Origin of the sequence: Kitasatospora sp. NPDC051170 (genome assembly GCF_044455705.1) — a bacterium.
In the GTDB taxonomy this organism is placed as follows: domain Bacteria; phylum Actinomycetota; class Actinomycetes; order Streptomycetales; family Streptomycetaceae; genus Kitasatospora.
The window spans coordinates 168,630-282,695 of sequence record NZ_JBITFA010000008.1 but is presented as its reverse complement, the minus strand read 5'-3'; the positions used below and the strand labels follow the sequence as shown (position 1 = coordinate 282,695).

The window sequence follows — 114,066 nt, the reverse complement described above, 5'->3', positions numbered from 1 at the left end:
CCGGCGAGGTGCCGCGCTGGCGCAGCAGCTGCGGGGCGACGACGACGTCCGTCTCGTAGACCGGGTAGCCGAGGGCGTCGGTGGCGCCGGTGTCGACCACCGCGCTGTGCTCGTTCAGCCGCCAGGGGCGCGGGTACCGGTAGGCGTACTTGGCGGGGTTGCCGGAGGCGTACGGTCCGCGCAGCGTGTTGACCAGGGCCACCACCTGCCCCAGCTCCGAGTCGGCGGCTCCCGGGCCGAGCGCGGACCCGGCGGGCGCGCCGGCGGGGACGGCGTCGTCGACCTTCGCGGGCGGGGTGGAGTCGGGCGCCGAGGTGATCGAGGTGACGGCCCGGGCGCCGGTCCGGTAGAGGTCGGCGAGCGGGCCGAGGCCCGCGATGACGGCGTAGCTCTGGTGCTGGCGGTCGTAGAGGAACGCCTCCCGGGCCTCCTCCTCGCTGCGCTCGGTGGTGACCCGCACGCAGTAGCGCACGTTGGCGCGCAGGACGTCGGCGAGCAGGGGCGAGCCGTCGTTCCAGGACGGGCCGGTGTGCCAGATCCGGTTCATCCCCGTGAGGATGCGCACGGCCGCGTTCCCCTCGGGGGTGAGGTCGGCCATCGTGTTGGTCGCGTAGGAGTCCACGAAGGCGGCGCCCTGGGCGGGGGCGGGCGCCGGGGCGGGGACGGCGGGCGCCGCGGCGGCGCGCTGCGGGGCGGCCGCCAGGCTCACCGCCGTGGGCGCGGCGAGGACGCCGATCGAGGTGGCTGCGGAGTTCCGCAGGAAGCGGCGGCGGGCCAGGACGGGCTGATCGTTCACGGTGCTCTTCCTGCGGTGCTGGGACCGGGGGCGTGGCGCGGTTCGGGGTGGTGGCGCGGTTCGGGGTGGTTCGGTTCAGGGTGGTTCGGTTCGGTTCGGTTCAGGGAGGTTCGGTTCGGAGAGTGGCTAGTGGTCCCGGCCCGGGTGGCAGCCCGGGCCGGGCGTTCGGGGGCTGCGGTCAGCGGCGGGTGAAGAGGAGGCCGAGCTTGTCGACCGCGTCGCCGGAGCGTCCGTGGAACCCGGCGATCTGCCAGCCGGCGGGCGCGGTGCGGGTCACGCAGTCGGCGGTGGTGGTGCCGCCGGCCAGGGTGCGGCCCAGGTTGGTGGTGAACGAGGCGGAGAAGATGCGGGTGTGCCCGCTGTACGAGCCCTGGCAGAGCGTCGCCGAGGTCAGGTACTCGTCGCCGCCGAGGGTGAGCGTGGAGGCGGCGCCGCCGGAGCCGCCGTGGGTGAGGGAGGTGCCGTCGGTGAGGTTCAGTCCGACCTGGTCGACGCGGGAGCCGGCCCGCAGGCTGACCGAGGCGGCGCGCGCACCGGCCGGGACGCGGTCGATGTCGTCGTAGAAGTCGCCGTGCGGGCCGCCGAACTGCTCGCTCGCCAGGTAGGCCGGGTTCCGGCTCCAGCTGAAGCCGACCGCGACCGGGTCGTGGTCGGAGAGCATCACACCGGAGGCGTCCAGGAAGTCGGCGTGCTTGTCGGCGTACGAGGTCGCGGTCAGCGAGACCAGCGCGCTGCCGCGGAACAGGACCTTGTCGACGATCTCGCAGGTGTCGGTGGGCGCCTTCTGGTCGCACAGCAGCGGGTCGGCGCCCTTGGCCGGCGCCACGCCGCCGCGCTCCAGCTTCACCCAGGCGTCGGTCAGTCCGTTGTCGGCGGCGAAGGCGCCGATGGTGTCGTCGGCGCGCGTGTAGCGGGTGTTGGTGTCGCCCGCCACGAGGACGGCGTTCCCGGCCGAGTGGCTCTTGATGTAGCCGGTGAGCTGCGCCAGGTTGGCGGCGCGGGCGGTCTCGTCGCCGGGGTTCGTCCCCGCGTTCGCGTGGAGGTTGTAGACGTCCACGTAGACGCCCTCGGCCAGCCGGGCCCGCATGAAGGTGAACCCCTTGGGCGTCAGGCAGTCGCCGGAGTCCAGCTGGCAGTCCTTCCACTTGACGCGCTCGAAGTCGTCCCCGTCGTAGGCGAGGCCGGACAGGGTGTTGAGGCCGCTGCCGAGGCCCGCCCCGCCGCTGGTCGCCGTCCGGTTCGGGTGCGCGTCGGCGGCGTACAGCGCGGCATGGTAGTTGAAGTCCTCCTGGACGTTCACCAGGTCGTACGGCGCCAGCCGGCTCCCGATGGCGGTGGTGCTGCTCTGCCGGTCGCTCGAGGCGCTGGACAGGATCTGCGGGAGGCCCGCGACGTTGTACGTCAGCACGGAGAACGACCCGCCCGACGCGCCCGTGGCGTCGGCGTGCGCGGCCGGAGCCGCGGCCAGGCCGCCCAGCGGGGCGGCCGCGCCGAGGGCGACCACGAGGAGGGAGCGGGCGAACGTGTGACGGAAACGGGGCTTGGACATCGTGCTCCGATCGGAGGGCAGCCGCGGATGATCGATCCGGTGCCCCGGAGCGTATGAGTGAACGATGTGAGCGTCAACAGGGCTTCAACCTGCACCGGTTGGCTCTGAACTGGTCATTTATCGGACCATGCCAGATTCCCCACAAAGGTTCTGTTAGCGTTAACAGAGAGTTCGTGCTGCGGGCGGCCCCGCCACCGGGCCTCGCGCACCTCCCCGTGCCGACGCCGACCGCGCCGCCGCCACAGGTACATTCCTTGCGGCTCACCTGCGCGATTGCGGCCCGGGTGGGTGGTCACCGTCGCCTGCGAGGAGCAAGACCCTGAGTACGTCGTTCGCCGAAGCCCTGTCCGTCGGACTGCTGATCCTGGTCCTGGTGTGCGCGGTGGCCCGGCCGTGGGGCTGGCCCGAGGCGGTGGTCGCCGTCCCGGCCGCCGGACTGGCCGTGGCCACCGGCGCAATCTCCTGGGACCACGCGGTGGCCGAGGCGCAGCGACTCGGACCGGTGATCGGCTTCCTGGCGGCCGTCCTGGTGCTGGCCCAACTGTGCGACGACGAGGGCCTGTTCCGCGCCTGTGGGGCGTGGATGGCGCGCACCTCGGCCGGAAGCCCGCGGCGGCTGCTCGTCCAGGTCTTCGCCATCGCCTCGGTGGTCACCGCGGTGCTCAGCCTGGACGCCACCGTGGTGCTGCTGACACCGGTGGTCTTCGTCACCGCCGCCCGGCTCGGCGCGCGCCCCAAGCCGCACCTGTACGCCTGCACCCACCTGTCCAACACCGCCTCGCTGCTGCTGCCCGTCTCCAACCTCACCAACCTGCTGGCCTTCAGCGCCAGCGGACTGAGCTTCACCCGCTTCGCCGCCCTCATGACGCTTCCCTGGCTGGCCGCGATCGCCGTCGAGTACGCGGTCCTGCGCCGCTTCTTCGCCGCCGACCTCGACGCGGGCGCCCCCGCCCCCGCCGAAACCGCCGCCCCCGAGCTGCCCCTGTTCGCGCTCATCACCGTCGCGGGCACCCTGGCCGGCTTCGTCCTGACCTCGATCATCGGCATCGACCCCGCCTGGGCGGCGGCCTGCGGCGCCCTCGTCCTCGCCGCCCGGGCCCTCGCCCGCCGCCGCGCCACCCCGGCGACCATCCTGCGCTCGGCCGCCGTACCCTTCCTCGCCTTCGTCCTCGCCCTCGGCATCGTCGTCCGCGCGGTGGTCGACAACGGCCTCGCCTCCGCCCTCGGACACCTCGTCCCGGACGGCACCTCCCTGCCCGCCCTCCTCGGCATCGCGGCCCTGGCCGCCGTCCTCGCCAACGTCATCAACAACCTGCCCGCCACCCTCGTCCTGCTCCCCCTCGCCGTCCCCTCCGGCCCGGGCGCCGTCCTCGCCGTCCTCCTCGGCGTCAACATCGGCCCCAACCTCACCTACGCCGGCTCCCTGGCCACGCTCCTGTGGCGCCGCATCGTCCGCGAACACGACACCGAGATCGGCCTCGGCGAGTTCACCCGCCTCGGCCTGCTCGTCGTACCGGGGGCGCTGGTGGCGGCGGTGGTGGCGCTGTGGGGATCGCTGCAGGTCATCGGCGGCTGAGCGCGTGAGCGTGGTCGTCCGGACCGCCGACTCGAACCACGCACCACACCCGCCACCCCGACGGCAGGCGTGAGGATCCCCGCCTCCCACGCCCGCGCCGACGCCCATGCGCGCCACCGGGGGATGACCGCCTGCGGGCCGCCGCGCGGATCACCGACGGCACCCGGCCCGCCGGCTCGGACCGCTCGTCGTGCCCGGCGCGCCAGCGGCGGCCGTGGCGGCACGATGAGGGGTCCCGGCAACCCTCGGAGGCGGAGGCCGATCACATGACCATCGCCACCCCGAGCATCGAAGCCACCCCGGCCCGCCCGCTCGAACCACTCGTCGCGCCCGCTGCCCTGACGGTGGCCGTGGTGGCACTGTGGGGGTCCCCGCACGTCATCGGAGGCCGATCACATGACCGTCGTCGTCTGGATCACCGAAGGCACCTGGCCCGCCTGCGTGGACGCCGCCCGCGCCCACGCGCCCGGGGCGGCGGACATCGTCCTCCTGCACGTGAGCGGCCAGGAGATCCCCGGCGTCGCGCACGGCGCGTTCGCCGGGCTGATCGGCCGCGGCCACCGCGAGCGTGACCCCGGCACCCGGGTGGAGACCCTCGCGGCGGACTCCGCCCGCCACCTCCTCGACGCCGCGGCCGAGCGCCTCGGCCGGCCCTGCACCCGGGAGGAGCGCACCGGGCGCGTGGAACGCGAGGTCGTCACAGCGGCCGAGGGCGCCACCCTGCTCGTCCTCGCCCGCGACGGCGACCGCACCCGCCTCGGCCCCCACAGCCTCGGCCCCGCGACCCGCTTCGTCGTCGACCACGCCCCCTGCCCGGTTCTCCTCGTCTGGCCCGAACCGGCCCCCGGCACCGCCACCATCCCTCCCCCGCCCGACGGCCGGTAGTCCCGGCGCCAGGTTCCGCAAGGGGTCAGGGCGTGCGAAGCACCCGGGCAGGAACTACGCCAGTAGTGGCACTACGGAAGTAGTGCCACTACTGGCGTAGTTCCTGAGGGAAGGGCCGCACCGAACCCACCTCGTCCGGGTCGCCGACCCGCCGCTCCGGCCCGCGACGTTCCGGCCCCTGCGCCGCCAGGAGCGCAACGGGATGATCATGCGCCGAATGCTGCCGACCTCACCGGTCGGCGTCGAGTACTCCCTCACCCCGCTCCGCGGATCCCTGGCTGACCCGCCCGCCCGGTCCCCTCCGACGGCCCTTCCTGGGTGCTGGGCGCCGGGACCGGGCATAGCGTGGCCGACGGCTCCCGCCGACACGACGCGGTGCGCGGGAGGACGGCCCCGATCCCAGGAGGACGGCTCATGCGCGCGGTGACCTACGACTCGTACGCCCAGGACAACTCGCGGCTGCGGTACGGCGACGTGCCCGACCCGAAGGTCGGCCCCGGCCAGGTGCTGATCCAGGTCCGGGCGGCCTCGGTCAACCCGGTGGACTGGAAGGTCATGGCCGGTGGCCTGGACGGCATGTTGGACACCGTCTTCCCCGCGATCCCCGGCTGGGACGTGGCCGGCGTGGTCGTCCGCACCGGCCCGGACACGCCCGAGTTCGCCGCCGGCGACGAGGTGATGGCCTACGCCCGCAAGGACGTGGTGCAGGCCGGCACCTTCGCGGAGTACGTCGCCGTCAACGCCCCCGCGGTGGCGCGCAAACCCGCCGGGCTCGACTGGGCGCAGGCCGGGGGCCTGCCGCTGGCCGGCCTGACCGCGCTGCGCAGCCTGGACCGGCTCGAGGCCGGCCCCTCCGACGTGCTCCTGGTGCACGGCGCGGCCGGCGGGGTCGGCAGCCTCGCCGTCCAGCTGGGCCACGACCGCGGGGCCCGGGTGATCGGCACCGCCTCGGAGCGCAACCACGACTTCGTCCGCGCCCTGGGCGCCGAGCCGGTCACCTACGGCGAGGGCCTGGCCGAGCGGGTGCGCGCACTGGCGCCCGGCGGGGTGTCCACCGTGGCCGACTTCGTCGGCGGCCAGCTGGAGACGACGCTGGCCGTGCTCGCCGACGGCGGCCGGCACGTCTCCGTCGCCGATCCGACGGTGACGCAGCACGGCGGCCACTGGATCTGGGTCCGGCCGGACGGCGCGAAGCTCGCCGAACTCGCGCAGGCCGTCGACCGGGGCGCGCTGACCGTGGAGGTCGCGGACACCTTCCCGCTGGAGAAGACGGGGGCGGCCTTCGACGCCAGCCGCACCGGCCACACCCGGGGGAAGCTCGTCATCCTGCCGTGACGCCCGATCCCGCCGTGACGCCCGCCGCTCGGCAGGCGGGCGGCCGAGCCTCGTACCTACGCTTGACGGCAGCGGCCGGAATCCGTTCCGGCGTGCACGGTTGCCCGGACGGAGGTCTGGCGCGTGGATTCGGCTGGTGTGCGGGACGCGCCCACGGCGGTCGTCGTGGTGGACGCCGACGGCGTGGTGAGCGGCTGGAGCGAGGGCGCGGTGCTCCTGCTGGGCTGGACGGCCCGGGAGGTCGTCGGCCTGCCCGTGACCGAGCTGCTGGTCGATCCCGCACCGGGGTTCCCCGGGGGCGACGACTCCGACCCGGACCCCCTCGCCCTGCGTCACCGGGACGGTTCCGCGCTGGAGGCCGTGGTGACGGCCCACCCGCTGCACGGCGCCGACGGCCGGGCGGCGGGCCGCGTGGTGACCGTGCAGCGCTGGGGGCGGCGCCCGGTGATCGCCGACCGGGCCTTCGAGCAGTGCCCGTTCGCGCTGGGGATCTACGACCCCGAGCTGCGCTTCAACTGGCTCAACGCCGCCGCGTCCCGGGTGATCGCGCACTCGGAGGAGCAGGTCCTCGGCGAGATGTACCGCGAGCTGTTCCCCGAGCTGGACGACGCCGCGTACACCCACCAGCTGTCCGAGGTGGCGAGGACGGGGAAACCCGCGCGGCTGATCACGGTCTTCCGCCCGCTCGGCAGCGCCTACGCCAACGCCTGGGCGACCAGCATGTGGCCCGTGCTGGACGCCGAGGGCAAGGTCCGCGCGGTCGCCAACTGGGGCTTCGACATGAGCGCCGAGTACTGGGCCCGCCAGCGCCTGCTGCTCCTCAACGAGGCCAGCCGCGGCATCGGCCGGACCCTCGACGTGGTCAGCACCGCGGAGGAACTGGCCCGGACGGCGGTGCCCGGCTTCGTCGACCTCGTCACCGTCGACCTCTTCGAGGAGGTGCTGCGCGGGGAGGAACCGCCCCCGGCCACCGCGCTCGGCGCCGGGTCCGTGACGCTCAACCGGGCCGCCCGGCACACCGCGCGGGAGCACCCCGGCTGGCCCTCCTGGTCCGGGACGCCCGTCGTCTACGCCCCCGGTTCCATCCCCGCGCGCTGCATGGCCGGCGGCACGTCGATCGTCCAGCTCGGCGCCGAGCCCGACCAGGGCGGCGAATGGGCCTTCGGCCCCGGCCTCGCCGCCGACCCGGCCCACTGGCCCGCGGGCAACCCGACGATCGACCGGTCCATCGCCGCCCAGGGGGTGACGGGCCGGATCACCGTGCCGCTGCTCGCGCGCGGCGCCCTGCTCGGCGTCGTCGCGTTCACCAGGAGCGACCGGCCGGAGGCGTTCACCGCCGACGACCTGATCCTCGCCGAGGAACTGGCCGCCAAGGCCGCCGTCGCCATCGACAACGCCCGCCGGTACACCCGCGAGCACACCACCGCGCTGACCCTGCAGCGCAGCCTGCTGCCGCAGCGGCTGCCCGGCCACGGGGCGGTCGACGTGGCCTCCGGCTACCTGCCCGCCGGGGCCGGCGCGGGCGTCGGCGGGGACTGGTTCGACGTCATCGCGCTGTCCGGCGCCCGGGTCGCGCTGGTCGTCGGCGACGTGGTCGGTCACGGCGTGCACGCCTCGGCCAGCATGGGGCGGCTGCGCACGGCCGTCCGCACCCTGGCCGACGTGGACCTGCCGCCGGATGAGCTGCTCACCCACCTGGACGACCTGGTCCTCCACCTTCCCGACGACCCACGGCCCGAGGGCGGCTTCGAGTCCAGCGGCGAGAGCGGCGCCACCTGCCTGTACGCGGTCTACGACCCGGTCTCGCGCCGCTGCGCGATGGCCAGCGCGGGCCATCCGCTGCCGCTGGTCGTCGCCCCGGACGGCACCGGCACCCAGGTCGACGCGCAGCCCGGCCCCCCGCTGGGCGTCGGCGGGCTGCCCTTCGAGGTCGCCGAGATCGAACTGCCCGAGGGCAGCCTGCTCGCCCTCTTCACCGACGGGCTGGTGGCGAACCGCGAGCGCGACGGCGAGCAGGGGGTCGCCGACCTGCTGCGGATCCTCAGGGATCCGGCCCCCTCGCCGGCCCCCTCACCGGCCCCCTCGCCGGCCGCCTCGCCGGCCGCCTCGCTGGAGGCGCTGTGCGAGAGCGCGATGAAGACCCTCCTGCCCGACCACCGCACCGACGACGCGGCCCTGTTGCTCGCCCGTACCCGAGCGCTGGACCCCGAGCACGTCGCCGACTGGGAGATCGAGCCCGACCCGTCCCAGGTGGCGCGGGCGCGGCGGCTGGCCACCGACCAGCTGACCGCCTGGGGCCTGGAGGAGGCGGCCTTCGTCACCGAACTGGTCATCAGCGAGCTGGTCACCAACGCCGTCAAGTACGGCGAGCCGCCGATCAGGCTGCGGCTGATCCGCGACTCCGCGCTGATCTGCGAGGTCTCCGACGCCAGCGACACCAGCCCGCACCTGCGCAGGGCCCGCGCCTTCGACGAGGGCGGCCGGGGCCTGATGCTCGTCGCCCAGCTCACCCAGGGCTGGGGCACCCGGCACGCCACCCACGGCAAGACGATCTGGTGCGCGCAGAGCCTCGACCGGATCTGACCCGACCCGAGCCGGCCGGGCGCCTGGCCCGATACGTCACTCCTGCTTCTCGCCGGAGGCGTAGCGGGAGATGATCAGCGCGATGATGATGATCGCGCCGTTGAGGAACTGGTTCCACAGGGGCGGTACTCCGGCGAGGGTCATGACGTTGACCACGAGCTGGAGGGTGAGGACGCCGGTGAGGGCGCCGAAGAGCGTGCCGCGGCCGCCGTTGAGGCTGACGCCGCCGATGACGGTGGCGGCGAAGACCTGGAAGATCCAGCCGTTGCCCTGGTCGGCGGAGATGGAGCCGTAGTGGCCGGTGTAGAGGATGCCGGCGAAGGCGGCGAGCAGTCCGCCGAGGATCAGGACGGCCCAGACGATCCGGTCGACGCGGATGCCGGCCGCCCGGGCGGCCTCGGCGTTGCCGCCGATCGCGTAGAGGGCGCGGCCGTGGCGCAGCCAGGCGAGGGCGCTGCCGCCGGCCAGGAAGAGCAGGGCGCAGATCCAGATGGCGGCGGGGACGCCGAGCCAGCTCGCGCTGCCGAGGTAGCGGAAGGAGTCGGGCAGGTTGACGATGGACTGGCCCTGGGAGACGGCGACTTGGAGGCCGCGCAGCAGGGTGAGGGCGCCGAGGGTGACGATGAATCCGTTGAGACGCAGTTTGAGGATGAGGAAGCCGTTGATCGCGCCGATGAGGGCGCCGACCAGCAGGCACAGCGGGATGGCGGTCCACTCGGGGAGGAGGCTGAGGCCGTTGAAGCGGGCGCCGTGGTCGGGCAGGACGAGCCAGACGGCGATCACGGGGGCGACGCCGATGGTGGATTCGAGGGAGAGGTCCATCCGGCCGGCGATGAGGATGAGCGCCTCGGCGAGGACGAGCAGGCTCAGTTCGGTGGCCTGCTGGCCGACGCCGAGGAGGTTGTCGGAGGTCAGGAAGGCCGGGGAGACGATGAAGCCGATCACGCCCAGGACCAGCAGGACCGGGACGAGTGAGAGGTCGCGGTAGCGGGCGAGGTCGAAGCGGCGCCCGGCGGGGGCGGCGACCGCCGGGGCGGGGACCTCAGTGCTGGGAGTCATGGGGTTGTTCCTTCGTGTCGGTCGGGCCGGTCATGCCCTCCATGGCCGCGACCAGCTGTTCGTCGCTCCAGCCGTGCTCGAACTCGGCGACGACGCGGCCGTGGAACATGGCCAGGACTCGGTCGCAGACGCGCAGGTCGTCGAGTTCGTCGGAGACGATCAGGGCGCTCCTCCCCTCGTCGGCGACCTGGCGGACGGTGCCGAGCAGGGATTCCTTGGACTTGATGTCGACGCCGTTGGTGGGGCGGATCGCGACCAGGACGTGGGGCCGGGTGGCGAGCGCGCGGGCGATGACGACCTTCTGCTGGTTGCCGCCGGACAGGGCCGACACCGGGGTGGCCGGTCCGGGTGTCTTGATGTCCAGGTCCTTGATCATCCGCTCGGCGAACGCCCGGGTACGCGAGGGCAGCACGGTGCCGTAGGGGCCGAGCTGGTCGGCGACGGTGAGGGTCGCGTTCTCGGCGACGCTGCGCTGGGGCACCAGGCCCTGGATGTGCCGGTCCTCGGGGACGAACCCGATGCCGGCCGCGAGGGCCGCGTGGACCCGTCCGGTCCGGACCGGGCGTCCGGCGACGGTGACCGTGCCGCTGCCGGGCCTGTGCAGGCCCGCGAGGGTCTCGCCGACCTGTACGTTGCCGCTCGCGGCGGCGCCGGCCAGGCCGACCACCTCGCCCGGGCGGGCGGTCAGGTCGACGTCCCGGTAGTGGCCCGCCAGGCTCAGGCCCGTCACCTCGAGCACCGGCGCGATGTCGGTGTCGACGTCGGTGCCGGTGTCGGTGTCGGTGTCGGTGTCGGTGTGCTCGCGGGCGGTCGCCGACCGGCCCGGCTTCGTGCCGTGGGAGGTCTCGCCGGTCATCGCCTCCACCAGCGCCTGCCGGTGGAGGTCGGCGACCGGGGCGGTGACGATGTGCCGGGCGTCGCGGTAGACCGTCACGGTGGTGCAGAGCTCGTAGACCTCCTGGAGGTGGTGCGAGATGAACAGGAAGGCGACGCCCTGGCGTTGGAGTGCGCGCAGCTTGTCGAAGAGCTTCTCGATGCCCCGCGCGTCGAGCTTGGCGGTGGGCTCGTCGAGGATGATGAACCGGGCGCCGAAGGACAGGGCGCGGGCGATCTCCACGAACTGGCGCTGCTCGACGGTCAGGTCCTCGGCGCGCACGGTGGGGTCGACGTCGACGCCGTACTCGGCGAGCAACTCGGCGGCGCGGTGGCGCAGTTGGCGCCAGCTGATGGGCCGTAGGGCGCCCGCGCTCTGCCGGTCCAGGAACAGGTTCTCCGCCACGCTGAGCGCGGGGATGATCGTGGAGCGCTGGTAGACGCAGGCGACGCGGGCGCGCCAGGCGTCGGTGTCGCCGGGGGCCGGCGCCGGTTCGCCGTCGAAGTGCAGGGTGCCGGTGTCGGGCGTCTGCAGTCCGGTGAGGATCGAGACGAGCGTGGACTTGCCCGCGCCGTTGCGGCCCACCAGGGCGTGCGATTCGCCGGGGGCGACGGTGATACGGGCGTCGCTCAGGGCGACGGTGGCGCCGAAGCGCTTGCCGATCCCGTCGGCCTCGACGACCGGGCCCCGGACGGGACTGGGGTCCGCCATGGGGATGTCCTTTCCGCTGGGGGTTCCGTGAGTGGCGGCGGGCAGCCTGCCGCCACTCACGGCTCCGGGGGAGCTACTTGCCGACGCTGTTGCCCCAGAGGCTCTTGTCGTCCACGTTGTCCTTGGTGACCAGCGGCGCGGGCAGTTGGTCCTCCAGGCCGTTGGGCAGCTGGATGATCGTGGACTGGTGGTCGGTCGGGCCGGGCTGGAAGGTCTTCCCCTCGGCGCCGGCCTGCGCGTAGAAGAGCGCGTACTTGGCGTAGAGGTCGGCGGGCTGGGAGACGGTGGCGTCGATGTCGCCCTTGCGGATGGCGTCGAACTCCTGCGGGATGCCGTCGTTGGAGACGATGGCGATGTGGCCGGGCTGCCCGGCCGGCTTGAGCAGGCCCTTCTGCTGGAGCAGGGCGATGGTGGGCTGGAGGAAGACGCCGCCGGCCTGCAGGTAGATGCCGCCCAGGTCGGCGTTGGCGGCCAGGGTGGACTGGAGCTTCGCGGAGGCGACGTCCCCCTTCCACTCGGTGGCCAGCTCGATCACCTGGATGTCGGGGAACCTCTCCTTCATGCAGACGGCGAACGCCTCGGAGCGGTCGCGGCCGTTGACGGAGCTCAGCGCGCCCTGGAGTTCGGCGACCTTGCCCTTGCCGCCGAGCTGCTTGCCGAGGAACTCGCACGCCTTGGTGCCGTACGCCCTGTTGTCCGCGCGGACGACCATGTAGACGTTGCCCTTGTCGGGGCGGGTGTCCACGCTGACGACCGGGATCTTCCTGCCGGAGAGCTGGTCGAGGGCGGAGGCGATGGCGCCGGTGTCCTGCGGGGCCATGACCACGGCCTTCGCCCCGGTGTTCTGGAAGACCTGGACGTTGGCGACCAGCTTGGTCACGTCGTTCTGCGAGTTGCTGACCGGCAGGGTGTTCAGGCCCTGGGCGGAGGCGCCCTGCTTGACGAACTGCGCGTAGGAGTTCCAGAAGTCGGAGTCCGCGCGGGGAAGGTCGATGCCGATCGCCGGCTTGCCGCCCGCGGTGGAGGTCGAGTCGCTGCCGCGGTTGCAGGCCGTGGCGGCCCCCGCCAGGACGACCACGGCGGCGGCGGTGGCCGCGATTCCGGAGGAGCGAGGCTTCATGGTGATGGTCTCCCTGACTGGAGGGCCGGGTACTCCCGCGAGGGTGGGCGGCGGGTCGCAGCACGACCGGGCATCCGGAGAAGTCATCGGATGGCTCGTGGTGCCGAGGACCCTACGAGCCGCGTTTCCGGCTGACAAGAGAAAGACCTGGATGAATCGCAACCGTCATCCGTGGCTTCCGTTCGCCCACCCAAGCGGACCTCCAACAGGCGTCGCTACCTGCTGAATTCACGGCCGGAACAGGCGGCTCCCGGGGAAAGGTCGGAGGAGTCCTTGCGGCGGCCATGGGAGGCTCGTATGGTCTGAGCACCACTGATACATCCGATGTATTGACGGGAGCCACCAGATGAAGCTGCTGCGGGTAGGCGAGCCCGGCGCGGAGACGCCGGTCGTCATGGACGAGGACGGGACCGCCTACGACCTCACGGGCCTGACGGCCGACATCGACGGGGCCTTCCTCGCCTCGGGCGGGACAGAGCGGGTCCGGGAGGCTCTGGCTGCGGGCACCCTGCCGGTCGTCGACCCGGACGGGCTGCGGGTGGGCCCGCCCGTCGCGCGTCCGGGGAAGGTGGTGTGCATCGGCCTCAACTACCGCGACCACGCGGAGGAGACCGGGGCCGCCGTCCCCGAGCGGCCGGTGGTCTTCATGAAGGACCCGTCCACCGTGGTGGGGCCGTACGACCGGGTGCTGATCCCCCGCGGTTCGGTGAAGACCGACTGGGAGGTCGAACTCGCCGTCGTCATCGGCCGCGAGGCCCGCTACCTCGACGGCCCGGACGCCGCGCGGGAGTGCATCGCGGGCTACGCGATCAGCAACGACGTCTCCGAGCGGGAGTTCCAGCTCGAGCTATCCGGGCAGTGGGACCTCGGCAAGTCCTGCGAGACCTTCAACCCGCTGGGCCCCTGGCTGGTCACGCCGGACGAGGCCGGCGACCCGCAGTCGCTCGGTCTGCGCCTGGCCGTCAACGGCGAGAGCCGTCAGAACGGCCACACCGAGAACATGGTCTTCGGCGTCGCGTACCTCGTCTGGTACCTCAGCCAGTACATGGTGCTGCGCCCCGGCGACGTCATCAACACCGGCACCCCGGCCGGTGTGGCCCTGGGCCTGCCCGGCACCCCCTACCTGCGCGAGGGCGACACCGTCGAGCTGTCCATCGACGGCCTCGGCACCCAGCGCCAGACCTTCCGCAACGCGTGAGAGGCACCCCCTTGTCCGCCACCGCAGCACGTATCACCGCCGTCGACACCTACGACGTCCGCTTCCCCACCTCGCGGGAGCTGGACGGGTCCGACGCGATGAACCCCGACCCCGACTACTCCGCCGCCTACGTCGTCCTGCGGACCTCCCAGGACGGACGCGAGCGTGGTCACGAGGGTCATGGCTTCACCTTCACCATCGGGCGCGGCAACGACGTCCAGGTCGCCGCCATCGACGCGCTGCGCCCCCACCTGCTGGGCCGCCCGGTCGCCGAGCTGTGCGCCGACCCCGGCTCGCTCTACCGCGACCTGATCGGCGACAGCCAACTGCGCTGGCTGGGCCCGGAGAAGGGCGTGATGCACATGGCCATCGGAGCCGTCGTCAACGCCGTCTGGGACCTCGCCGCCAAGTACGAGCGCAAGCCGCTGTGGCAGCTGCTCGCCGACGCCGACCCCGCCTGGCTCGTCTCCCAGATCGACTTCCGCTACATCGCCGACGCGCTGACGCCCGACGAGGCCCTGGAACTGCTGACCAAGGGCAAGCAGGACGCCACCGAGCGAGCAGCCGTTCTGCTCCGCCGGGGCTACCCCGCCTACACCACCTCCCCCGGTTGGCTCGGCTACTCCGACGAGAAGCTCACCCGCCTCGCCCGCGAGGCCGTCGCGGACGGCTTCAGTCAGATCAAGCTCAAGGTCGGCGCCGACCTCGCCGACGACGTCCGCCGCTGCCGGGCCGCCCGCGCCGCCGTCGGCCCCGACATCCGGATGGCCATCGACGCCAACCAGCGCTGGAACGTCGCCGAGGCCGTCGAATGGACCACGGCCCTCGCCGAGTTCGACCCGTACTGGATCGAGGAGCCCACCAGCCCCGACGACATCCTCGGGCACGCGACCATCCGGCGCGGGGTCAGCCCCGTCAAGGTCGCCACCGGCGAGCACGTCCAGAACCGCATCGTCTTCAAGCAGCTGCTCCAGGCCGGCGCCATCGACATCCTCCAGCTGGACTCGGCGCGCGTCGGCGGCGTCAACGAGAACCTCGCCATCCTGCTGCTCGCCGCCAAGTTCGGCGTCCCGGTCTGCCCGCACGCCGGCGGCGTGGGCCTGTGCGAGCTCGTCCAGCACCTGTCCATGTTCGACTACGTCGCCCTCACCGGCACCACGGAGGACCGCGTCATCGAGTTCGTCGACCACCTCCACGAACACTTCCTCGACCCCGTGGTCATCAGCGACGGCCACTACCGCGCCCCCACCGCGCCCGGCTTCTCCGCCGCCATGCACCAGGGCTCACTGGACACCTACCGTTACCCCGACGGCTCCTTCTGGGCCGAGGAGCTGACGCAGCAGCAGGAGGCGGGCGCATGACGACGGAACTCGACGGACTGACGGCGCTCGTCACCGGCGGCGCCTCCGGCATCGGCCTCGCCACCGCGACGCTGCTCGCCGAGCGCGGCGCGCGGGTGGCCGTGCTCGACCTGGACCCCGCCTCCGTGCGGGCACCGCTGCGCGGCTTCACCGCCGACGTCACCGACGACGCCTCCGTACGCGCCGCCGTCGAGGCGGCGGCCGGGGCGCTCGGAGGCATCGACATCCTGGTCAACAACGCCGGCATCGGCGCGATCGGGACGGTGGCGGACAACCCGGACGAGCAGTGGCACCGCGTCCTGGACGTCAACGTCCTCGGCATCGTCCGCATCACCCGCGCCGCCCTGCCGCACCTGCGCCGCTCCGACCACGCCTCCGTCGTCAACACCTGCTCCATCGCCGCCACCGCCGGGCTGCCGCAACGCGCGCTCTACTCCGCCAGCAAGGGCGCCGTCCTCTCGCTCACCCTGGCCATGGCCGCCGACCACGTCCGCGAGGGCATCCGCGTCAACTGCGTCAACCCCGGCACCGTCGACACCCCCTGGGTCGGACGGCTGCTCGACGCCACCGACGACCCTGTCGCCGAACGAGCCGCCTTGAATGCCCGTCAGCCACACGGACGGCTGGTCTCCGCCGAGGAGGTGGCCGCCGCCGTCGCCTACCTGGCCTCCCCCTCGGCGGGCAGCACCACCGGCACCGCCCTGGCGGTCGACGGCGGGATGGCGGGGCTGCGGCTGCGCCCGGAGCCCCGGCCGTGATCGCGGGCCGCCGGCCGCTCGGGCGCAGCGGGGTCACGGTCGGCGAACTCGCCTTCGGCGCGGCGGGCATCGGCAACCTGTTCACCCCGTTGAGCGACGAGCAGGCCGCCGAGGCCGTCGCCGCGGCCTGGGAGTGCGGCGTCCGGTACTTCGACACCGCCCCGCACTACGGCCTGGGCCTGTCCGAGCTGCGGCTCGGGCGGGCCCTGCGGGGCCGCCCGAGGGACGCGTACGTCCTGTCCACCAAGGTCGGCCGGCTGCTGGACCCCGTCCCCACCGCCGGGGACGACCTCTCCCACGGCTTCGCCGTCCCCGCCACCCACCGGCGCCGCTGGGACTTCAGCGCGGCGGGGGTGCGCCGCTCGATCGAGGACAGCCTGGAGCGGCTGGGTCTGGACCGGATCGACCTCGTCTACCTCCACGACCCGGACGACCACGCCCGGCCGGCCCTCGAGAAGGCGTACCCCGAGCTGGAGCGCCTGCGTGCCGAGGGCGTCGTCGGTGCGATCGGCATCGGCATGAACCAGGCCGAGCTGCCCGCCCGCTTCGTCCGCGAGACCGACATCGACGTCGTCCTGCTGGCAGGCCGGTACAGCCTGCTCGACCAGCGCGGGCTCACCGAACTGCTGCCACTGGCCGATCGGCACGGCGTCGGCGTGGTGGTGGGCGGGGTCTTCAACTCCGGCCTGCTCGCCGACCCGCGCCCCGGCGCCACCTTCGACTACGCCACCGCGCCCGAGGAACTGCTCAGCCGCGCACTGGAGTTGAAGGACCTGTGCGGACGGCACGGGGTGCCGCTGCGCGCCGCCGCCCTGCGCTTCCCCTTCGGGCACCCCGCCGTGGCGAGCGTGCTGGTCGGCACCCGCAGCGCCGCCGAGGTCCGGGACGCCGCCGCCATGCTCCGGCACCATGTCCCGGACGCGCTGTGGGCGGACCTCAAGGAGCAGGGACTGATCCCCGCCGACGCCCCGACCCCGTAGGAGGCACACTGATGCGCATCGCACTGTTCATCACCTGCGTCAACGACACCATGTTCCCCGACACCGGGCGCGCCGTGGTGACCGTCCTCGAACGGCTCGGTCACACGGTGGACTTCCCGCAGGAGCAGACCTGCTGCGGGCAGATGCACATCAACACCGGCTACCGTACGGACGCCGTCCCGCTGATGGCCCGCTTCGCCCGGGCCTTCGCCGGGTACGACGCGGTGGTCACCCCGTCCGCCTCCTGCGCCGGGCTGGTCCGGGAGCACCACCCCGCCCTCGCCGAGGAGTACGGCCCCCCGCAGCTGCGCCGGCAGGTCGCCGAACTCGCTCCCCGGGTCCACGAGTTCACCGAGTTCCTGACCGACGTCCTCGCCGTCGAGGACGTCGGCGCCCGCTTCCCGCACCGCGTCACCTACCACCCCACCTGTCACTCGCTGCGCGGGCTGCGCCTCGGCGACCGGCCTCAGCGGCTGCTGCGCGCCGTCAAGGACCTCGACCTGGTCGAGCTCCCGGGCGCCGACTCCTGCTGCGGATTCGGCGGCACCTTCGCCCTCAAGAACGCCGAGACCTCCGGCGCGATGCTCGCCGACAAGGTCGGCGCCGTCCTGGGGACCGGGGCCGAATTCCTGTGCACGGTCGACAACTCCTGCCTGATGCACATCGGCGGGGGCCTGTCCCGGCGCTCCGCCCCGGTGCGGACCGTGCACCTGGCCGAGATCCTCGCCTCGACCGAGGGAGGCCGCCGATGAGCGCCCCGGCGGACCGCGGGGTCGTCTGGCTGGGCGCGCCGTCCTTTCCCGAGGCGGCCCGCGAGGCCCTCGGGGACGCCCGGTTGCGGGCCAACCTGAAGCGGGCGACGACCGTCATCCGCGACAAGCGGCTCGCCGTCGCCTCGGAGCTGGACGACTGGGAGGAGCTGCGGGAGGCCGCCGAGGCGATCAGACGCCGTACGGCCCGTCATCTCGACCGGTATCTGGTGCAGTTGGAGGAGTCGGTCACCGCCGCGGGCGGCACCGTGCACTGGGCGGCCGACGCCGCCGAGGCCAACCGGATCGTCACCGAGCTGGTCCGGGCCACCGGTGAGAGCGAGGTGGTGAAGGTCAAGTCGATGGCGACGCAGGAGATCGGCCTCAACGAGCATCTGGAGGCCGAGGGCATCCGCGCCTACGAGACCGATCTCGCCGAGCTCATCGTGCAGTTGGGCGAGGACCGGCCCTCGCACATCCTCGTGCCCGCGATCCACCGCAACCGCACCGAGATCCGCGACATCTTCCGCACCGAGATGGGCAACTGGGGCAGACCCGCCCCCGCCGGCCTCACCGACGAGCCCAAGGCCCTGGCCGAAGCCGCCCGCCTGCACCTGCGGGAGAAGTTCCTCACCGCCAAGGTCGCCGTCTCCGGCGCCAACTTCGCCTGCGCCGACACCGGCACCGTCATGGTCGTCGAGTCCGAGGGCAACGGCCGGATGTGCCTGACCCTGCCCGAAACCCTCATCACCGTCATGGGCATCGAGAAGGTCATCCCCACCTGGAGCGACCTGGAGGTGTTCCTCCAGTTGCTGCCCCGCTCCTCCACCGGCGAGCGGATGAACCCCTACACCTCCACCTGGACCGGGGTGACCGACGGCGACGGACCCTCCGCCTTCCACCTCGTCCTGCTCGACAACGGCCGCACCGACACCCTCGCCGACACCGTCGGCCGCCAGGCCCTCGCCTGCATCCGCTGCTCCGCCTGCCTCAACGTCTGCCCCGTCTACGAGCGCACCGGCGGCCACGCCTACGGCTCCGTCTACCCCGGACCCATCGGGGCCGTCCTGACCCCGCAGCTCGTCGGCGTCGGCAGCGACACTCAAAGCAGTGCCGCCTCCCTCCCCTTCGCCTCCACCCTGTGCGGCGCCTGCTACGACGCCTGCCCCGTGAAGATCAACATCCCGGAGGTGCTCACCCATCTGCGGGCGAAGGTGGTCGAGGCCCGCCCGAAACGCGCCGAGGCACTCGCCATGAAGGCCGCCGCCACCGTCCTCGACTCCCCATGGCTGCTCTCCGCCGCGCAGAAGGCGGCCTCGCTCGGCGGCCGGGTCCTCGCCCAGGGCGGGCGGATCAGCCGCCTGCCCGGCCCGCTGAGCGGCTGGTCCGACACCCGTGACACCCCCGCGCCGCCCGCCGAGTCCTTCCGCACCTGGTGGCGCAAGAACCGGGAGAACCAATGACCAGCCGTGAGAGCGTCCTCGCCCGCATCCGCGCCGCGCTCGCCGACGTACCGGCCGAGGAACACCCGCACGACGTACCCGTTCCGCGTGACTACCGCCGCAGCCACGTCGAACCCGGCCAGGACGCCGTGGCCCTGTTCGCCGAACGCGTCGCCGACTACCGCGCCACCGTCACCCGCACCGGCCCCACCGGCCTGCCCGAAGCCATCGCCGCCGCCCTCACCGCGCGCGGTGCCACGCGGCTCGCGGTGCCCGACGGCTTCCCCACCGAACTGCTGCCGACCGGCACCTGGGAATGGCACCCGGAACCACTCGACGTCCCCGCCCTCGACGCGCTCGACGGCGCGATCACCCTGGCCGCCGTGGGCATCGCCGTCACCGGCACCATCGCCCTGGACACCGGCCCCGGCCAGGGCCGACGCGCCCTCACCCTCGTCCCCGACTACCACCTCTGCGTCGTCCGCGCCGAACAGATCGTGGACGACGTCCCCGAAGCACTCGCACGCCTCGACCCCACCCGCCCGCTCACCTTCATCTCCGGCCCCTCCGCCACCAGCGACATCGAACTCGACCGCGTCGAAGGCGTGCACGGCCCCCGCACCCTGTACGTCATCGTCGTCGACCTCCCCGCACCGGAGCAGTCATGAGGATCGCCCTGCACACCCGCGTCCGCGAGGACCGGATCGAGGAGTACGAGGCCGCGCACCGCGAGGTGCCCGCCGAGCTCACCGACGCCATCAAGGCGGCCGGCGTGCGCGAGTGGACGATCTGGCGCAGCGGGCCCGAGCTGTTCCACCTCCTGGAGTGCGAGGACTACGCCCGACTGCTCGCCGAGTTGGAGAACCTGCCGGTCAACATCGCCTGGCAGGCGCGCATGGCCGAACTCCTCGACGTCGTCCACGACTACTCGGCCGCCGGTGGCGCGGCCGGGCTCCCCGTGGTCTGGGAGCTGGGACCGTGACGGGCCGCCCGGCCCTCTATGCTGCGAGGATCAGATGATCAGGAAGGGCGGGGCCGTGCCAGTCACCGACGAGGCCATCGAGAAGATCAAGGCCATGATCGTGAGCGGCGAGCTCCGCCCGGGCGCGAAGCTCCCCAAGGAGGCCGACCTCGCCGAGCGGCTCGGGCTCTCCCGCAACTCGCTGCGGGAGGCGGTCAAGGCGCTCTCCCTGATCCGGGTCCTCGACGTGCGCCAGGGCGACGGCACGTACGTGACCAGCCTGGAGCCCGAAGTCCTGCTGGACGCCCTGGGGTTCGTCGTCGACTTCCACCAGGACGACACGGTGCTGCAGTTCCTGGAGGTGCGCCGCATCCTGGAGCCCACCGCCGCCGCGATGGCCGCGCGGGTCATGCCCGAGAAGGAGATCGCCGCTCTGGGCGAGGTCCTGGAGGCGCTGGCCGAGGACGCGTCGCTGGAGGAACTCATCGCCAACGACCTGGAGTTCCACCGCAGGATCGCGGCCGGGTCGGGGAACACCGTGCTCTGTTCGCTGATCGACGGCCTCTCCGGGCCCACCATGCGCGCGCGGATCTGGCGCGGGCTGACCGAGGAGGGCGCGGTGGCGGGCACCCGCTCGCAGCACCGGGCGATCTTCGAGGCCATCGCGGGCCGCCGCCCGGACCTCGCCCACGCCTGGGCGACCGTCCACGTCGCCGGGGTCGAGCAGTGGCTCCGCGACACCCTCGGCCAGGCGGGGTCACCCCTCGGCTAGGCCCTTGCCCTTGCCCTTGCCCTTGCCCTTGCCCTTGCCCTTGCCGGGGCGAATCGATCCGATGAATCTGCGGGACCCAGGACCGCCTCGGCCTTCGAATGTGGGGCAGTCGATGCACAGGTCGCCTCCGCGCTGACCTGAGTTTTCGGATGCCCTCGGGCCCGACGGCAGGCCACCTGGGAGGCTGATGCCGCGTCAGCACGGGCCGTCGCCCGCCCACAGTCATCCGACTTATCGCCGTCAGATGCCTTGACAGGCCACTGCCACCGCCGCGATACATGTAGCTGACTCGCCCGAGTCCACCCCCGAGCGGGCGTTCCTGGACACACGGAGCATCCATGTCACGATCCATCAACCGGCGAAGCGTGCTCAGCGGTCTGGCGGCTGCCACGGCGGCCACCGTCATCGGGCCCGGCGGCGCTCTCGCCGGAACCGCCGAAGCCACCGGAACCGCCGAGGCCGCCGGTGCGCCCGTGGCCGCCGGCGCCCCGCTTCCGCTCGTCCCCCTGCGCATACCGAAGCTCGACCAGGGCACGTGGCAGCAGCCGGACAGCGGCACGCCGGGGGTGGCGTCACGGTCACCGGCATCGACCGCACCCGCTACCCGGACGACACGGTCGTGGCGATCGTGCTCGACCGCCCGGTGGTCCCGACGGACATCGCCCGCGGCCGCCCGACCACGGCCGACAGCGTGGAGACCTCGCACGGCAACCTGTCCGCCAACGCGGTGGACGGGGACACCTCCACCCGCTGGTGCGCGGCCGACGGCGACGCCGGGCACTGGCTCCAGGTCGACCTCGGCTCGGCGCGGCCGGTGACCGGGGCCCGGATCGCCTGGGAGACGCCCGGGAAGGCGTACCGGTTCCGGGTCGACGGCTCGACGGACGGGTCCTCCTGGACGACGCTCGCCGATCAGAGCGGGAACACCGCCGCCGCGCAGGTGCAGACCCCGGCGTTCACGGCCCGGGCCCGCTACGTCCGGGTGACCGTCACGGGCCTGGACTCCGGCGCCTGGGCGTCGGTCCGCTCGTTCGAGGTCTACGACCGGCCCTTCGTCGACCCGTCCGTGCCGAACTCCGCCGTCGCCACGGCCTGACCTCACCGTCCTGAAATCCAATCCTTTGACGCGAGGAAATGTGAACGCTCACAACCCTGCTCTCTTCCCCCGCCGGACCGTCCACCTGGACTTCCACACCGGCCCCGACATCCCCGACGTGGGCCGGGACTTCGACCCGGCCACCTTCGCCCGGACCTTCCGCGAGGCGCGCGTCGACAGCGTCACCGTCTTCGCCAAGTGCCACCACGGACACCTCTATTACGGAACCGACCGGCCCGAGCGCCACCCCGGCCTCGCCCCCGACCTCGACCTGCTCGCCGAGCAGGTCGAGGCCCTGCACGCCGAGGGCATCCGCGCGCCGATCTACCTCTCGCTCCAGGTCGACGAGTACGCCGCCCGGGAGCACCCCGAGTGGGTCGCGCACGACGAGAAGCTGGGGATCATCCGCTGGACCGACTCGGCCTTCAACGCCGGCTGGAACGTCCTCGACATGTCCAGCCCCTACGCCGACCACTTCGCCGACCAGCTGGACGAGGTGCTGCGCCGCTTCGCCCCGGTCGACGGGATCTTCGTCGACATGTGCTGGACCCAGCCCAGCGCGAGCCGCTGGGCCGTGGACGGGATGCGCGAGGAGGGCCTGGACCCGGCCGACGCCGATCACCGCGTCCGCTACGCGAACCTGGTGGCCCAGCGCTACATGGCCCGCTACTCCGCGATGGTGGAGAAGGCCCTGCACCCGGACTCCGCCATGGGCGTCTGGTTCAACGGCCGCCCGAAGACGGGGCTGACCGAGGAGCGGCAGTTCGTGCGGCACGTCGAGATCGAGGGCCTGCCCACCGGCGGCTGGGGGTACGCGTTCCTGCCGTACGTGTCCCGCTTCGTCCGCCCGCTCGGGCTGCCGACCCTCAGCCACACCGGCCGCTTCCACGAGAGCTGGGGCGACAACGCCGCCCTCAAGCCCCGGGCGGCGCTGCTCTACGAGAACAGCCAGATGCTGAGCCAGGGCCTGACCAGCGGCGTGGGCGATGTCCTGCACCCGCGGGGCGTGCCCTCCCCCGCGGTGTACGACCTCATCGGCTCGGTCTACCGGCACATCGAGGCCTGCGAACCCTTCCTCGACGGCGGCCGCGTCCTCAGCGAGCTCGCCGTGATCGTCGACCCCGGCCTCGGCGACAACCCCGGGCCGAGCAACATCGGCGCCGTCCGGGCACTGCAGCAGCTGCGCGCGCAGTTCGACGTGGTGCCGCCGGGCGCCGACCTCGGCGGGTACCGGGCCGTCCTGGTGCCGGAGACCACGAAGGTGGACGAGGCCCTCGCGGAGCGCCTCCAGGCGTACCGTCAGGCCGGGGGCGCCGTGCTGCTGGTCGGGCCCGCGCTGCTGCGCGACGGCGGCGAACCGGCCCTGCCCGACCTCCCGGTGGAGGGCCTGGCACCGGCCCCGGCCGGCGAGTCCTTCCTCGCCTGCGAGGGCGTCCCGGGCGTGCCGGAGGACTTCCCGGTGATCAGCCACGGCTCCCGGCTCACCGCCCTGGCGCGGCCCGGCGCCGAGGTGCTGGCCCGGGTGGTGGAGCCGTACTTCCCGCGCTCCTGGGACCGGTTCTGCGGCCACTCCTACACTCCCCCGGCGGACGGGGGCGAGGAGGTGGCCGTCGCCGTCGGCGGCGGCGTGGCCGCGGTGGCCGTGTCGCTGCTGGACGCCTTCCACCGGCACGGGCTGGAGACCTACCGCCTGCTGCTCGGCGCGACCCTGGACCGGCTCCTGCCGGACCCGCTGCTGCGCGCCGGCGGTCCGGTCCACCTGGAGACCGCGGTCGTGCGGACCGCCACGGGCACCGTGGTGCACCTGACCAGCTTCGTCCCCTCCCGGGAGACCCCGGAACTGGACCTGGTGCACGACCCGTTCCCGCTGGTCGACGTGCCCGTCGCCCTCCGGCTCACCACCGCGCCGCGCTCGGTGCGGCTCCAGCCCGCCGGGCGGGAGCTCGAGTGGCGGCACGACGGCGAGTACGTCCACACGCGGGTCACCACCGTGGACGGGCACGCGATGCTCGTGGTCGAGCACGACTGACGCGCCGGGGGCCCGGCGCGGCCGATTCCGTCGGCCGCGCCGGGCCCCTCGGTGGGTCTGTCTCGGGGTTCAGCGGGCCAGGAGCACCAGGGCCAGGACGACCGCCGCCGGGACGGTCTGCACGAAGAGGATCTTCCGGGAGGAGGTCACCGCGCCGAACACCCCGGCGACGGCGACGCAGACGACGAAGAAGACCGTCACCCGGAACCCGACCGGGTCGGAGGCGAAGGCGCCCCAGAGGAGCCCGGCGGCCAGGAACCCGTTGTACAGGCCCTGGTTGGCGGCCATCGCCTTGGTCTCCAGCGCGAACGCCTCGGACGTACCGAAGGAGGCCCTGGCCCGGGGTGTGGTCCACAGGAACATCTCCAGGACCAGGATGTAGACGTGCAGCAGGGCGAGCATGACGACCGCAATCGCGGCAACTGTGGACATGCCGGGCATGGTACGCGGTCGCGGGAGCCGGACCGGTATTTTGTTCAGGCTGTCGCCCAATCGTCAACTCCGGCCCGGGTCATGGCTCAGGCCTGGTCTTTCGGCTCACGCCCTGCCGCCCGGGCGCGGGCCGTGGCGACCCGGGTCGCGATCGAGACGGCCAGCCGCTGGGGGCGGGCGACGTGCAGCAGGAGCAGCGGATCGGACTGGTCCCGGAGCAGCAGCGCCACGGCGGTGTGGTGAAGCACCGTCTGCTCCCGGCCACCGCCGAGCCGGTTCGTCTCGGTCCGACCGGGGACGAAGCGGACGTCCAGGATCTCGGCCCAGCCGAGCAGCACCGACTGCCGCTCGTCCGCCGAACGCAGCCTCAGGCCCTCCGCGCGCACCTCCACCGCCCGCAGGCCCGCGCTCGGGGGCAGCCGGCCGACGACCAGGAGGCCGCCGAGCACCACGGCGTCCACCACCAGCCCCTGCCACCAGACGCCCTGGTACATCAGCAGCCAGAAGAGCAGCACCAGGGCGCCGAAGGCCCACCTCCACACCACCATCGGGACGTAGCGGTGGACACGGTGAACGCTCACAACCCCACCGCCCGGCGTAGCCGTTGCCATCGACTCCCCCAACCCAATCGTTTGGCCCAATCGTTTGGGTTGGATGATAAGCGCGCCCCCGACCGTGGCACCAGGGGTTTGCGCCCGATCCCGCCGGAGACGGGCCGGGCACCGCGTGCATACTTGCCGGACGATCGGTGAGACGGACAGGTGATGACGCGGTGAAACTGGCTGAAGCGCTCGCGCAGCGCGCGGCTGCGGTGCGGCGGGTGGAGCAGTTGCGGGCGCGCGTCGTCGGCAGCGCCCGCTACCAGGAGGGCGAGGAACCGGCCGAGAGCGCGGCGGAGGTCCTGTCCCAGGCCGGAGAGGTGCTGGACGAGCTGGAGCGGCTGATCCGCCAGATCAACCGGACCAACTCCACCGCGGTCATCGAGGGCGGCGGCACTCTGACCGACGCCCTCGCCCGTCGGGACGTCCTGCGGCTGCGCCACTCGGTGCTCACCGCGGCCGCCGACGCCGCCTCCGGACGTGACCAGCGCGGAGCCGTCCGGCAGATGCGCTCCGAACTGCGGATCCTCTCCGCCCTGCCGGTCGCCGAACTCCGCGCCCAGGCTGACGTGCTGGCCAAGGAGATCCGCGAGGTGGACACCCTGATCCAGCGCACCAACTGGGAGATCGACCTGATCGAGGACTGACCCCACGAGCTGGGTGTGGGAAGCAGGTAGTCGTCGCGGAGGCGTGCACACACCGCGGGCCGGCGGTTCATCCGGCCCTTGGCGCGTGAAGAGCAACGCAGGGGGTTCGATTCCCCACCGAAACAACGCAGCTCAGCATCGCGTACAGGTGACAGAGCACACCGCACAGCACATCACCACGTGCAGATCCGGACGACGAGGGCGGGAACGGGGTGCCCCACACCCGGCGCGAGGGCCGTGCACACCGGCACGGCCCTCGCGCCTACCCCAGCCCGGAACCCGGGTTGCGCAGCTGAACCCGACGGAGCCGGAGCGCCACCGGGTCAGTGCCGGAAGCGGGCCGGGTCAGAGACGTGACGGGCCGACGGGGCGGCCGCTGGTGGCCCGCTCGACCAGTTCGGGCGCGAGGCGGTGCGACCGGGCCGGCTCGCCGTCGATCCGGCGCAGCAGCTCCCGCACCGCGATCCGGCCCTGTTCGGCCATGGGCGAGCGGACGGTGGTGAGCGCGACCGGCAGTTCGGCGGCGACCGGGGTGTCGTTGAAGCCCGCCAGGGCGAGGTCCTCCCCCGGGCGGAGGCCCAGGTCTCGGGCGGCGCCGAGGACCCCTATGGCGGCCAGGTCGTTGACCGCGAACAGGGCGGTGGGGCGCCGGTCGGCGGTCAGCAGCGCGGTCGACGCCGCGCGGCCGCCCGTGGTGTCGAAGGCGCAGTGCCGCACCAGCTCGGCCGGCACCGGGAGACCGGCCTCGGCGTACCGGTCGACGAAGCCGGCCGTGCGGTCGGTGCCGGTGCTGGCGAAGGGCTCGCCCGCGACGCAGCCGACCCTGGTGTGGCCCAGCCGCAGGAAGTGCTCGGCCACCAGGCGACCGCCCAGGTAGTCGTCGCAGGTGACGGCGGGGAGGCATCCCTCGGTGCGGCGGTTGACGAGGACGTGGGGCGTGCGGCGCAGCGCCGGGTCCGCGAGGGCGGCGCCGTCCAGGTGGGCGTCGCCGATGATGAGGCCGTCGACCCTCCGGCCGAGGACCATCGCGATCCGCTCGCGCTGGCGGACCGGGTCGTCCTGGGTGTTGGTGACGAAGGCGGCGAGCCCGTGCCGGGCCGCCTCCTCCTCGATGCCCTCGTAGATGGTCGCGACGACGATCTCGGACAGCCGCGCGAACACCACCCCGATCAGGTTGCTGCGCCGGGTCCGCAGGCTCGCGGCGGCGGGGTTGCGGCGGTAGCCCAACTCCTCGGCGAGTTCCCGGACGCGGCGGGCCGTCTCGCCCGAGGCGGCCCGCCGTCCGTCCGCGTCGGCCCCGTTCAGGACCCTGGAGACGGTGGAGACGTCCAGTCCCAGCTGATCGGCGATCACCCGCAGGGTCACCGGGCGGCTCTCGATGGCCATGACCGACTCCTTCTCCTCCACGACCGCCCATTGTGCGCGACCGCCGCTCCGGCCCCGTACGCGGGCGGCCGGTCGGGCGGGCACTACGCCAGTAGTGCCCGCCCGACCGCCGGAACTACGCAAGTAGTGGCACTACTGGCGTAGTGCCGGCTCGGGTGGACCGGGCACCACAGGCGTCCGTCCGCAGGCTCCGAGATTTTTTTCGCACCGGCGGCAACCTTTGCGGCGACGGCGGCAACCAGCCCGTGCAACGTCGACTCGATCTACCTGGAATGGATGGGCATGAGGGCAACGAAACACGCCGTCACCCGGGCGCGGCGCGGGCGATGGCCGGGCAGGGGTGTTCCGCTGGCGGTGGCGGCCGTCGCGGTGCTGGTGTGCCTGGGCCTGGCGCTCCTCACGACGAGCGGGAGCGGGGGCGGCACCGGTACGGGCACCGACGCCGCGCAACCGGCCGCCGCCTCCGCCGCGGCCACCGAGCCGGTCGCTCCGCCCGTATCCGGCGCCCCGGTCGAGGCCACGGCCCCGGCCCCGGCCACGGCCTCGGCGCCGCCGCCGTCAGCCACCGGCTCCCCGTCGCCGTCGGCCGCCCCCACGGCCAGGCCATCCGCCACCGCCGCCACCCCGTCCCCCTCGGCCGCCACCGGCGGCAGCGCCCGCGCCGTGGGGTCCACCGCCTCCCTGGCCGGGCGGATCAAGCCGGGGACGAGCTACTCCGGCGTCGCCACGTCCTACGACGCGGCCGACGGCAACGGCGCCTGCTCGTTCGGGCCGTCCGGCGACCTCATGGTCGCGGCGATGAACCACACCGACTACGAGACGTCCAGTGCCTGCGGGGCGTACGTGCTGGTCCGCGCGGCCGGTGGGGCGAGCATCACCGTGCGGATCGTCAACGAGTGCCCGCTGCCCTGCGCGCCCGGGCAGCTCGACCTGAGCCATGAGGCGTTCGCCAAGCTCGCCGAGCTCTCGGTGGGCCGGCTCCCAGTCACCTGGACGGTGGTGAGCCCGGGCTCGGCGCCGGACACCGTGTCGATCCGGTACAAGACCGGGTCCAGCCAGTGGTGGTGCGGGATCCAGGTGATCGGCCACCGGAACCCGGTGGCCGCGCTGGAGGTCCGCACGGGCGGCGGGTGGCGGCGGCTGTCCCGCACCGACTACAACTACTTCCTCTCCCCGGACGGCAGTGGGTGCGGCGGCTCCCTCAGGATCACCGACGTCTACGGGGAGCAGCTGACCGTCGACGGGCTCGCGGTGAAGCCGGACGTCTCCCAGCCGACCCGCGTCCAGTTCGCCCGGCATTGACCGCGCCGCCCGCCCGCCGATCACCGGCCGCCCGTCGGCCACCGGCGGCGACCCCCAGGGGCGGGCACCGCCCCGAACAGGGGCGATGCTAGGCTCATGCCGGTTGTTAACGCTCACATTGCACGGAGAGGGCGACCGGGGGACATGCTCCTCGATGACACCTCCACGGAATTCCACCAGTTCTTCGAACGCCACTACGCCGAACTCGCCCGTCTCGCGCACCTCCTGACCGGCGAGGCGGACGCGGCCGACGACCTCGCCTCGGACGCCCTGATCGCACTGTGGCAACGCTGGGACCGCCTCCGTACGGCCGATCATCCGATCGCCTACGCCCGCGGGGTCGTCGCCAACATGGCCCGGGAGCGCATCCGCAGCGCCGTCCGCGAGCGGCGCCGCGTCCTGCTGTTCTGGACCCGCAGCCCCGAGAAGACCGAGGGACCGGACGTGGCCGCCGTGCTCGACATGCGCGCCGCGCTCGCACGCCTGCCGTTCCGCAAGCGGGCCTGCGTGGTGCTGCGGCACGCCTTCGACCTCTCGGAGAAGGACACCGCCGCCGCGCTCGGCATATCGGTCGGTACGGTGAAGAGCCAGACCTCGAAGGCGATGGCCGAGCTGGAGAGAGCACTCGGCGCACGAGCGGCCGGCGAACTGACGACAGGAAGGAGGAACCGTTGAACGAGCACATCGCCCGGCAGCTGCGCGAGGCCGCCCAGGCCCACCAGCCCGACCGCGCACGGATGCTGGCCCGCGTGCAGCGCGGCGCGGCCGGTCCCGCCGTCCGTCACCGCGCCCGGTCGGGCCTGCGGTCCTGGCCCAGGATCGCGCTGGCCGGAATCGCCGCCGTCGGCGCCCTGGCCACCGGCGGACTCGCCGTGGCCGGCATCGCCCCCTGGACCCCGCAGCCGCCGGACACCGCCACCACCGCACCGGCCGACCCCTCGCCGACGGTCACGCCGACGCCGTCCGCTCCCCCGAGCGCCCCTCCCGCACCGGCGACCGCAGCGCCGCCCGCCGTCACGCCGACCGCACCCCGGCCGACCCCGTCGGCGAGCAGCCGGGCCCAGAACGGTCCGCTGTGGTCGGAGGGTTCGATCGACCCGCACAGCACCGTGTACTGGGCGCAGAGCAACCTCACCCTCAGGACGGGCCAGCCGCTCACCTCGCTCACCGTCGAACTGCGCGTCGCCCAGACCGGCGACGTACGGGACACCGGGAACTGGCGGACCCTGCCCGTCGACGACTTCACCGTCACCGTGCAGGAGAGCGGCGGCGCGCTGGTCTACCGCTGGGTGCTCAAGCCGGGCCGTACCGTACCGGCCGGGCAGCACGAGTTCGCCGCCCAGTACAACCACGCCACCGGCGTGCGGGCGGCCGCGAACGACGGCTACCGCGTCGACGCGGTGTCCGCGGGCGGCTCCGCGTCCGTCTCGGGAGGCTTCCCTCCGGGGCGGTGACGGAACACGCAGGTGGAGGAACGCTCAGGTGAAACAGCGCGCAGGTGAAGGAACGCGCAGGTGAAGGAACGCGCAGGTGAGGAAGCGCGCACGCCACAGCGGCGCCCGCTCGATCGAGCGGGCGCCCTGTGCATGCACAGCCGGGCCATGAAGGGGTGGGGTGGCGATCGCCCGGGGCTGCGTGACGGGCGATCACGGGGGGATTCCACGACAGTGCTTGACCAGTGGGAGCGCTCCCACTGTGCGGGATCGCCCCCGGCCGGTCAAGAGGCTCGACGAGTTCCGCAACCCGAGCAACAAATCCCGTCAACTCCCCTTCTCCTCGGCGACAGTTGGCGCTACCGTCGGTGCCCACCAGTGGGAGCGGTTCCATCAGTCGGCGCGCCGGGAGCGGCGCGCCCTCGAGCACGCTGAAAAGGACCCCCACCATGAGCCGCATCACCCGCGGTACCCACCCGCCGCGACCCACCGTCAACCGGCTGCGCAGCAGTCGGACCGCCGTCCTCGCTGCCCTCGGCCTGCTGGCCGCCTCCGGCGCCACCGCCACCGTGCTGTCCAGTGCCGCGGGAGCCGCCTCGGCCGGCTGCCGGGTCGACTACCAGGTGTCCAACCAGTGGAACACCGGCTTCGGCGCCAACGTCGTCCTCACCAACCTCGGTGACCCGGTGAGCTCCTGGACGGTGGAGTGGACCTTCGCCGGCGGCCAGCAGGTCACCCAGGGCTGGAACGCGACCATCACCCAGTCCGGGGCGGCCGTCTCGGCCGCGAGCCTCTCGTACAACGGCAGCCTGGCGACCGGCGGTTCCACCTCCTTCGGCTTCAACGCCTCGTACAGCGGCGCCAACCCCGTCCCCACCGCGTTCAAGCTCAACGGCGTGGCCTGCAACGGCGCCACCACGCCGCCCACCACCCCGCCCACGACCCCGCCGACCACACCTCCCACCACGCCTCCGACGACCCCGCCCACCACCCCGCCCACCACGCCGCCCGGCACCCGCGTCGACAACCCGTACGCCGGCGCGAAGGTCTACGTGAACCCCGAGTGGTCCGCGCACGCCGCCGCCGAGCCCGGCGGCACCAGGGTCTCCAGCCAGCCCACCGGCGTCTGGCTGGACCGCATCGCCGCGATCGCCGGCGCCAACGGCAAGATGGGGCTGCGCGCCCACCTCGACGAGGCGCTGCGCCAGAAGGGCAGCGGCGATCTGGTCATCCAGCTGGTGGTCTACGACCTGCCCGGCCGGGACTGCGCCGCCCTCTCCTCCAACGGCGAACTCGGCCCGACCGAGATCGACCGGTACCGGACGGAGTTCATCGACCCGATCGCGGCCGTCCTCGCCGACCCCAAGTACGCCGCCCTGCGGATCGTCACCACCGTCGAGCTGGACTCGCTGCCGAACCTGGTCACCAACACCACGCCGCGGGCCACCGCCACCCCGGCCTGCGACGTCATGAAGGCCAACGGCAACTACATCAAGGGCATCGGCTACGCGCTCAAGAAGCTCGGCGCCATCCCGAACGTGTACAACTACGCCGACGCCGGCCACCACGGCTGGCTCGGCTGGGACGACAACCTCGGCCCGTCCGCCGAGCTGTTCAAGCAGGCGGCGACCTCCGAGGGCGGCTCGCTCTCCGACGTCCACGGCTTCATCGTCAACACCGCCAACTACAGCGCGCTCCAGGAGAAGAACTTCACCATCGACGACACGGTCGGCGGCACCTCCGTCCGCCAGTCGAAGTGGGTGGACTGGAACCGCTACGTCGACGAGCTCTCCTACGCGCAGGGCCTGCGGGCCAAGCTGGTCTCGCTGGGCTTCGACTCCAACCTCGGCATGCTGATCGACACCTCACGCAACGGCTGGGGCGGCGCAGCCCGGCCGGCGGGCCCCGGGCCGCAGACGAGCGTCGACGCCTACGTCGACGGCGGGCGCTACGACCGGCGGCTGAACACCGGGAACTGGTGCAACCAGGCGGGCGCGGGCCTCGGCGAACGGCCGCAGGCCGCCCCCGCCCCGGGGATCGACGCGTACGTCTGGATGAAGCCCCCGGGCGAGTCCGACGGCGCCAGCAAGCCGGTGTCGAACCCCGACGGCAAGGGCTACGACGGGATGTGCGACCCCGCGTACACCGGCAACCCGAGGAACAACAACCACATGTCCGGCGCGCTGCCGAACGCGCCGCTGTCCGGCGAGTGGTTCTCCGCCCAGTTCCAGGAGCTGATGAAGAACGCCTACCCGGCGCTGTGACGCGGAGTTGAGCGCGCCGGCCGTCCGGAGTCCCCTCGGGGCTCCGGACGGCCGGTCGCGTCCGGAGGCGGTGCGGCGGCCAGGACCGCCGGTCACGGCCGAAGGCGATGCGGCGGCCAAGGACCGCCGGTCGCGTCCGGAGGCGATGCGGCGGTCAGGAGGACCGCCGCACCACCAGCTCCGTCGGCAGCACCAGCCGGGACGGCTCCGACTCCTCCCCCGCGATCTGCCGCAGCAGGAGGCCGGCCATGGTGCGGCCCATCTGCTCGATCGGCTGGCGGACGCTGGTCAGCGGCGGGTCGAGGTGGCGGGCCACCGGCGAGTCGTCGACGCCCACCAGGGCGACGTCGCCGGGCACGTCCAGGCCCCTGGCCCGCAGGACCGCCAGGGCGCCCACCGCCATCAGGTCGGAGGCCGCGAACACCGCGTCCAGCTCCGGGCGGCGCTCCAGCAGTTCCCGCATGGCCCGGCGGCCGCCGTCCTCGGTGAAGTCCCCGGCGGCGACGAGGCTCTCGTCCGCCGGAAGGCCGGCCGCCGCCAGGCCCTGGCGGTAGCCGTCGAGGCGGCCCGCGGCGGCGTCCATGTCCGGCGGGCCGGTGATGGTGGCGATGCGACGGCGTCCGCGCCCGGCGAGGTGCTCCACGGCCGAACGGCCGGCCCCCACGTTGTCGGAGTCGACGTAGGCCACCGACTCCTGCGGCGAACGGCGCCCGTTGAGCACGGTCGGCAGGCCCAGCGCGCGCATCTGGTCCGGCAGCGGGTCGTCCCGGTGGACGGAGACCAGCAGCACGCCGTCCACCCGCTGCGCGGCGAGGTACTGCTCGAAGCGCTGCCGCTCCTGCTCGGTGCGGATCAGCGTGAGCAGCACCTGTTTGTCCGCCGCGCCGAGTTCGGCGCTCACGCCGCGGATGATGTCCAGGAAGTACGGCTCCGCGAACAGCCGGGCCTCGGTCTCCGGCACGACCAGCGCGACGGCGTCCGTCCGGCTTCCGGCCAGCGCCCTGGCCGCGCGGTCGGGCACGTAGCCCAGCTCCGCTATGGCCCGGCCCACGGCCTCCTTGGCCCGGTCGCTGACCCGCGCCGACCCGTTGATCACCCGGGACACCGTGCCGCGCCCGACCCCGGCCAGGGCCGCGACCTCTTCCAGCGTCGGCCTTCCGGTCTGTCGTCCGCCCACCACCCACGCGCCTTCCGTCGCCGCCATCGCTCTCGCGCCCGCCTGGCAGGGGATCGTAGGTCACCGGGGCGGGGCGCCGCCAACGAACCGCCGGGCCCGCGTCGGCCCCGACGGGCCGACCGGCGGGCCGCGCCGGGCAGTTCGGCTCCTTCTCTTGACACCGGATCAGCCGAGGCTGGAACCTTCCGAAGAGGATATGGGAGCGCTCCCACGCTACTCCTCGGAGCGCCCCGGGCAACAGCCTCACGACCGGTGTGATCCCCCCACCGCCACGAAAGCCACCACGAAGGTCACGACGAAGGCCACCCCGAAGCCACTCCGAGAGCCGCCCCCACCGTTGGAGCACCCCGTGCCCGTTCCCCCCACCAACCCGCTCCCCGCCCCCGTCCCCTCCCCCTCGCCCTCCCCCTCGCCCGTCCCCTCCCCCGCCCCACCGCCCCGGTTCCCCGCCGGCTTCCTCTGGGGCGCGGCCACCGCCGCCTACCAGATCGAGGGCGCCGTGGCCGAGGACGGCCGCACCCCCTCGATCTGGGACGCCTTCTGCCGCACCCCGGGCAAGGTCTTCCAGGGCCACACCGGCGAGATCGCGGTCGACCACTACCACCGCTTCCGCGAGGACGTCCGGCTGATGGCCGAGCTCGGGCTGACGGCGTACCGCTTCTCCGTCTCCTGGCCGCGCGTCCGGCCCACCGGCCGGGGCCCGGGCGCCAAGCCCGGCCTGGACTTCTACCGCCGCCTCGTCGACGAACTGCTCTCCCACGGCATCACCCCCGTCGCCACCCTGTACCACTGGGACCTCCCGCAGGACCTCGAGACCGCCGGCGGCTGGCCCGAGCGCACGACCGCCGAGCGGTTCGCCGAGTACGCCGCGCTGGTGGGCGAGGCCCTCGGCGACCGGGTCGGCCACTGGACCACCCTCAACGAGCCCTGGTGCAGCGCCTTCCTCGGCTACGGCTCCGGCGTCCACGCCCCCGGCCGCACCGACCCGGTCGCCGCCCTGCGGGCCGCCCACCACCTCAACCTCGGCCACGGCCTCGCGGTCTCCGCGCTGCGCGGCGTACTGCCCACCGAGGCCCGGGTGTCCGTCTCGCTCAACCTGCACGCGCTGCGCCCGCTCACCCCGTCCGCCGCCGACCGGGACGCGGTGCGCCGGATCGACGCCGTCGGCAACCGGGTCTTCCTCGGCCCCATGCTGGAGGGCGCCTACCCGGAGGACCTGCTGGCGGACACCGCCCACCTCACCGACTGGTCGTTCGTCCGCACCGGCGACGAGACGCGGATCCACCAGGCGCTGGACTGGCTGGGCGTCAACTACTACACGCCCACCGTCGTCTCCACGGCGCCCGAGGGCACGACCCCCGTCCGGGAGGACGGCCACGGCGGCGGCGCGGCCTCGCCTTGGCCGGGAGCCGACCGAACCGGCTTCCACGCGGCGTCGGGCGAGCGGACCCTGATGGGCTGGGCCGTCGACGCCACGGGCCTGCACCAGTTGCTCACCGACCTGGCCCGCCGCTACCCCGGCCTGCCGCTGACGGTCAGCGAGAACGGCGCGGCCTACGAGGACGAGGTCGGCGAGGACGGCACCGTCGACGACCCGGAACGCACCGCCTACCTCCACGCCCACCTGGCGGCCGTCCACCGGGCGGCGGCCGACGGGGCGGACGTGCGGGGCTACTTCGCCTGGTCGCTGATGGACAACTTCGAGTGGGCGTACGGCTACGACAAGCGCTTCGGCCTGGTCCACGTCGACTTCCCCACCCAGACCCGCACCCCCAAGGCCAGCGCCCGCTGGTACGCCCGGGTCGCGCGCAGCGGCGAGCTGCACCCACCGGCCTGACGGACCGTCCACCGGACGGCGCAGAGAGAGCAGACACCCTTGACCCACCCCGCGACACCACCGCCACCCACCACCGGCGGCCTGCTGGTCATCGGCAGCGCCGCCGCGGCCGACACCCCCGGAGCCGGCCTGTCCACCGTCCACCACGACGCCGACGGAGCCATGCGGCTCCTCGGCACCCTGCCGGTCGACCGCCCCTCCTACGCGGCCCTCGACCCGACCCGCACGGTCCTGCACGCCGTCCTGGAACAGGACCCCGGGCAGATCGCCTCCCTGCGGCTCGACCCCCGCACGGGGAGCCTCGGCCCGCCCGCCACCACCCCGAGCGGCGGCTCCGGCCCCTGCCACCTCGCGCTCCACCCCGGCGGTTCGCACCTCTTCGCGGCCCACTACGGCGACGGCACGCTCACGGTGCTCCCCCTCCGCGCCGAGGACGCGCTCGCGGCCGAGGTCACGCAGACCGTACGCCACCCCGGCCGGAAAGCCTCCAGCGAGCTGCACACCACCCCGCGCGCCCACATGGCCGCGCCCTCGCCGGACGGACGGTTCCTGCTCTGCACCGACCTCGGCACCGACCTGGTCCACGTCTACGCCTTCGACCAGGCCACCGGCCGCCTCGACCCGCACGACACCGTCCGGCTGCCGGACGGCCGGGGCCCCCGGCACCTGGTGTTCCACCCCTCCGCGAGGCGGGTCCACGTCCTCAACGAGCTCGCCTCCACCCTCACCGTCTGCTCCTGGGACGCGCCCACCGGCCGCCTCCGACCCACCGCCGAACTCCCCACGAGCCGGCACCCGGAGGCGCCCCACGCCAACTACGCCGCCGCCCTGCGGGTCTCCTCGGACGGCCGCTTCCTCTACACCACCAACCGCGGCGACGACACGGTCACCGTGTTCGCCCTCCACGAGGACGGGGCGGCCGTCGAGCCGGTCGACATCACCGACTGCGGAGGCTCCTGGCCCCGCGACCTCGCCCTCAGCCACGACGAACGGCTCCTGTTCTGCGCCAACCAGGGCTCCGACAGCCTGACGGCCTTCCACCGCGACCCGGCCACCGGGCGCCTGACCCCCACCGGCGAGCCCCTCCGGGTCACCGCGCCCACCTCCGTCCTGCCGGTCGGCCCCTAGAGAGCCCCTGAGCCCCTGAACCCCTGAACCCTGAGGCCCTGAGGCCCTGAACCCCTGAGCCCTGCGGAGGCTTCCGCCCGTACGGACGGGAGCCTCCGCCGGAGCGGCTACGGGACCTCGACGAGCCGCTCGAAGAAGTACTCGTGCTTGAGGAACGAGACGTCGTACTCGTGCCCCGGGTACGGCGGGATCAGCTGCGCGGCCTGGAACAGCCGCCAGCCGTCCCGCAGCGCCTCCACCCCGCTGTCGTAGGGCGGCTCGTCGGAGTCGCCGGTGGTGGGCTCGGTGCGGCCGGTGCCGTCGTAGGCCGTCCAGCCGACCACGTGGGAGTCCAGCCGGGAGTCGGCCAGGTACAGCACGAGGACCTGCTGGCGCAGCGCCGCGGCGCCGCCGTTCGACGCGACAGGGATCGTCATGCCATCGTCTCCTCGGGCCGGTTGGTGACGCGAGTCACCCAGTGGTCGAGGTCGTAGCCCGCGTCGCCGGTCAGCTCGCGCCACAGCAGGATGCGGTTGTAGCGCTCGAGCCGGCCGGTCGCCCACTCGTACCAGGGGAAGACCGCGTCGAGTTCGGTGTTCACCTGCGGGTCGTGGAGGTCGGAGGTGTCCCAGAGCCGCCGCTGACGGACCCTCGGGTTGAAGCGGATCTTGAACATGTAGCGGACGGTGTCGCTGTCGTTGCGCCGCCCGCCGTGCCAGAGACCGTGGTGCAGAAACACCACGGTGCCGGCGGGGCAGACCAGGCGGTCCTGGCCGCGCAGGTTCTGGTAGCGGCCGGTGTCGGACTCGTTGGTCCGCCGCAGGTGGCTGCCGGGCACGCTGAGCGTTCCGCCCATCTCCAGGGTCACGTCCTGCGGGTAGTACATCAGCTGCACGTCGAAGGCGTCCGGTCGCACGTCGATGATCGCATCGCCGTGCAGCGCCTGGGCCGAACCGCCGTGCGGCTCGCGGATGTGGACCGCGTGGTGGTCCACCCACGGCTCGGGGCCGACCAGGCTGCGCAACGCGCCCGCCACCTGGGGCAGTTCCAGCAGGCGGCGGACGAACGAGCCGTCCGCGTACGCCTCGGACACCGGCGTCCCGTACGGCACGTCCGGCACGCCGGCCGCGAGGACCTCCAGGCCCTCGGAGTTCATCTCCGCCGGGACCACGGCGTCCAGTCGCAGCGACCCCCGGGCCACGAAGCGCGCCATCTCCACCGATGAGAGCAGTACTTCCGTGTCTTCCCTGTTCTCCATGGCCGCCACGCTAGATCCGGCCCGCCCGCCGCCGCGTGGGCCGGGCTCACCCTCCGGTGGTCCGTTTTCACCCTGCTCGGCGCGTGGTAGAACTCGTACCCATGCGGACAGTCCTCGCGCGGCTCGACGAGCCGCCCGTCCTCGCCGTCGTCGGCATCGGGGTGCACGGGCCGGCCGGTCACGTGGACGTGTTCTCGCTGCCGGACCTGTGGCAGCTCCACCTCTACCGCTACCGCGCGGACCTCACGGTGGACGGCACCGCGCACGAGATCCGGCCCGGCACGGTCAGCCTGGTGCCGCCCGGTTCCGAGGTCCGCTACCGCTACCGGGGCCGCTCCGAGCACTTCTACGTCCACCTGCGCCTCGGCACCGCCGGTGCGCCGCACCGCGTCCCCGTCCTCCAGTCCGCCGGGACGGAACTCGAGCCGCTCACGGCCCGGTTCGGCCAGGCGCTGGCCGCCTGGCCGCGCACCCCCGCCCGGGCCGCCGCCGAGATCTGGACGGCGCTGTGGTGGATCACCGAACTCACTCCGCCCGAGGAGCCCGACGCCCCGGCCGTCCATCCGGCGGTCGCCGGCGCCACCGCGCTGATCGAGGCCCGGCTCGCCGAACCCCTCACCGTCCCCGAGATCGCCCGCGCCGTCGGCGTCTCGCACAACCACCTCACCCGGCTGTTCCGCGCCGCCACCGGTGAGACCGTCGTCGGCTACATCCGCGCCCGCCGGATGGAGCGCGCCCGCCACTTCCTGCGGGCCACCACGCTCTCCGTCCCCGCGATCGCCGCCTCGGTCGGCATCCCCGACCTGCACGCCTTCAACAAGACCTGCCGCCGCGAACTCGGCGCCTCGCCCCGGGCCGTCCGGGCCTCCTGAGTACCTGCGCCCGAACCCGGAAGCCGCAGGTCGGCCCGCCAGCGAACCGGCCCGGAACCCACCGCGGAATCATGCCTGCGAAGCCGCCGACCCCGAGGTCCGGGAAAGGTGCTGAGGCCCGCACCGTCCAGGCGGTTCCCGGCGGTGCGGGCCTCAGCCGGGATTCCCCGCAGGTGCGGGCTCAGGCAAGAGCCCCGTCGGACCGGAGCGGACTGACGTCGCTCTCCGACTTCCAGATGGGAGCCCCAGCCGCCCCCAGGTAGTGCCCCTGCGCGTCGGTTTCGATCACACCGGCCGGGCTCGTCCGGCCACCACCGCTGTCGGCACCTTGACCGACGGCCACCGCACCGAACCCGACGACGGCCACGGCGGTCAGGCCGGCGGCAACGGCGTGGGTGAAGCTTCCACCCCAAGCAGGCATGCTGATCATCCCCCGTACGTTCGCAGCCCGTCCTGTGACGGGCTCGACTGACGCAGATTCAAGCACCGGCACAGGGCTCGGGCAAGGCGCAGGGCGCAGGGCGCAGGGCGGGCAAGGGTGGACTCGTCGGCATGCGGGCAACCGGCGTTCTGAGGCAGAAAAAACTTTTCACGAACCGGGGCAACCTTTCCGGAGCCGGCGGCAACCAAGTGCTGACCGGCCAGGCGGGCCGGTCAGCGACAGCTGCTGAAAGCGAGCACCGACATGTCCCCGCACTCCCCCACGCCCCCGGAGCCGTCCCCCGCCGGCGGCCGTGCCCGCCGTGGGCGCCCGTCGTTCCCCGCCGCCCTCCTGGGCGGGCGGAAGGGGCACCGCCGCCGTCGGCTGTACCAGCGCCGCAGCTTCTGGGCGGCCGTCGGCCTCGCCGTCGTGGGCGGCTCGGTGGTCGTGGTCAACGCGGCCTCGGCGAACACCGTGTCCGTGGACACCGACCCCTTCTACCTGCTGGTCAACCGCAGCACCGGCCAGGTACTGGACGACTTCGGCTACGCCGGGTACGACGGTGCCCCGGTGGTGCAGTGGAGCCGCACCGGCGAGGCGAACCAGCAGTGGCAGTTCATCGACTCGGGTGACGGGAACTACCGGCTGAAGAACCGGTTCTCCGGCAAGGTGCTGGACGATCTCAACTGGTCGAGGACCGAAGGCACCGAGCTGGCGCAGTGGCAGGACCTGAACGGCGCCAACCAGCAGTTCCACCTGGAGAGGTCGTCGGACGGCTACGTCCGTCTGATCAACCGCGCCAGCGGCAAGGCCGTCGAGATCCCGGGCGGCGCCAAGACCACCGGGGCCCACATCGCCCAGTACCACGACTGGAACGGCCCCCAGCAGCAGTGGCAGCTCGTCCCGGTCGGCAACAGCGGCGGCGGCAGCGGCAGCGGGAACACGGGCAGCTCCGGCAGCAGCGCCGTTCCCACCACGCCCGCCAAGCCCACCCCGCCGGGCGGCAGCGTTCCGACGAGCCAGGCTCCGAGCGGCCACCCGACCTCGGCCGCTCCGGCCCCCGCGGGCGGCGGCGGCAACAATGCGGCGAAGACCCTCATGGGCAGCAGCACCATCCTCATCGGCGGCTCGATGTCCGACGCCTCGGCGAGCGCCGCGCCGTTCGACGTGCAGTACGCCTACGTGCACAGCCAGCCCGCGCCCTCCTCGGACTACTACACGGCGGCCCGCTGCCAGGACGCCTGGTCGGGCTGGTGGGGCTGCTGGACCGGCAGCACCACGGCGCCCGGCACGTTCGTGACCTACAAGGACGCCAACGCGGCTCATGCGACCTACCAGGGCAAGTCGCGCCCGCAGAAGCAGCTCTGGACCTGGTACTCGCTGCGCGACCTCGGCGACGCGGCGGGCCAGGGCGACGGTCCGGGCGAGGTCCAGGCCATCAACCGGGCCGACCTGCTCACCCGCTACCTGAACGACTACCGCTTCTTCCTCCAGAAGATCGGCACTTCGCCCGACATGATCGACCTGGAGCCCGACTTCTGGGGCTACGTCCGCTCGCTCGGCAACCCGCACCAGGTCGCCGCGCAGGTCAAGGCCGCGAACCCGACGGACTGCGGCTCACAGGAGAACAGCGCCTCCGGCCTGGCCCAGTGCATGATCGCGATGGGGCACAAGTACGCGCCCAACACCGGCGTGGGACTGCACCTGTCCTGCTTCGACTGGCAGCAGAACACCCCGCAGTGCGCCAAGGACTACGCGGACCTCGGGGCATCGAGCGCCGACTTCCTGGTCACCGACGTGACGGACCGCGACGCGGGCTGGTACGCGCTGCCCGCCCACGGCAGCAAGGACACCTTCTGGAACGACCAGAAGGGCTTCGCCGCCCTCGGCTTCTACAAGACGCTGGCCGAGGCCGTGGGCAAGCCGGTGGTCCTGTGGCAGGTCCCCGTGGGCAACATGGGGCAGAACAACACGCCCAGCCACTACAAGGACGACAAGGTCGACTGGTTCTTCTCGCACCTGGACCAGGTGGCGAACGCACACGTCGGCGGCATCCTGTTCGGCGCCGGCTGGACGGAACAGACCACGCCCGAGACCGACGGCGGCAACCTGATCAACAAGACCATCGCCTACCGCAACTCCGGTGGCACCCCGCTCAAGTACCCGCTCAAGTAGCGGCACCCGACGGAACCCCCGGCCGCCCGGCGGCCGGGGGTTCCGCCATGTCCGCCCCGGGAAACGGCGGCCCGCTGACCGGCGACGGCCGACGCCCGGAAGCGCGGTGGCTTCCGGGCGTCGGGGGGCGGTGATCCGGCGTGGGTGGCCGCCGGCTCAGCGCCAGTTGAAGGTCAGCACCGGGGAGGCGTTGCGGACCAGGGTGCGGGCCTGGTCCGGCCACCAGGTGCCGGCCGGGGGGTCGACGGTGCCGTACTCGGGGTCGGCCGTGGCGCCGGGGACGCTGCGGGTGCACTGGCCGTCGGACTGGCCGACGGTCTTGATCCAGAGGTAGGCGTCCACGAGCGGGGTGCCGGTGTCGGCGGTGGGGCGGTCCCCGATGCCCCGGCCGGGCGGGTTGCACCAGATCTGCGGGTCGCCGGTGTACTTGCCCGCCGGGGGCTTCCAGGCGCCCTTGCCGTTGCGGCTGGTGTCGACGACGAAGTGGGTGAGCTCGTTCGCGGGCGGGGTGCCGACGGTCTGCTGGAACCACTGGTCGGTCCAGTGCCAGGTGGTGGGGTCGTCGGCGTCGACGGAGTCGCCCGGCTTGCCGTCGTTGGGGGCGGCGGGCGAGTAGTACTGGCCGGCGCACCAGTCGGCGTGGCCGCGTGCGGACTCGGGGCCCTTGGTCGCGTACCAGAGGCAGTTGGAGACCCAGGTGCCGTAGTGGTCGGACAGGTCGGTGGCGAAGAAGTTGGAGACGTTCAGCGAGAAGCCCTGGGTGCGCTCGGCCCCGGCGTCGATCAGGCGCTGCGTCATGGCGCCCACGCTCTGCCAGTGGCTGTTGCCGGCGTCCAGGTAGACGGTGGTGTTCGGCTGCTTCTCCAGGGCATCGATCGCGTAGCGGAGGTCGGCCATGCGGCCCGCCGTGAGGGCGCCCGTGGGGTCGGTGGTCGGGGAGCAGTCGCGGGGCAGGTTGGCCAGGGCGTCGGGTTCGAGGACGATCACGGCCTTCGAGCGGCCGACGCCCCGGGCCAGTGCGGCGATCCACGCCTGGTAGTCCGCGTCGGACTGCGCGCCCCCGGAGGAGTACTGGGAGCAGTCCCGCCCCGGGATGTTGTAGGCGACCAGGACCGGGACGGTGCCGGTGCGGGCCGCGCGGCGCACCAGGGTGCGCGTCTGCTCCTCGACCTGGGCCGGGGTGCCGTCGGAGAACCAGTGGGCCTGGGGCCAGGTCGCCAGTTTCGCCATGGCGAGGGCGCTCGCCGGGTCGTGGGCCGTCAGGTCGCGCAGGACCTGCTGGGCGGCGTCGCCGTCCGGCTCGACGTAGAAGCGGGTGCCGGCCGCCAGCCGGTGGCCGCCGCCCTCGGCGTCCTCGGCCTGGGCCGGGACGGCGAGCCCGGCGAGCAGGGCGGCGATGCCGACGGGGATCAGCGAGCGGGGGATACGGGGTCTCACCAGGTGTCCTCTGGTCGGGAGTCGGAGTTCGGAGGAGGGAACGTGCGGGGGTGAGGCCGGTCCCGCGTGGGGGCCGGAGCCGGCCTCGGCCCCGGTCGAGGTCAGTAGCCGTAGATCATCTTGTAGGCGACCTCGGGCAGGAACTGCCCGGCGGACGAGCCGCCGCCGACGCCGCAGTTGCCGTCGGACTCGCCGGGCGCCTTGATCCACAGCAGCATCTCGGCGCCGCCGCCCCTCTGCGAGGGCGAGCCGATCCGGCGGCCGGCCGCGTTGCACCACTGGCCGTTGGAGCCGTTGCCGTTGCGGCTGGTGTCGACGACGAAGGGCTTGGTGAAGCCCTTCATGGACGCCAGGGACGCGTTGACGGCGTTGCCGTAGGAGACGTTGTCCCCGGTGGGGAGGTAGTTCGACACGTTGAGCGAGAACCCGCGGGCTCCGCTGACCCCGGCGGCGGCCAGGTGCCGGGCCATGGTGTCGGCGCTCAACCAGGCGGGGTTTCCGGCGTCGAGGTAGACCCAGGTGTTGGGGGCCTTGGCGTTGAACTGCGCGATGGCGTTGCTCAGCAGGCCGTCGCGCTCGGCGATCTGGGCCTGGCTCATGCAGCTCTCGTCGCCGAGCGAGTCGGGTTCGAGGATCACCACCGCGGGCCGGCTGCCGATGCCGCTCGCGAAGGCGGCGATCCAGCTCCGGTAGTCGGCGGCGCTGCCCGCCCCGCCGCCGGACTGGCCCGCGCAGATGTCGCGGTTGGGGATGTTGTACGCCACCAGGATCGGCAGCTTGTCGCTCGCGGCGGCCGCGCCGACGTAGGCGCCGGTCGCCGTCCCGATGGTGCCGCTCCAGTTGCCGAACCAGCGCGCCATGGGCACGTCGGCGATCGACGAGCGGATGGCGGGAGCACGGCCGTCCCCGGGGTTGGCGTTGACCCACCGCTGCGCGGAGGAGTCGGGGTCGGCGTAGAAACCGCTGGTCATGCCGGTGGGGTCGGCGGCGTGGGCGGCCACGGGGTGGAGCGTGAGCAGGGCGGTGCACAGCACCGGGGCCAGGAGCAGGGAACGCCTGCGGAGCGAGCGGCTCATGGTTCCTCCACGGGTGGGGGGTGGGAGGGGAGGATGGCAGCGAGGATGGAAGCGCTTCCGGTCCCAGATGATTGGGGCAGGGCGAACCAGGTGTCAAGAGACCTGTCATAAGTGCCTCATCCCGTCTCTGATACTGGAATTCGGCCGCCGCCCTCGCCGTTCCGAAGACTGGAAGCGCTTCCAGTCCTGGCGCGGGGCGAGTACGGTTGATCACCCCGACACCACCGGTCACAGGAGGACGACGATCGCGATGGAGACGTCTCCACGACGCCAGCCGACGCTGGACGAGGTCGCCGCCCGGGCCGGCGTCTCGCGCACGGCGGCGTCCAGGGTCATCAACAACGTGCCGCACGTGAGCGCCGCCAAGCGCGCGGCGGTGGAGCGGGCGGTCCGCGAGCTCGGCTACGTGCCGAACCCGACCGCCCGGGCGCTGGCGACCCGGCGCGCGGGGGCGGTGGTGCTGGCGGTGTCCAGCGACGAACCCGGCCTGTTCGCCGACCCGTTCTTCGCCGAGGTGACGGTGGGCGTGAGCTCCTACCTCGACCGGACGGACCTGGAACTGATCCTGCTGCTGGCCAACACGCCCCGGGGCAAGGAGCGCCTGCGGCGCATCCTGGGCTCCCAGCGGGCGGACGGCGTGATGCTGATGGCGCTGCGCGGCGACGACCCCCTGGGCCGGCTGGCCGAGGAGACGGAGCTGCCCGTGGTCTTCGGCGGCCTGCCGCTGACGGGCGGCACACCCCGGTGGTACGTGGACCCGGACAACCGGGGCGGTGCCCGCCTGGCCGCCGAGCACCTGCTGCGCGGCGGCCGCCGGAACATCGCGATGATCACCGGACAGCCCGATCTGGAGGCGGCCGTCGCCCGCGAACGGGGCTTCCACGAGGCGCTGGTCCTGGCGGGCCGCTGCGCCGCCGGCGTGGCGGCCGGCGACTTCACCCAGGACAGCGGGGAGGCCGCGATGGAACGGCTGCTGACGGAGCGTCCGGACATCGACGGGGTGTTCACCGCCAACGACGGCATGGCGCTGGGCGCGCTGCGCGCCCTGCGCCGCCACGGCCGGCGGGTGCCCGAGGACGTCGCGGTCGTCGGCTTCGACGACCTCGCCGGCGCCCTGTACGCCGACCCGCCGCTGACGACCGTGCACCAGCCCGTACGCGCCCTGGGCCTGGAGATGGCCCGGATGCTCGCGGCCGCCATCGACGGCCAGGACCCGAGCCCCCTCGTCCTCCCCACCCGCCTGACCGTCCGCGAGTCCGCGCCGTCGCCCTCGACCTCGACCTCGCCGTCGCCCTCGCCATCACTCTCGCCCGGAACCGCCGGCTGACACCACCCTGGACCTGGCCCTGCCAGGGCCGTGATCCGGCGCGCCCGAAACCCGGCGAGCGGCCCGGATCTCCCCTGGTGTCACACCTCTTGACAGTCCTTCACCGAGAGAGCAGGGTTCCTGCATGGGAGCGCTCCCATGCTCCGCCCGGCGCTCCCGGAGCGGCCGGACCGGGTCCACAGCCCGGCCCCCCTCCCCCTCACGACCGCTCGCGGCCCCACTCCCGGTGTCCCGAGCGCGGCCCCACCCCCGCGCCTCCCGCTACCTGGTCCTGGAGAACCTCATGTACCTGCGCAGCCGTACCCTCAGAGCCTCCGCCCTCCTGTCCGCCGCCGCCCTCACCGCGGCCCTGGCCACCGGATGCTCCTCCGGCAGCTCCGGCTCGGACGACCCGAACGCGAAGGTCACGCTCACCGTGGGCGACTTCGGCACCTTCGGTTACAAGGAGGCCGGGCTCTTCGACGAGTACATGAAGGCGCACCCGAACATCACCATCAAGGAGAACTCCACCACGGTGGAGGGTGACTACTGGACCGCGCTCCAGACCAGGCTCTCCGGCGGCGGGCTCGACGACATCCAGGCCCTCGAGGTGAGCCGCATCGCGCTGGCCTCCTCCGACCAGCTCAGCTCCGCCTTCACCGACCTCTCCCACGCCCCGGGCGTCGACAAGGAGGCCTACCTGCCGTGGAAGTGGAAGCAGGCGACCAACGCGCAGGGCAAGACCGTCGGCCTCGGCACGGACGTCGGCCCGATGGCGATCTGCTACCGCCAGGACCTCTTCCAGGCGGCGGGCCTGCCCTCCGACCCCGCCGCGGTCAGCGCCCTGTGGGCGGGCGACTGGGCGAAGTACGTCGAGGTGGGCCGCCAGTACCAGGCCAAGGCCCCCAAGGGCACCTTCTTCATGGACACCGCCACCGGCCTGTACAACGGCGCGGTCTCCTCCGACGCCGAGCAGTACTACAAGAACGGCAAGGCCGACTACGAGGGCTCCGCCGGGGTGAAGAACGGCTGGAAGCTGGCCTCCGACGCGGTCGCGGCCAACATCACCCAGGGGCTCAAGGAGTTCGACACCACCTGGCAGACGGCGTTCTCCAACTCCACGTTCGCCACCACCGTCTGCCCGTCCTGGCAGCAGGCCAACATCGAGAAGTACTCCGGCACGGCCAACGCCGGGAAGTGGAACATCGCCCAGGCCCCCGCCGCCGGGAACTGGGGCGGCTCGTTCCTGACGGTGCCGGCCACCGGCAAGCACGTGACCCAGGCCCAGGAGCTCGCCGTGTGGCTCACCGCGCCCGAACAGCAGGCCAAGGTCTTCCAGAAGGTCGGGAACATCCCCGCCAACCAGAAGGCGTACTCGCTCCCGGGCGTCACGGACTTCAAGAACCCCTACATCGGCCCGAACGCCCCCACCGGGCAGATCTTCTCCACCGCCGCCAAGGCCATCCAGCCCGCCGAGACCGGGCCGCACCACGGTGACTTCCACGGCGCCTTCGGCAACGGCGTGCAGCTGATGGAGCAGAACCACCAGAGCCCCGAGGAGGCCTGGGCCGCCACCGTCAAGCAGCTCAAGAGCTCCGTCCAGTAGTCCCCGGGCCGGCCGTACGGACCGCGTCACCCCCTGCGCACGGCCCGTACGGCCACCGCCCGCCACCGACCGATGACCTTTCCAGAACGACCCGACGACCCCAGCCGGCCGTCGACCCGGCACGGAGGAACCTGTGGCCACCTCGACCCGCACGCCCCGAAGAGACCCGGCCGACCCACCCGCCTCGGGCCCACCGGAGCGCCGAACCCGGCCGACGGGCCTGCGCGGACGGCTGCACCGCTGGGACCACAAGGGCTCTCCCTACCTGTTCGTCGCGCCCTTCTTCCTGGTGTTCGCGGTCTTCGGGCTCTTCCCGCTGGTCTACACCGGCTACCTGTCCCTGCACCAGGTCAGCCTCTACAACATCGACCAGACCGACTGGGTCGGCTTCCAGAACTACAGCGACCTGCTGTTCGGGCCGGTCAGCGAGCACTTCTGGAACGCCCTGCAGAACACGGTCACCCTCGGCCTGCTCTCCACCGTCCCGCAGCTGCTGATCGCGATCGGCCTCGCCCACCTGCTCAACTACCGCCTCCCGGCCCGCGGTTTCTTCCGGACGGCGCTGCTGGCGCCGTACGCGACCTCGGTGGCCGCCGCCACGCTCGTCTTCGCGCTGATCTTCAGCCCCGAGGGCGGCATGGCCAACTGGGCGCTCGGCCTGGTGGACATCGGGCCGATCCGCTGGGAGTCCGGCGACCTGAGCTCCCAGATCGCCGTCTCCGTGATCGTGATCTGGCGGTGGACCGGCTACAACGCGCTGATCTACCTTGCCGCGATGCAGGCCGTCCCCCGGGAGCTGTACGAGGCCGCCGCGATCGACGGGGCCAGCCGCTGGCGGCAGTTCCTCCACGTCACCGTGCCCGAGCTGCGCCCGACGATCCTGTTCACCGTCGTCGTCTCGTTCATCGGATCGACCCAACTCTTCGGCGAGCCTTACCTGTTCGGCGGTCAGAGCGGCCACCAAGGGGGTACGAACCACCAGTACGAGACCCTCGGCATCCTCATGTACGACCAGGGCTTCCACTACAGCCTGCTCGGACGCGCCTCCGCCATCGCCTGGCTGATGTTCGTCCTGCTCGTGCTGGTCGGCCTGGCCAACACGCTGATCGCCCGCCGTCTGCGCGCCGCCAAGTGACCGGGAAGGACCGCTCCATGACCACCGTTCCCGCCACCGACCCGGCCACCGCCACCATCCCCGCCACCGCACAGCGCGGCACCACGCGCCGCAGCCGGCTGCGCACCCCGGGCGCGGGCGGCCAGCACCGGGCCGGGCCGTTCGCCCTGGCGACGCTGATCCTGGCCGCCCTCGCCTCGCTGTTCCCGCTGTACTGGACGCTCGTGGCGGCCTCGACCGACAGCCACCGGGTGGTCTCCACGCCCCCGCCGCTGGTGCCGGGTTCGAACCTGTTCCACAACATCGGCTACGTGTGGGACAACGCCGGGGCGCAGGGCATGGGCGTCGCGCTGCTCAACTCGACCCTGGTCGCCGGCACCGTCGCCCTCACCACGGTGGCGTTCTCCGTACTGGCCGGCTTCGCGTTCGCCAAGTTGCGCTTCCGCGGCCGGGGCGCGCTGTTCGCGCTCGTCGTCGCGACCATGGCCGTGCCCGCCCAGGTCAGCGTCGTGCCGCTGTTCATCCTGATGCGGCACCTGGGGCTCGGCAACAACCTCGGCGCGCTCATCCTGCCCTCGCTGGTCACGGCCTTCGGCGTCTTCTTCATGCGCCAGTACCTCACCCAGGCCCTGCCGACCGAACTGCTGGAGGCGGCCCGGGTCGACGGCGCGAACTCGCTGCGCGTCGTCTGGCACGTCGTCCTGCCGGTCGCCCGGCCCGCCATGGCCGTGCTGGGGATGCTCGTCTTCGTCCAGTCCTGGAACGACTTCCTGTGGCCGATCATCGCGACGAACGGCGCCACCAATCCCACCGTCCAGGTCGCCCTGGCGGGGCTCGGCACCGGCTGGTCCACCGACTGGTCCGTCATCACCGCCGGCGCGCTGGTCGGCACGGCGCCGCTGCTGCTGGTCTTCGCGGTCTTCGGCCGGCAGATCGTCGGCGGCATCACCCAGGGCGCCCTCAAGGGGTGAGCGGCCACCAGGCCGGCACCCGACCCGTCACCACCTCGCATTGGAGCACTCCCCCATGACCGTGGTCCCACCGGACACCAGTTCCGCCCGACGCGCGTTCCCTCCGGGCTTCGCCTGGGGCACGGCCACCGCCGCCTACCAGATCGAGGGGGCCGTCGCGGAGGACGGCCGCACCCCGTCCATCTGGGACACCTTCAGCCACACCCCCGGCACGATCGACGGCGGCGACACCGGCGACACCGCGGTGGACCACTACCACCGGTTCCGCGAGGACGTCCGGATGATGGCCGACCTCGGCCTGACCTCCTACCGGTTCTCCCTCGCCTGGCCCCGCATCCAGCCCAACGGCCGCGGCCCGGCCTCCGAGCGCGGCCTGGACTTCTACCGGGCGCTGACCGACGAACTCCTCGCCCACGGCATCACCCCGGTCGCCACCCTCTACCACTGGGACCTCCCCCAGGAGTTGGAGACCCCGGCGATCGGCGCCGGGGCCGCGGGCGGCGGCTGGCCGGCCCGGGACACCGCGTACCGCTTCGCCGACTACACGGCGCTCGCCGCCGAGGCCCTCGGCGACCGGGTGTCCACCTGGATCACCCTCAACGAGCCCTGGTGCAGCGCCTTCCTCGGCTACGGCTCCGGCGTCCACGCCCCCGGCCGCACCGACCCCGGGGACGCGCTGCGCGCCGCCCACCACCTCAACCTCGGCCACGGCCTGGCCGTCGGCGCCCTGCGCGCCGCCCTGCCCGCCTCCGCGAAGGTGTCCGTCTCGCTCAACCTCCACGTCGTGCGCCCGCTCACCGACGGCCCGGAGGACCTGGAGGCCGCCCGCCGGATCGACGCCGTGGGCAACCGGGTCTGGACCGGCCCGATTCTCAGGGGCCGGTACGACGAGGACCTCCTGAAGGACACCGCCCACCTGGTCGACTGGGACTCCCTGGTCCACGACGGCGACCTCGCCGAGATCTCCCGCCCGATCGACCTGCTCGGCCTGAACTACTACAACCCGACCGTCGTCTCCGCCGCCCCGGCGGACGCCGGAGGCCGTCCGCGCGAGGACGGGCACGGCTCCAGCACGTTCTCGCCCTGGCCGGGCGCCGACTCCGTCGCCTTCCACCGCGCCAACGACGACGTCACCGCCATGGGCTGGCCGATCGACCCCACCGGGCTGTCCGACGCGCTGCTCTCCATGCACCGCGAGTTCGGCCTGCCGCTGATCGTCAGTGAGAACGGCGCGGCGTTCCCGGACACCGTGGCCGCCGACGGCAGCGTCCACGACCCCGAGCGGACCGACTACCTGCGCCGTCACCTCGACGCCGTCGCGGACGCGATCGACGGCGGCGCGGACGTGCGCGGCTACTACCTCTGGTCCCTGCTCGACAACTTCGAGTGGGCCTACGGGTACGACAAGCGCTTCGGCATCGTCCGCGTCGACTACGACACCCTGGTGCGCACGCCCAAGAGCAGCGCCCACTGGTACTCCGAGGTGATCCGCCGCGGCGGACTGGCCTAGCCAGGCCCAGCGCTCCCATCCCCCGGTGGGCCGCGCCCGCCTCGGGTTGGGAGCGCTCCCACATCCGGTTTCCGAACAAGAGATGGAGTTCCGCATGGACGAGCCACGTACTCAACTGGGCGACACCGTCGGCACCCAGTTCGTCGAGCGCAACCTCGACCTCGTCGGCAAGCTGCACCAGCGTTCGGTCCTTCCCGCCGTCCTCGACGTCGCCCGAGGGGGGCGCCTGTCCTCCCCCCTCGTCGTCGACCTCGACCCCACCACCGTCTGCGACCTGGCCTGCCCGGAGTGCATCTCCACCCAGGTCCTGCACCACGGGCAGATCGGCCAGGACCGCATCCTGCGCCTCGCCCACGAACTCGCCGACTCCAAGGTCCTCGCCGTGATCCTGATCGGCGGCGGCGAGCCGCTGATGCACCGCTCCGCGGGCCGGATCATCGAGGTCCTGCACGAGGCGGGCATCAAGATCGGCCTGGTCACCAACGGCACCCAGATCCACCGCCACCTCGACCAGCTCGCCGGGATGCTCTCCTGGGTGCGGGTCTCGATCGACGCCGGCACCTCCGAGACCTACGCGAAGTTCCGCCCCAGCCGGGGCAAGCGCAGCGTGTTCCCCCAGGTCATCGAGAACATGCGGATGCTGGCCGACCGGAAGTCCGGCCGGCTCGGCTACTCGTTCCTGCTCATGCAGCGCTTCGACGAGCAGGGCCGGGTCACGGACTCCAACTACGCCGAGGTGTACCGGGCCGGCGTGCTCGCCAAGGAGATCGGCTGCGACTACTTCGAGGTCAAGGCCATGCTCGACGAGGACCACTACACCGTCAACCAGCGCCCCGAGGACATCGCCGGCGTCGAGGCGCAGATCGCCGAGCTGCGCGCCCTGGAGGACGAAGGCTTCCGCGTCCTGCACTCCTCCAACTGGCAGGCCGTGCGCCACAGATCGGACACCGTCCAGGAGAAGGACTACCACCGCTGCGCCGTCGCCGAGCTGCGCACCACCGTCACCCCGACCGGCGTCTACGTCTGCCCGTACCACCGGGGCAACCCCAAGGGCCGGATCGGCGACATCCAGTCGGCGACCTTCGCCGAGATGTGGGCGGCGGCCGACACCGCCGTCATCGACCCGAGCGAGGACTGCCGGTTCGTCTGCGCCCGGCACCCCTCCAACGTGGAGATCGCCACCCTGGCGACCGGACCGGGGGCGGAGCCGTGCGACGACTTCGACCCCTTCATCTGACGGAGCTTCGCCTGACGGACCGTCAGTCCACCTTCCCGCCCACGAGACTGGAGACTCCATGCGAGCAGTCGTGATCGGAGCCGGCCCCGCGGGGCTCACCTGCGTACGACAGGCCCGCGCCGCCGGCCTCGACGTCCGCTGCCACGAGAAGCGCGCGGACCTCGGCGGCATCTGGAACCCGGCCGCCGGCGGCGCCTACCCGGGCGTGCGGATGCAGAGCTCCCGGATGAGCATGCCGTTCAGCGACCACCCGCCCGGCTTCGCCGCCGCCTTCCCCACCCAGCAGGAGGTGCAGGAGTACCTGCGCTCCTACGCCACCCGGTTCGGCCTCCTGGACGCCGTGACCTTCGGCAGCGAGGTCGTCCGGGTCGCCAAGGCGGGCGGCTCCTGGCAGGTGACCACGCGGACGACGGACGGCCGGGAGGAGACCGAGGCGGCCGACGCCGTCCTGGTCGCCAACGGGGAGCTGTGGCAGCCCCGGCGGCCCGCGCAGCTGCCGCCGCCGGAGGCGCCCGTACGGGTCCTGACCTCGCCCGAGTACCTCGGGCCGGCCGCGTTCGCCGGCCAGCGGGTGCTGGTGGTCGGCGGCGGGGTGAGCGGCGCGGACATCGCCGCCGACCTCGGCCCCGCCGCTGTGCGCGTGGACTGGTCGGTGCGCCGCCGCCAGCTCTTCCTGCCGCGCCTGACCGGCGGCGCCTACAACGACGCGCTGTTCTCGTACGCGGGCCGCGTCGCCGTCGAGGACGTGCCGTACCCGGTCTACCTCGACTGGCTCGCCGAACTGCTCCCCGAGTACATGGCGATGTACCGCTCCACGGGCCTGCTGCCCGAGGCGGGCTTCCACGGCGCCGTCCACGTCAACGACCGGATCGTCGCCCGGGTCCACGCCGGGGACGTGCACCCGGTGCCGGCCTTCTCGCGGTTCGCCGAGGACGGCTCGGTGGAGTTCGCGGACGGCTCCCGCCGTACGTACGACGCCGTGGTGCTGTGCCTCGGCTACGAGATGCCCGACTACGGCTTCCTCGAGGGGCTGCGGCGCGAGGACCTGTACGAGCACCACTTCTGGCGCCACGACCCGAGCCTGGCCGTGGTCAACACCCCGGTGGACACCGAGGCGTTCGGCACCGCCTGCCCGTACTTCGAGGCCGTGGCCGGCTGGGTGGTCGCCGTCGCGACCGGGAAGGCGACGCTTCCCGGGGCCGCCGAACGCGCCGACTGGTGCGAGCGCCACATGGGGGCGCTGCACGATCGCCGCTACCTGGACTGCTGGCTGGAGACCGTCCGGCTGGGCCTGCTCAGCGGCAGCGTGCCGGACCCGGCCGTCGACTTCGCCGCCTACTGGACGGTGGTCTCCAGCCAGGTCGCCCCCGGGAACCTCGGGCCCGGCCGGGCCACACCGATCCCGGCCGTGCTCGACGACCGGCTGGACCTGGCCGGCGTACGGCACCGCATCCTGGCGGCCCTGCCGCCGCACACCCGCGAGCGCCTGCTCGCCGAGGCGGTGATCGGCCCGGAGGACCTGGCCGGGGCCGCCCGCGTCCCGGCAGGCCGTGAGCTGGCCCCCTGGCTGCCCTACCGGCAGCGCGAGCACGGGCTCGTCGAGGGGGCGAGGGCGTGACCGGGGAACCCGTCGAGAGCGCCGCTCCTCTCGCCCCGGTCCGCACCCCCGGGCGGTGGCAGCTGCTCGCCGACCGGTCCGTCCTGAACCTGATCGCCGCCAACGGCGTGGTCGGGCTGGCGGGCGCGTTCGCCGTGCCGACCACCAGCCTGTTCCTCAAGGACGTCATCGGCGCGACCCCGCTGATGATCGGCCTGTTCTTCGCCGTCCGGTCGGTCGGGGAGATCGGCACCGACCTGGCCATGGGCGTCGTCTCCGACCGGTTGCGCGACCGCCGGATGCTGCTGGTGCTGACGGCGCTGTTCAACACGGCCGGGGCGCTCTGCTACTCCGTCCTGCGCGACTACTACCTGCTGCTGCCCGCCGGCCTGGTGTTCTTCGGCCTGGGCGGCGCCTGCTTCGGCCAGCTCTTCGCCTACACCAGGGAGTTGGCCGAGCAGCGGCAGGTGGACGCGTCGTTCTTCAACGGCCTCCAGCGCTCCGTCACCTCCCTGGCCTGGGTGATCGGCCCGCCGGTCGCCTTCTGGATGGTCGCCCGCTGGTCGTTCACGGTGCTGTACGCGGCCGCGGCCGCGCTGTCCCTGCTCGCCGGGGTGATCAGCCGCTGGGGCCTGCCCGCGCTGCCGCCTCCGGCGCCGGCCGACCGGGACGCCGAGGCCTCCCCCGGACTGCGCGGGCTCCTCGCCGGGCTCGGCCCCCGCACCGCGCTGCTGCTGGCCTCGATCGTGCTGCTGCTGGGCGCCAACGCGATGTACCAGATCAACCTCTCCCTGCGGGTCACCGCCGAGCTCCACCTGAGCAGTTCCTTCACCGGCCTGCTGCTCGGGCTGAGCGCCGTCCTGGAGATCCCGCTGATCATCATGGCCGGCGCCTGGGCCGAACGGATCGGCAAGGCCCGGCTGCTGCTGATGGCCGCCGTCTGCGCCACGCTCTTCTTCGCCGCCCTGACGCTGGTCCACAGCCAGGCCCTGCTGCTGCTCCTCCAACTGCCCAACGCGTTCTGGACGGCAGTCGTGATGAACATCCCGGTCATCATGCTGCAGGACTCCCTGCCCGGGCGCCCCGGCACCGCCTCCTCGCTCTACTCCAGCGCGTTCAAGACCGGCATGTTCCTCGGCGGCCTGGTCGTCGGCACGGTCGCGACCTGGACGGGCTACGGGCAGGTCTTCTGGGTCTGCGCCGGCCTCACCGCCCTCGCCGGGCTGCTGGTCCTCGCCTCCGAACGCGCGGGTACCCCCGAACCCACCTCCGAAGGGACCGCCCCATGACCGCGCCGCCCGTCTGCACGGTGATCGTGCCCACCTACGACCGGTCCGGCCTGCTCCGGCACACCCTCGACTCGCTGACGCGCCAACGCCTCGCCCCGGGCGAGGAGTTCGAGGTGATCGTCGTCGACGACGGCTCCACCGACGGCACGGCCGAGGTGGTGACCGGTTACGGCGACCGCCTCGACCTGCGGTACTTCTTCCAGGAGGACCGGGGCTACCGGGTGGCGCAGGCCCGCAACGTGGGCATCGCCCACGCCCGTGCCGCGATCTCCGTCTTCGTGGACTCCGGCGTCCTGCTGCACTCCGGTGCGCTCGCCGCGCACCTCTCCGCGCACCGCAGCAGCGAAGACCCGGTCGCCGTCCTCGGCTACGTCCGCTGCTTCAACGAGGGCAACGAGGACGGCGAACAGATCACCCGGGAGATCGACTTCACCGACCCGGACGCCTCCCTCGGCCGGTTCACCGACCAGCACCGCTGGCCGGACCTGCGCGAGAGCTACTACGAGCGGTACGGCGAGGACCTCGGCGCGCTCACCGCCCCCTGGCTCATGTGGTGGACGTGCCACGTGTCCGCGAACACCGCCCAGCTGCGCGAGGTCGGCGGGTTCGACGAGGCGTACCGCTCCTGGGGAGCCGAGGACGTCGACCTCGGCTACCGGCTGCACCGGGCCGGCGCCCGGTTCGTGCTGCGCCGCGACGCGGCCTCGCTGCACGTGCCCCACCCCAAGGTCTACGAGGACAACATGGCCTCGGCCGCGGCCAACTACCGTTACTTCGCCGAGAAGTTCGACACCCCCGTCGCCCGGCTGGTCCCCGACCACCACTTCGAGGAGATCGAGGACATCCTGCGCTCCCGGGGCCTCGCGGACGGGCCCGTGACCGAGCTCTTCGGCACGGTCACCCGCCCGGTCGACCTGCCGGTCACGCCGTACCCGGCCTCCGGCCTCCCCGTCGCCGAGAGGAGCGCCCGGTGACTCCCCCGCTCCTCGGCACCTGGACCGAATGGCACCTGCGCGCCATGCGCTCCCAGGGCACCGTCCTGGTCTTCGCGCCCCACCCCGACGACGAGGTGATCGCCTGCGGCGGCACCATCGCCCGGCTGGTCGCCGAGGGCGCCCGGGTGCGCGTGGTCTTCGCCACCGACGGCGCCATGTCGCACTCCGCGGTGCTCGGCATCCACACCGACCCCACCCCGGCCGAACTCCGCACGATCCGCCGGGGTGAGGCGCTGGCCGCCGCCCGGGCCATGGGGCTGCCCGAGGGCGCCGTTCGGTTCCTGGACTTCCCCGACACCCGGCTCGCCGACCACCTGGAGGAGTTCCGCACCGAGGTCCTCAAGGTGCTCCAGCAGTACCCGGACGCGGCCGAGGTCTACCTCCCCCACGAGGTGCGCGAACTCAACGCCGACCACCGGCTGACCGGCGAGACCGTGGTCGAGTGCCTGGCGGAACTCGGCCTCACACCGACCGCCTACCGCTACGTGGTCTGGGACGAGCGCACGGAGCAGGAGTTCGCCTTCGTCAACCGGAACCCGCCCGCCGCGAGCGCCGGGACCACCGAACGGCTCATCGCCGCCGACATCACCGACCACCTGCCGCGCAAGCGGGCCGCGATGCGCGAACACCGCACCCAGGTCGAGCTGTTCGCCCCCGGCCAGACCCGGCCCGTCGTGCCCGAGCCGTTCCAGGAGCGCGTGCTGACCACCCCGGTCGAGGAGTTCTGGATCAACGAGCCGGCGGACGCCCGGCCGGAAGGGGAGTGACCAGGTGACGCAGACACCGCCGCCCGGCGGGCGCATCCCGCTGCCCGCGCTCGCACCACTGCCCACCTGGCCCCGGCTCACCTCCGCGATAGCGCCGGATCCACTGATCGAGCGTCAGGTCGCGGAGATCGTCGCCCAGTTGACGCTGGAGGAGAAGATCGGGCAGATGATCCAGCCCGAACTCGCCCAGCTCACCGCCGAGGACATCCGCGAGTACAGCATCGGCTCGGCCCTCAACGGCGCCGGGATCTGGCCGCACGGCCGCCGCCACGCCACCGTCCGGGACTGGGTGGAGCTGGTGGAACACTTCTGGACCGCGGCCGAACAGACCTGGCAGGACCGGCCGTTCCGCATCCCGTTCATGTGGGCCACCGACGCCGTCCACGGCCACAACAACGTCCACGGCGCCACCGTCTTCCCGCACAACATCGGCCTCGGCGCGGCCGGCGACCCGGAGCTGATCCGCCGGATCGGCACCGCCACCGCCCGAGAGGTCGCCGCCACCGGCATGGACTGGGTCTTCGCCCCCACCGTCACCAACCCGCGCGACCGCCGCTGGGGCCGCTACTACGAGGGCTACGGCGAGGACCCGGCGCTCGGCCACGCCTACGGGCGCGCCATGGTCGAAGGGCTCCAGGGCGGCCCGGCCGCGCTGCGCACCGACCAGCGGATCCTGGCGACGCTCAAGCACTGGATCGCCGACGGCGGCACGGCGGACGGACGCGACCGGGGCACCGCGCTCTGCTCGGAACAGGTCCTGCGCGACATCCACGCCCAGGGCTTCCTGGGCGGCATCGAGGCCGGGGCGCAGAGCGTGATGGTCTCCTTCAGCAGCTGGGAGCACCCGGCCAACTACGACCACTCGCCGGGCGGCGGCGAGCCGTACAACCACAAGGTGCACGGCAGCCGGTACCTGATCACCGACGTGCTCAAGGACGCCCTGGGCTTCGACGGCATCGTGATCAGCGACTGGGACGCGCACTCCGAGGTCGCGCGCTGCTCGGCCGGGGACGCCGGGTACGCGATCAACGCGGGCCTCGACGTGCTGATGGTGGCCGGCCGGGAGGCCTGGCAGAGCGTCCACCGCACGGCCGCGGCGCAGGTCCGGGCCGGTGTCATCCCGCAGGAGCGGATCGACGACGCCGTCTCCCGCGTGCTGCGGGTGAAGCTGCGCGCGGGCCTGTGGGAGCTGCCCCGGCCGTCCGAACGGTCGCTGACCCGCCCGGACGCCGTGGCGGTGATCGGCTCCCCGGCGCACCGCGCGCTCTCCCGGGAGGCCGCCCGCAAGTCCCTGGTGCTGCTCAAGAACACCCCGGGGCTGCTGCCCGTACCCCGGACGGCCCGGGTGCTCGTCACCGGCAGCGCGGCCGACGACCTGGGCAAGCAGTGCGGCGGCTGGACCCTCACCTGGCAGGGCGACGACCTGGACCGCGACGACCTGCCCGGCGGCGCCACCATGGCCGACGCGGTCCGCGAGGCCGTCGGCGACGCCCGCTGCACGGTCGACCCGGATCCTTCGCTCGCCTCGCCCGGGGAGTACGACCTGGCGATCGTCTGCATCGGCGAGGACGCCTACGCCGAGATGCGCGGCACCGTCAGGCCCTGGCGCTCGATGGGCTACGCCGACCTCAAGCGGAGCTACGCCCGGGACCTGGCGCTGCTGTGCCGGCTGCGCGCGGCGGGGGTGCGCACGCTCACCGTCCTGTTCACCGGCCGCCCGCTGTACTGCACCGAGGAGATCAACCTCTCCGACGCCTTCGTGGTCGCCTGGCTCCCCGGCCCGTACGCCCAGGGCGTGACGGACGTGCTGTTCGCGCCGCAGGAGGGGGCGCCCGCCCAGGACTTCCAGGGGCGGCTGCCCTCCTCCTGGCCGAGGACGCGCGACGCCAGCGCCGTCAACGGCCTCCCGGCGCACCTGCCGGACTACCGGGTGCCGGCCGAGGAGACGGCGCCGGAGGGCCGCCACACCCCGCTGTTCCCGGTGGGCCACGGCCTGTCCCTGCACGACCCGGCGCCGGCCGGCGGGCCGCTGCCGCTGGACGTCCCCGCCGCCGCGCCACCGGCCCCGCGGGTGGGCGGCCCGCTGCGCGTGCTGGACGCGCTGGGGAGCGCCTACCGGCTGCGGGTGGGCGGGCACAACACCTGGTCCCGGGAGGACGTGAGCCTGGAGAAGCCGATGGACTGCCTGATCGTCCGGGCGACACCGTTCCCCACACCGGAGGGGACGGCTCTGCGGCTGCTCTTCAAGGGCAACCCGGCCTTCGTGTACGCCGAGTCCCCGTTCGGGCGCCCGGCCGATCTGCGCGGGTACCTGGAGGCCGGGGCGCAGGTGCGGTTCGCCGTACGGGTGCTGCGGCAGCCCTCCGCCCCGCTGCTGCTGGCCTGCCACGACGACTACCCGGCCCAGCCCGGGGTCGACCTGACGGCCCGGCTGCGCGAGGCCGGGCCGACGGACTGGACCACCGTCTCCGTTCCGCTCGCCGAACTGGCCGCGGCCGGTACGGACCTGCGCAACGTGGACGTGCCGTTCATGCTCTACACGGACGGCACCGCGGAGCTGGAGCTCGCCGACGTCTCCTGGTGCCTTCCGTAGCCTGGCACCACCCCGGCCCCGGCCCCGCGTCCGTACGCGGGGCCGGGGCCGGGCCGTGCGGTGGTCAGCTGCCCGGGTTCACCGTCGGGAACAGCTGGGCGAAGGTGTCGAAGGCGGTGGCGATGTCCGCCTCGGCCCAGAACCGGTGGTAGGTGAAGCTCGGCGCGGCGCCTCCGTCGAGGTAGGTCTGCACCTTGGACCACTGCGGGTCCTTGGTGTACCAGGGGCGGATCGACAGGAAGGTGTTGCTGGCCGAGCTGATCTTCGTACCGTCCGGGTAGGTGCCGCTCCAGCCCGGCGGGACGTACAGGCCCTGGTGGGTGGTCGGCGAGTACGGCTGGGTGAAGCGGCTGTAGTCGGTGCGGGTCTCGGCGGCCGAGTACCCGAGGGTGTCGGTGTACTTGGTGTGCAGGATGTCCAGGATGTTCTGCGCGAACTTCTGGGCGCCGCTGCTGCCGGACTTGGCCGCGTAGTAGGAGAGGGTCTTGGCGAGCGAGCCGGCCACGCCGACGTCCGTGGCGGCGCCGCTCGCGGTGACGTGCAGGCCCGGGTTGCCTCCGGGGCTGGTCACGTTCCAGGTGTCGGGCGCGCCGGTCCAGGTGAGCTTGTCGGGGGTGGTCAGGGTGCCGGTGGCCGGGTCGGCCTTGGAGACGGACATCGCCCACGGGATCCACTTGTCGAGGATGGCCTTGGCCCGGGTGTCGCCGCTGGCGTAGTAGTACTCGGCGAACCGCTCCATCGACCAGGTCTGGAACCCGAACCACTGGTTGGAGGCGGGGTCGTGGTACTCGGGCTGCCAGTCGTAGTACAGGCCGTAGAAGGTCGGGTCACCCGCCGGGGGCGCGGCGTCGTCTCCGTAGTTTCCACCCCAACTGTTGGTGGCGCCACCGGAGATGCCGCCCTCGGTGGACTGGAGCCACTGGAAGAACTGGAGCTGCTTGTCCAGGCTGCCCGCCCAGTCGGCGGTGGCGCTCGGCGAGAGCGGCTTGAGGCCCGGGTCGTTGGCGAGCGCCCAGGCGGCCATCGGGTTCTGGTAGCCCTGGTGGGCGGCGGAGCCGGAGATCCGCCAGGACCAGGTGCCGTCGGCCGCGCCTCCCCAGGCGAAGTACCAGGTCATCAGGCCGAGTTGCTCGTTGGCCTTGGAGGTGCCGCCGGGGCAGGTGGTGGAGCCGAGGCAGTTGCCGGCCTGCTTGAAGTACTTGTCGTAGAGCGAGTAGCGCAGGTAGTCGCCGAGCTTGGACGCCTTGGCGAGGGTCGCGGTGATGTCCGCGCTCTTGCCCTGGGACTTGGCGAACTGCCCCGCCCAGTAGGCGGCCTGGACCAGCCGGGCGTCGGCGTCGGGCGCGTCGGTGAACTTGTACTGCTTGCTGAAGCTGCCGCCGCCGTCGTTGAACAGGCTGAGGAAGCCGGAGCCGCTGTTGCCGTACTTGAACACGTCGCAGTCGGGCTGCGGCACCGTCTCCCAGACGGACTCCTCCGGGCCGCGCTGGAAGGTGTTGATCAGGCTGGGCTTGCTGGTGCCGTCCTCGCACTGCCCGAAGCCGTACTTGTTGTCGGCGTCCAGCAGCCAGGCCGGGGCGTAGACGTCCGGGGTGCCGTAGGCGCTCTTCAGCTCGGCGGAGAGCGGGTCGGTGCCGACCGGCACGTTGGGGTTCAACTTGGCGGGGTACTGGTCGGGTTGGGCCTTCTCGGGGCCGTACTGGCCGGGCTTGGCCGGGTTGTAGGTGCTCTGGCCGGGCTGCTGGGCGTGGCTGGGGATCAGGTACGTCTCCAGGTTGGTCCAGGCGTTGTTGAAGCCCGTCCAGTCGCCGGTGACGCGGCCGTAGTCGGCCTCCAGCCACAGCCAGTAGCTGTAGGTCTCCGAGGTGGTCTCGTGGCCGTAGTCGGGTGCCTCCACGATCAGGGTCTCCACCGCGTGGTACGGGATGCCCTGCGGGCTGAAGTACCCGTTCGCGGGGTTCTTGATCTTGCTGTAGAGGTCCAGGAAGTACTGGTCGTAGCCCGAGGTCTTCGCCGCCTCGGTGACCGTCACGGCGCCGGAGCCGAAGCCGACCGCCGAGGCGGTGAAGGTGGCGGTGCCGCCGACCTGCCCGGCGTCGGTGCCGGCCGCGACGGTGACGGTCTGCGGGACGTTCCAGTTGCCGGGGGTGAAGGTGAGCGCGGCGCCGGACTTCACGCTCAGGTCCGGGTCGCCGGCCGAACGGGCCACCGTGACGGCGGTGTTGGCGGTCGGTGCCTGGGAGAGCGCGACGGTGAAGGTGGCGGTGCTCCCCTGCTGGACGGCCAGCGAGGCCGGGGTCACCAGGATGCTCGGCCCGGCCACCTTGATCGCGACCGGGGTGGAGGTGGTGGTGGCGCCCGCGTCGTCGGTGGCGACGGCGGTGATCGAGTAGTCGCCCGCCGCCGCGTTCGCCCAGTCGACGGTGTACGGCGCGGTGGTGGCGGTGCCGATCAGGGTGTTGGCGGAGGCCGAGGTCGAGGCGTAGAACTCGACCTTCGCCACGGTGCCGTCGCTGTCGGCCGCGTCGGCGGCGAGCTTCACCGTGGAGCCCGGGGTGAAGGTCTGCCCGGCGGCCGGGGAGGTGAGCGCGACGGTCGGGGCCTTGTCGGCGCCTCGGCAGGGCGTGCCGTTGACGGTGAAGGCGGTGGGGGCCGCGTTGGGGCCGCTGTAGGAGAAGTTGGCGCTGGTGGTGTAGGAGGCGCCCGGGTCGATGGTGGTGGCGTAGGCGGGGTTGGTGACGGTGACGGATCGTCCGGACTGGGTCCAGGTGCCGTTCCAGCCGTTCTGGAGGGTCTGGTTGCCGCCGTAGGCGTAGCCGAGGGTCCAGCCGTTGATCGGGGTGGTGCCGGAGTCGGTCAGGGTGATGTTGGCGGTGAAGCCGCTGCCCCAGTCGTTGACGGCGTAGGCCACGCCGCAGGACAGCCCGGCGGCGGCCGCCGCGGCGGGCACCGTGACGGCGCCGCCCGCTGCGCCCAGCAGGGCGAGCGTGGTGGCCGTCGCGGTGAGGGTGAGCCGATCGCCCCTGGCACGCAGGGTGGTGCGTCGCATGCGCGTCCTCCTGATGGGTGGGGTACCGCCCCGCGGGGGGATGCGCGGCGGACGGAGGTACTGCGTGTGATCGTGGGCCGGTGCGCCCCGCTTGGGAAGCGAGCACCGGGCCCGCCCGGTCCGCCCGCACGGCGCGCCGGGGGCGGACAACGGCGGCGACCAGCGCGGAGCCGCGTGCGCCGCCCACGGGCCCGCCGATTGGGCGGCGTGTAAGTTACACGGCCCGACGGGAGCGCTCCCACGATGCGCGTGCCGGGTCCCTTGACGCTGATCGCCGGCCCGGCCAAGCTGGCAGAGGTGGCGGCCCGTCGCGGGTGACGGGTCCGAGGGTGCAGTTCCCCGTCGAGGACCGATCCAGGACGCCCCCATGCCCCAGCCCGTTCGCGGCGACGCCGCCGTTCCCGCCCTGCCCGTTCCCGCCCTGCCCGTTCCCACCCTGGCCGTACCCACGCTGGCCGAGGTCGCCCGTCATGCCGGCGTCTCCACGGCCACCGCCTCCCGGGTCATCAACCGATCCGCCCGGGTCTCCACCGAAGTGACGGCCCGGGTGGAACGGGCGGTGCGCGAGCTCGCGTACGTCCGCCTCCGGGCACCCGGCACCCGGGAGACCGGCGTGGTGGCCGTCGTGGTCTTCACCGATCCCCTGCACTACCACACCGACGCCTTCCCGGCCCGGCTGCTGGCCGGTCTGCGGCGCTCCCTGCCGGGCACCGAACGGGAGTTGGCCGTCTTCACCGTCCCCAGGCGCTCCCGCCGGACGCCGCTGGTGCGCTACCTGTGCGGCGGGCACGTCGACGGCGTCCTCCTGGTCGGCCCCTGGGGCGACACCGCGCTCGCCCGGCTGCTGCACGCGGCCAGGGTGCCCGTGGTCTCCCTGGGCCGGCCCCCGGAGCCGGGCACCGTCGCCTTCGTGGACGCCGACAACCTCGCCGGCGCCCGGGACGCCGTCCGACGCCTGTACGCCTCCGGGCGCCGCTCGGTGGCCACCATCGCCGGGCCGCCGGACACCGCCGCCGGCGCGGACCGCCTGGCCGGGTACCACCAGACGGTGGCCGCGATGGCCTCCGCCCGCCCGGCCGTCGCGTACGGCGACTTCAGCGGCGCCTCCGGCGAGCACGCGATGCAGCGGCTGCTGGACCAACGCCCCGACGTCAACGCGGTGTTCGCCGCCTCCGACCTGATGGCCGCCGGCGCCCTCCGCGCCCTGCGCCGACGCGGCCTGCGGGTGCCCGAGGACGTCGCCCTGGTCGGCTTCGACGACTCCCCACTCGCCGCCCGATGCCGCCCCGGCCTGACCACCGTCCGCCAGCCGGTGGAGGAACTCGGCTCCCGCGCCATGGACCTCCTGCTGCGCAACCCCGCCCGCGGCGACTCCCTGGTCCTGCCCACCCGGCTCGTCGTCCGGGCCTCGGGCTGAGCGGGCATCAGGCCGGGCACACGAAGCGGCCGCCTGTACGCACCCCCGTCGGGCGTACAGGCGGCCGCATGGCCCGGCGCGCGGGCGGTCAGCGCCGCCGGGCGGTGATCAGGCGCTGAAGGACGATGAAGACGAACAGCAGCGCGCCGATGACGATCCTGGTCCACCAGGAGCTGAGGGTGCCCTGGAAGCTGATCACGGTCTGGATCAGTCCGAGCACCAGCACGCCGAGCACGGTGCCGAGCAGGTACCCGGAGCCGCCGGTGAGCAGGGTGCCGCCGATGACGACGGCGGCGATCGCGTCCAGTTCCAGGCCGACCGCGTGCAGGCCGTAGCCGGAGAGCATGTAGAAGGTGAGCAGGACGCCGCCGAGGGCGGAGCAGAAGCCGCTGATCGCGTACACGGTGGTCTTGGTGCGCTGCACCGGCAGGCCCATCAGCAGGGCGGACTGTTCGCTGCCGCCGAGCGCGTACACGTTGCGGCCGAGCCGGGTGTGGTGGAGGACGACGAATCCGGCGGCGACCACCAGCAGGGCGATCACCGCGCTCGGGGAGACGAAGACGCTGCCGAGCGGGATCCGGGTCTGCGCCATGGCGGTGTACTGGGGGTCGGTGATGGAGATCGAGTCGACGCTGATCGTGTAGCAGAGGCCCCGGGCGAGGAACATGCCGGCCAGGGTGACGATGAACGGCTGGATCTCGAAGACGTGGATGACCCAGCCCATCAGCCAGCCGCCGGCGGTGCCCATCAGCAGCACCAGCGGGATGACCAGCAGCGGTGGCCAGCCGTGCTGTTCGACCAGCCAGGCGGAGACCATGGTGGACAGCGCGACCATCGCGCCGACCGACAGGTCGATGCCGCCGGTCAGTACGACGAAGGTCATCCCGACGGCGACGACCAGCAGGAAGGCGTTGTCGATCAGCAGGTTGAGCACGACCTGGCCGGAGAAGAAGCCGTCGTACTGCGCCGAGCCGACGCCGAACATCGAGACCAGCAGGACGGCGGTGACCAGCAGCGGGATCTGCCCGCGCAGCCGGGCCGCCACGGTGTGAGCGTTCACGTTCGTCATGCGTCGACCTCCGGGGCGACGGGGGCCTCGGTGTGCGGCCGGGAGGCGTGCCGGGAGCGGGCGGTGCGGGCGGCTCGGGCGGCGAGCTTGGCCCGGAAGGCGGGCGACTGGATCAGGCAGACCGTGATCACCACGAACGCCTTGAACACCAGCGTGGTCTCGGGCGGGATGCCGATCGTGTAGACGGTGGTGGAGAGGGTCTGGATGATCAGCGCGCCGAGGACGGTGCCGCCGATCGAGAACCGGCCGCCGTTGAGCGAGGTCCCGCCGAGCACCACCGCGAGGACGGCGTCGAGTTCGATCCACAGGCCCGCGTTGTTCCCGTCCGCCGCCGAGACGTTGGAGGAGACCATCAGCCCGGCGACGGCCGCGCACACCGCGCTGAACACGTACACCAGGGCGACCAGGCGCATCGCCCGGATGCCGACCAGACGGCTGGCCACCGGGTTGCCGCCGACCGACTCCAGCAGCAGGCCCAGCGCGGTGGAGCGCGTGAGCAGCGCGGTGAGCAGCGCGATCGCGCCGCTGAGCAGGATCGCGAACGGCATGCTGAGCCAGTAGCCGCCACCGATCATCTTGTACGGATCGCTGGTGACGGTGATGATCTGGCCGTCGGTGATCAGCTGGGCGACCCCGCGCCCGGCGACCATCAGGATCAGGGTGGCGATGATCGGCTGGACCCCGGCCCTGGCCACCAGGACGCCGTTGACGAGGCCGAGCACCACGGCGGCGCCGAGGGCGTAGCCGAGGGCGGCGAGGACGGTGCCCAGGGAGCCCGGGTCCTCGGAGCGGCTGATGTGCAGGCAGGCCAGGGCGCCGGAGATCGCGACGGTCGAGCCGACCGACAGGTCGATGCCGCCGGTGGCGATGACCAGGGTCATGCCCAGGGCGACCAGGATCAGCGGGGCGCCGAAGTGCAGGATGTCGATCAGGGAGCCGTAGAGGTGGCCGCCCCGCAGGTGGAGGGCGAAGAAGTCGGGGGTGAAGGCGAGGTTGGCGAGCAGCAGCACGGCCAGCACCGCGGCGGGCCAGAACAGCCGGTAGCGGGTCACCGCCTTCACCGCGCCCATCATCTTCACCGTGTTCGTCGCCGTCACCGTGCTCACTGCTCCGCTCCGCTCGCGATGGCGGCCAGGACGCGCTCGGGGGTGAGCCCGCCGTCGTTGTCCAGCCGGGCGACCATCCGGTGGTCGCGCATCACCCCGACCCGGTGGCTGAGGCGCAGCACCTCCTCCAGTTCGGCGGAGATGAAGAGCACCGCCATGCCCTCCTCGGCGAGGTCGGCGACCAGCTTCTGGATCTCGGCCTTGGCCCCGATGTCGATGCCGCGGGTCGGCTCGTCCAGGATCAGCAGCTTCGGGTCGGTGATCAGCCAGCGGGCGAGCAGCACCTTCTGCTGGTTGCCGCCGCTGAGGTTGCGCACCAGCGCCTCGGGGTTGCCGGGGCGGATGTCCAGGGTGGTGATCCAGCGCAGCGCCAGGTCGTCCTGCGCGGTGCGGGACAGCGGGCGGGCCCAGCCCCGGGCCGCCTGGAGGGCCAGCACGATGTTCTCCCGGACGGTCAGTTCGCCGACCAGGCCCTCGGTCTTGCGGTTCTCCGAGCAGAAGGCGATGCCGCGGGCGATGGCGTCGGCCGGGCCGCGCAGGGTGGTCTCCACACCGTCGATCCGCAGCGTGCCGCCGTCGCCGCGGTCGGCGCCGAACAGCAGCCGGGCGGCCTCCGTCCGTCCGGAGCCCAGCAGCCCAGCGAGGCCGACGACCTCGCCCGAGCGGACGGTGAGGTCGTACGGTTCGACGGCTCCCCGGCGGGTCAGCCCCTGGGCCTGGAGGAAGACCGTTCCGGTGGCCGGTGGGGTGCGGTCGTTCGAGCGGCCGCCGCCGAGCCGGTCGAGTCCTTCGAGCTCGGCGCCGATCATCCGGGAGACGAGCCCGGCCTGGTCGAGTTCGGCGGTCAGGTACTCGCCCTCGAGCCGGCCGTTGCGCAGGACGGTCATCCGGTCGCAGATCTCGTAGACCTGGTCGAGGAAGTGCGTGACGAACAGGATGGCGACGCCCTGGTCGCGCAACCGGCGCATGACGGTGAAGAGTTGGAGGACCTCGTCGCGGTCGAGGCTGGAGGTGGGCTCGTCCAGGATGAGCACCTTGGCGGAGACGTCGACCGCGCGGACGATGGCCACGAGCTGCTGGACGGCGATGGAGTAGCTGTTCAGCGGCGCGCTGACGTCGATGTCCAGTTCCAGTTCGCGGACCAGTTCGGCGGCCCGGCGGCGCATCGCGGACCAGTCGATCAGGCCGAAGCGGCGGGGCTCGCGGCCGATGAAGACGTTCTCCGCGACCGACAGGTTCGGGCAGAGGTTCACCTCCTGGTAGACCGTGCTGATGCCGGCCTCCCGGGCCTGTGCCGGGCCAGCGATGTGCACCGGCCGGCCGTCGAGGAGCACCTCGCCGCCGTCGACCGGGTGGACTCCGGTGAGCACCTTGATCAGCGTGGACTTGCCGGCGCCGTTCTCCCCCATCAGGGCGTGCACCTCGCCGGGCAGGAGCCGGAAGTCGACTCCGTCCAGCGCCACCACGCCGGGGAACTCCTTGCGGAGCCCCCGGACTTCCAGGACCGGTTGCTGCCGCACCCCGGTTCTCCTCTCGTGTCTGCCGGACTCCTCCCGCCCTCGGGAGGTCCGGCCGGCCCGTGCGGGGCCGGGCCGCCGGAGCGGCCGGGCCCCGCACGAACGGGTGGGTCAGTACGGGCAGTCGGCTCGGTACCGGGCGGTGTCGGCTCGGTACCGGCGGTCGGCCTCAGTACTGGCGGTTGGGCAGCGCCGCGGTGGCCTGCTCGGGGGTGAAGGTGCCCTCCTCGGTCTTGATCCGGCGGGGCACCTGCTCACCCGCCTTGACCTTCTTCACCAGGTCCATCAGCTGGTCGCCGAGCAGCGGGTTGCACTCGACGTCGTAGTTGATCTTGCCCTGGCTCATCGCGGTGAAGGCGTCCTTGACGCCGTCCACGGAGACGATCTTGATGTCCTTGCCGGGCTTCTTGCCCGCCTCCTCGATGGCCTGGATCGCCCCGAGCGCCATGTCGTCGTTGTGCGCGTACAGCACGTCGATCTTCGACTGGGCCTTCAGGAACGCCTGCATGACCTCCTTGCCCTTGGCCCGGGTGAAGTCGCCGGTCTGGGAGGCGACGACCTTGAACTTGGGCTGGGCCTTGACGGCGTCCGCGAAGCCGGCCTTGCGGTCGTTGGCCGGCGCGGAGCCGGTGGTGCCCTCCAGCTGGACGATGTTCACGTCGTCGGACGCGGACGCGTACTCCTTGACCAGCCAGTCGCCGGCCGACTTGCCCTCCGCGACGAAGTCGGAGCCGAGGAAGGAGGCGTAGAGCGACTCGTCCTTGGAGTCCACCGCCCGGTCGGTCAGGACGACCGGGATGTGGGCGTCCTTGGCCTCCTTGAGGACGGTGTCCCAGCCCGACTCCACCACCGGCGAGAAGGCGATCACGTCGACCTTCTGCTGGATGAACGAGCGGATCGCCTTGATCTGGTTCTCCTGCTTCTGCTGCGCGTCGGAGAACTTGAGCTCGATCCCGGCCTTCTTCGCCGCCTCCTGGACGGACTTGGTGTTGGCGGTGCGCCATCCGCTCTCCGCGCCGACCTGAGAGAAGCCCAGGACGAGCTTGTGACCGGAGCCCTTGTCGGCGCTGCCTCCGCCGCCTCCGCCCCCGGAACCGCAGGCGGTGAGGGTGAGGACCATCGCGCCGGCGGCCAGGGCCGCCGCAGCTCTCTTGGACATGTGGGGACTTCCTCTCGGGAGCGTCCGTCTGGGTGGGTCGCTCGATTGTTAGCGCTAACAATCACGCTCGACAAGATCCGTACAGCCCGTTACCGAATCTTGACCGGCCTCGGAGGCGCGTGGGTGCCGGTGCCCGAAGGGTCATCAGTACGCCTCCGGACACCGGCCGTTCATGATCAACCGGGCGTCGGATCAGCCCAGCTTCCACTGCTGGTTGCGGCCTCCGCTGCAGCTCCACAGCTGGACGGGCGTGCCGTCGGCGGTGCCCAGGCCCGCCACGTCCAGGCAGAGCCCCGACTGCACGCCGGTGACGGTGCCGTTCGCGTTCAGCTGCCACTGCTGGTTCACCTGGCCGTTGCAGGACCAGACGATCGCCTTGGTGCCGTTGGCGGTGCCCCTGGCCTCGGCGTCCAGGCAGAGCGTGCTTCCGCCCACCGTCACGGTCAGCTGGTTCGAGGCCGTACGGGTCCAGGTCCGGTCGGCGCCGCCGTTGCAGGAGTTGATCTGCTGCTGGGCGCCCGCCGTCGCGTTGCCGGTCGCGGTGAGGCACTTGCCCGCGTCCACCGCGCGCAGCGCGCCGGTCGCGCCGCCGCCGGAGGAGCCCCCGTCCAGGCCCATGAAGTGGATGGCCGTGGCGGCCATCGCCGTTCCCTGGACGGGCAGTTCGTGCCCGGCCCCGGCGATGCTGTACGCCTCGACCTGGGTGGTGCCGGCGCTGTTGTCGTACCGCGTGCGGTTCCAGTTGGCCGCCGGGGTGTCCGAGGCCGAGGGGGTCTGGCTCACGCCGAGGACGTTGGTCCACTCCTTGATCTCTTCGCCGAGGTCGTTGTGGCTCAGGATCGTGTCGGCCGTCCCGTGCCACAGCTGCACGCGCGGACGCGGGCCGTTGTAGCCGGGGTAGCCCGTGTTGCGGACCAGGTTGCCCCACTGCTGCGGGCTCATGGAGAGCCTGCCCTGGGCGCAGTCCCCGTTCCAGCCTCGGACGGAGCCGGTGTAGAAGCAGTGGTAGGGCACGCCCATGAACGCCGCGCCCGCCTTGAACACGTCGGGGTAGTCGGCGAGCATGACGTTGGTCATCATGCCGCCGGATGACTCGCCGGTGACGTACACCGCGTTGGCGTTACCGCCGTAGTGCTGCTCGGTGTAGGTGATCATCGACCTGAGCCCGACCGGGTCGCTGCCGCCGTTGCGGGTGAGCGCCTGGTCGGAGGAGACGTCCCAGCAGCTGCCGTTCGGGTTCGTCGAGGGGTAGATGACGAGGAACCCGTACCGGTCGGCCAGCGCGGCGAAGTCCGTGCTGGAGTACAGGTAGGGCCCGGACCCCTGGCAGCCGTGCAGGGCCAGCAGGATCGGCGGGTTGGCCTTCGCGCTGCCCGGCACGTACAGGTGCATCAGCAGACCGGTCGGGTTGGTGCCGAAGTTCGTGATCTGCGTCAGCGAGGCGGCGAGCCGCGGGGTGGTGGCCTGCGCGGCTTCGCCCTTCTGCGGGGTGCCGGCCTGCGGGGTGCCGGCCTGCGGGGCTTCGCCCTTCTGCGGGGTGCCGGCCTGCGGGGTGGCCGTGGCCCCGGGCGCGGCCTGGAGACTCAGGCCGAGCGCGAGGCCGAGCGCGGCCAGGACGCCCAGGAGGCGGGCGGGTAACGAGCGGGATCGGACCATGGGTGGGGGAACCTCTCCGTCTGGATTCCAGGGGTGCGAGGAACGTTCCGGCGGGGCGCGGCGGCGGATCAGGTGCTACTGAACTCCGCGTGCAGGCGCCGGGTGTGGTCCAGGGTTCGGACCGGACCGTCCAGTCGGACGGTGGCGGTGAGCCGGACGTCGGTGCTGGAGGCGGCGACTCGCAGCTCCAGCTCGCCCGGCTCGACGATGCGTCGGCCGTCGCGTCCGGTGAAGGACGCGAGGTCGGCGGGGACGCGCACCCGGATCCGGGCCCGCTCCCCCGCGTCGAGGGTGATCCGCCGGTAGCCGATCAGCCGCTGGACGGGCTGGACGACGGAGGCGACGGGGTCGTGCAGGTAGAGCTGGACGGTCTCGCTGCCGCCGCGCGCACCGGAGTTGCGCAGGGTGAAGGCGAGGCCGAGCTCGCCGTCGGTCGGGGCCGCGGCCCGCTCCACCTCCAGGTCGGTCCAGTCGAAGGTGGTGTAGCCGAGGCCGTGGCCGAAGCCGAACGCGGGGGTCGGGTCGGTGCTGGACACCTCGCTGCGTCCGGCCAGGCGGGCGGCGAGGTAGGTGGAGGGCTGCACGGCGGGCCGGGCCGGAATGCCGACCGGCAGGCGGCCCGAGGGGTTGGTCCGGCCGCTGAGCACGGCGGCGATCGCCTCGGTGCCGGCCTCGCCGGGGAAGAAGGTCTGCACCAGGGCCGCCGCCTCGGTCGCGCCGCGGCCCAGCGCGTAGGGGCGGCCGGCGAGCAGCACCGGCACCACGGGTCTGCCGGTGTCCAGCAGCGCGTCCAGCAACTGCTGCTGCACTCCGGGCAGTTGGAGGGTCTCGACGTCGCAGCCCTCGCCGCTGGTGCCGCGCCCGAACAGGCCCGCCCGGTCCCCGAGGGCGAGGATCACCACATCGGCCCGCCGGGCCGTCTCGAGGGCCTCCGCGAAGCCGGAGGTGTCGGGCCCGTCGACGCTCGCCCCGGCCGCCGTCAGGATCTCGCTGCCCGGGAACTCGGCCGCCAACGCCTGGGACAGGGTGGGCAGTTCGATGCCGAGCGGCACCTCGGGGTGCAGGCTGCCGACGTGCACCGGGAAGGCGTAGCAGCCGAGCACCGAGGTCGGGGTGTCGGCGTTGGGGCCGATCAGCGCGATCCGGAGGGGGTCGCGCAGCGGGAGGGTGCCGTCGTTGCGCAGCAGCACCACGGCCCGCTCGGCGATCTCCCGGGCCAGCGCGCGGTTCTCCGGGCGGTCCAGGTCGACCGAGCCGCGCAGCGCCTGCGGGTCGTCGAGCGGACGGCCCGCGAGCACCGCCGGGACGGCGTCCCATTCCCGGTCCAGCAGCCCGAGTTGGGCCTTCTGCACCAGCACCCGGCGCAGCGCCCGGTCGACCAGGGCCTCGGGGACCGTCCCGTCCTCGACGGCGCGCAGCAGCGGCTCCCCGAAGGTCTTGACGGTGGGCAGTTCCACGTCCACGCCCGCGGCCAGGGCGAGGGCGGCGGCCTCGGCCCAGTCCCCGGCGACGCCGTGCAGCAGCTTGAGGAAGGCGATGCCGAAGTAGTCGGCGACCACCGTGCCCTCGAAGCCCCAGGTGTCGCGCAGCAGTCCGGTCAGCAGGGCCTCGTCGGCGGCCGAGGGCACGCCGTCGGTGTCGGTGTAGGCGTGCATGACGGAGCGGGGGCGGCCTTCGCGCACCGCCATCTCGAAGGGCGGCAGGATCACGTCGGCCCGCTCCCGGATGCCCATGCCCACGGGGGCGAGGTTGCGCCCGGCGCGCGAGGCCGAGTATCCGGCGAAGTGCTTGAGCGTGGCGACGATGCCCGCCGCCTCCAGGCCCCGCACATAGGCGGTGGCCACCGTGCCGACCAGGTACGGGTCTTCGCCGATGGTCTCCTCGACCCGGCCCCAGCGGGCGTCGCGGACGACGTCGAGGACGGGGGCGAGGCCCTGGTGGACGCCGACCGCGCGCATGTCGCGGCCGATGGCCTCGGCCATCCGCCGGATCAGGTCCGGGTCGAAGGTGGCGCCCCAGGACAGCGGCACCGGGTAGGCGGTGGCGCCCCAGGCGGCGAAGCCGGCCAGGCACTCCTCGTGGGCGAGGGCCGGGATGCCGAAGCGGTTCGCGGCGGCGATGCGCTGCTGGCTTCGGGCCAGTGAGAGCGCTCCCAGGGCCGGGTCGACGGGCGCCGTGCCGAAGGGGCGGGTCAACTGGCCCAGCCCGGAGGGGAGAAGCTCGTCGAGGGCGGGCGGTTCCTCCATGTCGTGCTGGTGCGGGGCGACGTCGCCGCCCTCGTCGGAGGCGCCGACCCAGACGCCGACGAGCTGGGCCAGCTTCTCCGGGAGCGTCATCTCGGCGATCAGGGCGTCCGCGCGTTCCTCGGAGCTGAGCTCGCGGTCGTGCCAGCGGGTGGTGGAGGCGGCGGTCGAGGCGGCCAGGTTCATGGTGCCGGTCACTTTCCTCCGACGCCCATGATGCCTTGGACCAAGGCACGCCGGGCGAACAGGTAGACGACGAAGACGGGGAGCGTCGAGAGCACGACGGCGCTCAGCAGGCCGGGCACGTCCACGCCGTGCTCGGTCTGGAACTCGTACAGGCCCAGGGTGATGACCTTGGTGCCCTCGGACTGGGTGAGGATCAGGGGGAACAGGAAGCCGTTCCACGCCTGGAGCGCGGCGAAGACCACGACGGAGGAGAGGCCGCCCCTGGACAGGGGCACCACCAGCTGCCAGAAGACCCGCCAGGGGGTGGCGCCGTCCATGGCCATGGCCTCGTAGAGCTCGCCGGTGATGTCCCGCATCGCTCCGGTGAGGACCAGGGTGCACACCGGCAGGCAGAACGCCGCGGTGGGCAGGATGACGCCGAGCAGGTTGTCGTAGAGGCCCGCCTTGCCGATGACGTAGAACATCGGCACGATCACGGCCTGCGCCGGGATCGCCAGCCCCAGCAGGAAGATCCTGAACACCGTGGTGATGGTCCTGCCCCGGGCCCGGACGATCGCGTAGGCGAGCGGGGGCACCACGAGCAGCACGATCGCGACCACGCTCACGGTGACGAGGAGCGTGTTGAGGAAGTCCTCGCCGAAGCCGTTGGAGAAGTCGTCCAGGTAGTTCTGCAGGGTCAGGTGCGCGGGGAAGGTGAGCGGCCCCTGCTCGGCGTAGTCGGAGCGGGTCCGGAAGGTCGCGATCAGCAGGACGTACAGCGGGAAGCCGACCAGCGCCAGCCAGATCAGCGAGCCCAGCCCGGCCAGGTAGTTGGGGCGCCGTCGCATCAAAGCCCCTCCGTGGTTCCGCGCATCCGGTCGTAGCCGGACAGGCGCACGACGGCGAGCGAGATCAGGGTGGCGACCACCACGAGGACCAGGGCGATGGTCGAGGCCGCGCCGAAGTCGAAGCTCTTGAAGGCCTGTTGGTACATGTAGTAGGCGCTGTTCGTGGTGTCGGTGCCGGGGCCGCCCTGGGTGAGGATGAGGACGGTGTCGAAGGTGGTGAGTCCGCCCACCACCATCAGGATCACCGAGGTGATCACGGTGTTGCGCAGCTGGGGCAGGGTGATGTGGAGGAACTGGCGCACCTTGCCCGCGCCGTCGATCGCCGCGGCCTGGTAGAGCACCTGCGGGATCGCCCGGGCGCCGCCCTGGTAGAGCAGGGCGTGCATGGGCGTCCACTGCCACATGCCGACGAAGGTGAGCACCGCGACGGCGCCCGTCTGACTGCCCATCAGATTGCCGTCGCCGAACAGCCATTCGAGCTGCGAGGGCACACCGAAGTTGGGGTCGAGGATGGCGCGCCAGACCACCGAGATGGCGGTCGCGGACAGCAGCAGCGGGACGAAGAAAATCGCGGACAGCACGGCCCGGTTGCGCTGGCGGCCGGCCGCCCAGACGCCCAGCAGGATGCTGACCGGGGTCTGCACGAGGACGCCCGCCGCGGTCAGCACCAGGGTCAGGCCGACGCTCTGCGTCATCACCGGGTCGTGCAGCAGGGTGGTCCAGTTGGCCAGGCCGTTGAAGCTCGGGGCGTCGACGCCGTTCCAGCTGGTGAAGGAGAGCACCACCACCAGGGCCAGCGGCAGGAGCGCGAAGAGCAGGAAGAACACGGTCGCGGGCAGCGCCCAGGCGAGACCCGGGCGGGTCACCCCGGCACCGGTCCGGCGGGGCCGCGCCCGCAGGCGGCGGCCGTACCCGGACACTACGGAGGGAGCACTCATGGCGGTCCGTCTCAGGAGGCGGGAAGGGCCTGCATGGCCTTGATGAAGCCGTCCACGTCGAGCTTGCCGTCGAAGAACTGCTGGACGGCGGCGCCGATCGACGCGTTGGCGGCCGGCGGGTACGCCTGGTCCCAGGACAGCTGGAACGACGGGGCGGCCTTGACCAGGTCGTACTGGTACTTCGAGTAGTCGGGGTTGTCCGCGGTGGCGAGGAACGGCTCGGTGTTGGTGGTGGTCGGCAGGTTGCCGATCCCCAGCTGCGCCTTCACGAACTCGTCGGAGTACATGAGCTTCAGGAAGGCGGCGGCCTCGACGGGGTGCTTGGTCTTCTTCAGCACCGAGTAGAAGTTGTTGGTGTTGCCGACCAGGGCGGCAGGGTCTCCCTTGCCGCCGGGGACGGAGGGGAAGGCGGTGTACCCGAGGTTGTTCTTGGTGAAGTCGGGGCTGGCGTCGCGCTGGGTGGCGTACTCCCAGGAGCCCATCAGCTCCAGGCCCGCCTTGCCCTTGGCCAGCAGGGCCGGTGAGCCGCCGTCGGTGAACTTCACCGAGTCGAAGTTCGAGCCGAACGCCCCGGCGTCGACCAGCTGCCGGAGCATGCCCAGCGCCTTCTTCGCGTCCTCGCTCTCCCAGGCGCTCTTGTCGCCGGACAGGGCCTTCTGGAACAGCTCGGGGCCGGCGACGCGGTCGAAGACGTACTCGTACCACATCAGGGTCGGCCACTTGTCGCCGCCGCCGAGGGCGATCGGGGTGATGCCCTTGGCCTTGAGCGCCCGGACGACGGCGAGCAGGTCGTCCCAGGTCTTGGGGGCGCTGAGTCCGGCGTCGGCCAGCACCTTCTTGTTGCTGAACAGCAGCACGGGCTGGGTGCCGCGCATCGGGATCCCGTACGCCTTGCCGTCGACCACCGCGGTGTTGAACACCGAGGGCAGGAAGCTGCTCTTGAGCTTCGGCTCCTCGGCGATCATGCCGTCCAGCGGGAGCAGCAGGTCCGCCTTGACGTAGGGCCGGATGCTGCCGCCGCCCCAGTTGAAGAAGACGTCCGGCGCGTGGTCGGTGTTGATGACGGTGTTGAGCTTGGCCTGGTAGTCCGCGCCGGGGACGGTGTCCAGGACGGCCTTGACCTTCGAGGTCTTGTTGAAGGTGTCGACCAGCTGCTTCTCGACCTTGTTGCTGGCGTCGCCGTAGACCAGGACGTGGATCGTGCCGGAGTCCCCGCCCGCGGAGGAGGACCCGCCGCTGCTGCAGGCGGTCGTCCCGACCATGACGGCAGCGAGGCCGAGCGCGGCGGCGAAAGCGTTTCTCCTCATCGGAGCTCCCCTAAAGTTTCGATCCGATTCTCGAAATAACCGCATGGCCCGGGACGCTAGGTTGCGGACATGTTTCGGGTCAACCCCTCGGATCGGGGGTTACTGAAGCGTGATGCGCCAACTGGCCCGCGCCGCCCGTGCCCTATGCTGCCCCCATGGAAAAGGGCGATGAACTGGGACGGGTGACCCTCGCGGACATCGCGCGCGAGGCCGAGGTCTCCGTTTCGACGGTTTCGAAGGTCCTCAACGGCCGTACCGACGTGGCGGCCGCCACCCGCCTGCGGGTCGAGCAGGTCCTGAGCGACCACGACTACCAGCGCACCGCGCGCGGCGGCGGCGAGGCGCCCCTCGTCGAGATCGTCTTCCACGAGCTCGACAGCCTCTGGGCGATGGAACTCCTGCGCGGCGTGGAGTCCGTGGCGAACGAGCACGGGGCGGCGGTCGTGGTCAGCCACAGCGGCTCGCGCCACGCCCCGGGGCCGGAGTGGATCGAGGCGGTGCTGCGTCGGCGCCCCCTCGGCGTCGTCCTGGTCTTCTCCAGCCTGCCGCCCGAGTTCAAGGCCCAACTGCGCGCCCGCTCCATCCCGTTCGTCATCGTCGACCCGGCCGGCAACCCCGACCCGGACGTCCCCTCGGTGGGCTCGGCCAACTGGGCCGGCGGCCTCGCCGCCACCCGGCACCTGATCGAGCTCGGCCACCGGCGCATCGCCATCGTCACCGGCCCCGAGGACACCCTCTGCTCGCTGGCCCGCCTGGACGGCTACCGCTCGGCGATGACCATGGCCGGCCTGGCGGTCGACCCCGCGCTGACCGCCTTCGGCGACTTCCACGCCGAGGGCGGATTCGCCCAGGCCGGACGGCTGTTGGAGCTCCCCGACCCGCCCACCGCGATCTTCGCCGGCAGCGACCTCCAGGCCCTCGGGGTGATGGAGGCGGCCCGGGTCCGGGGCCTGCGCGTGCCCGAGGACCTGTCCGTGGTCGGCTACGACGACCTGGACATCGCGCAGTGGACCAGCCCCGCGCTGACCACGGTCCGCCAGCCCCTGCGCGAGATGGCCGAACAGGCGACCCGTCTGATCCTCGCCCTGCGCAGCGAGGAGGCCCCGGCGGCGCCCACCCGGCTGGAACTGTCGACCACCCTGGTGGTGCGCTCCAGCGCCGTGGCGCCCGGGCGGGCCTGACCGGAGAAACCTTCAGCGAAACTATCGCCCTTTCTGTCGAAAGCGTTGACATCTTGTCGACGCCAGGTCAACACTGTCGCCGTCGACAAGTCCGAGCGGCCATGGTTCCCGGCCGCACGCGCCACCCACCCGCGGGCGCTGCCTCGTCGACGACAAGCCGGTTCCGCGCACCGCTGCTCCACGCCGTCCAGCCGCCCCCACCACCCTCGCGGCCGGCGGCGGCGCAGCGCCGCGCGCCCACCCATCGGCAGATCGGACCGATTCCGTGAAAATCCCCCACCCCAAGAGCCGCAGCCTCACCCGCCGCCCCGGACGGTCGGCGGGCAGGGCACGCATCCTCGCGGTGGCCGCCGCGGCCGTCGTCCTGGTCACGCCGGGCACCGCCGAGGCCGCGACCGTCACCACCAACCAGACCGGCACCGACGGCGGATACTTCTACTCCTTCTGGACGGAGGGCTCCGGCGCGGTCTCGATGAACCTGAACGGCGGCGGCAACTACGGCACCTCCTGGAACAACGCCGGCAACTTCGTCGCCGGCAAGGGCTGGAGCACCGGATCGCGCAACCCGGTGAGCTACTCGGGCTCGTGGAGCACCAACGGCAACTCCTACCTCTCGCTCTACGGCTGGACCACCAACCCGCTCGTCGAGTACTACGTCGTCGAGAACTACGGCTCCTACAAGCCCACCGGCGCGTACAAGGGCACCGTCACCACGGACGGCGACACCTACGACCTCTACGAGACGACGCGCTACAACGCCCCCTCCATCGAGGGCATCAGGACCTTCAACCAGTACTGGAGCGTCCGCCGGGCCAAGCGCACCGGCGGAACCATCACCGTCGGGAACCACTTCGACGCGTGGGCCAGGTCCGGCATGAGGCTCGGCACCATGAACTACGAGATCCTCGCCACCGAGGGCTACCGGAGCAGCGGCAGCTCGAACATCACGATCGGCTCCGCCCGGGCCACGCTCGCGGACGGCTGACGACCCACCCCCACGCCGGGCGTCGACACGGCGCACCCCGGCCTGAATTGTTAGCGCTAACGGACGGTGCCGGGAGTCAGGTCCCGGCACAGCGTCTCTCATCCGCGCACCGGCTCCCCCGGCCGGTGCGCGGGCTCCCCCACCCAAGGAGAACGATCCGTCATGTCATCGCTCACCAGGAAGCCCCGCCCCCGCAAAGCCCTGACGGCCGCCGCCGTCGCGCTCGCCGCCTCGGTCACCGCCGTCACCGCCCTCGGCACGATCCCGGCCCAGGCCGCCGGGAGCACGCTGGGCACGGCGGCGGCCGACAGCGGCCGCTACTTCGGGACCGCCGTGGCCTCGGGCCGCCTCGGCGACCCGACGTACGCCGGCATCCTCGACCGGGAGTTCAACATGATCACCCCGGAGAACGAGATGAAGTGGGACACCATCGAGCCCTCCCGGGGCAACTTCAACTTCGGCCCGGCCGACGCGATCGTCGGCCACGCCTCCTCGCACGGCCAGCGCATGCGCGGCCACACCCTGGTCTGGCACTCCCAACTGCCCGGCTGGGTGAGCTCCATCGGCGACGCGAACACGCTGCGCGGCGTGATGAACAACCACATCACCAACGAGATGAACCACTACAAGGGCAAGATCTACGCCTGGGACGTCGTCAACGAGGCGTTCTCCGACGACGGCAGCGGCCGCCACCGCCCCTCCGTCTTCCAGAACACCCTCGGCGACGGCTTCATCGAGGAGGCGTTCCGCACCGCCCGGGGCGTCGACCCCTCGGCCAAGCTCTGCTACAACGACTACAACATCGAGAACTGGAACGACGCCAAGACCCAGGGCGTCTACCGCATGGTCAAGGACTTCAAGTCCCGTGGCGTGCCCATCGACTGCGTCGGCTTCCAGAGCCACTTCGGCGCCGGCGGCCCTCCGTCCAGCTTCCAGACCACGCTCTCCAGCTTCGCCGCGCTCGGCGTCGACGTCCAGCTCACCGAGCTCGACATCGCCCAGGCGCCGGCCACCGCGTACGCCGACACCGTCCGGGCCTGCCTGTCCGTCGCCCGCTGCACGGGCATAACGGTGTGGGGCATCCGCGACAGCGACTCCTGGCGCAGCGGCGAGAACCCGCTCCTGTTCGACGGCAACGGCAACAAGAAGGCCGCCTACGGCGCGGTCCTCGGCGCCCTGGGCGGCGGCGGCACCACCCCGCCGCCCGGCGGGGGCATCGTCTCCGGCACCGTGTACTCGCTCACCGACGTGGCCGCCGGGCGCGTCCTCGACGAGCCCGCCGGGCAGAACGGCAACGGCACCCAGATCCAGGTGTGGGACGCCAACGGCACCGCCGCCAACCAGCAGTGGCGGGCCGACCGCAACGGCGACGGCTCCTACACGCTCACCAACACCGCCAGCGGCCGGGTCCTCGACGAGCCGGGCGGCCAGACGGGCAACGGGACGAAGCTGCAGGTCTGGGACGGCAACGGCGGGGCCAACCAGCACTGGCGCGCCGACCGCAACGGCGACGGCTCGTACACGCTGATCAACCTCGCCAGCGGCCGGGCGCTCGAACTCCCCGGCGGCCAAACCGGCAACGGCACAGCCGTCCAGATCTGGGACTCCACCGGCAGCGCCAACCAGCACTGGACCTTCCAATGAGCTGAGCCGCAGGACTCGTCTTGGGCGCGCGCTCGCAGCGGGCGCGCGCCCTCGCCTGTGAGCGCTCACATTCTACGTGACCCCACCCGTTCACGAAGGAGTTCCGATGTACCGACGAAGTTCCCGCCGCAGGCCCCTGCCCGCGGTCCTCACCGCCGTGCTCGCCGCCGTGGCGGCCCTGGCGGCGATGCTCGTCGCGGCCCCCGCCCACGCCGACACCAGCGGCGCCCTGCGCGGTACGGGCTCCGGCCGCTGTCTCGACGTGTCGAACGCCAGCCAGGCGGACGGCGCGGCCCTGCAGATCTACGACTGCTCGGGCGGCTCCAACCAGCAGTGGACCTCGACCAGCGACAACAAGCTGACCGTCTACGGCAACAAGTGCCTGGACGTGCCGGGCCACGCCACCTCGAACGGTACCCGCGTACAGATCTGGAGCTGCACCGGCGGCGCGAACCAGCAGTGGCGGGTGAACTCCGACGGCACGATCGTCGGCGTCGAGTCCGGGCTGTGCCTGGACGTCACGGCCAACGGCACGGCCAACGGCACCGCCGTGGAGATCTGGACCTGCCACGGCGGCAACAACCAGAAGTGGACGGGCCTGTCGTCCGGGCCGACCACCCCGCCGGGCACCTGCGCCCTGCCCTCGACGTACCGCTGGTCCTCCTCCGGCGCCCTGGCGCAGCCCGCCAACGGCTGGACCTCGCTCAAGGACTTCACCACCGCCACCTACAACGGCAAGCACCTGGTCTACGCGTCGAACGTGAACGGCTCCTCGTACGGCTCGATGGCGTTCGCCCCGTTCACCAACTGGTCGGACATGGCCTCGGCCCCCCAGACCGGGATGAACGAGAGGGCCGTGGCGCCCACGCTGTTCTACTTCGCGCCCAAGAACATCTGGGTGCTGTCCTACCAGTGGGGCGCGTGGCCGTTCATCTACCGCACCTCCAGCGACCCGACCAACCCCAACGGCTGGTCCGCGCCGCAGCCGCTGTTCACCGGCAGCATCCCGAACTCCGGCACCGGCCCGATCGACCAGACCCTGATCGGCGACGACCAGAACATGTACCTGTTCTTCGCCGGTGACAACGGCAGCATCTACCGGGCGAGCATGCCCATCGGCAACTTCCCCGGCAGCTTCGGCTCCTCCTACACCACCGTGATGAGCGACTCCACGGTCAACCTGTTCGAGGCCCCGCAGGTCTACAAGGTCCAGGGCCGCAACCAGTACCTCATGATCGTCGAGGCCCGCGGCGCCACGGAGCAGCGCTACTTCCGCTCCTTCACCGCCAGCAGCCTCAACGGCTCCTGGACCCCGCAGGCCGCCAGCGAGAGCAACCCCTTCGCGGGCAAGGCCAACAGCGGGGCCGGCTGGACCAACGACATCAGCCACGGTGACCTGGTCCGCGACAACCCCGACCAGACCATGACCATCGACCCCTGCCACCTCCAGCTGCTCTACCAGGGCAAGAACCCCAACGCCACCGGCCCCTACGACCAGCTGCCCTGGCGCCCGGGCCTCCTCACTCTCCAGCGCTGACCCTCCACCGCGCTCCTGCTCGCACTCCTGCCGCCGGAGACGACTACTCGTGTAGTGGCACTACTGACGTAGTGCCACTACACGAGTAGTGCCGTTTCTACCGCCGTCAGGGTTACCGGCCCAGGATCGCCGGGTCCTCGGCGAGTTCGTCGAGGAGGGCGTCCAGCTTCGCCCGGTCGACGGAGGGCATCACGAACACGTGCACGTAGGTGCGGCGGGTGGTCTCGTCGCCCGGGACCATCACCACGTCCTGGGAGGACAGCGACCACTTGGCCACCAGCTCCGGGCTCGGCTTGCGGAACCGGACGGTGACGGCGCCCGGGGTGCGGGCGGGCCAGAGCTCGACGCCGAGCTCGCCCTCCATCTCCGTCAGGCGCCGCTCCAGGTAGGCGGCGAGCTCCTGGGCCTCGCGGATGCGGTGGACCTGGTCGCGGTAGGAGTGGCGGGAGAGGTGGTCCCAGAGGATCAGCGGGGAGAACCCGTTGCGGGAGCCGGCGAAGGTGGTGTCGGGGGCGCCGATGTAGTCGGGCTGGGAGGGCGGGGAGATCTGGTACTTGACCTTGGTCATGTAGATGCCGCACGGCCAGGGCGCGCCCGCCCACTTGTGGCCGCTCATCGCGATCGAGGAGACCATGTCCACCTCGCCGTGCTCGGCGGTCGGCAGCCGCAGGCCGAAGTCGAACTCGGGCGGCGCGACCTCCGGCGTCCAGCCGTACGCCTGCGGGTCCTCGGAGGCCAGCCGCAGGAACGGCGCGTACCCGGCGCCGAGCGCCCCGTCCACGTGGATCCAGAAGCCGCGGCGCACGTCGACCAGCGGGCGGCCGGTCTGCGAGCAGCGGCCGTAGACGACCTCGCGCTCGACCAGGCCGTGCCGCTCGAAGATCGGCAGCAGCCGCTCGCAGACCGCGCGGACGTCGTCGTGGGCGCCCTTGAAGGTGCTGCCGAGGTTGAGGTTGACGAAGACCGGGTGGCCCTTGGCGGCGAAGAACTCGACCAGCACGGCGAGGGCGTCGACGTCGATCTCGCCGGTGCCGTCCCAGGAGAGACCGGACGGGCCGGGGCGGGAGGGCACCTCGGTGGGCCAGGCGCGCAGGCCCGTGACCGGGTCGGTCAGGGGGCTCTCGTCGGGGTACAGCTCCTGGCCGACGGCGTGGAAGGTCTCCACGCCCAGGACGGCGACGGCCTTGGCGAAGGAGTAGTGGGTGTCCTCGGAGTAGAAGGCGACGGGGTGGTGCGCGTGGGGGTTGTGCCGGTCCGGGTCGGCCTTGACGTAGCGCACGGCGTCGAAGGGCGCGGCGGGCGGCTTGATCAGCGCCTTGCCGCTGAGGTAGTCGCGGGCGTTCCACAGGGCGTACATGTTGCCCTCGGTGGAACCCATGGACAGCATGTAGCCCCAGTAGGACTCCGGGTCCGCCGGGTCGTGGGGGCGCTCGGCGTGCCAGAGGCGGGCGTAGTAGTCGAGGACGGCCCGCTCGACGACCTTGGTGTTGGGCTTGTAGCCGCCGGCCTGGAACGGGTCGCCGAGGTTGTTGATGTTGTTCGGCAGGAACCGCGCGAGGTCGAGCGCGGTGCCCTGCATGTCCTGGGTGGCCTGGTAGCCGACCAGGTGCCTGCGCTTGCGGGTCAGGTACTCGTCCACGGCGTCGAGCGCGTGCAGCCGGCGGTCGTCGTCCAGGCCGCCCTCGGGGAGGGCGAAGTCGCCGCCGTCCAGTTCCGGGCCGGGGTCGACGGCGGTCGCGGCGAACGGGGAGGCGGTCGGGCTCATGGACGGGACGCTCCGGAGGACGGCGGTGGGGGAACGCCCGTAAGAATGGAACTTTCGAGTGCTGTACGGAAGACCGTCCGAAGAACATTCGGCCTGAGCTCGATCAGGTTTGCGAATCTGCGGAACGGGCTGGGATCCTGGCGGGCATGCCGAACAATCCACAGGCCCGCCGGGCACCGGTCGACTCACCGCTCGACGAGGTGGACCGGGCGATCGTCCGCACCCTGGCCGACAACGCCCGCCTGCCCAACAACGCCCTCGCGGCCGCCGTCGGCATCGCCCCGTCCACCTGCCTGGCCCGGGTACGGGCGCTCCAGGAGCGCGGCATCATCCGCGGCTTCCGCGCCGAGCTGGACCCGGCCGCGATCGGGCTGCCGCTCCAGGCGATGATCTCCGTCCGCCTGCGCGCCCACACCCGGGAGCAGAACGAGAGCTTCCGCAGCACCGCCCCCGACCTGCCCGGCGTCCTCGCCGTCTTCCACATGGCCGGCTCGGACGACTACCTGCTGCACGTCGGCGTCGCCGGCCCCGAGGCGCTGCGCGACTTCGTCGTCGACCACCTCACCACCCACCCGGCGGTGGCCCAGACCCGCACCAACCTGATCTTCGAGCAGATACCGGGCCGCCGCTACCTCGCCCCGGGGCGCTGACCCGCCCCGGACAGGCGGCGCCGTCGCGGGGGTTCGGCCGGGCGGCCTTCGCCGCGGGTGGGCCGGCCCGCGCGGGTGGGGCGGCCCAGGACGACCCCGGCCAGGACGAGGGCCAACCCGCACAGCTGCTGGAGCGTCAGCGTCTCCCCGGCCAGCACCGTCCCGAGCAGCACACCCGTGACGGGGTTGAGCAGTCCGACCAGGCCGACGGTGCCCGCGGGCAGGTGGCGCAGCCCGGTGAACCAGGCGACGAAGGCCAGGGCGGTCGCGACCAGGGAGACGTAGCCGAAGGCGAGGAGAGCAGGCGCGGGGAGCGCGGGCGGCGGGCCCTCCACGAGCGCGGCGACCGGCAGCAGGAACAGCCCTCCGGCGGTGAGCTGCCAGGCGGTGGAGGCGAGCACGTCGGTGCCGTCGGCGTTCCAGCGCTTGGTGAGGATGTGGCCGAAGGAGGAGACGAGCATGGCGGCGGCCGCGGCGAGGACCCCCGGGACGCTCACCTCCCCCGCCCCGGTGAGCAGCATCAGGCAGACCCCGCCGAGCCCGATCCCGGCGCCGGCCAGGTGCGCGCGGCCGGGCCGCTCGGAGACCAGGGGCCAGGCGATCAGCATCATCGCCAGCGGGGAGACGGCCATGACGGTGGAGGCGATGCTCGTGGACAACAGCTGGGAGGCGGCGTAGACGAGCACGAAGAAGACGCCGACGTTGAGCAGCCCGAGCACGGCGGAGCGCCGCCACCACACCCCGCGCGGCCGCCGCCGGCACAGGGCCAGCAGGACGAGACCGGCGGGCAGGGCGCGCAGGGCGGCGCCGTAGAGGGGGGTGTCGGGCGGCAGGAACCGGTGGGTGACGTAGTAGTTGGCGCCCCAGGCGATCGGGGCGAGGGCGGTGAGGGCCAGCCATCCCTTATTGCCTTCCATGGAAGACAATATAGCTTCTCGGGAAGCTATATTGATAGACATGGACGACGCAGCTCCCCAAAACGCAGTTCCCCACAACCCCGCTCCCCACAACGCAGCTCCCCCCGACCGCGTACCCCCCGACCGCGTGGCCCGCATCCAGGCCGACTGGCACCGCGAACGCCCCGACCTGGACGTCTCCTCCCTCGGCGTGATCGGCCGCCTCCACCGCCTGGCCGACCACCTCACCGAGGAGCTCTGCCTCGTCTACAACCGCTACGGCCTCGGCGAGGGCGAGTTCGACGTCCTGTGCGCGCTGCGCCGCACCGGGGAGCCCTTCGAGCGCGCACCCGGCGAGCTCGCCGCGCACACGATGGTCACCACCGGCGCGATGACCAAGCGCATCGACCGCCTGGAGCGGGCCGGGCTCGTCACCCGCCGCCGCTCCGACGACGACCAGCGCGGCCGCATCGTCGCCCTCACCCAGCCCGGCCGCGAACTGATCGACCAGGCGTTCGCCGACCACATGCGCAACGAACGCCGTCTGCTGGGCATGCTGACGCCCGCCGAGAACGAGGCGCTCGAGGGGCTGCTCACCACCTGGCTCTCGAAGGTGGAGAACCCCCGCCCGTAATTCCGGGGGCGGATGATCACAACCCGCGTATAGTGCTGGCGTTTCGGGACCCCCGGGACCGCGATCACCGAGGAGGCCCCCATGGAACCCGTCAGCCTGATCACCGGCGGCTCGACCGGCATCGGCGCCGCCACCGCCCGCGCCCTCCTCAAGCAGGGCCACCGGGTGGCCGTCACCGGACGGGACGCGGGCAAGCTCGCCGTCTTCGCCGCCTCCGCCGGGGCGGGCGAGCGGCTGCTGACCGTCGCCGGTGACACCGCCGAGGCCGAGGACGTCGCGGCCGTCGTGCACCGCGTGGTGGGGACCTGGGGCCGGCTGGACAACGTCATCGCCAACGCCGGCTTCTCCCTGCCCGGCAACCTGGAGAGCCACTCCCCCGAGGACATGCGCGCCATGGTCCTCACCAACGTCCTCGGCCCGGCCCTGCTGGTCCAGCGGACCCTGCCGCACCTGCGGGAGTCGAAGGGCCGGATCGTGATCCTCGGCTCGGTCGCCGGGGTGCGCAACACCCCCGGCAACCTGTACTCCGTCACCAAGTGGGCCGCGCACGCGCTCGCCGAGAACACCCGGCTGCTGGTCGCCGAGGACGGCATCGGCGTGACCGTCGTCGCCCCCGGGATCGTGGACACCCCGTTCTGGGACGAGCGCGGCGGCACCCCGTCCACCCAGCCGGTGATGACCGCCGAGCAGATCGCGGACACGATCGTCTTCGCCCTCGGCCAGCCCGCCGGTGTGACGATCAACCACATGACCGTGCGCCCGACCGGCCAGGTCGGCTGAAACCCGGCCCGCCCGGCGTCTCCGGTTTCACCGGGCGGGCCCGACGGGTCAGTCCTCGTCCATCCTGGCCAGGGCGTCGCCGATCAGGCGGGTGGCGAAGTCCTGGTCGTCGCCCGCGACGCGGTTGACGTGCTCGGCCGTCATCACGGCGAGGGCCTCCAGCGGGTTCATCTCCGCGCGGGTCCAGGGCCCGTACTGGGCGCGCCAGAGGTTGGGGCTCAGACCGGTGCCGGCGGCGACGAGGAGGCCCGCCATGGTGGGGATGACCTCCGGGCTGAAGGTCCTGGGCATCATCCGCATGGTGCCGACCAGCGCCGGGACGACGTGCTCGACGACGTCACGGTCGTGGTCCTCGCAGGCGGCCTTCAGCCAGGTCATGTAGAGGTAGATCACCGTGCAGGTGCCGTCCACCAGCTCCGCGAGCCCGCTGGGGCCGAGGGAGGCGGTGACCTGGCTGACCAGCGCCTGCTGGCGGGCGTCCGAGCCGGCCCTGCCCTCGTAGACGGACTTGAGCCGGGAGTCGATCACCATCAGCGCCGTGCCGACGTCGCCGATGGGCGCGGATTCGGGACCGCAGGTCGATGCCATGCCTTCTCCTCAGACCGTTCTGACCGTGACGGCAGGTGATGTTTCGCACCCGCAGCGTAGACAGGACGGCGGGCCCGGCGGCGGGGTTTCGCCGACCTTCACCCGGGAGTGCGACGGGCCGTCAACTCACGTCAACTCCCGTCGATTCCATTCAACTCCGGTCAGCCGGCGGTGGCGAGGAAGCCCTCGACCGTCTCCGTGAACGCCTTCGCGTCGTCCAGCCACGGGTAGTGCCCGGCGCCCGGCTGGACGGCGAGCGTCACCTCGGGGAAGAGCCGCGCGGCCTCGGTGGCGGACGCGGCGGTGGGCCACAGGTCGACCTCGCCCGCGAGGAGCAGCACCGGGCAGCGCAGGGCGCCCAGGCGGCGGGCCAGGTCCCCGGTGTCGGGCGTGTAGCCCCGGTAGTAGTGCTCGCTGACGGGCAGCGCGCGCTGGGCGGGGTCGGCGGCGGCGTGGGCGCGGGCCGCGTCGTCCCAGCGGCCGTACATCAGCGGCTCGAAGGCCAGGCGGTACGGCGCGGCCTCGGCGAAGGAGGTGGCGGTCGTCATGTGCCGGTGCGCGGCGGCGGCCTCGGCGTGCCAGGGCTCGGCCGCGCGGGAGGCGATCACCTGCGCGACGCCCGTGTCGGAGGGCAGTCCGACGCCGGCGAAGGAGGGGGTGACGAGGGTGAGGCTGTGCAGCCGCTCGGGGTGGGCGGCGGCGTAGAGCATGGCGAGGCTGCCGCCGGCGGAGTGGCCGAGCAGGTCGAGGCGTTCCAGGCCGAGGTGGCGGCGTAGCGCCTCGACGTCGGCCACCAGGCGGTCGACCCGGTAGGTGGCCGGGTCGGCGGGCACGCCGGAGGCGCCCGTGCCACGGGTGTCGGGCAGGATCAGGGTGCGGTGGGCGGACAGGCCTCCGAGGTCTCCGAGGTACTCGGCGGCGCGGCCGGGGCCGCCGGGGAGGCAGAGCAGCGGCGGGCCGTCGCCGTGGGTGCGGAAGGCGAGCGTGGTTCCGTCGTACGAGGTGATGAACTCCATGCCGCAGAGTCTGGGCGGCGGCCGCCCGGCCCGGCTACCGTTCAGCCACGGCTAAACGATCAGGGGCGGGACAGGCATGGCGGTGGAGATCCGGCTCTCGGCGGCCGAGGTGGCGCGGGTACGGCTCGCGGTGTCGCCACTGGCCGAGACGGTGCTCGGGGTGCGGGCGGCCCTCGGGGCGGGCGGGCACGAGGTGCACCGGCCGTGGGTGCGCGAGGCGGAACGGGTGCTCGCCGGGGAGCCGGAGACGCCGCTGCTGCGGGCGCTGCTCGAGGGCTGCCTGCCGTCGTTCCTCTTCCCCGTGCCGGAGGAGCGGCTGCCCGCCTTCGAGGCCGAGGCGGCGGGGCTGCGGGCGGCGGATCCGGCGTACGTCGCGGCCGAGTGCGCCGCCGCGCTGGGAGCCGCCCGGGCCGCACGACTGCCGCGCCCCGAACTGCTGTTGGAGCGGGTCTCCGAGGCGTTGACCCGCTGCCACGACCGGCTGGTGGCCCCGCACTGGGGGCGGATGCGCGCGGTGCTGGAGGCCGACCTGGGGCGGCGGGCGCTGGCCCTGCTCGACGGCGGGGTGGAGGGGCTGTTCGCGCAACTGCACGCCGATGTGGTCTGGCGCGAAGGCGAGTTGGTGGTGCACGGGCGCCGCCGCTCGGGCGCGGCGTGGACGGTCGAAGCCAACGGGCACGGCCTGGTGGTGATGCCCACCGTCTTCGGCTGGCCGGACGTGATCGTCGACCACTCCCCGCGCACCGCCGCCTCCATCCGCTACCCCGCCCCCGGCGTCGGCCACCTCTGGGAGGCACCCCGGCCCACCCCCGCGGGCCTCACCGCCGTCCTCGGCCGCACCCGCGCCACCCTCCTCACCGCCCTCGCCGAACCCCAGAGCACGCCCACCCTCGCCACCCGCCTCGGCGTCACCCCCGGCGCCGTCTCCCAGCACCTCACCGCCCTCCGCAACGCCGGCCTCGTCACCACCCACCGCACCGGCCGCACCGCCGTCCACCTGCGCACCCGCACGGGCACGGCCCTCGTGGCGGAGCCGCATTCGAGTTGATCCGGGCTCCGCGAGTTGGCACGATCGCGGCAGGTCGGAGGTCGGGAGGGGCCACAGATGAACTGGTCGGGGGTGCGCGAGCGGGTGCTGGCGCTGCGGAAGGCGCCGGGCACGGCGAAGGTGTTCGGGGCCGGCGGGCACGGCTTCCGGCTGGACCCGCCGCTGAGCGAGGCCGAGGTCGCCGAGGCGGAGGCCGAACTCGGGGTGTCCTTCCCGCCGGCGTACCGCAGCTTCCTCCTGGAGGTCGCCGCGGGCGGCGCCGGGCCGGACTACGGCCTCTACCCGCTGCGCCGCGACGACCAGGGGTGGCACTGGGTCGCCCTGGGCGACACCCGCGAGGTCAACCCCCTGCTGGGGCGGCCCTTCCCCTCGGAGGCCGAGCGTGCCCGCTGGACGGAGGAGCTGGACACCCGCGAGCCCCGTGAGGAGGACTTCCCCGACGAGGACGCCTACCGCGCCGCCTACCGCGCCTGGGACGACGAGTGGGAGCCCCTGAACCAAGCGATGACGGCCGGAGCGGTCTGCCTCGGCCACCAGGGCTGCGGCTACTTCACCTGGCTCGCCGTCACCGGCCCCGACAGCGGCACCCTCTGGAACGACCTCCGCGCCGCCGACGGCCCCCTGGAACCCCTGAGCGTCGACTTCCCCACCTGGTACCTGACCTGGCTCCACCGCGCCGCCCAAGAGGCGGCCGGGGCCCCCTCGGGTCGGCCCGGCCGCCGCCGCTAGGAGTCGGCGGCCCTCACCCCTTGCCCGCGTAGCGGCTGGTGGGGTGGGGCAGGCCCAGGTGGGCGCGGAGGGTGGTGGTGTCGTACGCGGTGCGGAAGGCGCCGCGGCGTTGGAGTTCGGGGACGAGGCCGCGGGTGATCTGGTGGAGGTCGTGGGGGAGGGTGGCGGGGCGGAGGCGGTAGCCGTCGAGGCCGGCTTCTCGCCAGTCGAGGAGGAGGTCGGCGAGTTCGGTGGGGGTGCCGGTGAAGATCTCGGCGTCGGAGGTGAGTTCGGTGCCGGCGAGGGTGTCGAGGTGGGCCTTGCGTGCGGCGGCGGCGCCGGGGGTCTCGTCGAGGAACACCAGGAGTTCCGCGAAGCGCAGCAGCGGCTGCGCCTCGGTGTCCCGGCCGGTGGCGGCCACGGCCGCGTCGACCTGGCCGAGGATCTCGGCGGTGCCCGTGCGGGAGTGCGGGGTGACGTAGACGAGGTCGGCGGCGCGGGCCGCGAACTCGTAGGGGACGGAGGCGTGGGCGAGGCTGGTCACCAGGGGCTGGCCCTGGGGGGAGCGCGGGGTGATGGAGGGGCCGCGGACGGAGAAGTGGCGGCCGGTGAAGTCGATGTGGTGGATCTTGTCGCGGTCGACGTACCGGCCGGTGGCGGCGTCGCGGATCTCCGCGTCGTCCTCCCAGCTGTCCCACAGCCGCCGGGTGGCCTCGACGGCGTCGGCCGCCTCCTCGAAGAGCGGGCGCAGGCGCCGGGCGATGAGCTCGGGGTCGCGGACGTCCTCCTCGGTGAGCTGGGGCGTGGTCCGGCGGCCGAAGTGGGTGGCGTCCGCGGCGCGGGAGGCGATCTGGGGGCGCAGGCCGCCGCGGCCCTCGCTGGCGTGGTCGAGGGTGGCGATGCCGACGGCGACGTGGAAGGGCTCGGTGTGGGTGACGTTGACGGTCGGGACGAGCCCGATCCTCGACGTCAGCGGGCCGAGGTAGGAGGCGATGAGCGCCGCGTCCAGGCTGCCGCGGACCAGCGTGGTGTCCTCGTCGGGCCGGTGGAAGGCGGTGGTCTGGAGGCCGAGCGCGTCCTCGATGGTGACGAAGTCGAGCAGGCCCCGTTCGGCCTCGGCGGCGAGGCCGGCCCAGTAGGCCGGGGTGAGCAGTTCCGCGGGCCGGGCGCCTTCGGCCCGCCAGGCGGCCGGGTGCCAGCCGGCGCCGTCGAGGGCGACGGCGAGGTGGAGCGGGGGCGGGGTCACGGGGTGCTTCCCTTCTTGAGGGACGGCAGTCCCAGGTGGTCGCGCAGGGTCGTGCCGGTGTACTCCCGCCGGTGCACGCCCTTGTCCTGGAGGAGCGGCACGACGCGGTCCACGAAGTCGTCGAGGCCCGTGGGGGTGAGGTGCGGGACGAGGACGAAGCCGTCGGCGCCGCCGGTCTGCACGAAGTGGTCGAGCTGGTCGGCGACGGTCTGCGGGGAGCCGACGAAGGTCTGCTGGGCGCCGTCGACCTCGATGACCAACTCCCGGATGCTCAAGCCCCGTTCCTCGGCGAGGGCGCGCCAGCGGCGGGCGGTCTCGGCGCGGTCTCGGCGGAAGATCGAGTGGCCCTTGAGGGTCTGCGCGTCGCCGTCGGGGTCGATGTCGGGGAGCGGGCCGTCGGGGTCGTAGGCGGACAGGTCACGGCCCCAGACGGCTTCCAGGTGGGCGATGGCGGTCTGCGGGCCGACCTGGGCGCGGGTGATCTCGCGGGCGAGGGCCTGGGCCTCGGCGTCGGTGTCGGCGACCACCGCGCTGGCCGTGGGCAGGATCTTCAGCTGGTCCTCGGTGCGGCCGTGGGCGGCCAGGCGGCCCTTGACGTCGCGGTAGAACGCGCGCGCCTGGTCGAGCCGGTTGTACTTGCTGAAGATGACCTCGGCCTCGGCGGCGGCGAACTCCCGGCCGGCGTCGGAGTCGCCGGACTGGATGATGACCGGGTGGCCCTGCGGGGAGCGCGGGGTGGTGAAGCGGCCGGAGATGTCGAAGTGCTGCCCCCGGTGGGCGAATCGGCCGGCCCCGGGTCGTACGTACTCCCCCGAGGCTGTGTCGGCGAGGACGTCTCCCTCGGCCCAGCTGTCCCACAACTCCCGTGCGGTGGTCAGGAACTCGGCCGCGCGGCTGTAGCGGTCGCGCTCCTCCAGGAAGGCGCCGCGCCGGAAGTTCTCGCCGGTGAAGGCGTCGAAGCTGGTGACGATGTTCCAGGCGGCGCGCCCGCCGCTGAGGTGGTCGAGGGTCGCGAGGCGGCGGGCCAGTTCGTAGGGCTCGTTGAAGGTGGCGTTGACCGTCGCGGCGAGTCCGAGCCTGCTGGTGACGGCGGCCAGGGAGGCCAGTTGGGCGAGGTTGTCCGGGCGGCCGACCACGTCGAGGTCGTAGATCTCCCCCTTGTGCTCGCGCAGGCGCAGGCCCTCGGCGAGGAAGAAGAAGTCGAACAGGCCGCGTTCGGCGGTCTGCGCGAGGTGGCGGAAGGAGTCGAAGGCGATCTGGCTCTTCGAGCGCGGGTCGGCCCAGAGGGTGATGTTGTGGATGGCGGGCAGCTGCACGGCGAGGTGCACCTGCCGGCGGCCGGAAGGCGCGGCGCTCATGCGGCGGGGAGGGAGGAGAAGGCGGCCGGGGAGACGTAGCGCACGGTGTTCTCGAAGGAGACGCCGTGGCTCTTGACGTCGATGGCGATGGTGTCTCCGTCCTCGATCCGGAAGCCGTCGTGGAAGCTGGCCTCGTCGGCGCCCAGGAGTACGTAGTTGACGAGCCCGGGGCGGCGTACGGCCGGGAAGGTGAAGAAGTGGTCGGCCATGTCGTCGATCCGGTAGTAGAGCGCGTCGCCGCCGGCCTCGAAGGCGCCCTCCCAGGCGGTGGCGCCGCCCCGGGTGATGGTGGTCCGGCCGGTGAAGACGCGCGGCGGGGGGCCGAGGAAGAGGGTGGGCGTGAGGGCGGTGTCGCAGAGCTTGCAGTACGGGTTGTAGCCCGGGTCCTTGCGGTGCAGGCCTATGTCGCACAGGTCGTTGCCGAAGGTGTAGCCGGCGTAGTGCGGGTACCCGTCGGCGTCGTTGACGAAGACGAGGGCGATCTCCGGCTCCTCGATGAGGGCGACGGGCGCGGCGGGGACGGTCAGCGGCTCGCCGGGCAGCTTGGCCCAGTCGCCGAAGCCCTTGAAGAACCACCGGGGCGGCACGAACTCCCCTCCCTCGGGGGCGCTTTCACCTCCCCACTTCTTCCGGTGGGTGCCCATGAAGCCGCTCAGCAGCGCGGAGCCGGAGGCCCCGGGCAGCAGCGGGACCAGCGGCCGCACGTCCGGATCCCCGGCGGGCAGGACGACGGTCTCGGCGCCCTCGGTTCCATCGGCGCCACGGGTGACGGCGGCGCGGACGGCCTCGGCGGAGCCGTCGGTGGTGGTGAACGCGGCGGCCAGGGCGCCTTCGGCGATGCGGTACAGCGTCTGCGTGGAGCCCGGTTCGGGGCGGTCGAAGGTGACGTAACGGCCGCCCTGGTAGGCGACTTCGGTGAGGACGGGCGGCAGTGACTGGGACATGGGATCCTCCGAAGGACGGTCAGGTGCGGTTCGGTCAGGCGTGACGGGTGAGGTCGGCGAGGGCCTCGCCGAGGTGGTCGAGGGAGCGGCCGATCCACGGCAGGGCGAGCGGGTCGGGCGCGGCCAGCGCGGCGAGGCGCTGCTCGTCGGTGTCGCCGTACAGCCGGCTGGTGGCGGCGCGGATGCGCAGCGCGCGCTCGGGCTCGCCGAAGGCGCTGCCGGGCAGGACGCCGATGCCGTGGCGCTCGACGAGGAAGCGGACGATCCCCTCGCCGCCGGTGACGCCGTGCGCTCCGGCCAGGCGTTCGCGCAGCGGCTCGAAGTCCGGGTAGAGGTAGCAGGTGGCGGTGACGGGCGCCAGCAGCGCTCCGACGGCCGTGAGGTGACGGGCCGCCGCCCGGGCCACGGCCGCGTGCAGCCGCCTGCTCGCGGCGATCCGCTCGGTGATCTCCGGTGGTTCGGCGAAGGCGTACGCGGCGGCCGTCTGCACGGGGGCGGGCGGGCTGGACCAGATCTGGCTGGCGACGGCGACCAGCCGGGTGTGCAGCTCCCGCCCGGCGGGCCCCTCGGGCAGCCGGGCCACGCCCGTGCGCCAGCCGCCCAGGGCGAGGTTCTTGGTGAGCCCGGTGGTGACGACCGTACGCTCCGGGGCGTACGCGGCCGGGGAGACGGCCGGGTGGGCGGGGTCGTGGACGAGGTCGCCGTAGATCTCGTCGGAGACGATGATCAGCTCCAACTCGCGTGCTGCCTCGGCGAGTTCCCGGACGACCTCCGGGGAGGCGACCGTCCCGGTCGGGTTGTCCGGGACGGTCACCACGACGGCGCGCGGGTCCTGCCCGGCGGCGCGGGCGGCGGTGACCGCCTCGCGCAGCCGGTGCGGGTCGGGCACGCCGCCCTGGCCGGGAAGGATCGGCACCGGCAGCGGGCGGCCCCCGGCGAGGCGCACCTGGGCGGCGTAGCTGACCCAGCCGGGGACGGGCACCACCGCGTCGCCGCCGACGGCCAGGAGCACGGCGAACAGCAGGGACTTGCTGCCGGGGCCCGCGACGACCAGCCCGGGGTCGGTGTCCAGGCCCCGGCGGCTCCAGTACCCGGCGGCGGCCTCGCGCAGGGCGGGGCTGCCGGCCACCGGACCGTAGGCGTTCTCCCCGGCCGCGGCGGCGAGGCGTTCGCGCAGCGCGGGCAGGACCGGCAGGCCGATCTCGCCGCTGGTCATGGGCAGGACGCGCTGCCCGGAGCGGCGCCGCTCCTCCAGGGCGGCGTCGGCGGCGAGCGTCGCCGACATGGGGACGGTCACGGTGCTCACCTAGGCCCTCTCTTTCCGGGCCCCGTACCGCTCGCGCAGCTCGGCCTTGCGGACCTTGCCGGTGAGGGTCTTGGGCAGCGCGGGCAGCAGCTCCACCCGCTCGGGCAGGAAACGCTCGTCGTGGCCCGCCTCCCGTACCCGGGCGCGGACTTCGTCCAGTGTCGGGCCGCCCTGCTCGCCGCGCGGGACGACGACGGCGAGGATCACCGGGTCACCTCCGTCGTCTGCGGCGGGCAGGCCGACCAGCGCCGCCTCCAGGGCCTTGGGGTGACCGCCGATGACGGCCTCCAGCTCGGTCGTCGGCGCGACCAGCCCGCCGCGCACGACGGCGTCGCGCGCCCGGCCGATGATGCGCAGGCCCCCACGGCCGTCCTCACGGGCGAGGTCCCCGGTGTCGAACCAGCCCTCGGCGTCGAACTCGGCGTCGAAGACCTCCTGGCGCCGGTAGTAGCCGAGGGCGAGGGAGGCGCCGCGCACCTTGAGGCGCCCGGCGCCGCCGGCCGTGCGCTCGGCCGGGCCATCCGCCGGGCCCTCCGCCGGGCCCTCGATGCGAGTGCTCATGGCGTCGATCGGGCGGCCGTTGCTGTGGGCGGCCCAGTCCTCGGGGTCGGCGGGCCGGGTCATGGTGACCGGGCCGTTCTCCGACATGCCCCACAGCGAGTAGGTGCGCGCGCCGAGGGTCTCGTGCACCTCGTCGGCGAGCGCCTGGAGGACCTGCCCCGAGCCGATGACGACGTGCTGCAGGCTGGTGGTGTCGCGCTTGCGCTCGCGCTGGGAGGCGGCGACGTCGGCGAGGGTGGCCGGCGGGCCGTACAGCAGGGTGGCGCCGTAGCGCTCCACCAGGTCCAGCAGGGCCTCGTTGGCGCGCACGTCCTGGAAGGCGACGGTGCCGCCCAGCAGCACGCCCGCGAGGATGCCCTGGGCGAAGCCGGAGTAGTGGACGAGCGGGGTGGAGACGGCGGCCGTCCAGTCCCCGTTCGCGCCGAAGCCGAAGGCGTCGACGTAGCCGCGCACGGCGGAGTGCACGGTGTTCTGGCTGTGCAGGACGCCCTTGGACGCGCCGGTGGTGCCGGAGGTGAACAGCACCACGAACGGCTCGTCGGCGCCGAGCGCCAGCCCGTCCAACTCGCCCGTCCCGTCGGTGTCTTCGTACGCCGGGGCGACGAAGTGGCCGTGGAAGGAGAGCGCGCCCTCGGGCACCGGGCCGTCCACCACGGCGACGTGGGCGAGCGAGGGCAGTTCGGCCTTCAGGCCGGTGACGATCCGCGCCAGCGGGGTGCCGTCCCACTCGGGCAGGGTGACGACCACCCGGGCTTCGGTGAGGCCGAGGCGGTGGCGCAGCTCCTCCTCGGGGCAGACCGGCGAGATCGGGCAGATGATCGCCCCGACGCGCAGGCCGGCGAACAGCAGCGGCACCATCTCCCACCGGTTGGGCAGCTGGACGGCGACCACGTCGCCCCGGCGCACGCCCAGGCGCAGCAGCGCGAGGGCGAACCGGTCGGTGAGGCGGGCGAGTTCGGCGTAGTCCAGGGTGTCGGTGCGCGCCTCGGCGACGCGGCGGGCGGCGATGGCGAGCTTGTGGGGGCGCTCGCGGGCCTGGCGGTGGAGGTCGTCGAGGAAGGTCTCCTCGCGCCACCAGCCACGGCTGCGGTACTCGGCGGCCCGCTCCTCGGAGCCGATGGCGGTGGCGGTCACGATCCGTCCTTCAGGCGGTCCTTGCGGCGGGCCTCCAGCAGTTCGGGCAGCGGGTCGCCAGCCCGGCCGGCGGCGATCTCCAGCAGGTCCCGGGTGTTGTGCCGCACGCGGTCGCCGACCCAGTCGAAGACCCACGCCTTGCGGGCCTCCGCCTCCAGGTCGAAGGGGACGACCCGGGTGACGGCCAGGGCGGCGGACGCGGCCCCGCCGATGTTGGCGATCACGCCCGGCACCAGGGCGGCGCCCGAGGCGGCCACCTTCTCCTTGGCCGCGGCGCTGGAGCCGAGGTTGGCGCCCTCGACGACCAGGCCGGCCCGCAGCCGGTGGGCGTTCTCGGCGCTCAGCGCGTACTTCTGCGCCGCGAGGACGAGCAGGTCGGCGTCGAGGTCGAGCCAGGCGTCCGGCTCGGTGGAGAGGGTGACGCCCTGCGGCAGGCGGGAGCGGTCGATGCGCCCGAACTCGTCGGTGACGGCGATCAGTTCGGCCACCGGCAGCCGCTCGGCGCTGATCGTGCCGCCGATGTCGGCGACGCCCACGATCACGTGACCCCGCTCCTCCAGGAACCTGGCGACCGAGCGGCCCACCGTGCCGAAGCCCTGCACCACGACCCGGGCCTTCTCGGTGTGCCCGCGCGCCTCCAGGGCGGTGACGGCGGCGACGCCGACGCCGTGGCCGGTGACGTCGATCAGCGGCTCGTAGTAGGTGCGCCAGTCGATCGGGATGTCCGGGGCGCCGAGCCGGTAGCGCGGGTCGTAGCCGGCCTCGGCGAAGAAGACGGCCCGGTCGGCGGAGGTGACGCCCATGTCGATGCCGAGGTGGATGCCGCCGTGCAGCAGCGGCTTGACGGTCCGGCCGAAGGTGCGGAAGGTCTCGTCGCGGTCGGTGCCGTCGGAGACGATGCCGCCCTTGGCGCCGCCGATGCGCAGCCCGGCGAGGGTGAACTTGTCGGTCATGTCCCGGGCGAGGCCCCGGACCTCCTCCTCGGTCACCCCGGGGGTCATCCGCACCCCGCCCATGGCGAGGCCGTCGACGAGCGAGTCGACGACGACCCAGCCCTTGATCGCGCCGCCGCTGCCGTTGAGGTGGGTGACGAAGGCGGGCTCCTGCGCGTCTTCCGGAATGCTCATGGCTGTCGAGTCCTTGGTTCGGTGGGTGGGTTGGCGCCGGTCAGCTGTACAGCTCGGTGAAGCCGCGCAGGATCTCCCGGCCGTCGCTGCGGAACTCCAGGTGCGCCTGGGCGCCCAGGATCCGGCCGTCCTCGCTGCGCAGGAACTCCACGGGCGCGTGCTCGGAGCGGCCGATGGAGCGGAAGCCCTCGGGGGCCTCCTGGAGGTAGAGGGTGTGCCGGTGGAACACCGTCACCGTCGGCTTGACGTGGCTGAACAGCGGCTCGGTCGTGTCGACCTGAGCCTCGTGGCCGCCGACGCGCTGCGGGCCCTCGGCGAGGCGCCCTCCGGCGGAGACGGCGATGATCTGCATGCCGCCGCAGATGCCGAACACCGGGACGTCCGAGCTGAAGATCAGGTCGGTGAGCGGCTTGTAGTGGTCCTGGTCGTAGGCCCGCACCTTGGTGCCGCTGAGCACGATCGCCTGGTAGCGGCCGTTCAGGCTCGACGGCACGGATTTCACGTCGACGGCCTCGGTCTCCGAGCCCAGGTCCTCGAAGCGGCGCCGCAGTTGGGGCAGGGACAGGGTTCCGTTGTTGACCACCAGAACACGGGGCTTCGTCATGACCGGCCTCCTCGGCTTCCCTTGACGACGGTGCCGGTACGGCCGGCGAGCAGTTCGCTGACGGGCGCGCTGCCGATGACGACCCGCCCCGCGCCGCGCTCCAGGGCCTCCCCGGCGGCGCGCAGCTTCTTGCGCATGCCCCCGGTGGCGCCCTTGTCGCGGAACGCGGCGGCGGCCTCGGCGCCGATCTCGCGCACCGGCTCGCCGTCGATCAGCAGGTGGGCGACGTCGGTCACCAGCACCAGCTCGGGCGCGCCGACGGCCCCGGCGAGGGCGGCGGCCGCCCGGTCGGCGTCGGTGTTGACCTCCCGCCCGGCGGCGTTGCGGGCCAGCGGGGTGACGAGCCGGGCCTCGCCGGGCTCCAGGCCCTTGAGCAGGGTCGGGTCCGCCTCGCCGACGGGGCCGACCAGGTTCTCCAGCTCGACGAGCTGCTTGCCCTGCCACCACCAGCGCTCGGCCTCCCCGGCCGTCAGCAGCCCGTCGCTGCCGAGCAGCCGCTCGGCCTCGATGCCGCGCCGCTCCAGCCGGTCGATCACCTCGGCGCCGAGGCGGGCGCTGACGGTCTTGATGTCCGCGATGACCTCGGGCGTGGTCCAGCGGCTCTGGTTGCCGTACCGGTCGCGCAGGATCGCCGAGGGCTCGCGGTAGCGGGCGTCGTGCTCGCGCAGCGGCTTGGACCAGCCGTGCACCAGGACGAGCGGACGGCTGCGGCCGAGCTCGGCCAGGTCGTCCCACCAGGCGCCGTCGAGGCCGTCCAGGCAGCTGCCGCCGAGCTTGACGACGGCGGGGGCGGGGCCGGGGGCTGGGGCTGGGGCGTTCGAGGTACTCATGCGGGCATCACCGGCTGCATGGTCAGTCCCGTCTCCTCGGGCAGTCCGAAGCGGAGGTTGGCGGCCTGGACGGCCTGGCCGGCCGCGCCCTTGACCAGGTTGTCCAGGGCGGCGAGGACGACGATCCGCCCGCCCTCCTCGTCGAGGAGGGCCGTCACGTCGCAGTAGTTGGAGCCGAGGACGGCCTGCGGGTCCGGCACCGGGATCAGCGTCTCGGTGTGCCGGCGCACCCGGACGAACCGGTGCCCCTTGTAGAAGCGCAGGTAGGCGCGCTGGAGGGTGCGCTGGTCGACGGCGTCGTCGGTGAAGACGTAGCTGCTGGTCAGCAGCCCGCGCACGTGCGAGACGCCGTACGCGGACATGCTCAGCGAGCCGACCGTGCCGGGCTTGCTGCGCTCCAGGAAGTCCCCGACCTCGGCCGCGTGCCGGTGGCCGGTGGGCGCGTACGGGGCGATGGCGCCGTTGCGGTAGGGGTGCAGGTCGGCGGTGCGCAGGTGGACGCCGCCGCCGCTGGAGCCGCTCTTGCCGTCCACGACCACGGTCCTGAGGTTCAGGCCGAGGCCGAGGGTCAGCGGGGCCAGGCCCAGGGTGATGGAGGTGGCGTAGCAGCCCGGCAGGGAGATCAGCGGCGCGTCGGCGAACTGGTCGCCGACCAGTTCCGGGACGCCGTAGACGAACCGGTCGGCGAGGTCGGCCCGGCGCTCGACCTTCGGGTACCACCGCTCGTGCCGCTCCTGGGAGCGGATGCGGAAGGCGCCGCTGAGGTCGATGATCGCCGGGACGCGGTCGGCGAACCGGGCGGCCAGCTCGGCGGAGACGGGCGCGGGCGTGGCCAGGAAGAGGACGTCGACCTTCCCGGCGACGGTGTCGGCCACGTCGTCCGTGACCGGCTGCACCGTCAGGCCGTTGTCGATGCGCAGGTTGGGGTGCAGCTCGGACGGGCGGCGGCCGATGTTGGAGGAGCCGCCGAGGAAGGTCAGCTCCAGGTCGGGATGCTGGGTGATCAGTCTGATGAGATCGCCGCCGGCGAGCCCGGAGGCGCCGACGACTCCTGCGCGGATCATGAGAGGAGCTCCTGCACGTAGCGGCCGATGGCCGAGGGGACGTCCGCGCCGGTGGTGGTGGCCACGGCCCGGAAGCCGGGGGCGTGGTTGACCTCGTTGACGAGGAAGCCGTCGTCGGTGCGGAACAGGTCGACGCCGTAGACGCCCGGGCCCAGTTCGGCCGTCACGGCCTCGACGATCTTGACGACCTCGGGGTCGTGGGCGAGGGCCCGGCTGTCGTTGCCCAGGGCGGCGTTGTTGCGCCAGTCGGTGCCGCCGCTGGCGAACTCGGCGGCGCCGACCAGCTCGTGGCCGACGACCAGGCAGCGCACCGAGCTTCCGCCGGCGAGGAACGGCTCGACCAGGCAGGCCTGCTCGAAGGCGTGGCCGAGGTCCTCGACGTAGTCGTAGACGGACTGGGCGGTGTCGGAGTGCCGGATCAGCGTGACGCGCTTGCCCATGCCGCCGAAGACCGGCTTGAGGACGACGGGCAGCTCGATCTCGGTGAGCGCCTGCTCGAAGTCCTTGCGGGAGAGCACCAGCCGGAAGTCCGGCACCGGGACGCCGGCGGCGCGCAGCAGGATGCGCAGCTCGGCCTTGTTCTCGCAGGCGTGGATCGCCCGGGCGGTGTTGAGCACGCGCGCCCCGGCCGCCTCGGCGAGGCTGGCGACCAGGCCGCCGCGGGTGTAGCTGCGGCTGCGCACCAGCACGGCCTCGTAGCCGCGCAGGGACGGCGCGTCGGGGTGGCCCAGGCACAGGGACTCGTCGTTGACCCAGTCGATGCTCAGGCCGAACTCACCGGCGCGCTGGATGAGTTGGCGCTCCTCCCAGGCGATGCGATCGGCGACCAGAGCGACCTTCGCGGGCTTCGCAGGCTTGGAGGACTTGGAGGGCTTGGAGCCCATGGGGACGTCTCCGGCCATCTCACTGGCCCCAGTCGCGCAGCTGGACCTCGACCATCTCGAGGGTCAGGCGCCCGTCGGCGATCTCCTCGACCCGCAGGGTGAGGAGGCACTCGGGGCAGGAGAGGGTCTCGCCCTGGACGACCGGCGGCACGGTCAGGTCGGTCTCGCACTCCGGGCAGGCGCCGGAGAGGGTGGCAGTGGTCATGGCGAAGCTCCGTTTCGGTATGGAGGGGTTGGTTCAGGCGGCCTGGTAGTCGATCGCGGCCTTGCGGACGGCGTCGCGGTCCAGCAGCGGGGCACCGGAGCTCTCCTGACGCTCGATCAGCCAGCCCGTGAAGGCTTCGGCGTCGACGTCGATCCCCGAGTCGGCCAGCGCCCAGCGCGTGAGCGCCGGGGTCAGCCGGGTGCGCACCCGCAACTCGCGGCTGTTGCCGACGAGTTCGGCGGGCAGGGTCTCGTACGCCTCCGGGTGGGTGAGCTGGCCGGGCAGCTCGTAGGCGAAGGCGTGCTCGGTGGTGGGCCCGGACTGGAACGCCTCGCCGAGGCCCGCGCCGGTCAGCGCCAGGCGGGACAGTTCGGTGAGGTGGGTCAGGTCGAAGCGGGTGTCACCGTGGACGATCCGCAGCGAGGTGAGCAGTTCGGCCAGGGGCGCGTTGCCGCCCCGCTCGCCGATGCCGCCGACCGTCGCCGAGATCCACCGCGCCCCGGCGCGCACGGCGGCCAGGGAGTTGGCCACGGCCATGCCGAGCATGTTGTGGGAGTGGATCTCGATCTCGGAGCCGTCGATGGCGGTGAGCTCGCCGACCACCTTCTCCATCTGCCAGGGCGACAGGTAGGCGACGGTCTCGGCGAGGCGGAACCGGTCGGCCCCGGCCTCGAAGCCCGCGGTGACGTACGGGACGAGCCGCTCCGCGGGGGTGCGGGCGCCGTCCTCACCGCTGAAGGTGACGTGGAAGCCGCGCTCCTTGGCCTGGGTGATCGCCGAACGGGCCAGTGTGGTCAGGAACTTGGCGCTCGGCGAGCCCAGCTTGAGCTCGGCGTGCTGCTCCGAGGTGGGGATGGAGTACATGACGTGGCGCACGCCCAGGCGCTCGGCCTCGTCCAGGGCGCGGCCCACCTGCCGGCGGTCGCGGACCACCACGAGCGTCATGCCGCGCTCGGGGCCCACGGTCTCGTGCACGGCCTCCACCAGGGGGGCGTCCTTGGAGTCCGGTCCGGAGACCATGCCGACCTCGACCAGCTCGACGCCGGTGCGCACCAGCAGGCGGGCGATGGCGGCCGCGTCCTTCGGTCCGAACTCGACGCCGGCCATGTGCGCGGAGTCGCGAAGCGTCGCGTCCGATATCCGGGGCGGGTTCGGGAGTTTCTCGTGCTCTTCCACTGCTGCCATTTCCGTCCACTCCTTGTTCCGGGCGGGGAATTCGCTCCCCGTTTCCGGAGGCATTCGGTGAACCGCAATCCGGGAACGGTTGCGGCGGCGTTGATCAACAGCCTCCCCGGTGCGGCCGGTCGAAGGCAATGACGGCCGCGTAAAAAGGGTGTTGATTACTGTCAGGAAATGTCAGAAAGGACAGGCCGTGCAAGGACGGCGTGGACCGCTTGCAAAACACCGGCGATTTCGGCGGCCCGGCGCCTACCGTGCCGTTCATGGACCTTCTCTCACTGCCCCGCCTCGGACTCGTCGTCCCGCCGGAGAACCCCACCGCGGAACCGGAGTTCGCCACCCTCTTCGGCCACCGCGTCAACGTGTACACGGCCCGCTTCCCGGTGACGCCGGGCCTGGACCTCCTGGACATGCTGGAGTCCTACAACCGCGTCCTGCCCGACACCCTGGGCCTCTTCGGCGCCCTGCGCCTGGACGGGGCCGTGGTGGCCTGCAGCGCCTCGCACTACCTGCTGGGCCCGGACGGCGACCGCGCCTTCTGCGAGGAGCTGTCCGAGCGCGCCGGGTACCCGGTGTACTCCTCGACGCGGGCCACCCTGGCCGCCTGCGAGGCCCTGGGCGTCCGCCGGCTCACCCTCGTCTCGCCCTACCAGCCCTGGCTGACCGACACCTCGCGCGACTTCTGGGAGCGCGCGGGCCTGACCGTCGACGGCGTGGTGACCGTCCCGGTCCCCGGCAGCGGCGGCGAGGAGCACGACCCGTACCGGGTGGACACCGCCGCGATCCTGGAGCGCCTCGACGCGAGCAGTTACCCGCCGGACACCGCCCTGCTGTTCACGGGCACCGGCATGGGCACCCTCCCCGCCCTGGAGGAGCTGGCCCGGCGCGAGCCCGGCCGCACCCTGCTCACCTCCAACCTGGCCTCCGCCTGGTGGGCCCGCCGGGCCCTGCCCGGCGCGGACGCGGGCGAGGCGCACCCGCTGCTGCGGCGGCTGGAGACGGCCGGGGTCTGAGCGCCCGGCACGGCGAAGGGCCCGGGCGCGCGCCCGGGCCCTTCTCGTCGGCGAGGACCTACGACGCCTCGGGCATCTCCGAGGCGCCCAGGAGCTCCGGGGCCCGCCCGCCCGCGTACCCCATCCGGTACCCCACGCCGCGCACGGTGGTGATCCACCGGCCGCTGCCGAGCTTCGCCCGCAGGCTGCTGACGTGCGTGTCGATGGTGCGGCTGGTGCAGGCCCAGTTGCTGTCCCACACCGTCGCCATCAGCTCGGTGCGCGAGACGACCGTCTCGGGATTGACGGCCAGCGCGTGCAGCAGGTCGAACTCCTTCGAGGTGACGGGCACCAGCCGGTCGTGCAGCCGCACCTCCCGCCGCAGCGGGTCGATGTGCAGCGGGCGCAGCGAGATGGCCCGCGCCCCGGCGGCGGCCGCACCCCGGGAGCGGCGCAGCACGGCGTCGATCCGCGCGCCGATCTCCCGGAACCCCCAGGTCCGCACCACGCAGTCGTCGGCGCCGGCGCGCAGCGCGAGCACCCGCTCGAGGCCGTCGTCGCGGTCGGTGACGGCGATCAGCGGGGTGTCCGCACCGCTGCGCACCGAGCGGCAGACCTCCAGGCCGTCGATGTCGTCGAGTTCCAGTGAGAGCAGCACCAGGTCGGCGTCGCGGGCGGCGTGCAGCGCCCGGGCGCCGGTGTCGACGCTGCGCGTGGTGTAGCCCTGTCTGCGCAGGTCGTGCTCCATGGCCTCCGCGGCGCAGGCGTCCCCCTCCACCACGAGTACGTTCGTCATTGCGGTCGTCCCCTCTCGCTCGGCTCCCCCGGTTTCCTCTCCTCCACCCCGTGGCTCGTCAGCCGGCGGCAGCGCCGACGAGGACGGCGGGGGCGCCGTCGAGGTGCTGGTGGACGTACGCGGCCGAGGCCATCGTCATGTGGTGGTGCCAGCCCGGGTAGGAGCGGCCCTCGAAGTCCAGGGCGCCGAAACGTTCCTCCAGGACCGAGAGGGCCGACAGGGCGGCGCCGCGGCCGCGCACCAGGGCGAACACCTGGTCCACCGACGGCTCGGTGAGGCTGGTGATCCAGTACCGGGGCGGCAGCTGGCCGTCCGCGGCGGGCCGCTCCAGGATGCGGTAGGTGCGCCCGGCGCCGTCGGCGCCCGTCTGCTGCGGCAGCCGTACGGTGCCCGCGTAGGCGCGGACCGGCACCGCGTTGGTGCGCCCGTCCGGCGGCTGGCGGGTCGTCACGGGCGGCTGCCGGGCGTGCCGGGTGCCCATCAGCGCGCCGACGCTGCTGACCCTCGGCGCGTGCCGCCCGGCGAGGACGACCTGGCCGGGGTCCACCTCGCACACCACGTCCAGCCGCTCCCGGGCCAGGCCCGCGAGCACCCCGGCCGCGTCCTCGTACCCGGTCAGGTCCAGCACCCAGGGCAGGCCGGCCAGGCGCGGCAGGGTGACGGCCCGCGCGGCCTGCTCGAGGACGTGCGCGCCGGCCGGGCGGGCGGTCTCCGCCTCCGGCACCCGGGCGCGCCGTCTCAGCTCCTCGTCCCGCTCCCAGGCGCCGCCGAGCAGCAGGCTCCAGTCCACGGGGAAGGCGCGGCCCTCCGCGACCAGGAACAGGCCCAGCGCCCGCTGGCCGTGCACCCGCTGCCCCGTCGCCGGGTCCGTCCGGGCGTGCACGCCCACCGAGTGGTCGCCGCTCTTGGGGATGGCCAGTTCGGCCACCGTCCAGGCGAAGGGCGCCGCCACGGCGGCCACGCGCTCGGCGAGCCGGCGGCGCACCGGCTGCCAGTCCCAGGGGCTGACGTTGATGAACTGGTGCAGCCCGTGCACCGCCGCCGGCGGCAGGGCGCCGAAGCGGGCCAGGCGACGGGGCGTCTTGCGGCCGGAGCCGTGCACCAGGCCCCACAGATAGGCCCGCGCCCAGCGGCGCTGCTCCACCCGGTGGAGCGAGCGGAAGACGTCCTCCACGAATCCGTGCACCTGCGCGTCCTCACCCGTTGCCGTGCGCGTCCCACTCGACGACATCACGCTGAGCCCCCTCGTATCCCGCAACGCCCGCCGTCGCCCGCGCCGGGTCGGGGCCGGGGTCGGTGCATCGTGCAACTTGTACGGCCAACAAAATACCTGCGAAGGGACATTCCTGTCCTTCGACCGTACGGACTTCGGGACTTCGCACGCTGAGCTGGGCGAACACGGCCGATTGTTGCGGGAGGACGAAGGAGAGCGGAGGTCGAAATCTCATTTTGGCCCGATATCGATCCCCCCACCCCGGGTTCGCCCAGGAACTGTAAAAAGTTCATGAACAAACCGCCCGGAGGGAAAACGCCGGCGACCGCCGAAGGCCGGGGGCTGCCTTCGGCGGTCTGTTCGTGGGCCGACCGTACGCGGCGTCAGCGGCGGCGCGCCTCCCGGGTGTCGAGCCTGCGGTCCACGGGTTCCCCTACGCGGCCGACCGCTTGACGGGGAACCCGTGGCCGCGGGCGAGGACGACCACGGCGATCACGGGCAGCATCAGCAGCAGCACGCTCCACGGCAGGGCGTCCGCCCCGCTCACGTCCAGCAGCACGCCGCCGATCACGCCGCCGCCCGCCATCGCCACGTTCCACAGCGTCACCAGCATGGCCTGCGCCGCGTCGGCGGCCTTCTCGCCGCCCGCCTCACCGGCCGCCGTCTGCAGCAGGGTCGGCACCCCGCCCCAGCCCAGGCCCCACAGCACGGCCGCCACGTACACCAGCGCCGTCTGGTCGGACAGCAGGGCCAGCACCGCCGCGGCCACCGCGACCAGCAGCGAGCTGGCCACCGTCAGCGCCCGCAGCCGCCGGTGGATCTGCGCGCCGACGACCCAGATGCTCGCCAGCGAGGCCGCGCCGAACACCAGCAGCACCAGGTCGGTGTTCCCGCCGATGCCGAGGTCGTCCAGGAAGGAGGCGATGTACGCGTAGATGATGGTGTGCGCCAGCACGAACACCAGGGTGACGAAGAGGATCGCGGCCACGCCCGGCACGCGCAGGGCGTGCAGCAACTTCGGCCGCTCACCGCGCTCCTGGCCCGGGTAGTCCGGCACGGCGGCCGCGATCCAGGCCAGCAGCAGCACCGTCAGCACCGTCATCACCAGGAAGGCCGCCCGCCAGCCGGAGACCTTGCCCAGGAAGGTGCCCGCCGGCACACCCAGCGACAGCGCCACCGGGATGCCCGCCATCGCCACCGCGATCGCCCGGCCCTGAAGGTGCGGCGGGGCCAGCCGGCGCGCGTACCCGGCCAGCAGCGCCCAGGCCACGCCCGCCGCGATGCCGGCGACGAAGCGGGCCACCATCGTCAGGCCGTAGACCGAGGAGACGGCCGTGACGGTGTTGGCGACGGCGAAGCCCGCCATCGAGGTCAGCAGCAGCCGCTTGCGGCGCCAGGCGGAGGTCAGCGCCGTCAGCGGGATCGCGGTCAGGGCGGTGCCGAGCGCGTAGATCGTGACCGTCTGCCCGGTCGCGGACTCGCTCACGCCCAGGTCTCGGCTCATCGCCGGGAGCAGACCGGCGGGCAGGGTCTCGGTGAGGCTCGTGATGAAGACGGCGGTCGCGAGGGCCAGCAGGGCGAACATGGGCAGCTTCTGCGCCTCTTCGCTCTGCTGCGCCGCCGTCTGGTCGGTCTTCGCCGCCGAATCGGCTGCGGTGCTCATGTGGAGTGCTCCAGGGTTGTCGCGGACGGGACTTGTGTCGGGACTCGTGTCGGGACTCGTGTGCGAGGGCGGGCCTCAGGGTGAGCCGAGCCCGCCGTCGACCGGGAGGCGGACGCCGGTGGTGAACGTGGCCTCGGTGGCCAGGAACAGCGCGGCCCGGGCCACCTCCTCGGCGGCGCCGAGACGGCCCAGCGGCGGCAGGGGTGGTACGGGTGCCCCGCCGGGCACCTCGATACAGCCCGGCGCCACGGCGTTGACGCGCACGCCCCGGGAGACCAGCTCCCCCGCGAGCGCCCGCACCGCCGCGGGCGGTTGGCCCGCCGCCGTCAGCACGACCGCGCCGCCGTCCCTCAGGTGCGCCAGCAGCGGCCGGGCGGTGTCCGCGGTGTCGGCGAAGAGCAGGTCCACTCCGGGGCCGAGGGCGGTCCCCAGCTCGGAGGCGGCCACCACCCGGGCGCTGGAGCCCAGTTCGGCCTCCACCGCACGGCCGTCCCCGGCGGACGGAGCGGTCAGCACGACCCGGGCGCCGCCCTCCACCAGGCGCTTGGCGATGGCCAGCCCGATCGCGGTGGCCTCCGCCTCCCCGACCACGACGGCCGTGCGGCCCGCGTACCTGGTCATGTGCTCCCTCCCCGCCTCGCGCCGGGAACGCGTGCTGCGACCGGCCGGTACGACTGTGCGCCGCGCCGCTTCGGGAAACCTTCGGACCGGCTGACGGCCGCTTCGGGCCCCTCCCGCACCGCCCTGACCTGGGTGACCGTGCTGGAGGAGCGGCCGCGGTGACGTACATTGACGCGCATGCGGTTTGGGGTGCTCGGCCCACTGACGGTGTGGGACGACGACGGGGTGGCCATCAGCGTTCCGGAGACGAAGGTCCGGGCGCTGCTCGCCGACCTGCTCGCACACGACGGCGGCCCGGTCTCCGCGGACCGCCTCATCCACGACCTCTGGGGCGACCACCCGCCCGGGCGGCCCGCCGGCGCCCTCCAGGCCAAGGTCTCCCAGCTGCGCCGGGCACTCGGCCGCGACCACGTCGTCCACCAGCCCGCCGGCTACCTCCTCCACCTCGACGCCGCCCGCGACGAGATCGACGCCGCCCGCTTCCTCGGCCTCGTCGAACGCGCCCGCGACGCCGCCGACCCGGCCGCCCGCGCCGCCCTGCTCACCGAAGCACTCGACCTGTGGCGCGGACCCGCCTACGCCGACTTCGCCGACCAGGAGTTCGTCCGCGCCGCCGCGCAGCGCCTCACCGAACAGCGGCTGTCCGTCCTCGAGGAGCAGGCCGAAGCCCGCCTCGCCGCCGGCGACCACGCCCTCCTCACCGGCGAGCTCGCCGACCTGACGGCCCGCCACCCCCTGCGCGAACGCCTGCGCGCCCTCCAGATCCGGGCCCTGTACGCCGCGGGCCGCCAGAGCGAGGCGCTCGCCGCGTACGAGGACCTGCGCGCCCGGCTCCTCGACGACCTCGGCGTCGACCCCGGGCCCGAACTCGCGGCGCTCCACCAGGCGGTGCTGCGCCAGGCCCCCGAGCTGAACGCCGCCCCCGTCCCGCTCCCCGCGCCCGCGCCCTCACCGGTGGCCTCCAACCTGCCCGCCTCCCTCACCCCGCTCATCGGACGCGACGAGGCCCTCGCCCACCTCGCCCGACTCCTGCGCACCGCCCGCCTGGTGACCCTCAGCGGCCCCGGCGGCGTCGGCAAGACCCGGCTCGCCCTCGCCGCCGCCGAGGCCGTCCAGCGCGACGACGTCCCCGACGGCACCTGGTTCGTCGAGTTCTCCGGCCTCCGCCACGGCACCGCCACCGAACTCGCCCAGGTCGTCGCCTCCACCCTCGGCATCAGCGACCACGCCCCCGCCGCGCTCCCCGTCTCCGGCGCCGGCGCCCCCTCCCCCGCCCACCACCTCGCCGCCGTCCTGCGCGACCGGTGCACCCTGCTCGTCCTCGACAACTGCGAACACGTCGTCGACGCCGCCGCCGACCTCGCCACTCTCCTGCTGAGCACCGCCCCCGGCCTGCGCGTCCTGACCACCAGCCAGGAACCCCTCGGCCTGCCCGGCGAGGAGGTCGTCCTCGTCGACCCGCTCCCCACCGACGACGCCGTCCGGCTCTTCACCCAGCGCGCCACCGCAGCGGCCCCCGGCTTCTCCCCCGAAGCCTCCGACCTGTCCGCCGTCACCGAGATCTGCCGCCGCCTCGACGGCATCCCCCTCGCCCTCGAACTCGCCGCCACCCGCGTACGGGCCCTGGGCGTCCACGAGTTGGCCGCCCGCCTCGGCGACCGCTTCCAGCTCCTCACCTCAGGACGGCGCGGCGCGCCCGAACGCCAGCAGACCCTGCGCGCCGTCATCGACTGGAGCTGGGAGCTGCTCAGCGCCCCCGAACGCATCGTGCTGCGCCGCCTCGCCGCGTTCAGCGACGGCTGCGACCTCCAGGCCGCCGAAGCCGTCTGCGCGGGCGACGGCGTCGCCGGGCCCGAGGTGGCCGATCTGCTGGTCCGGCTCGTCGAACGCTCCCTCGTCCTCGTGGTCCCCGGCCCGACCGGCCCGCGCTACCGCCTCCTGGAATCCGTCGCCGCCTACGCCACCGAACGCCTCCACGAGATGGAGGACCTCGCCGCCGTCCGCGACCGCCACCTCGCCCACTACCTCGCCCTCGCCGAACGCGCCGAACCCGAACTCCGCCGCACCTGCCAGCGCACCTGGCTCACCCGCCTCGACGCCGAATCCGGCAACCTGCTCGCCGCCCTCGACGAAGCCCTCCGCCGCGCCACCGTCGGAACCCCCGCCCAGGCCGTACGCCTCGCCACCGCGCTCGCCTGGTGGTGGCTGCTGCGCGGCCGCCTCACCCAGGCCCGCCGCAGCCTGCGCGCCGTCGCTGCTTCGGCGCCTCACGACACCGAACTCGCCCTGCTCCAGGCCGCGTTCAGCCTCCTCACCGGCGCCCATGCATCCGTCCCCGACGGCGACGGCCTCTGCGACCCGGTGCGCCGGGGCCGGGCCCTGTGGCTCTGCGCGTACGGCCTGTTCAGTGCCGGAGCAGCCGACCGCAGCACCGAACTCAACGACCAAGCGTTGAAACTCTTCACCACCGCCGACGACCAGTGGGGCACCGCCGCCGCCCTCGGCCTGCGCGCCACCCTCGCCCTGATCCGCGGCGACCTCGACGGCCTCGGCCGCGACGGGCTGCGCAGCGCCGCCCTCTTCCGTGAAATCGGCGACCGCTGGGGCGAGTTGCAGACCGTCTCGCCGCTCGCCGCCCTCGCCGAGATCAAGGGCGACTACGAGGAGGCCGAACGCCGCCAGCTCGACGGGCTGCGCATCGCCCGCGAACTCGACCTCGCCGCCGAAGTCTCCGCCCGCACCTCCGGGTTGGGCCGCCTCGCCCTGCTCGCCGGTGACTGGGAGCGGGCCCGGGAGCTCCACGAACAGGCCCGCCGAAGCGCCACCGAACAGGGCTACAAGTACGGGGAGATCCACGCCGAGATGGGCCTCGCCCTCGGCGCCCGCCGCTCCGGCGACCTCGACGCCGCCGAGGCCCACCTCCACCACCTCCGCGACGGCTACGCCGATGTTTCTTCTCTCGCCGGCGACCACCTCGTCCACGCCGAACTCGGCTTCCTCGCCGAACTCCGCGGCGACGCCGCCACCTCCGCCGCCCACCACCTCCGCGGCCTCGCCGTAGCCCGCACCCTCGCCGAACCCCGCGCCCTCGCCCTCTCCCTCGAAGGCCTCGCCGGCGCCGCCGCCTTCACCACCCCCACCAAGGCCGCCCTCCTCCTCGGCGCCGCCGACACCGCCCGCCGCAGCGTCAACGCCCCTCTACCGCCCGCCGAACGCACCGACGTCGACCGCATCACCCGCACCGCCGGCACCGCCCTGGGCCCCGAAGCCTTCACCACCGCATTCGATCAGGGCACCACCCTCACCCCCGACGAGGCCCTCCAGCAGGCCGCCCCCGCCCTCACCCGGTCATCCGACTGAAGCACATCTTCAGTCGCCCCTGATCACATCGGCTCCCGGCCACACAGCCCCCTCATCAAGCACCGCCTTCCGGGCTCACCAGCCCCCAGCCGAACTCGCCCTCCTCTCCACCACCTCCGGGGCCCGTCGCCAACTGCCTGGTCAAAGGCGGCGGCCCCGGCCTAGCGTGGCCGGATGTTGGAGATGCGGGAGATCGAGGCGTTCCTCAGTGTGGCCGAGGAGCTGCATTTCGGCCGGGCGGGAGAGCGGTTGCGGCTGTCGACGTCCCGGGTCAGTACGCTCGTGCGGGCTGTGGAGCGCCGCGCCGGCGTGCAGGTGTTCGAGCGCAGCAGTCGGGTGGTGAAGCTGACGCCGCAGGGTGCCGCGTTGTACGCGGCCCTGCGGACCGCGTACGTGCAGATCGAGCGGGCGCTGGACGATGCCCGGCGCACCTCGGGGCTGGGCGGCGGGGTGTTGCGTGCCGGGTTCTCCACCACCTTGCCGGAGAAGCTGAGACCGGGGCTGATCGGCGCGTTCGAGGACCGCTACCCGGACTGCCGGGTGGTCGCCTCCGAGCTGCCGACGACCGACCTGTTCCGCTGGCTCGGCAAGCAGTGGCCGGTGGACGTCTTCGTGACCTGGATGCCCGCCCCCTCGGCTCCGGTCGAACCGCCGCTGCACATCGGGCCGGTGATCCACCGCGTGCCGCGTGCCCTCCTGGTCGGCGCCGGGCATCCGCTCGCCGGGCGTGCCACCGTCGACGTCGAGGAACTGGCCGCAGGGGGCCACCCGGTGATCTACCCCGACCTGCCGCAGTGGTTCGGCGAGCGCTGGGCGCCCGCCGTCACCCCCGGTGGCCGGCCGCTGGCCCTGCGGCGGCTTCCCGCCGGGTACGTCGAGGACGTGCTGCGGCTCGTCGCCCGGGGCGAGATGGCGCATCTGACGTTCACCGCGCTGCTGGAGGCGTACGACAGGCCGGGGGTGGTGGTCGCCCCGCTGACCGGGCTGCCGCCGATGCCGGCCCGCGCGGTGTGGCCCTCCGGCCCGCAGGAGCGTCTGGCGGCGGCCTTCGCCGACCGTGCGGCCGCGTACGCGGGACAGGCGGGATGGCTCGACGACGCGTCCTCCGCCCGCCTGACCTGACGCTCCGTCAACTCCCGGGCGATCGTTGCGCCTGGCGTCACGACCGTGTTGCCTTTCGCCGTTGATGCAGGTCGGAGGAGACGAGAGACTTTCCTCATGACCGAGATCAAGCGCTTCCAGATCGACATCCCGCAGGCCGACCTCGACGATCTGCTCGACCGCCTGGCCCGTACCCGCTGGACGGACGAACTGCCCGCGGACCCCGACGCCCAGCCCAACGGCCCGGTGCAGCCGGGCTGGGAGCGCGGTGTCCCACTGTCGTACGTCAAGGACCTCGTCGAGCGCTGGCGCACCACCTACTCCTGGCGGGAGCAGGAGGCGCGGCTCAACAAGTACCCGCACTTCACCACGCGGATCGACGGCCAGAACGTCCACTTCGTGCACGTCCGCTCCTCGCACGAGGACGCCACCCCGCTGATCCTCACCCACGGCTGGCCCAACAACTTCGTGGAGTACGTCGACCTCATCGAGGCGCTCACCGAACCGGAGGACCCGGCCGACGCCTTCCACGTGGTCATCCCCGACATGCCCGGCTTCGGGTTCTCCGGCCCCACCCGCGAGGCCGGCTGGAACCGCCACCGCATCGCGGCCGCCTGGGCGGAGTTGATGAGCCGGCTGGGCTACGAGCGCTACGGCGTGCACGGCAACGACGGGGGCGCCCTCGTCGGCCCCGAGCAGGGCCGGCAGAACCCGGACAACGTCATCGGAGTCCACGTCAACCAGCTCTTCTCCTTCCCCGACGGCACCCCGGGCGAGTTCGAGGGGCTGACCGAGCAGGAGATGGGGATGCTGGCGTTCCTGCAGTCCTTCAACTCCGAGATGTCGGCCTTCGCCGACCTCCAGGCCACCAAGCCGCAGAACCTGGCGCACGCCCTGGCCGACTCCCCGGCCGGCCAACTCGCCTGGATCGGCCAGCTGCTGGGCACCGCGGTGGACCCGGACACCGTGCTGACCATCGCCTCCGTGTACTGGTTCACCAACACGGCCGCCTCCTCGGCCCGCCTCTACTACGAGGACCGCCACGCCGAGCACCCCGCCGAGCCCACCACCGCCCCGACGGCGCTGGCGAGCTTCGCCTACGACTTCCGTCCGGTCCGCAAGTTCGCCGAGCGCGACCACGCCAACATCGTCTCGTGGAACGAGTTCGACCGCGGCAGCCACTGGGCCGCCCACGACGCCCCCGACCTCCTCCTGGGCGACCTGCGCCAGTTCTTCCGCAGGCTGCGCGCGAGCTGACCGGACGCCGGACCGGCGAGGAGGGGGGAGCCGCATGGGCCCCCTCTCCTCGCCGCGCTGTCGGAACGGGTCGCCGGTGCGCTAGCGTCAGAACACGGTCAACAGTTGGAGGGCGGCAGTGTCCGAGGAACCACCCGAGTCGACCCCGGGCACCGAACCGATAGCCCCGGCAGCCCCGACCGAGCCGGACGATCCGGCCCAGCAAGACGATCCGGCCCAGCAGGACGAGCGCTCGGGCGATCTCGCCGTGCTCGCACGGGAGTTCACCGCCGCCCTGACACGGGAGCAGGAGCTCGCCGAGCGCCGGGAGCAGCTGATCACCCAGCTGCACGCGGAGCTGGAGCGACTGCGGCGCGGCGAGGTGGCGAGTGCGCTCACCCTCATCCGGAACCCGTTGATCCGCCTGCACGACCTGATCATCCGCCAGGCCGGGGAGATCCAGGATCCGCTGACCGTCGAGGAGTTGGGTACGCTGCTGCGTGCGCTGGCCGACGAGACGGCCGAGGTGCTGGCCGCCACCGGTGTCGAGCGGTACGCGGCGCGGGCGGGCGACGCCTACGACGCGGCGCGGCACCGGCCGGTCGGGCGGGTCGCCGCGGCGTCGCCGGAGGAGGATCTGACCATCGCCCAGGCCGTCTCCGCCGGTTTCGCGGGCGAGGACCGCGTCGTCCGCAAGTCCGAGGTGGTCGTGGCCCGCTGGGAACCCTGACGGCGCCCGTCGGCGTCCGTTCCACCAGCCGGTCCCCAGCCGGTCCCGTCACCCGTCCCACGTTCCGGGGGGAATCGCATGGCCGTCTACGGCATTGATCTCGGTACCACCTACTCCTGCATCGCCTGCGTCGACGAGGTCGGCCGGCCCACGGTGCTGCGCAACCTCGAGGACTCGGACACCACTCCCTCGGTGGTGTACTTCGAGAGCGGGGACAGCACGGTCGTCGGCCAGAGCGCCAAGGACGCGGCGGTGCTGGACCCGGAGCTCGTGGTGCGGCTGGTCAAGCGCGACATGGGGGAGCCGGTGGTGCGGGAGTTCCACGGCCGGTCCGTCACCCCCGAGGAGATCTCGGCCCGCATCGTGCGCAAGCTCGCCGACGACGCGCGGGTCAGCGGCGGCGCGGAGGTCCGCGACGTGGTGATCACGGTGCCCGCCTACTTCGGGCTCGCGGAGCGCGACGCGACCCGGAAGGCCGGCACCATCGCGGGCCTTCGGGTGCTGGACGTGGTCGCCGAGCCGATCGCCGCCGCGCTGGACTACGGCGCCCTCGACCTGGGCGGCTCGGACCGGCGGTCCCTGCTCGTCTACGACCTGGGCGGCGGCACCTTCGACACCACCGTGCTGACCCTGGACGGCACCGACCTGAAGGTGCTGTGCACGGACGGGGCCAAGGAGCTCGGCGGCGCCGACTTCGACGACCGGATCGTCATGCACCTCGTGGAGTCCTTCCGGGCCAAGTACCCCGACGCGGACGACCCGCTGGCGGACCAGCACTCGGAGACCCAGCTGCGCCGGGACGCCGAGGAGGCCAAGAAGGCGCTCTCCTTCCGCGAGCGCTACCCCGTCCGGGTCATGCACCAGGGCCTGGTCGCGGAGGTCGAGCTGACCCGCAAGGTCTTCGAGGAGCTCACCGCCGACCTGCTCGACCGCACGGTCGAGATCACCCGGCGCACCGTGGACCTCGCCCGCGAGCGCGGCGTCGAGCGCTTCGACGAGGTCCTGCTGGTCGGCGGCTCGACCAAGATGCCCGCCGTCGCGAAGCGGCTCCGGGAGGAGTTCGGCTTCGAGGCCCAGCTGCACAACCCGGATCTGACGGTCGCCCGCGGCGCCGCCCTCTACGCCCTCGACCGGGCCCGCTACGCGATCAGCACCGGCGAGCTGCCGGCCGAGGACGCCCCGGACCTGCCCGACACCGGCCGGATCACCCGGCAGCCGTACCAGGTCACCACCGTCGCGGCGCGCGGCTACGGCATCCGCGTCACCGACGTCGACAGCGACCGGGAGTACGTCGCCCACCTGGTCCACGCGAACGACGGCCTGCCGGCCTCGGTCACCCAGGACTTCTTCACCCTCCGGGCCAACCAGCGGCACGTGAACATCCAGGTGATGGAGCAAGCCGGGGCCGTCGAGTCGGACGAGCTGGACCACAACACCGTGGTCGCCCAGGGCACCCTGGACATCCCGGCGGACAAGCCCGCGCGCTGGCCCTTCGCCTGCGAGTTCTCGCTCGGCACCTCCGGGCTGCTCGAGGTCGTCGCCACCGAGCGGGAGACGGGGCGGAGCATCCACCTGTCCGTCCAGATCGGCGGCATGTCCGAGGGGGCCGTGGACGAGGCGCGGATCGCGCTCAGCCGCGAGCGGATCTCCTGACGGCGGCCGGAGCCGGGAATGGCATTCGACGAGGCGCGCTACCAGCGCGAGGTGCTCGACGCGGGCCTGCCCGTCAGGGACGACCTGCGGCACCGCTACCAGCTCCGCGAG

Annotated in this window: 96 protein-coding genes (2 of these 96 running past the window's edge); 52 read left to right on the top strand and 44 right to left on the bottom strand. The window is 72.9% G+C overall.

The window, feature by feature from the left end:
• Both ACIBCA_RS19190 and ACIBCA_RS19185 read right to left on the bottom strand, forming a co-directional pair.
• Positions 1-796, bottom strand: the 5' portion of a protein-coding gene (locus ACIBCA_RS19190; protein ID WP_396284092.1) for a phosphatase PAP2 family protein. 1,154 nt of this gene lie to the left of the window's left edge; only the first 796 of its 1,950 coding nucleotides appear in the window; its start codon is at positions 794-796; its stop codon lies beyond the left edge, outside the window.
• Positions 797-974: 178 nt separating this feature from the next.
• Positions 975-2,345 carry a jacalin-like lectin gene (locus ACIBCA_RS19185; protein WP_396284091.1) on the bottom strand — a complete coding sequence of 457 codons (1,371 nt, stop codon included), beginning with the start codon at positions 2,343-2,345 and terminating at the stop codon, positions 975-977.
• Positions 2,346-2,664: 319 nt separating this feature from the next.
• Here ACIBCA_RS19185 and ACIBCA_RS19180 point away from each other — a divergent pair, with 319 nt between their 5' ends.
• The 4 genes from ACIBCA_RS19180 to ACIBCA_RS19165 all read left to right on the top strand — a co-directional run bounded on the left by ACIBCA_RS19180 (position 2,665) and on the right by ACIBCA_RS19165 (position 8,724).
• Positions 2,665-3,921 (top strand): arsenic transporter, encoded by a 1,257-nt coding sequence (locus ACIBCA_RS19180; protein WP_396284150.1) that lies wholly within the window; start codon positions 2,665-2,667, stop codon positions 3,919-3,921.
• 396 nt (positions 3,922-4,317) lie between these two features.
• The gene (locus ACIBCA_RS19175) at positions 4,318-4,806 is read left to right on the top strand and encodes a universal stress protein (RefSeq protein WP_396284090.1); all 489 of its coding nucleotides are present in this window, start codon (positions 4,318-4,320) and stop codon (positions 4,804-4,806) included.
• A gap of 414 nt (positions 4,807-5,220) precedes the next feature.
• On the top strand, positions 5,221-6,141 hold the full coding sequence (locus ACIBCA_RS19170) for an NADP-dependent oxidoreductase (RefSeq protein ID WP_396284089.1): 921 nt from the start codon (positions 5,221-5,223) through the stop codon (positions 6,139-6,141).
• A 123-nt stretch (positions 6,142-6,264) separates the two neighbouring features.
• Positions 6,265-8,724: a SpoIIE family protein phosphatase gene (locus ACIBCA_RS19165; protein WP_396284088.1), complete on the top strand. Its 2,460-nt coding sequence runs from the start codon at positions 6,265-6,267 to the stop codon at positions 8,722-8,724.
• Between the two features lie 36 nt (positions 8,725-8,760).
• Here the strand turns inward: ACIBCA_RS19165 and ACIBCA_RS19160 are convergent, their stop codons facing one another.
• From ACIBCA_RS19160 to ACIBCA_RS19150, 3 genes are all read right to left on the bottom strand, one after another.
• Entirely contained in the window at positions 8,761-9,783 is a 1,023-nt protein-coding gene (locus ACIBCA_RS19160) for an ABC transporter permease (protein WP_396284087.1), read from the bottom strand.
• Entirely contained in the window at positions 9,767-11,368 is a 1,602-nt protein-coding gene (locus ACIBCA_RS19155) for a sugar ABC transporter ATP-binding protein (RefSeq protein WP_396284086.1), read from the bottom strand. Before ACIBCA_RS19155 ends, ACIBCA_RS19160 begins: the two co-directional genes overlap by 17 nt.
• A 73-nt stretch (positions 11,369-11,441) precedes the next feature.
• The gene (locus ACIBCA_RS19150; protein ID WP_396284085.1) at positions 11,442-12,488 is read right to left on the bottom strand and encodes a sugar ABC transporter substrate-binding protein; all 1,047 of its coding nucleotides are present in this window, start codon (positions 12,486-12,488) and stop codon (positions 11,442-11,444) included.
• A 346-nt stretch (positions 12,489-12,834) separates the two neighbouring features.
• Here ACIBCA_RS19150 and ACIBCA_RS19145 point away from each other — a divergent pair, with 346 nt between their 5' ends.
• From ACIBCA_RS19145 to ACIBCA_RS19095, 11 genes are all read left to right on the top strand, one after another.
• Complete coding sequence (locus ACIBCA_RS19145) at positions 12,835-13,686, top strand: fumarylacetoacetate hydrolase family protein (protein WP_396284084.1); 852 nt, start codon at positions 12,835-12,837, stop codon at positions 13,684-13,686.
• An 11-nt stretch (positions 13,687-13,697) separates the two neighbouring features.
• Positions 13,698-15,047: an L-fuconate dehydratase gene (locus tag ACIBCA_RS19140; protein WP_396284083.1), complete on the top strand. Its 1,350-nt coding sequence runs from the start codon at positions 13,698-13,700 to the stop codon at positions 15,045-15,047.
• Positions 15,044-15,805, top strand: a complete 762-nt coding sequence (locus ACIBCA_RS19135; RefSeq protein WP_396284082.1) for an SDR family NAD(P)-dependent oxidoreductase — start codon at positions 15,044-15,046, stop codon at positions 15,803-15,805. The genes ACIBCA_RS19140 and ACIBCA_RS19135 overlap by 4 nt, the downstream gene beginning before the upstream one ends.
• Complete coding sequence (locus ACIBCA_RS19130) at positions 15,802-16,785, top strand: aldo/keto reductase (protein WP_396284081.1); 984 nt, start codon at positions 15,802-15,804, stop codon at positions 16,783-16,785. The genes ACIBCA_RS19135 and ACIBCA_RS19130 overlap by 4 nt, the downstream gene beginning before the upstream one ends.
• Before the next feature lie 11 nt (positions 16,786-16,796).
• Positions 16,797-17,537, top strand: coding sequence for a (Fe-S)-binding protein (locus tag ACIBCA_RS19125; protein WP_396284080.1), 741 nt, complete (start codon positions 16,797-16,799; stop codon positions 17,535-17,537).
• On the top strand, positions 17,534-18,997 hold the full coding sequence (locus ACIBCA_RS19120) for a LutB/LldF family L-lactate oxidation iron-sulfur protein (RefSeq protein ID WP_396284079.1): 1,464 nt from the start codon (positions 17,534-17,536) through the stop codon (positions 18,995-18,997). The genes ACIBCA_RS19125 and ACIBCA_RS19120 overlap by 4 nt, the downstream gene beginning before the upstream one ends.
• A complete protein-coding gene (locus ACIBCA_RS19115) occupies positions 18,994-19,644 on the top strand; it encodes a lactate utilization protein C (protein WP_396284078.1) in 651 nt (216 codons plus the stop codon). The genes ACIBCA_RS19120 and ACIBCA_RS19115 overlap by 4 nt, the downstream gene beginning before the upstream one ends.
• The gene (locus ACIBCA_RS19110; RefSeq protein WP_396284077.1) at positions 19,641-19,958 is read left to right on the top strand and encodes an L-rhamnose mutarotase; all 318 of its coding nucleotides are present in this window, start codon (positions 19,641-19,643) and stop codon (positions 19,956-19,958) included. Before ACIBCA_RS19115 ends, ACIBCA_RS19110 begins: the two co-directional genes overlap by 4 nt.
• Before the next feature lie 55 nt (positions 19,959-20,013).
• The gene (locus ACIBCA_RS19105) at positions 20,014-20,709 is read left to right on the top strand and encodes a FadR/GntR family transcriptional regulator (RefSeq protein ID WP_396284076.1); all 696 of its coding nucleotides are present in this window, start codon (positions 20,014-20,016) and stop codon (positions 20,707-20,709) included.
• 535 nt (positions 20,710-21,244) lie between these two features.
• Entirely contained in the window at positions 21,245-21,805 is a 561-nt protein-coding gene (locus ACIBCA_RS19100; RefSeq protein WP_396284075.1) for a discoidin domain-containing protein, read from the top strand.
• 40 nt (positions 21,806-21,845) lie between these two features.
• Positions 21,846-23,834 carry an alpha-amylase family protein gene (locus ACIBCA_RS19095; protein ID WP_396284074.1) on the top strand — a complete coding sequence of 663 codons (1,989 nt, stop codon included), beginning with the start codon at positions 21,846-21,848 and terminating at the stop codon, positions 23,832-23,834.
• A gap of 69 nt (positions 23,835-23,903) precedes the next feature.
• Here ACIBCA_RS19095 and ACIBCA_RS19090 read toward each other — a convergent pair whose 3' ends face one another.
• Both ACIBCA_RS19090 and ACIBCA_RS19085 read right to left on the bottom strand, forming a co-directional pair.
• On the bottom strand, positions 23,904-24,266 hold the full coding sequence (locus tag ACIBCA_RS19090; protein ID WP_396284073.1) for a DUF1304 domain-containing protein: 363 nt from the start codon (positions 24,264-24,266) through the stop codon (positions 23,904-23,906).
• Positions 24,267-24,352: 86 nt separating this feature from the next.
• Positions 24,353-24,847 (bottom strand): hypothetical protein, encoded by a 495-nt coding sequence (locus ACIBCA_RS19085; protein WP_396284072.1) that lies wholly within the window; start codon positions 24,845-24,847, stop codon positions 24,353-24,355.
• 191 nt (positions 24,848-25,038) lie between these two features.
• Between ACIBCA_RS19085 and ACIBCA_RS19080 the strand changes: the two genes are divergently transcribed.
• Positions 25,039-25,512 carry a DIP1984 family protein gene (locus ACIBCA_RS19080; protein WP_396284071.1) on the top strand — a complete coding sequence of 158 codons (474 nt, stop codon included), beginning with the start codon at positions 25,039-25,041 and terminating at the stop codon, positions 25,510-25,512.
• A 345-nt stretch (positions 25,513-25,857) separates the two neighbouring features.
• Here the strand turns inward: ACIBCA_RS19080 and ACIBCA_RS19075 are convergent, their stop codons facing one another.
• Positions 25,858-26,898: a LacI family DNA-binding transcriptional regulator gene (locus ACIBCA_RS19075; RefSeq protein ID WP_396284070.1), complete on the bottom strand. Its 1,041-nt coding sequence runs from the start codon at positions 26,896-26,898 to the stop codon at positions 25,858-25,860.
• Positions 26,899-27,180: 282 nt separating this feature from the next.
• Between ACIBCA_RS19075 and ACIBCA_RS19070 the strand changes: the two genes are divergently transcribed.
• From ACIBCA_RS19070 to ACIBCA_RS19055, 4 genes are all read left to right on the top strand, one after another.
• On the top strand, positions 27,181-28,200 hold the full coding sequence (locus ACIBCA_RS19070; RefSeq protein WP_396284069.1) for an expansin EXLX1 family cellulose-binding protein: 1,020 nt from the start codon (positions 27,181-27,183) through the stop codon (positions 28,198-28,200).
• 144 nt (positions 28,201-28,344) lie between these two features.
• Positions 28,345-28,875 carry a SigE family RNA polymerase sigma factor gene (locus tag ACIBCA_RS19065; protein ID WP_396284068.1) on the top strand — a complete coding sequence of 177 codons (531 nt, stop codon included), beginning with the start codon at positions 28,345-28,347 and terminating at the stop codon, positions 28,873-28,875.
• Positions 28,872-29,654 (top strand): hypothetical protein, encoded by a 783-nt coding sequence (locus ACIBCA_RS19060; RefSeq protein WP_396284067.1) that lies wholly within the window; start codon positions 28,872-28,874, stop codon positions 29,652-29,654. Before ACIBCA_RS19065 ends, ACIBCA_RS19060 begins: the two co-directional genes overlap by 4 nt.
• A gap of 428 nt (positions 29,655-30,082) precedes the next feature.
• Complete coding sequence (locus ACIBCA_RS19055) at positions 30,083-31,897, top strand: glycoside hydrolase family 6 protein (RefSeq protein ID WP_396284066.1); 1,815 nt, start codon at positions 30,083-30,085, stop codon at positions 31,895-31,897.
• Positions 31,898-32,051: 154 nt separating this feature from the next.
• On the opposite strand, the gene ACIBCA_RS19050 is transcribed toward ACIBCA_RS19055, so the two are convergent.
• On the bottom strand, positions 32,052-33,101 hold the full coding sequence (locus ACIBCA_RS19050; protein ID WP_396284065.1) for a LacI family DNA-binding transcriptional regulator: 1,050 nt from the start codon (positions 33,099-33,101) through the stop codon (positions 32,052-32,054).
• Positions 33,102-33,423: 322 nt separating this feature from the next.
• Between ACIBCA_RS19050 and ACIBCA_RS19045 the strand changes: the two genes are divergently transcribed.
• Together ACIBCA_RS19045 and ACIBCA_RS19040 are read left to right on the top strand one after the other, a co-directional pair.
• Entirely contained in the window at positions 33,424-34,911 is a 1,488-nt protein-coding gene (locus ACIBCA_RS19045; RefSeq protein WP_396284064.1) for a GH1 family beta-glucosidase, read from the top strand.
• Positions 34,912-34,950: 39 nt separating this feature from the next.
• A complete protein-coding gene (locus ACIBCA_RS19040; RefSeq protein ID WP_396284063.1) occupies positions 34,951-36,039 on the top strand; it encodes a lactonase family protein in 1,089 nt (362 codons plus the stop codon).
• Positions 36,040-36,146: 107 nt separating this feature from the next.
• Here ACIBCA_RS19040 and ACIBCA_RS19035 read toward each other — a convergent pair whose 3' ends face one another.
• The gene (locus ACIBCA_RS19035) at positions 36,147-36,455 is read right to left on the bottom strand and encodes a hypothetical protein (RefSeq protein ID WP_396284062.1); all 309 of its coding nucleotides are present in this window, start codon (positions 36,453-36,455) and stop codon (positions 36,147-36,149) included.
• Positions 36,452-37,276 carry a phytanoyl-CoA dioxygenase family protein gene (locus ACIBCA_RS19030; protein WP_396284061.1) on the bottom strand — a complete coding sequence of 275 codons (825 nt, stop codon included), beginning with the start codon at positions 37,274-37,276 and terminating at the stop codon, positions 36,452-36,454. The genes ACIBCA_RS19035 and ACIBCA_RS19030 overlap by 4 nt, the downstream gene beginning before the upstream one ends.
• Positions 37,277-37,377: 101 nt before the next feature.
• Between ACIBCA_RS19030 and ACIBCA_RS19025 the strand changes: the two genes are divergently transcribed.
• A complete protein-coding gene (locus ACIBCA_RS19025; RefSeq protein ID WP_396284060.1) occupies positions 37,378-38,148 on the top strand; it encodes a helix-turn-helix domain-containing protein in 771 nt (256 codons plus the stop codon).
• A 181-nt stretch (positions 38,149-38,329) separates the two neighbouring features.
• Here the strand turns inward: ACIBCA_RS19025 and ACIBCA_RS19020 are convergent, their stop codons facing one another.
• Positions 38,330-38,578 carry a hypothetical protein gene (locus ACIBCA_RS19020; RefSeq protein WP_396284059.1) on the bottom strand — a complete coding sequence of 83 codons (249 nt, stop codon included), beginning with the start codon at positions 38,576-38,578 and terminating at the stop codon, positions 38,330-38,332.
• 255 nt (positions 38,579-38,833) lie between these two features.
• On the opposite strand from ACIBCA_RS19020, the gene ACIBCA_RS19015 reads away from it, so the two are divergent.
• Positions 38,834-40,744, top strand: a complete 1,911-nt coding sequence (locus ACIBCA_RS19015) for an RICIN domain-containing protein (protein WP_396284058.1) — start codon at positions 38,834-38,836, stop codon at positions 40,742-40,744.
• A gap of 156 nt (positions 40,745-40,900) precedes the next feature.
• Here the strand turns inward: ACIBCA_RS19015 and ACIBCA_RS19010 are convergent, their stop codons facing one another.
• Both ACIBCA_RS19010 and ACIBCA_RS19005 read right to left on the bottom strand, forming a co-directional pair.
• A complete protein-coding gene (locus tag ACIBCA_RS19010; protein WP_396284057.1) occupies positions 40,901-42,181 on the bottom strand; it encodes a glycoside hydrolase family 6 protein in 1,281 nt (426 codons plus the stop codon).
• Positions 42,182-42,282: 101 nt separating this feature from the next.
• Positions 42,283-43,257, bottom strand: a complete 975-nt coding sequence (locus ACIBCA_RS19005) for a glycoside hydrolase family 6 protein (RefSeq protein ID WP_396284056.1) — start codon at positions 43,255-43,257, stop codon at positions 42,283-42,285.
• A 250-nt stretch (positions 43,258-43,507) separates the two neighbouring features.
• Here ACIBCA_RS19005 and ACIBCA_RS19000 point away from each other — a divergent pair, with 250 nt between their 5' ends.
• The 11 genes from ACIBCA_RS19000 to ACIBCA_RS18950 all read left to right on the top strand — a co-directional run bounded on the left by ACIBCA_RS19000 (position 43,508) and on the right by ACIBCA_RS18950 (position 58,242).
• Positions 43,508-44,584 (top strand): LacI family DNA-binding transcriptional regulator, encoded by a 1,077-nt coding sequence (locus ACIBCA_RS19000; RefSeq protein ID WP_396284055.1) that lies wholly within the window; start codon positions 43,508-43,510, stop codon positions 44,582-44,584.
• Positions 44,585-44,810: 226 nt separating this feature from the next.
• Positions 44,811-46,169, top strand: a complete 1,359-nt coding sequence (locus tag ACIBCA_RS18995; RefSeq protein ID WP_396284054.1) for an extracellular solute-binding protein — start codon at positions 44,811-44,813, stop codon at positions 46,167-46,169.
• A 133-nt stretch (positions 46,170-46,302) separates the two neighbouring features.
• The gene (locus tag ACIBCA_RS18990; protein WP_396284053.1) at positions 46,303-47,304 is read left to right on the top strand and encodes a carbohydrate ABC transporter permease; all 1,002 of its coding nucleotides are present in this window, start codon (positions 46,303-46,305) and stop codon (positions 47,302-47,304) included.
• A 17-nt stretch (positions 47,305-47,321) separates the two neighbouring features.
• On the top strand, positions 47,322-48,254 hold the full coding sequence (locus tag ACIBCA_RS18985; RefSeq protein WP_396284052.1) for a carbohydrate ABC transporter permease: 933 nt from the start codon (positions 47,322-47,324) through the stop codon (positions 48,252-48,254).
• Between the two features lie 55 nt (positions 48,255-48,309).
• On the top strand, positions 48,310-49,764 hold the full coding sequence (locus ACIBCA_RS18980) for a GH1 family beta-glucosidase (protein WP_396284051.1): 1,455 nt from the start codon (positions 48,310-48,312) through the stop codon (positions 49,762-49,764).
• Between the two features lie 94 nt (positions 49,765-49,858).
• Positions 49,859-51,001, top strand: coding sequence for a radical SAM protein (locus ACIBCA_RS18975; RefSeq protein WP_396284050.1), 1,143 nt, complete (start codon positions 49,859-49,861; stop codon positions 50,999-51,001).
• A 58-nt stretch (positions 51,002-51,059) separates the two neighbouring features.
• The gene (locus ACIBCA_RS18970) at positions 51,060-52,619 is read left to right on the top strand and encodes an NAD(P)-binding domain-containing protein (protein ID WP_396284049.1); all 1,560 of its coding nucleotides are present in this window, start codon (positions 51,060-51,062) and stop codon (positions 52,617-52,619) included.
• Entirely contained in the window at positions 52,616-53,887 is a 1,272-nt protein-coding gene (locus tag ACIBCA_RS18965; protein ID WP_396284048.1) for a sugar efflux transporter, read from the top strand. The genes ACIBCA_RS18970 and ACIBCA_RS18965 overlap by 4 nt, the downstream gene beginning before the upstream one ends.
• The gene (locus ACIBCA_RS18960; protein WP_396284047.1) at positions 53,884-54,861 is read left to right on the top strand and encodes a glycosyltransferase; all 978 of its coding nucleotides are present in this window, start codon (positions 53,884-53,886) and stop codon (positions 54,859-54,861) included. Before ACIBCA_RS18965 ends, ACIBCA_RS18960 begins: the two co-directional genes overlap by 4 nt.
• Complete coding sequence (locus ACIBCA_RS18955) at positions 54,858-55,649, top strand: PIG-L deacetylase family protein (RefSeq protein WP_396284046.1); 792 nt, start codon at positions 54,858-54,860, stop codon at positions 55,647-55,649. The genes ACIBCA_RS18960 and ACIBCA_RS18955 overlap by 4 nt, the downstream gene beginning before the upstream one ends.
• 4 nt (positions 55,650-55,653) lie before the next feature.
• Positions 55,654-58,242 (top strand): glycoside hydrolase family 3 N-terminal domain-containing protein, encoded by a 2,589-nt coding sequence (locus ACIBCA_RS18950; RefSeq protein ID WP_396284045.1) that lies wholly within the window; start codon positions 55,654-55,656, stop codon positions 58,240-58,242.
• A gap of 64 nt (positions 58,243-58,306) precedes the next feature.
• On the opposite strand, the gene ACIBCA_RS18945 is transcribed toward ACIBCA_RS18950, so the two are convergent.
• Entirely contained in the window at positions 58,307-61,291 is a 2,985-nt protein-coding gene (locus ACIBCA_RS18945) for a glycoside hydrolase family 48 protein (RefSeq protein ID WP_396284044.1), read from the bottom strand.
• A gap of 367 nt (positions 61,292-61,658) precedes the next feature.
• On the opposite strand from ACIBCA_RS18945, the gene ACIBCA_RS18940 reads away from it, so the two are divergent.
• Positions 61,659-62,708, top strand: a complete 1,050-nt coding sequence (locus tag ACIBCA_RS18940) for a LacI family DNA-binding transcriptional regulator (RefSeq protein WP_396284043.1) — start codon at positions 61,659-61,661, stop codon at positions 62,706-62,708.
• An 88-nt stretch (positions 62,709-62,796) separates the two neighbouring features.
• Here ACIBCA_RS18940 and yjfF read toward each other — a convergent pair whose 3' ends face one another.
• The 9 genes from yjfF to ACIBCA_RS18895 all read right to left on the bottom strand — a co-directional run bounded on the left by yjfF (position 62,797) and on the right by ACIBCA_RS18895 (position 74,716).
• The gene (yjfF, locus tag ACIBCA_RS18935; protein ID WP_396284042.1) at positions 62,797-63,777 is read right to left on the bottom strand and encodes a galactofuranose ABC transporter, permease protein YjfF; all 981 of its coding nucleotides are present in this window, start codon (positions 63,775-63,777) and stop codon (positions 62,797-62,799) included.
• Positions 63,774-64,850 carry an ABC transporter permease gene (locus tag ACIBCA_RS18930; RefSeq protein ID WP_396284149.1) on the bottom strand — a complete coding sequence of 359 codons (1,077 nt, stop codon included), beginning with the start codon at positions 64,848-64,850 and terminating at the stop codon, positions 63,774-63,776. The genes yjfF and ACIBCA_RS18930 overlap by 4 nt, the downstream gene beginning before the upstream one ends.
• Before the next feature lie 29 nt (positions 64,851-64,879).
• Positions 64,880-66,403 (bottom strand): sugar ABC transporter ATP-binding protein, encoded by a 1,524-nt coding sequence (locus ACIBCA_RS18925; RefSeq protein WP_396284041.1) that lies wholly within the window; start codon positions 66,401-66,403, stop codon positions 64,880-64,882.
• A 166-nt stretch (positions 66,404-66,569) separates the two neighbouring features.
• Complete coding sequence (locus tag ACIBCA_RS18920; RefSeq protein WP_396284040.1) at positions 66,570-67,559, bottom strand: ABC transporter substrate-binding protein; 990 nt, start codon at positions 67,557-67,559, stop codon at positions 66,570-66,572.
• Positions 67,560-67,751: 192 nt separating this feature from the next.
• The gene (locus ACIBCA_RS18915) at positions 67,752-69,215 is read right to left on the bottom strand and encodes a PHB depolymerase family esterase (protein ID WP_396284039.1); all 1,464 of its coding nucleotides are present in this window, start codon (positions 69,213-69,215) and stop codon (positions 67,752-67,754) included.
• A 68-nt stretch (positions 69,216-69,283) separates the two neighbouring features.
• Entirely contained in the window at positions 69,284-71,644 is a 2,361-nt protein-coding gene (locus ACIBCA_RS18910; protein WP_396284148.1) for a glycoside hydrolase family 3 N-terminal domain-containing protein, read from the bottom strand.
• 8 nt (positions 71,645-71,652) lie between these two features.
• On the bottom strand, positions 71,653-72,471 hold the full coding sequence (locus tag ACIBCA_RS18905) for a carbohydrate ABC transporter permease (RefSeq protein WP_396284038.1): 819 nt from the start codon (positions 72,469-72,471) through the stop codon (positions 71,653-71,655).
• Positions 72,471-73,409 (bottom strand): carbohydrate ABC transporter permease, encoded by a 939-nt coding sequence (locus tag ACIBCA_RS18900; protein ID WP_396284037.1) that lies wholly within the window; start codon positions 73,407-73,409, stop codon positions 72,471-72,473. The genes ACIBCA_RS18905 and ACIBCA_RS18900 overlap by 1 nt, the downstream gene beginning before the upstream one ends.
• An 11-nt stretch (positions 73,410-73,420) precedes the next feature.
• Positions 73,421-74,716, bottom strand: a complete 1,296-nt coding sequence (locus ACIBCA_RS18895; RefSeq protein ID WP_396284036.1) for an ABC transporter substrate-binding protein — start codon at positions 74,714-74,716, stop codon at positions 73,421-73,423.
• Between the two features lie 155 nt (positions 74,717-74,871).
• Here ACIBCA_RS18895 and ACIBCA_RS18890 point away from each other — a divergent pair, with 155 nt between their 5' ends.
• The 4 genes from ACIBCA_RS18890 (at position 74,872) to ACIBCA_RS18875 (ending at position 80,063) form a co-directional block, all read left to right on the top strand.
• Positions 74,872-75,897, top strand: coding sequence for a LacI family DNA-binding transcriptional regulator (locus tag ACIBCA_RS18890; protein WP_396284035.1), 1,026 nt, complete (start codon positions 74,872-74,874; stop codon positions 75,895-75,897).
• Between the two features lie 265 nt (positions 75,898-76,162).
• The gene (locus tag ACIBCA_RS18885) at positions 76,163-76,882 is read left to right on the top strand and encodes a glycoside hydrolase family 11 protein (RefSeq protein WP_396284034.1); all 720 of its coding nucleotides are present in this window, start codon (positions 76,163-76,165) and stop codon (positions 76,880-76,882) included.
• 162 nt (positions 76,883-77,044) lie between these two features.
• Positions 77,045-78,526, top strand: coding sequence for an endo-1,4-beta-xylanase (locus ACIBCA_RS18880; RefSeq protein WP_396284033.1), 1,482 nt, complete (start codon positions 77,045-77,047; stop codon positions 78,524-78,526).
• A 106-nt stretch (positions 78,527-78,632) separates the two neighbouring features.
• Entirely contained in the window at positions 78,633-80,063 is a 1,431-nt protein-coding gene (locus ACIBCA_RS18875) for a non-reducing end alpha-L-arabinofuranosidase family hydrolase (protein WP_396284032.1), read from the top strand.
• Positions 80,064-80,175: 112 nt separating this feature from the next.
• On the opposite strand, the gene ACIBCA_RS18870 is transcribed toward ACIBCA_RS18875, so the two are convergent.
• Entirely contained in the window at positions 80,176-81,828 is a 1,653-nt protein-coding gene (locus ACIBCA_RS18870; protein ID WP_396284031.1) for a histidine decarboxylase, read from the bottom strand.
• Positions 81,829-81,974: 146 nt separating this feature from the next.
• Between ACIBCA_RS18870 and ACIBCA_RS18865 the strand changes: the two genes are divergently transcribed.
• Positions 81,975-82,478, top strand: a complete 504-nt coding sequence (locus ACIBCA_RS18865; RefSeq protein ID WP_396284030.1) for an Lrp/AsnC family transcriptional regulator — start codon at positions 81,975-81,977, stop codon at positions 82,476-82,478.
• On the opposite strand, the gene ACIBCA_RS18860 is transcribed toward ACIBCA_RS18865, so the two are convergent.
• Positions 82,457-83,395: an EamA family transporter gene (locus tag ACIBCA_RS18860; protein ID WP_396284029.1), complete on the bottom strand. Its 939-nt coding sequence runs from the start codon at positions 83,393-83,395 to the stop codon at positions 82,457-82,459. The two genes, ACIBCA_RS18865 and ACIBCA_RS18860, sit on opposite strands and share 22 nt — an antisense overlap.
• 127 nt (positions 83,396-83,522) lie before the next feature.
• Here ACIBCA_RS18860 and ACIBCA_RS18855 point away from each other — a divergent pair, with 127 nt between their 5' ends.
• The gene (locus ACIBCA_RS18855; protein ID WP_396284028.1) at positions 83,523-84,008 is read left to right on the top strand and encodes a MarR family winged helix-turn-helix transcriptional regulator; all 486 of its coding nucleotides are present in this window, start codon (positions 83,523-83,525) and stop codon (positions 84,006-84,008) included.
• Between the two features lie 81 nt (positions 84,009-84,089).
• Positions 84,090-84,788: an SDR family oxidoreductase gene (locus ACIBCA_RS18850; protein ID WP_396284027.1), complete on the top strand. Its 699-nt coding sequence runs from the start codon at positions 84,090-84,092 to the stop codon at positions 84,786-84,788.
• 48 nt (positions 84,789-84,836) lie between these two features.
• Here the strand turns inward: ACIBCA_RS18850 and ACIBCA_RS18845 are convergent, their stop codons facing one another.
• Positions 84,837-85,376, bottom strand: a complete 540-nt coding sequence (locus ACIBCA_RS18845; protein WP_396284026.1) for a hypothetical protein — start codon at positions 85,374-85,376, stop codon at positions 84,837-84,839.
• A 161-nt stretch (positions 85,377-85,537) separates the two neighbouring features.
• A complete protein-coding gene (locus ACIBCA_RS18840) occupies positions 85,538-86,392 on the bottom strand; it encodes an alpha/beta fold hydrolase (RefSeq protein ID WP_396284025.1) in 855 nt (284 codons plus the stop codon).
• A gap of 76 nt (positions 86,393-86,468) precedes the next feature.
• On the opposite strand from ACIBCA_RS18840, the gene ACIBCA_RS18835 reads away from it, so the two are divergent.
• Together ACIBCA_RS18835 and ACIBCA_RS18830 are read left to right on the top strand one after the other, a co-directional pair.
• Positions 86,469-87,440, top strand: coding sequence for a winged helix-turn-helix domain-containing protein (locus ACIBCA_RS18835; RefSeq protein ID WP_396284024.1), 972 nt, complete (start codon positions 86,469-86,471; stop codon positions 87,438-87,440).
• A 57-nt stretch (positions 87,441-87,497) separates the two neighbouring features.
• The gene (locus ACIBCA_RS18830) at positions 87,498-88,169 is read left to right on the top strand and encodes an SMI1/KNR4 family protein (protein WP_396284023.1); all 672 of its coding nucleotides are present in this window, start codon (positions 87,498-87,500) and stop codon (positions 88,167-88,169) included.
• Positions 88,170-88,182: 13 nt separating this feature from the next.
• Here the strand turns inward: ACIBCA_RS18830 and ACIBCA_RS18825 are convergent, their stop codons facing one another.
• The 12 genes from ACIBCA_RS18825 to ACIBCA_RS18770 are packed head-to-tail and all read right to left on the bottom strand — an operon-like array spanning position 88,183 to position 100,596.
• Entirely contained in the window at positions 88,183-89,394 is a 1,212-nt protein-coding gene (locus tag ACIBCA_RS18825; RefSeq protein ID WP_396284022.1) for an LLM class flavin-dependent oxidoreductase, read from the bottom strand.
• Positions 89,391-90,752 (bottom strand): NtaA/DmoA family FMN-dependent monooxygenase, encoded by a 1,362-nt coding sequence (locus ACIBCA_RS18820; protein WP_396284021.1) that lies wholly within the window; start codon positions 90,750-90,752, stop codon positions 89,391-89,393. The genes ACIBCA_RS18825 and ACIBCA_RS18820 overlap by 4 nt, the downstream gene beginning before the upstream one ends.
• Positions 90,749-91,696 (bottom strand): fumarylacetoacetate (FAA) hydrolase, encoded by a 948-nt coding sequence (locus ACIBCA_RS18815; RefSeq protein WP_396284020.1) that lies wholly within the window; start codon positions 91,694-91,696, stop codon positions 90,749-90,751. The genes ACIBCA_RS18820 and ACIBCA_RS18815 overlap by 4 nt, the downstream gene beginning before the upstream one ends.
• A 34-nt stretch (positions 91,697-91,730) precedes the next feature.
• On the bottom strand, positions 91,731-92,981 hold the full coding sequence (locus tag ACIBCA_RS18810; protein ID WP_396284147.1) for a pyridoxal phosphate-dependent aminotransferase: 1,251 nt from the start codon (positions 92,979-92,981) through the stop codon (positions 91,731-91,733).
• Between the two features lie 21 nt (positions 92,982-93,002).
• Positions 93,003-94,697 carry an AMP-binding protein gene (locus ACIBCA_RS18805; RefSeq protein ID WP_396284019.1) on the bottom strand — a complete coding sequence of 565 codons (1,695 nt, stop codon included), beginning with the start codon at positions 94,695-94,697 and terminating at the stop codon, positions 93,003-93,005.
• Positions 94,694-95,824 (bottom strand): Glu/Leu/Phe/Val dehydrogenase dimerization domain-containing protein, encoded by a 1,131-nt coding sequence (locus ACIBCA_RS18800; protein ID WP_396284018.1) that lies wholly within the window; start codon positions 95,822-95,824, stop codon positions 94,694-94,696. Before ACIBCA_RS18800 ends, ACIBCA_RS18805 begins: the two co-directional genes overlap by 4 nt.
• A 40-nt stretch (positions 95,825-95,864) precedes the next feature.
• A complete protein-coding gene (locus tag ACIBCA_RS18795) occupies positions 95,865-96,428 on the bottom strand; it encodes a type 1 glutamine amidotransferase (RefSeq protein ID WP_396284017.1) in 564 nt (187 codons plus the stop codon).
• Positions 96,425-97,258: an acetylglutamate kinase gene (locus tag ACIBCA_RS18790; RefSeq protein WP_396284016.1), complete on the bottom strand. Its 834-nt coding sequence runs from the start codon at positions 97,256-97,258 to the stop codon at positions 96,425-96,427. The genes ACIBCA_RS18795 and ACIBCA_RS18790 overlap by 4 nt, the downstream gene beginning before the upstream one ends.
• Positions 97,255-98,322 carry an N-acetyl-gamma-glutamyl-phosphate reductase gene (gene argC / locus ACIBCA_RS18785; protein ID WP_396284015.1) on the bottom strand — a complete coding sequence of 356 codons (1,068 nt, stop codon included), beginning with the start codon at positions 98,320-98,322 and terminating at the stop codon, positions 97,255-97,257. The genes ACIBCA_RS18790 and argC overlap by 4 nt, the downstream gene beginning before the upstream one ends.
• On the bottom strand, positions 98,319-99,206 hold the full coding sequence (locus tag ACIBCA_RS18780) for a RimK family alpha-L-glutamate ligase (RefSeq protein WP_396284014.1): 888 nt from the start codon (positions 99,204-99,206) through the stop codon (positions 98,319-98,321). The genes argC and ACIBCA_RS18780 overlap by 4 nt, the downstream gene beginning before the upstream one ends.
• A 19-nt stretch (positions 99,207-99,225) precedes the next feature.
• Positions 99,226-99,411: a lysine biosynthesis protein LysW gene (locus ACIBCA_RS18775; RefSeq protein ID WP_396284013.1), complete on the bottom strand. Its 186-nt coding sequence runs from the start codon at positions 99,409-99,411 to the stop codon at positions 99,226-99,228.
• A gap of 33 nt (positions 99,412-99,444) precedes the next feature.
• Positions 99,445-100,596, bottom strand: coding sequence for an isopropylmalate synthase (locus tag ACIBCA_RS18770; protein ID WP_396284012.1), 1,152 nt, complete (start codon positions 100,594-100,596; stop codon positions 99,445-99,447).
• A 257-nt stretch (positions 100,597-100,853) separates the two neighbouring features.
• On the opposite strand from ACIBCA_RS18770, the gene ACIBCA_RS18765 reads away from it, so the two are divergent.
• On the top strand, positions 100,854-101,603 hold the full coding sequence (locus ACIBCA_RS18765; RefSeq protein WP_396284011.1) for an arylmalonate decarboxylase: 750 nt from the start codon (positions 100,854-100,856) through the stop codon (positions 101,601-101,603).
• Between the two features lie 58 nt (positions 101,604-101,661).
• On the opposite strand, the gene ACIBCA_RS18760 is transcribed toward ACIBCA_RS18765, so the two are convergent.
• The 4 genes from ACIBCA_RS18760 to ACIBCA_RS18745 form a co-directional block, all read right to left on the bottom strand.
• Entirely contained in the window at positions 101,662-102,378 is a 717-nt protein-coding gene (locus ACIBCA_RS18760; protein ID WP_396284010.1) for a response regulator transcription factor, read from the bottom strand.
• Positions 102,379-102,436: 58 nt separating this feature from the next.
• Positions 102,437-103,564: a transposase gene (locus tag ACIBCA_RS18755; protein WP_396284009.1), complete on the bottom strand. Its 1,128-nt coding sequence runs from the start codon at positions 103,562-103,564 to the stop codon at positions 102,437-102,439.
• Between the two features lie 460 nt (positions 103,565-104,024).
• Complete coding sequence (locus ACIBCA_RS18750) at positions 104,025-105,254, bottom strand: MFS transporter (RefSeq protein ID WP_396284008.1); 1,230 nt, start codon at positions 105,252-105,254, stop codon at positions 104,025-104,027.
• Positions 105,255-105,329: 75 nt separating this feature from the next.
• The gene (locus ACIBCA_RS18745) at positions 105,330-105,875 is read right to left on the bottom strand and encodes an SDR family NAD(P)-dependent oxidoreductase (protein WP_396284007.1); all 546 of its coding nucleotides are present in this window, start codon (positions 105,873-105,875) and stop codon (positions 105,330-105,332) included.
• A 177-nt stretch (positions 105,876-106,052) separates the two neighbouring features.
• Here ACIBCA_RS18745 and ACIBCA_RS18740 point away from each other — a divergent pair, with 177 nt between their 5' ends.
• The 6 genes from ACIBCA_RS18740 to ACIBCA_RS18715 form a co-directional block, all read left to right on the top strand.
• Positions 106,053-109,235, top strand: coding sequence for a BTAD domain-containing putative transcriptional regulator (locus ACIBCA_RS18740; RefSeq protein ID WP_396284006.1), 3,183 nt, complete (start codon positions 106,053-106,055; stop codon positions 109,233-109,235).
• 174 nt (positions 109,236-109,409) lie between these two features.
• A complete protein-coding gene (locus ACIBCA_RS18735; protein ID WP_396284005.1) occupies positions 109,410-110,357 on the top strand; it encodes a LysR family transcriptional regulator in 948 nt (315 codons plus the stop codon).
• A gap of 96 nt (positions 110,358-110,453) precedes the next feature.
• The gene (locus ACIBCA_RS18730; RefSeq protein ID WP_396284004.1) at positions 110,454-111,593 is read left to right on the top strand and encodes an epoxide hydrolase family protein; all 1,140 of its coding nucleotides are present in this window, start codon (positions 110,454-110,456) and stop codon (positions 111,591-111,593) included.
• A gap of 118 nt (positions 111,594-111,711) precedes the next feature.
• The gene (gene grpE, locus ACIBCA_RS18725; protein WP_396284003.1) at positions 111,712-112,302 is read left to right on the top strand and encodes a nucleotide exchange factor GrpE; all 591 of its coding nucleotides are present in this window, start codon (positions 111,712-111,714) and stop codon (positions 112,300-112,302) included.
• A 78-nt stretch (positions 112,303-112,380) separates the two neighbouring features.
• On the top strand, positions 112,381-113,955 hold the full coding sequence (locus ACIBCA_RS18720) for an Hsp70 family protein (protein WP_396284002.1): 1,575 nt from the start codon (positions 112,381-112,383) through the stop codon (positions 113,953-113,955).
• An 18-nt stretch (positions 113,956-113,973) separates the two neighbouring features.
• A protein-coding gene (locus tag ACIBCA_RS18715; protein WP_396284001.1) for a hypothetical protein crosses the window boundary here: on the top strand, positions 113,974-114,066 show its 5' portion. It continues 2,577 nt past the right edge of the window; 93 of the gene's 2,670 nt are visible here — the first part of the coding sequence; it begins with the start codon at positions 113,974-113,976; the stop codon falls past the right edge of the window.

What these genes read in the sequence shown, in the direction of transcription:
- ACIBCA_RS19145 (WP_396284084.1), top strand. Translation starts at nt 12,835, where the DNA reads ATGAAGCTGCTGCGGGTAGGCGAGCCCGGCGCGGAGACGCCGGTCGTC.
- yjfF (WP_396284042.1), bottom strand. Translation starts at nt 63,777, where the DNA reads ATGACGAACGTGAACGCTCACACCGTGGCGGCCCGGCTGCGCGGGCAG.
- ACIBCA_RS18930 (WP_396284149.1), bottom strand. Translation starts at nt 64,850, where the DNA reads ATGATGGGCGCGGTGAAGGCGGTGACCCGCTACCGGCTGTTCTGGCCC.
- ACIBCA_RS19025 (WP_396284060.1), top strand. Translation starts at nt 37,378, where the DNA reads ATGCGGACAGTCCTCGCGCGGCTCGACGAGCCGCCCGTCCTCGCCGTC.
- ACIBCA_RS18960 (WP_396284047.1), top strand. Translation starts at nt 53,884, where the DNA reads ATGACCGCGCCGCCCGTCTGCACGGTGATCGTGCCCACCTACGACCGG.
- ACIBCA_RS19030 (WP_396284061.1), bottom strand. Translation starts at nt 37,276, where the DNA reads ATGGAGAACAGGGAAGACACGGAAGTACTGCTCTCATCGGTGGAGATG.
- ACIBCA_RS19160 (WP_396284087.1), bottom strand. Translation starts at nt 9,783, where the DNA reads ATGACTCCCAGCACTGAGGTCCCCGCCCCGGCGGTCGCCGCCCCCGCC.
- ACIBCA_RS19170 (WP_396284089.1), top strand. Translation starts at nt 5,221, where the DNA reads ATGCGCGCGGTGACCTACGACTCGTACGCCCAGGACAACTCGCGGCTG.
- ACIBCA_RS18880 (WP_396284033.1), top strand. Translation starts at nt 77,045, where the DNA reads ATGTCATCGCTCACCAGGAAGCCCCGCCCCCGCAAAGCCCTGACGGCC.
- ACIBCA_RS18780 (WP_396284014.1), bottom strand. Translation starts at nt 99,206, where the DNA reads ATGGGCTCCAAGCCCTCCAAGTCCTCCAAGCCTGCGAAGCCCGCGAAG.
- ACIBCA_RS18845 (WP_396284026.1), bottom strand. Translation starts at nt 85,376, where the DNA reads ATGGCATCGACCTGCGGTCCCGAATCCGCGCCCATCGGCGACGTCGGC.
- ACIBCA_RS18970 (WP_396284049.1), top strand. Translation starts at nt 51,060, where the DNA reads ATGCGAGCAGTCGTGATCGGAGCCGGCCCCGCGGGGCTCACCTGCGTA.
- ACIBCA_RS18765 (WP_396284011.1), top strand. Translation starts at nt 100,854, where the DNA reads ATGGACCTTCTCTCACTGCCCCGCCTCGGACTCGTCGTCCCGCCGGAG.
- ACIBCA_RS18835 (WP_396284024.1), top strand. Translation starts at nt 86,469, where the DNA reads ATGGCGGTGGAGATCCGGCTCTCGGCGGCCGAGGTGGCGCGGGTACGG.
- ACIBCA_RS19175 (WP_396284090.1), top strand. Translation starts at nt 4,318, where the DNA reads ATGACCGTCGTCGTCTGGATCACCGAAGGCACCTGGCCCGCCTGCGTG.
- ACIBCA_RS19110 (WP_396284077.1), top strand. Translation starts at nt 19,641, where the DNA reads ATGAGGATCGCCCTGCACACCCGCGTCCGCGAGGACCGGATCGAGGAG.
- ACIBCA_RS19120 (WP_396284079.1), top strand. Translation starts at nt 17,534, where the DNA reads ATGAGCGCCCCGGCGGACCGCGGGGTCGTCTGGCTGGGCGCGCCGTCC.
- ACIBCA_RS18740 (WP_396284006.1), top strand. Translation starts at nt 106,053, where the DNA reads ATGCGGTTTGGGGTGCTCGGCCCACTGACGGTGTGGGACGACGACGGG.
- ACIBCA_RS18775 (WP_396284013.1), bottom strand. Translation starts at nt 99,411, where the DNA reads ATGACCACTGCCACCCTCTCCGGCGCCTGCCCGGAGTGCGAGACCGAC.
- ACIBCA_RS18840 (WP_396284025.1), bottom strand. Translation starts at nt 86,392, where the DNA reads ATGGAGTTCATCACCTCGTACGACGGAACCACGCTCGCCTTCCGCACC.
- ACIBCA_RS19150 (WP_396284085.1), bottom strand. Translation starts at nt 12,488, where the DNA reads ATGAAGCCTCGCTCCTCCGGAATCGCGGCCACCGCCGCCGCCGTGGTC.
- ACIBCA_RS19050 (WP_396284065.1), bottom strand. Translation starts at nt 33,101, where the DNA reads ATGGCGGCGACGGAAGGCGCGTGGGTGGTGGGCGGACGACAGACCGGA.
- ACIBCA_RS18875 (WP_396284032.1), top strand. Translation starts at nt 78,633, where the DNA reads ATGTACCGACGAAGTTCCCGCCGCAGGCCCCTGCCCGCGGTCCTCACC.
- ACIBCA_RS19020 (WP_396284059.1), bottom strand. Translation starts at nt 38,578, where the DNA reads ATGATCAGCATGCCTGCTTGGGGTGGAAGCTTCACCCACGCCGTTGCC.
- ACIBCA_RS18920 (WP_396284040.1), bottom strand. Translation starts at nt 67,559, where the DNA reads ATGTCCAAGAGAGCTGCGGCGGCCCTGGCCGCCGGCGCGATGGTCCTC.
- ACIBCA_RS18870 (WP_396284031.1), bottom strand. Translation starts at nt 81,828, where the DNA reads ATGAGCCCGACCGCCTCCCCGTTCGCCGCGACCGCCGTCGACCCCGGC.
- ACIBCA_RS19075 (WP_396284070.1), bottom strand. Translation starts at nt 26,898, where the DNA reads ATGGCCATCGAGAGCCGCCCGGTGACCCTGCGGGTGATCGCCGATCAG.
- ACIBCA_RS19115 (WP_396284078.1), top strand. Translation starts at nt 18,994, where the DNA reads ATGACCAGCCGTGAGAGCGTCCTCGCCCGCATCCGCGCCGCGCTCGCC.
- ACIBCA_RS18760 (WP_396284010.1), bottom strand. Translation starts at nt 102,378, where the DNA reads ATGACGAACGTACTCGTGGTGGAGGGGGACGCCTGCGCCGCGGAGGCC.
- ACIBCA_RS18860 (WP_396284029.1), bottom strand. Translation starts at nt 83,395, where the DNA reads ATGGAAGGCAATAAGGGATGGCTGGCCCTCACCGCCCTCGCCCCGATC.
- ACIBCA_RS18850 (WP_396284027.1), top strand. Translation starts at nt 84,090, where the DNA reads ATGGAACCCGTCAGCCTGATCACCGGCGGCTCGACCGGCATCGGCGCC.
- ACIBCA_RS18895 (WP_396284036.1), bottom strand. Translation starts at nt 74,716, where the DNA reads ATGAGGAGAAACGCTTTCGCCGCCGCGCTCGGCCTCGCTGCCGTCATG.
- ACIBCA_RS19015 (WP_396284058.1), top strand. Translation starts at nt 38,834, where the DNA reads ATGTCCCCGCACTCCCCCACGCCCCCGGAGCCGTCCCCCGCCGGCGGC.
- ACIBCA_RS19070 (WP_396284069.1), top strand. Translation starts at nt 27,181, where the DNA reads ATGAGGGCAACGAAACACGCCGTCACCCGGGCGCGGCGCGGGCGATGG.
- ACIBCA_RS19125 (WP_396284080.1), top strand. Translation starts at nt 16,797, where the DNA reads ATGCGCATCGCACTGTTCATCACCTGCGTCAACGACACCATGTTCCCC.
- ACIBCA_RS19065 (WP_396284068.1), top strand. Translation starts at nt 28,345, where the DNA reads ATGCTCCTCGATGACACCTCCACGGAATTCCACCAGTTCTTCGAACGC.
- ACIBCA_RS18945 (WP_396284044.1), bottom strand. Translation starts at nt 61,291, where the DNA reads ATGCGACGCACCACCCTGCGTGCCAGGGGCGATCGGCTCACCCTCACC.
- ACIBCA_RS18795 (WP_396284017.1), bottom strand. Translation starts at nt 96,428, where the DNA reads ATGACGAAGCCCCGTGTTCTGGTGGTCAACAACGGAACCCTGTCCCTG.
- ACIBCA_RS18735 (WP_396284005.1), top strand. Translation starts at nt 109,410, where the DNA reads ATGTTGGAGATGCGGGAGATCGAGGCGTTCCTCAGTGTGGCCGAGGAG.
- ACIBCA_RS18975 (WP_396284050.1), top strand. Translation starts at nt 49,859, where the DNA reads ATGGACGAGCCACGTACTCAACTGGGCGACACCGTCGGCACCCAGTTC.
- ACIBCA_RS18750 (WP_396284008.1), bottom strand. Translation starts at nt 105,254, where the DNA reads ATGAGCACCGCAGCCGATTCGGCGGCGAAGACCGACCAGACGGCGGCG.
- ACIBCA_RS19005 (WP_396284056.1), bottom strand. Translation starts at nt 43,257, where the DNA reads ATGAGCCGCTCGCTCCGCAGGCGTTCCCTGCTCCTGGCCCCGGTGCTG.
- ACIBCA_RS18815 (WP_396284020.1), bottom strand. Translation starts at nt 91,696, where the DNA reads ATGTCCCAGTCACTGCCGCCCGTCCTCACCGAAGTCGCCTACCAGGGC.
- ACIBCA_RS18820 (WP_396284021.1), bottom strand. Translation starts at nt 90,752, where the DNA reads ATGAGCGCCGCGCCTTCCGGCCGCCGGCAGGTGCACCTCGCCGTGCAG.
- ACIBCA_RS18720 (WP_396284002.1), top strand. Translation starts at nt 112,381, where the DNA reads ATGGCCGTCTACGGCATTGATCTCGGTACCACCTACTCCTGCATCGCC.
- ACIBCA_RS19000 (WP_396284055.1), top strand. Translation starts at nt 43,508, where the DNA reads ATGGAGACGTCTCCACGACGCCAGCCGACGCTGGACGAGGTCGCCGCC.
- ACIBCA_RS18830 (WP_396284023.1), top strand. Translation starts at nt 87,498, where the DNA reads ATGAACTGGTCGGGGGTGCGCGAGCGGGTGCTGGCGCTGCGGAAGGCG.
- ACIBCA_RS19055 (WP_396284066.1), top strand. Translation starts at nt 30,083, where the DNA reads ATGAGCCGCATCACCCGCGGTACCCACCCGCCGCGACCCACCGTCAAC.
- argC (WP_396284015.1), bottom strand. Translation starts at nt 98,322, where the DNA reads ATGATCCGCGCAGGAGTCGTCGGCGCCTCCGGGCTCGCCGGCGGCGAT.
- ACIBCA_RS19135 (WP_396284082.1), top strand. Translation starts at nt 15,044, where the DNA reads ATGACGACGGAACTCGACGGACTGACGGCGCTCGTCACCGGCGGCGCC.
- ACIBCA_RS18905 (WP_396284038.1), bottom strand. Translation starts at nt 72,471, where the DNA reads ATGCGACGGCGCCCCAACTACCTGGCCGGGCTGGGCTCGCTGATCTGG.
- ACIBCA_RS18900 (WP_396284037.1), bottom strand. Translation starts at nt 73,409, where the DNA reads ATGAGTGCTCCCTCCGTAGTGTCCGGGTACGGCCGCCGCCTGCGGGCG.
- ACIBCA_RS18745 (WP_396284007.1), bottom strand. Translation starts at nt 105,875, where the DNA reads ATGACCAGGTACGCGGGCCGCACGGCCGTCGTGGTCGGGGAGGCGGAG.
- ACIBCA_RS18985 (WP_396284052.1), top strand. Translation starts at nt 47,322, where the DNA reads ATGACCACCGTTCCCGCCACCGACCCGGCCACCGCCACCATCCCCGCC.
- ACIBCA_RS18800 (WP_396284018.1), bottom strand. Translation starts at nt 95,824, where the DNA reads ATGAGCATTCCGGAAGACGCGCAGGAGCCCGCCTTCGTCACCCACCTC.
- ACIBCA_RS19185 (WP_396284091.1), bottom strand. Translation starts at nt 2,345, where the DNA reads ATGTCCAAGCCCCGTTTCCGTCACACGTTCGCCCGCTCCCTCCTCGTG.
- ACIBCA_RS18910 (WP_396284148.1), bottom strand. Translation starts at nt 71,644, where the DNA reads ATGAACCTGGCCGCCTCGACCGCCGCCTCCACCACCCGCTGGCACGAC.
- ACIBCA_RS18940 (WP_396284043.1), top strand. Translation starts at nt 61,659, where the DNA reads ATGCCCCAGCCCGTTCGCGGCGACGCCGCCGTTCCCGCCCTGCCCGTT.
- ACIBCA_RS18810 (WP_396284147.1), bottom strand. Translation starts at nt 92,981, where the DNA reads ATGTCGGCGACGCTCGCCGCCGACGCCGCCCTGGAGGAGCGGCGCCGC.
- ACIBCA_RS18865 (WP_396284030.1), top strand. Translation starts at nt 81,975, where the DNA reads ATGCCGAACAATCCACAGGCCCGCCGGGCACCGGTCGACTCACCGCTC.
- ACIBCA_RS18980 (WP_396284051.1), top strand. Translation starts at nt 48,310, where the DNA reads ATGACCGTGGTCCCACCGGACACCAGTTCCGCCCGACGCGCGTTCCCT.
- ACIBCA_RS19035 (WP_396284062.1), bottom strand. Translation starts at nt 36,455, where the DNA reads ATGACGATCCCTGTCGCGTCGAACGGCGGCGCCGCGGCGCTGCGCCAG.
- ACIBCA_RS19155 (WP_396284086.1), bottom strand. Translation starts at nt 11,368, where the DNA reads ATGGCGGACCCCAGTCCCGTCCGGGGCCCGGTCGTCGAGGCCGACGGG.
- ACIBCA_RS18770 (WP_396284012.1), bottom strand. Translation starts at nt 100,596, where the DNA reads ATGGCAGCAGTGGAAGAGCACGAGAAACTCCCGAACCCGCCCCGGATA.
- ACIBCA_RS18915 (WP_396284039.1), bottom strand. Translation starts at nt 69,215, where the DNA reads ATGGTCCGATCCCGCTCGTTACCCGCCCGCCTCCTGGGCGTCCTGGCC.
- ACIBCA_RS18790 (WP_396284016.1), bottom strand. Translation starts at nt 97,258, where the DNA reads ATGAGTACCTCGAACGCCCCAGCCCCAGCCCCCGGCCCCGCCCCCGCC.
- ACIBCA_RS19090 (WP_396284073.1), bottom strand. Translation starts at nt 24,266, where the DNA reads ATGTCCACAGTTGCCGCGATTGCGGTCGTCATGCTCGCCCTGCTGCAC.
- ACIBCA_RS18890 (WP_396284035.1), top strand. Translation starts at nt 74,872, where the DNA reads ATGGAAAAGGGCGATGAACTGGGACGGGTGACCCTCGCGGACATCGCG.
- ACIBCA_RS18730 (WP_396284004.1), top strand. Translation starts at nt 110,454, where the DNA reads ATGACCGAGATCAAGCGCTTCCAGATCGACATCCCGCAGGCCGACCTC.